Below are 113,748 nucleotides of genomic sequence, written 5' to 3'. Positions count from 1 at the left end.
ACCGGCCAGTCGTACCGGTCCGGCTTGCCCGCGAGCAGGTCGTCCCACCGGTGCACGGTCACCTGGGACGCCGACTGCAACGGCGCAGTGTCACCGGCGCCGACCACGACGACGTGCTCGACGGTCGTCAGCTGCGGCAGTACCCGGGCCAGCAGCGGGATCAGCGTGCCGTCCACGATCACGACCTTGTCCTCGGCGTGGCCGGCGATGTAGACGACCTGCTCGGGGAAGAGCCTGATGTTGAGCGTGTGCAGCACCGCCCCCATGCTGGGCACGGCGAAGTAGGCGACGAGGTGCTCGGCGTTGTTCCACATGAAGGTGCCGACCCGCTGGTCGCCGGTGACACCCAGGTCGTCGCGCAGCGCGTGGGCCAGGCGTGCCGCCTGGCGCCCGATCTCGGCGAAGGTGGTCCGGCGGGGACCGGAGTCGGTCCAGGTGATGACTTCAGCGTTGCCGTGAACCGACCGGCCGTGCTCCAGGAGCCGCGACACCAGCAGCGGTGTCGTCATCATCGTGCTCTTCATACCCAGACGCTAGTGGGCCGCGTCACAGTGACGGAAGTGGTGTCCGGCCACATTCTACCGAGCGGTAACCGAACGGCCGATGGGCCGCCCACCTGTGCAATCCCCGGCGGGCGGCCCATCGACCGATGTACAACTATCGTCACATCATGGTCGCGGTCTTGGCCTCCATGTCCGCGGCGTCGGCGTCGTCGCCGGCGCCCGGCTTCCCACCGGCGGCCGGACCGCCCCGCAGCTCGCTGTTGGGCAGCGTCAGGCACAGCACCACGGCGACCAGCGAGACCGCGGCCGACACCAGGAACAGCGGGTGCAGCGCGGCCACGAAGCCGTCCTCGATCGCACGGCGGATCAACTCGGGCAGCGCTTTGATCGACTTCGGGTCGTTGATCGAGATGCCGCCCTTCATGGCCGGGGCCATCTTCTGCTGGAGCAGCGGCGGCAGTTTGTGGAACGCGGCCGCCACCCGGGGCTGCACCTCGGTCGTCAGCCGGTTGGTCATGATCGCGCCGAGCGCCGCCACGCCGAACGAGCCACCGAGCGACCGGAAGAACGTGGACGTCGACGTGCCGGCGCCCATGTCGTGCAGGTCCAGGGCGTTCTGCACGGCGAGGACCAGCGGCTGCATCGCCAGGCCCAGGCCGATGCCGATGACGACCATCGGAATGAACGACTTCCAGAGCGCCGTGTCCACGCCGATCCGGGAGAACAGGAACATGCCGAGCGCCATCACCAGGGTGCCGACGACCGGGAACCACTTGTACCGCCCCAGCCGGCTGATCATCTGGCCGGAAACGATCGAGGTGAAGATGATGCCGACCATCATCGGCAGCATCAGCAGACCCGAACTGGTGGGTGACGCGCCCTTGACGATCTGCAGGTACAGCGGCACGTAGATGATCGAACCGAACATGCCGAAGCCGAGGATGAAGCCGGCGGCGTTGGCGACGGAGAAGGTCGGGCGGCGGAACAGCCGCAGCGGGATGATCGGCTCGGTGGCGCGCGCCTCGATGAACACGAACACGACGCTCAGCACGGCGCCGACCACGAACAGGCCGATGATGGTGCCCGAGCCCCAGGGGTACTCCTTGCCGCCCCACGACAGGGCCAGCAGGATCGCGCTGACGCCGACGACCAGGAAGAGCGCGCCCAGCCAGTCGATCTTGTGTTCACGCCGGTGGCGCGGCAGCATGCCCAGCACGTGGTTGGACAGGAACAGCGCCACGATGCCGATCGGCAGGTTGATGTAGAAGATCCACCGCCAGTTGTGCTCGGCGAAGTACCCACCCGCCAGCGGGCCGGCCACGGACGACAGGCCGAACACCGCGCCGAACAGGCCCTGGTAGCGGCCCCGGTCCCGAGGCGGGACCGCGTCCGAGATGATCGTGAACGCCAGCGTCATGAGGCCACCGGCGCCCAGGCCCTGGATCGCCCGGAAGGCGATCAGTGGGACCATGCCCCAGGACATGCCGGCCAGCAGCGACCCGACCAGGAACGTCACGATCGAGAACAGGAAGACCGGCCGCCGCCCGTACAGGTCGCTGACCTTGCCGTACAGCGGGGTGGAGGCCGTCGAGGCCAGCAGGTACCCGGTGATCACCCACGAGTAGTGCTCGATACCGCCGAGCTTGCCGACGATCGTCGGCATGGCCGTACCGACGATCGTCTGGTCGAGCGCGGCCAGCAGCATTCCTGCCATCAAACCGCTCATCAGCAGCAGGATCTGCCGATGGGAAAGTCTTGGACGTTCCAAGGTTGTGGTCATTCCTTCTCCATTCCGGCGTGGGCCGGTGCACTTTTGTCCATGGCTTCGTTGAGGCGGGCGAACAGCCGCGCGAACTCCCGCCGCTCCTCGGGAGTCCAGTCCGACAGCAGCTCCTTCAGGGCTCCGAGCCACTGGTTGCGATGCGCGACGAAGATCTCGGTTCCGGCTTCCGTCGCTTCGATGAGGCTCGCGCGGCGATCCTTCGGATCGGGGGTACGCCGTACGAAGCCGGCCGCCTCCAGGGCGGCCACCTGGCGGCTGATGGTCGACAGGTCGACGCACAGATCCGCGGCCAGGGTGGACAGCCGTTCCGGGCCGCCGGCCGCGATGCGCGCGAGCACGCCGTACGCCGCGCGTTCGAGCGGGCGGCCCGGCACATCGAACCGGATGCCGTGGTAGAACCGCTCAGCCCGGCGGAAGAAGAGGCCGAACTGCTTGCCGATCGCGATGTACTCCTCGTCGGACACGGTCCACCCCCCTCGCGCGTTAGTTGGTTGATACAAGCATCGGCAAGAAAGCCGTCGTACGCCAACTCATTTACGTGCGAGCTAGGTCACGGGCTTCTGCGCCGCTACCCACCCCGTGCGCGGTTACCCCAGGTCCCAGGAGCGACCCGCGGCCCAGACCGGCAGGCTGTGCCAGCCGACCTCCGGATAGTCGCGGCGCAGCCGGGCGGCGTCGACATCCAGGCCCGCCCGGGCGAAGTACCGGAACATCGCCGCCAGGTCAGCCGAGTACGCCTCGGCGTACTCGACGGGAAACTCGCGGTACACGATCTCGCGGCCGCAGGCGGCGCCGAGGATCGCGGCGATCTCCTGGCCGGTCCGTACGTCGGAGGCGAGGTCGATCCGCCTGCCGACGAACTCGTCCGGCCGCGTCAGCGCGAGCGCCGTGAACTCGCCGATGTCCGCGGCGGCGATCAGCGCGAGCGGCTTGTCCGCCGGCATGGGCCGGCCGAAGACGCCGTCGCGCAGGCCCCGCAGGGTCCACTCCTGCGCGTACTGGTCCATGAAGGCGGCCGGCGCGATGACCGTCCAGGGCACGCCGAGCGTCGCCAGCCGCCGCTCGATGCGGTACTTGCTGTCGAAGTGCGGTACGCCGGTGTCCCGGTCGGCGTGGGCGGCGGAGGTGTAGACGACGTGCTCGACTGTGCCGGTCGCCGCGGCCGCCTCCAGCAGCGCGAAGCCGTCGCGGACCTCCCGGTCGACATCGGTGCCGAACGGCGTGGTCACCGCGAACAGGGCCATGGCGCCGGCAAGGGCGGGGACCAGCGAGGACCGGTCGGCGAAGTCGGCGCGGACGACCTCTGCGCCGAGCCGCCGCAGCGTCGCCGCGGCGGCGGAGTCCGGCGTACGGGTCAGCGCGCGGACCGGACGGCCGCGCCGCAGCAGCGCACGGACGGTCGCACCGCCCTGCGCACCGGTGGCGCCGGCCACCGCGATGGGTCGGTAATATGTCTGCGTCATGCAGGTAATGTAAGCCGCATAATCTGCGTCGCGCAGATATTTTCGGGAGGACACGATGGCCCACGCCGACCTGCTCGCTCAGTTGGAGGTCGAGTCCCGGCGCTACCTCGCCGCGTACGTACTGTTCAACCAGGCCGTCGCCGACAAGCTCGGCCTGCACCCGACGGACCTGCAGTGCCTCAACCTCCTCACCATCGAGAGCGGCCCGGTGACCACCAGCCAGATCGCCGAGCTCACCGGCCTGACCAGCGGCTCGGCCAGCCGGCTCGTCGAACGGCTGGTCAAGGCGGGGTACGTGACCCGACAGCAGGACGGCCGCGACCGCCGCCGGGTGCTCGTCCAGCCGGTACCCGAAGCCGTCCGGCGGATCGGTGCGGTATGGGACGACCTCGGCAAGGACTGGGAAGGCATCTTCGCCGACTACACCGAGGCCGAGTTGGCGGTGCTCGTACGCCATATGCGGCGTACGACCGAACTCAGCCGCGCTCAGGTGCGCCGGCTACGCGGGTAGCGGCGCCCATCCGGCCGGTCAGAACGCGTAGGTGACGCGGATCGTCGTGTTGGCGCATTTGTTCGCCCACGACGTCAGAGCGGCCTTCTCCGCGCGGTCGACGGTGAGCCGCCAACGGATCTTCACGGCGACCCAGTCGCCGAGGTAGCGACAGCGGGCACCGGCGTACGGCGGCATCCAGGCCGCGGGGTCACGGTCACCTTTCGACTGGTTGACATTGTCGGTGACCGCCGCGAGCGTGCGGCTGTCACCGAGGTCGTTGGCGTAGGCCTGCCGCCGGCTGGTGGTCCACTGGCGCGCACCGGATTCCCACGCTTCGGCCAGCGGCACGACATGGTCGATGTCGAGGTCGGAGGTCCGGGTCCAGTACCGGTTGTCGTAGTACGAGTACCAGCGGCCGCCGGACAGCGCGCAGGTCGAGCTGACCTTCGGCTTGGTCGTCGCCTCCGCGATGAGCACCTCGTTGCGCGTGTTGCACCGGTTGTGGTCGGCGTCGATCCAGTGCGGGAACAGGGCGCGGTTGTAGCCGGTGTGGACCTCTGACGCCACGACGAGGCGGGACACGGCGGTCCGCAGCGGCGCGCTGTAGGTGCTCGCGGCCCAGGCCGGTTGGACGATCAGCGTCGCGGCGGTGGTGGTGGCGACGACGGCGGCCACCCAGCGAAACGAACGAGCCATCGCACTGGTGCGCAGCCGCATCGGTCCTCCATTGGCGCTCGCCGGAAGACCACAGGTTCGGCCGTCCGGGGAGCGCGGGAGGTGCAAAGCGGGTGCAGGTGGGTTGCGAGGTGGGGTGACCGTCCCCTGGCTCGCGTCCGTTCAGGGTCGGTACGCCGCGACTGCCCGCATCGAGGTGCACCTGCCGGACAGATTGCATCGTTTGGCTGGTTTGCGGTTCGGGTAAACGGGTGCGATCACGGCAGACCCGGCGGCAAGGAGGCTGATGTGAGCGCCGCCAAGGTACGGACCGTTCTGATGGTCGACAGCACGCTCATGGTCGAACTGAGCGGCGAGCTGGACCTGGCCTCGGCCGAGGCACTGCGTGACCAGTTGGCGGCGGAGGTGGCCGCCACGAAACCGTTGAGCGTCGTGGTCGATCTCGGACAGGTCACCTTCATGGACAGCACCGCGCTCAGCGCGCTGATCCATGTCCAGCACGCCGCGGCGGATGCCGGCGCCGCGCTGCGGGTGGTCAGCCCGAGCCCGTTCGTCGCGCGACTGCTACACATCACCGGCGTCGCCGAGGCACTCGGCTATCACGCTGAGGCGGACAGCCCCGCCACCCTGGCCGAGGCCTACAGCACGGCCGCCGACGGCCGGCCGAACACCCGCTAGCACACGGCGAGGAAGAGTTACCCCGTGAGCATGGTGTGCCGACTGGCGCTACGTCTGCCCCGGGACGCCTCCACGGTGCCGCTCGTGCGGCACATGCTGGCCCAGATGCTGAGCACGCTGGGCGTGGCCGACGACTGCTGCGACGACCTCGTCCTGATCCTGACCGAAGCGTGCGGCAACGTCGTCCAACACGCATCGGACACTGACGTCTACGAAGTCAGCGCAGAGCTTCGGGATTCGCACTGTGTGATCGCTGTGGCCGACACCGGTACAGCAGACCCGATACCGTTCCTGTCTCCTTCGATCCCGCCGCCATTGGCCGACCGCGGCCGAGGGCTGCACATCATCCGGTCACTCGCCGACGAGGTCGAGCTGGCCGCCGTCGAGGGCGGTGGGCTGGCGCTGCGCGCGGTGGTGGCGCTGCGATGGCCCCCGAACCTCAGCCGGAGCAACTGATCGGGTAACCCGATCGGGTAATCCATGGGTGACGGTTAGCGCCGCAGTGACGCCATTGGGATCGGAGGTGCGCACATGACTCAGACGCGGACACTGCTGGCAGACGTAACAGAACTGCGCCACGTACTTCGGGCCATGGACGACTGGGAGGCTGTATGCGGTGACCTCACCAAGGCCCATGACCTTCGCGGCTTCGTCGACGGACTTGACGAGAAGGCAGTCGAGGAGCTGAACGGCCTGGCATTGGCACGCCTTGCTCGCTTGGTGTGCGAGGCGATGGCTGACGCGACAAGCGTGAACGAGCCGGGCGACCGGTCGACGCCGGCAGGTTCGGAGCCGGTCCGCTTCCCGTCGCAGGGACAGCTACGAGTGGCCGTCCCGCTCGGCGTCGGGTGAGCCGCCGTACGGCGGGCGATCGACCGTGGTTCAGGCGTCACTTGTACTTGAAGTGCACGAACAGGCGGCCGAAGTTCTTGGAGTCCTTCTCCACCCGGTGGTACAGCGCCTTGATCTCCTTCTGATCGAGGAATCGCAGCACCCGCTTCTTGAGCTGACCGGAGCCCTTGCCCGGGATGATCTCCACGAGCGTGGCCTTCTTCTCCACGGCCTCCGCGATGATGCCGTGCAGCGCCCGTTCGATGTCACCGCTGCGGTTGTAGATGTCGTGCAGGTCGAGCTTGAGCTTCACGTGCGTCCCTCTCCGGTCCCGACCCAGCCTACGTGTCGTCCAGTTCACCGGAAATCCGTTGCGGGCGGACCGGACCGCTCCTAAGGTTGGCGGTACACGGGAAAGGAGGTGGTCCAAAGTTGTGTAAGTCTTGGACTCGTGAGGTGGCTGTCCGCTAGTCGCCGTCCTCTGGACTCTCAGTAGTCGAACCGCACGGCGGCTCGGCGAATAACAAGCAGCTACCCGACCCCCGGGGTCCGGCCCTTGTCCAGCCGGCCCACGCAGTTCGCGTGGAACCCCGGGGGTCGCCTTATTTCCCCCGCCTTCTCATTCGATGCCGTCGGCGGCCAGCACCCCGTACACGCCGGTGACCTGGAGGACGTTGCGGACCGTCCCGTGACAGTTGCGCACGCCGAAGCCGATACCCCGCTCCTGGGCGGTGTTGAAGCCGGCGACGAGGGCGGCGATGCCGCTGGAGTCGAGGAACTCCAGCAATCCGAAGTCCAGCAGGAGTCGGCTGATCCCCTTCTCGTCGAGGACCTCGCTGATGGCGTCGCGCAGTTGGCCGACCGTGCCGATGTCCACCTCGCCGCTGACGCTCAGACAGATCCCCTCGCCCGGGATGGTGGACCGCGTCAAGCCCAACCGCCTCGGCTCCCTGAGGTCATCCGCGGCAATCATCGGCACTCCTCGCGTAAGCAGCCGGCCGCCGCCGGTAATACCACCACGCGTGGGAACAGTACCGGTTCACCGCAGCGCTGTTGAGTCGTTCGATCAGGCGGTTCCGGTCCGGTAGCCGAGGGCCGAAGCGTTCAGGCAGGTCAGCGCGGGACCGTGCGGGCGGCAGGGTGCGCGGCGGCACTGACAAGTTTTGGCGGTGCCAAATATGTTGACGAGCTTCGTGGCCACGGAGATCTATGCCGGCCGGCGAGGGCGGCCGCCGACGCGGGTCGCCGGCCGGCGCGGGCGCGCCGTCGTCACGGGCGGGACGGGTGGCGCTGCCGGGAACGGGCCCGCTTGTGCTCGTACATCGCGATGTCGCCGCGCTGTAGCAGTTCGTCGATCGAGCACGGGCTGGCCGGGTCGTAGCGAGCGAAGCCCACGCTGAGTGACAACGGGTGCGGCCGTAACCGGTTGAGCTCGCCGAGCGACTCCACGATCCGCGCCCGTACAGGCTCCTGGTCGATCTCGCCGGTCAGGAGGGCGCAGAACTCGTCACCGCCGAGCCGCGCGATCGGATCATCGGAGCACAGAACCTGCCGCAGCAGGTCGGCGGTGGCGGTGATCGCCGCGTCACCCGCGGCATGACCGAACCGGTCGTTGATCTCCTTCATCCGATCGATGTCGACGAACATCGCGGCGAAAGGCGCACCGTCGCGGTCGGCGGTCTCCAGGATCCGCCCGGCCTGCAGCCAGAAACCGCGACGGTTGTACAGCCCGGTCAGCGGATCCAGTTCGGCGGCGTGCCGCAGGCGGTGACGCGCGCGTTCCAGGCGGAGCGCCGTCCGTCGGTACCCGGCGTTGACCAGGATGCTCACGACGGCGGCACCCACGACGGGAAAGAGCCAGGCCTGGAAGTCGACGCCCCCGGACACGTGGTAGGCCATGATCAGCCAGCCCGTGGCACCGGCGGCCACGAAGCTGAACATGTACGGCAGCGACCGCACCAGGATCGCGAAGCCCATCAGGACGAGGATGACGTTGAAGGTGTCCGACAGGCTGCGGTCGTAGTACATGGCCAGCAGGCAGTTGGCCATGAGCGCGACCCCGTACACCACGGCGACCGGATGGGCCAGCCCCGGCCGGATCGGGCGGCGGCGTAGCCACAGCGCGGCAGCCAGGAAGCCGACGGCCATCACGAAGCAGACCGACGCCATCACCCGCGGGCCGGTGGGCAGATCGCCGCGCAGCAGCCAGCCGACGGTGTACACCGCGTACAGGGCGGCCAGGCCGAACGCGGCGGGCACAAGGGCGTCGCCGGTCATCTCGGCGAGCGCCAGGCGCAGTTCAGCACGGCTGGGCTCGGCGCCCTCACCCGTCTGCAGCACCTTGTCCTCCAGCCCACTGATACCTGGCGTGCCCGATCCGTCCTTTCCTCAGATGCAGTAATCGGTCAGCCGGCAGGCTACTGAACCAATTCATGGCCGGGCAATTACTTCCCACCGATCACGACCTATGTTGTGTACGGCCAGCTCAGCGCGTGAATGGCGCGCGGTGGGAAGCGACCCTACGGACCCGTCCCCGGTCAGAACTCGATCGCTTCGACGTTGTACACGTAGTCGTCGAGGATCATGGCGGTCAGGGTCTTCTCGTCGACGGGTTCGCCGGAACCGGCGTCCGCTCCAACGCCTTCGAGCAACTGGCGCAGCATGGCGCCGGGAACCTCACCGGACGCGCAGGCAACGTCGTACGTCCCCTTGACCTCACCCCGGTGGATGAGATCGACGAGACGGTGAAAGACCGTGGTAGCGGGACCGAACAAGCCACTGTGCAGGGAAAACTGGCTCTCGTCGGCGCGGGAGACGTAAACGTCCACCGTCGTCATGCCATCCTCCTTCCACGGTCGGGATCGCCCGTCTCGTATCGGCTCTCGATAGCACTATCGGCCGACAATGCCGACGATCGGAGCAATTTCGCCGAACGCGACCAGACCGGATTCGGGGGGCCTGGTCGCGCCCGGATTCCCGCCCGGTGGCCGGTTCAGTGGGTCACGTCGACGTAGTTGGCCACGTCAGCCTCGATGCCGGCCCGCTCGAAGAACGCGGCCGGCTCGAACCCGGCGGCCCGATGCGACGCCTCCACGGCGGTCCGCGCCCCAGGTAGGTCGTCAACCGACGACCACCGCACGATCGTGACGGCGTTGAAGCGACCCGGGCCGGAGTGCTGCTCCAGCAGGGTGTCGTCGAGGAAGCCCGGTTGGGCGCGCAAGATCCCGTGGATACGCCGTACGTGCCGCCAGAACTCCTCGCGGGCCGGTTCGGGAACGGCGAACTTGTCAACTCGGTACACGGCGGACATAAATTCCTCCCCGGTGCTGGGTACGGATAAGCCCGCCGACGGTAAAACCTCAACCGCACTTGAGATCAAGAGGTGACCGCCCGGACGCCGCCCGACCGTGATCGTTGCCGCGAATGGTGTGCGTGACGCGAGCAGGATCTACACCGTGCGCATTCGCTTGATCAACGATGGAATCGCCGCGTGGAGGGCGACATTGACGACGGCCGGGCCGAAGTACATGAGCGCACGAATCACCGGCGCCATGCTGTCCAGCGTCTGGGGATCGACGAGCCAGAGCAGCGGCGTCCACGGCAGCCCCAGGCCGAGCAACACCAGCGATACAGCGCCGGCACCGATGTTCGCATCCGCCTGGGGTCCGCTGGCCGTCATCACGTACAACAGAACGAGAAGCAGCGTCACCACGAGCGCGTGCGACCACAGCAACACCCGGCGCACTGAAATGGTGGCCGGCACGGAGGATCCGGGCATCGCCGGATCATAGCGGGGACGCATCGGTCAATGCATCGACACAGATGTACGCAGTACCGTTTCGAAATCCGCGCCGGCACCACCCGTTCCGAAGGCCGCCTCGGCGGTCATCTGGCCCGTCTGGTTGAGCACAACCTGCCCCGTGGTCAGGCGTTGTCAGCCTGCCTGCGGCAGGCGGCGAGGCCGCTAGAGCACCTGGGCGAGGAAGCTCTGGAGGCGGGGTGTCTGCGGGTGTTCGAAGATCTGCTCGGGCGGTCCGGCCTCCACGATGACGCCCTTGTCCATGAACACCACCCGGTCGGCGACCCGCTGCGCGAAGCCCATCTCGTGTGTCACCACCACCATGGTCATACCCGCCCGCGCAAGGTCGGTCATGACGTTGAGCACGCCCTTGACCAACTCGGGGTCCAGCGCCGACGTCGCCTCGTCGAAGAGCATCAGAGTCGGGTCCATCGCCAGCGCGCGAGCGATGGCGACACGTTGCTGCTGACCGCCGGACAGCTGGGACGGCCGGGCCCGAGCCTTGTCCCGCAGCCCCACCGCGGCGAGCCTGTCGAGCGCGATTCGCTCGGCCTCCGCCTTGGGCACCTTCTTCACCTTGCGCAGCCCAACGGAGACGTTGGCCAGGGCGTTCATATGAGGAAACAGGTTGAAGCTCTGGAACACCATGCCGACGCGGCTGCGCACCGCGTTGATGTCCACCTTGCGGTCCGTGATGTCGACGCCGTCGATCACGATCGAGCCGCCGGTGGGCTCCTCCATGCGGTTGATGCAGCGCACGAGGGTGGTCTTGCCCGATCCCGAAGGACCGATAACGCAGACCACCTCACCGTTGGACACGGTCAGGTCGATACCGCGAAGCACCTCGACATGGCCGAACGACTTGCGCAGCCCTCGGATCTCCACGCTGCTGGTGACCGCGATCGCGGTCTCGTCGAGGTTCGTCATGGGGGTTGCCTCCAGTGCGGTCATGATGCGCTCACTGCGGGAACTGGCGCCGCTTCCGGCTCGACGGCGGCAGCGGTCAACTTGGGGCCGGATTTGAGCCGTCGGTCGAGGTGGTTGACCAGATGCGTCAACGGAACAGTGAGGACCAGGTACATGACGCCGGCGGCAACGAGCGGCGACAGGTTGCCCGTCTGCTGCGCGGCGTCCTGTCCGATCCGGTACAGCTCCCGCTGACTGATCGTGAAGCCGAGCAGGTACACGAGGCTCGAGTCCTTGATCGTGCCGATGAACTGGTTGGTGAGCGCCGGCAGCACGTTCCGGATGCCTTGCGGCACCACGACGATCCGCATGGCGCGCAGGTGCGGCATGCCGAGGGCCCGCGCCGCCTCGAGCTGGCCCGGTGGCACAGCCTGAATGCCGGACCGGAAGATCTCCGCGATGTAGGCCGCGGAGATCAACCCGAGGGCCGCGATCCCGTACGGGTACGAGCCGTATCCGAGGGGGTGGAACCCGGCGAACGGTAGGCCCTGCCCGAGCAGGAAGATCGTGAGCACGACCGGGAGACCCCGGAAGAGGTCGAGGTAGACCATGCTGGGGTACCGCAGAACGCGGTGCCGGGAGAGCGCGCCGAGCGCCAGCACGATCCCGACGACGAGGCCGATGACGGTGGCCCCGGCGGCGAGGATCAGCGTGTTCAGCAGGCCAGTCGCGATCAGTTCGGGCAGGACCGCCCTCATCTGGTGCCAGTCGAGAAACGTATGAAGGATCTGCATGGTTACCTCCGTGGCGCTGGCGTGCGACGCTCGGCGCGTCCTCTCCGTACGCGGTGGTCAGGACTGCGGGTAGGTGTCGTTCGGGTGGTCGGCGTAGTACTTGGTCAGGAAGTCGATGACCGGTCCGGAGGGCTCGGCCGGGTCCCACTTCTCCATGAGCGACTTGATGGTCCCGTCCTTGAGTGCGGTACGGAATTCAGCGTTGAGCGCCTGGCGCAGCTTGGGTTCCTTCTTGGAAACGACCCAGGCCGCCCCACGGTTAGCCGGGTCCACCGTGGTGAAGGCGGTGCGCACCGGGTACTGCTTGGCGTAGACCTCAGCGGTCTGCCCGTCGATCAGCATCGCGTCGATGTTCTTGCCCTGCAGCGCCAGCAGCATGGCGTTGTTGTCGGGGAACGTGACGAGGTTCGAACTGGTGAAGTACTTCTGCGCGTACGTGGCACCGAGGCTCGCCGCGATGACGCCCAGCTTCTTGCCGGCGATGTCGGGCTGACCGTTGATGGAGGAGCTGTTGAGCACGACGATGTTGTTCGTGCCGGTGTAGTTGGGGAGCGTGAAGTCGACGGTCTGGCGCCGCTTGTCAGTGTCGGCGATGGAGCCGAGGGTGATGTCAGCCTGGCCGTTCGCCACCAGCGGCAGGAGCGTGTCGAAGCTGTGGTCGGAGAAGGTGACCTTCAGCCCGAGCTTCTCGCCCATCTTCTTGGCCAGCTCGACGTCGAACCCTTGCCACTGCCCGTCCTTGATGTAGGCGAACGGGGTCAGGTCACTGCTGGTGACGACGGTGAGCTCACCGGCGTGGACCGTGCCGTACCTGTTCGCCGCCTTGTCCGACCCCGCGGAGTTGTTACTCCCGCCGGAGCTGCAGGCGGTGGCGCCGATGGCAACAACCAGTAAGGCGGTGGCTGCCGTAAAGGTGGAGCGCATTCTCATAGCGGTTCCTTCTGTCGGTGCGTTGGTTACCCGACCGCGGCGAAGCGGTCGGGAGCGAACGGGCTGAGATCCGTGCTGGTGGTGCCGGTCAAGGCGAGGTCAGCGCCGATGTCGCCGACCGCTGCGGCGTGTTTGAACCCGTGCCCGGAGCACGCCGAAAGAACGATGACGTTGGGGTGGTCGGGAAGGCGGCCGATCACGAATCCCGAGTCGGGCGTCATCGTGATCATGCAGCCGCGGGAGCGCACGACACGTGGTTCGAGAGTCGGCACGTACTCGGCGACGTAATCGGTCACCGCGGCCATCTCGGCCGGCGCGACGACAGATGCGTTCGCCGCGGGATCGTCGATCCGGTACCCCTCGTTGTCCTGCATGCCGACCTTCACCCCGGTGCTGTCGATGCGCGCGGCGCCCCAGCCGGTGGCCGCACCGACGTCGTGGGTGAAGACGGGGAAGGTCTCGGGATCGAAGGCTGCGCGGTACTGCGCGCGCGGCTCGAACCAGGTGAGAATCGCGCGCCGGACCGTGAAGTGCTCCTGGAGTGACGGGAGCAACCGTCCCTGCCACGCTCCCGCGGCGACGACGGCCGTCCGCACCTCGAAGGTCCGCTCGGCGGTGACGATGGTGACGCTGTCGTCACCCGGGACTATCTCCAGGACGGGTGTGTCGGCATACACCCGGCCCCCCGCCGCGGTGGCGGCCGCCGTCGCTGCCGTGATCGCGCGCTCCGACAACAGCACCCCGGTGTTGGGGTCGAGGAGCGCCACGTCCCCCGGGCGGTAGTGGTGCTGTGGGAACCGCCGGGCGAGCTGATCGGCGTCCAACTGCTCCAACGGCAGGTCGAGTTCGTCGGCGACCCTACGGACGGAGGTGAGCAGCTCGCTGTCCGCCTGTCCGATGGAGAGGCCGCCCGTGGTGAGCAGGATCCGGTCGCCGCTGATCCGCTCCAGCTCCATCCAGAGCTCACGGGCCCGGCGCGCCATTGCCGCGTAGTGCGCCCCCTCCGAGGTTGCCAGCCGGAACAGCCGGGACTGGCCGTGCGAGGACCCGCGGGCGTGGCCCGGCGCGAACTGTTCGAAGCCGAGCACGTCGCCACCGCCGGCGGCGATGCGCCACAACGCCATGCTTCCGGCTGCGCCTAGTCCCACCACGCCGATCTGGGCGTCCATCTAGCTTCCTCTCCCGCCGACCTTCGAGTTGCCGCAGTCAAGCACGACTAGTCAAAACTAGGCAAGGGTTTTCGCAGAGAAAGCCAAGGAATACTAGCTGTCCGGATGGTGCGGGTTCTCCGCGTGGGACCGCCTCAACGAAGGGAGTCGGCCGTCACTCGGCGATCAGTACCTGCGGACCGGCCGCCCGCAGCTGGGTGATGTCGCTGGGGTCCGCCCCGGCGTCGGTGATCAGGGTGTGGATGTCGGACACGTTGCCGTAGCGCCACAGCGCAACAGCGCCGATCTTGGAGCTGTCCGCGAGCAGTACCCTGCGGTCCGCGCACTTGATGATGGCCTGCTTGATGTCGGCCTCCGCGGCGTCCGGGGTGGTCAGACCCCGGTGCACGCTGATGCCGTTCGTGCCCAGGAACGCGACCTCGATCGCCAGTTCCTGCAGGCTGCGCAGCGCGAACTTGCCCACCTCTCCCAGGGTCACGCCGCGCACGCGCCCGCCGAGCGTGATGACGGTGAAGTTCGGCTTCGTGGCCAGCGAGAGCGCCGCGGGCAGCGAGTTCGTGATGACGACGAGGCGCCGGTTGTCCGGCAGCATCTCGGCCAGGCGCTGCGTCGTGGATCCCGCCTCGATGAAGATGGCGCCGGTCTCCGGGACCTCGGCGAGAGCGCACCGCGCGATCGCCAGCTTGGCCTCGGCGTGCTCCACCCGTTCCGCCACCGACGTCTCGAGGGACACCCGCTCGACCGGCAGAGCGCCACCGTGGACGCGCCGCACGAAGCCGGCCCGCTCCAGCGACTGGAGATCCTTGCGGATCGTCTCCGGAGTCACCTGGAGTTCCTCGGCGACCTCAGCGACGTCCACCCGCCCTTCGGCGCGCGCCCTGGACAGGATGCGCTCCTGTCGCTCGGGGGCGTAAAGGCGGCGGCCGTCGAGCCCGTCACGTCGGGCCGACACGTCATCGGGCTGCATGCTCACGCGGGAAATGTACCGCACGGCGGGCACTGAGTTGGTTTCATTTTTGATTTGGCTTGACTCTCTGTGCATTGCCATGGTCTGATCGCCTGGTTCATCAGTCACTCCCAAGAACAGGAGAGCTGGATGTCGCAGCCACTTGGCGTGCATTCGCTCGTGTGGACGGGGGAGACGTCGGTCGACGCCCTGCGCGAGGCGATCGGGCGGACCCGCTCCGCGGGCTTCGGGCTGCTGGAGCTGAATCTGTCGGCACCCTCCGACCTCGACGTGGCCGGCATCGCCGAGACGTTCGCCATGGCCCCGGTGGCGCCCGGAGCGTCGCTCGCCCTGCGCGCCGACCACGACGTCTCCTCCACCGACCTCGCGACCGTGCGGCGAGGGGAGGAACTTCTCCTGGCCGCGCTCGACGTGCTCCACGCCGTCGGCGGGACTCTCCTCTGCGGTGTCCTCTACTCTGCGCTGGGCAAGTACACCCGAGCGGCCACCCCGGCGGGCCGGGCCAACGCCGTCGCCGTGGTGCGTCAACTGGCCCAAGCCGCAGCGGAGCGCGGGATGCGACTGGCGCTCGAGGTGGTCAATCGCTATGAGTCGAACCTCTTCAACACCTGCGCGGACGCCCTGCGCTTCATCGACGAGGTCGGCGAGGACAACGTCTCGGTGCACCTGGACACCTACCACATGAACATCGAAGAGGATGACATGTCCGCCCCGGTGCTCCTCGCGGGTGACCGACTCGGCTACGTGCACGTCGGCGAGAGCCATCGCGGCTATCTCGGCTCGGGAACAATCGACTTCCCGACCTTCTTCCGAGCGCTCGACTCCATCGGCTACGACCGCGTCATCACGTTCGAGTCATTCTCCTCGGCCGTGGTCAACGCTTCGTTGTCCGGAACGCTCGCCGTCTGGCGCAACCTGTGGACCGACTCCGACGACCTCGCGCGCCACGCCGTGACGTTCATCCGCGGCCAGCTCACGGCGGCGGGCTCGCACAATGCCTGAATCCCGCGACCCGGCCACCAGTGCCGAGCCTGCCCTGCACGTCGTCGGCGCGAACCCCGCACTCGACCGTCTCCAGGTCGTGCCGACGTTCGCCCCGTTCGGCGTCAACCGCGCACGCCAGGTGATCTCGCGAGCGGGCGGGAAGAGCCTGATCGTCGCGCGCGCGATTCGGCGGCTCGGTGGCGCCGTGACGTTGCACGGGTTCCTCGGCGGGCCGGTGGCGGAGGTGATCGCCGGAGAGTGCCGGTCCGAAGGCATACGGGACCTTCACGTACGCGTACAAGGCGAGACCCGCACGACCGTCGTCATCATCGAGGAAGCGACCGGTCTGACCACCGTCGTCAACGAGCCCGGGCCCGTAATCACCAGCGCCGAGTCACAGCAGATGGAAGCGACGTTGTTCTCCGAACTGCGCGCAGGCGATCTGCTCGTGCTCACCGGCAGCCTCCCGCCAGGGATACCAACGGATTTCTACGCACGGGTCATCACCAGAGCACGTGCCGCCGGCAGTGTCGTACTCGTCGACACGAGCGGGGAACCTCTGGCGCAAGCCATCACCGCCGGACCGGACGTCGTCAAGGTCAACGCCCAGGAGTTCCAGCACCTGTTGCCCGCCCCCGACAGCGTCGACGGCGAGAACCTCTTGCGTGCCATGGACTTCATCCGACAGCAGCACCGGATCGGCACAGTGATCGTGACGCAGGGCAGCAAAGGCTGCGTCGCGATGGACGCAACCCACATCTACGACGTTTCGGCGCCGGTGGTCGACACGGTCAACGCGACCGGCTCCGGTGACGCGTTCTTCGGGGCGCTGGCGCTGACGCTGGCACGCCAGGCGGCACGAGGAGCGTCCTCGCTGGCCGAGGCGCTACGGATAGGCACGGGCGCCGGCGCGGCGAACGCCGTCCAGTTGAGCCCCGAGGTCGGCTCGCTCACCGACGTCCTGCGCTACGCGCAGGACGTGGACGTCCGTGTCACGCAGGCCGGGTCCGGCGCCGTCCCGACCCCGCGGGCCGGCACACAATGATCTACCTGGGCGCCGACATCGGCACCACCCGCATCAAGGCGATCGCGTACTGCGACGATCACCGGCGCGTCCTCGCGACCGCCTCCGTGCAGACCCCGGTCCACCCCACCGCTGACGGCGCGACCCACGATCCCGCGACGATCCGTGAGCAGGTGCTGCACTGTCTGCGCGAAGTCGTCGCGCAGCTCCCCGACCGTTCGGACGTCGCCGCGATCTGCGTGGCGAGCCTCGGCGAGGAGGTCGTGCTCGTGGACGAGGACGGCACCCCGCTCGGCCCGACCCCCACGTGGTACGACTCGCCCGGCCGCGCCTACGCCGCCGCCCACCCCCGGGCGACCAACCCCACGTACTCGCTGTTCCTGCTGCGCTGGTTCGCCGAGCGGCGGGCCCCGCTGGCCGCCGCCACGGTCCGGTTCACCGACCTCGGCAGCTACGTGACGGCCGCCCTGGCCGGCCTCGGCACCGAGCTGATCATGGATCAGTCCCACGCCTCCCGAACCGGCTTTTTCGACCTTCGCAGCCGCCGCTTCGATGCCGACGACCTGAGCTGGGCCGGTGGCTGGGCGGACAAAGCACCGCGGCTCGTACCCTCCGGGACAGTGGTGGGATCGTTGGCCGGGCCGGTCGCACGACAACTCGGCCTGTCCGGTGACATCGCCGTGGTCAGCGGTGCGCACGACCACTTCGCGGCCGCGTTCGCGAGCGGCGTCCGGTCCGCGGGCGACGCGATGCTGTCCGTCGGTACGTCCGAGGCGGTGTTCGTACTCGCGCCACAGGTGCCCGACGAGGCTCCGGCCTCGATCGACATCGGCGCGTTCGTGGACGACCGGACCTGGTACGTGCACCGCAACGTGCGGGGTGGGCAGCTCTTCTCGCACTGGCGACAGCTGCTGAACCTGCCGCCGGAGCCGGCTGCCACCTGGTTCGAACCGGAGACCTGGCCGCAGCCGGGCTCCCCGGTCCCGCTCTGCCTGGTCGACCCTGATCTGTCGACCGCCACGTTCGCCAACCTGCCGTTCACCGCGAGCCCCACCGACGTGATGCGCGCGCTCGCCGAGGGCCTCGCGCTCAACTGCCGCGCGATGCTCGCTGAAACGGAGACCGCCTCCGGCATTCAGGTGCGGTCCCTGACCGTCGCCGGCCCGGCCGGCGACAACGACGCGTGGCTGCGGATGCGCGCGGCGATCCTCGGCCGGCACCTCCGGGTGGTCAGGACGCCCGAACCGACCGCCCTCGGTGCAGCCGTCCTCGCCCAAGGAGCAGTGCGCGGCGAGGCGGACGTACCCGTCGAGACCATCCACGTCCCGCCACCCGACACGGACGAGGCCCAGCGGTACTACACGGGCCTGCTGGATGCCCACGGCCGGGCACGCCGCGAACCGCTCACCCAGCTCAACCGCCTTCCCGTCAGAGAGGATCAACCGTGAGCCTGCCCAGAGTCCCCTTCGGTACGACCGACATGGCGATCACCCGCGTCGGCTTCGGCGCCTTCGCCGTCGGAGGACCCAAATGGTCCTACGGCTGGGGCGCCCAGGACGACGAGGCCTCGATCGCCTCGATCCGACGCGCCGTCGAGCTGGGAGTCAACTGGATCGACACGGCGGCGGTGTACGGGCACGGGCACTCGGAACAGGTCGTGGCCCACGCGCTGAAGGGACTGCCCGAGCAGGATCGTCCGTACATCTTCACCAAGGGCGGTCTGGTCTGGGGCGACGACTGGAGCGCTCCCGAGGCCAAGGTGGGCCGGCCCGACTCGCTCCGGGCAGAGCTCGAGGCCTCGCTACGCCGCCTGGAGGTCGACTGCGTCGACCTGTACCAGATGCACTGGCCGGCCGAGGACGGCACGCCCGTGGAGGAGTACTGGCAGACGCTGCTCGACCTCAAGCAGGAGGGCAAGGCGCGCGCCGTCGGCCTGTCCAACCACTCCCCTGACCAGCTCGACGCAGCCGAGAAGCTCGGCCACGTCGACTCACTCCAGCCGCCGTTCTCCGCGATCGAACGCGGTGCCGCCGCGGACGTCCTGCCGTGGCGCGCCGACCACGGCACTGGGGTGATCGTTTACAGCCCCATGCAGTCGGGTCTGCTGACCGGCTCCTTCAGCCCGGACCGGGTCCGGAGCCTGCCCGCAGATGACTGGCGGGCGCGGCACCCCGACTTCACCGGCGAGCGACTCGAGCGCAACCTGGCGCTCGCGTCCGCCCTCTCCGAGGTCGGGAATGGGCTGGGCGTCAGCGCGGGGGTCGTCGCGATCGCCTGGACGCTGGCCTTCCCGGGCGTGTCGGGGGCCATCGTCGGCGCGCGCTCGGCCCAGCAGGTCGACGGCTGGATCGCCGCGGCGTCCCTGGAGCTGACCGGCGAGCAGCTCGACACCATCGCCGAGGCGATCGTCCGCTCGGGCGCCGGCTCGGGCCCCGTCCGCCCCTGACCGATTCGGCCTTGACTGGGAGTACGAATTCATGGACATGCGCGACGTCCACATCGGAATCCAGGTCCCGGACCTGGACCACGCGCTGAGCGAGCTCAACGCCCTGCTCGGGCTGGACTTCGCCGACCCGCTCGAGCTCCCCGTCACCGTCCAGGTGGGCGGGGAGATCGAGCGTTGCACCGGCAGGTTCACTCTCTCACGCAGCGGGCCACCGTATCTCGAGGTTACCGAGAACGTGCCCGGGTCGAGGATCTGGACCACGCCGGGCGAAGACATGGCGGTACACCATGTCGGTTTCTGGGTCGACGACGTCGCACATGCCGCCGCCCGGTTCACCGAGGCCGGCTACCCGGTCGAGGCGGCGGGGCTCACCGAGGACGGACGGTACCGGTACACCTACCACCGCCTCGGCGACCTCCGGATCGAGCTCTGCGCGGCCGCCGCCCGCGACGCCTTCGAGCGATGGGCGCGTACCGGGAACGCCGGCGGCGTCGGCGAGGAGTTCCTCCAGTCGCACGGCTCCCGGTCGGAGAATCCGTCATGAGCGTCGCGCTGACCGGAGACCTCGTCGCCGACGCGCGCGCCGCCGGGCGCGGCATCGCCGCGTTCAACGTCATCACGCTCGAGCACGCGGAAGCGATCGTCGCCGGCGCGGAGGAGGCCGCGCGTCCGGTGATCCTGCAGGTGAGCGAGAACGCCGTCACGTTCCACGGCGGCCGCCTCGCCCCGCTCGCCGCGGCGCTGCACGCGCTCGTGGTGTCGTCCAGTGTCCCGCTGGCGCTGCACCTCGACCACATCACCCAGCTGTCGCTGGCCGAGCAGGCCGTCGAGTGCGGCTTCTCATCCGTCATGTTCGACGCCGGTGCCCTGCCGTACGCCGAGAACGTGGCGGCAACCGGGCACGCCGTGAAATGGGCGCACGCCAACGGGATCTGGCTCGAAGCGGAGCTGGGGTACGTGGGCGGCAAGCCGGACGCTCCGCAGACCGCTCATGCGCCGGGCGTACGCACCGACCCCGTCGAGGCACGTGAGTACGTGCGTGCCACCGGGGTGGACGCCCTCGCCGTCGCGGTGGGTACGTCCCACGCGATGACGTCCCGGACCGCCGAACTCGATCACGACCTGATCGCCCGGCTGAAGGACGCGGTCGGGGTGCCCCTCGTACTGCACGGATCGTCCGGTGTCTCCGACGAGAACCTCAAGCGAGCCGTCGAGCACGGCATGACGAAGGTGAACATCGGAACGGCCTTGAACATCGCGTTCACGGGTGCGGTTCGGGCCCACCTCGCGCGGAACTCCACGCAGGTCGATCCGAGGCGTTACCTCGCCGGGGCACGAGAGGCCATGGTTCGGGTGGTGCGGCAGGCGACTGAAACGCTCGGTTGTCCCGATGTCGCTTCGGGCGAACCCGATGTCGCTTCGGGCGAATGAGCCGGACCGCTCCCCGGCTCAGGCTGGTGACCGGTCGGCCGTGATGCGGTCCAGGGTTCGTCGGGCCATCTGGCTCATGGCCGGGTTGCTTTCGACGTAGTACCAGAAGGCGCCCATCGCCTGCTCGAACGCCCACGCCTTGCCGCGCTCCCATTCGAGATCGTCGCAGCCGAGGTCCTCGCGGAGCGCCTGCCGTGGCACCGAATCGAGCAGGTGCCAGGCGCTCACAAGGTCGAGCGCGGGGTCAGCCGGTCCCAGCCCGCCGACGTCGAGAACTCCGGCCAGGCGCCCGTTGGACACGAGCACGTTGCCCGGAATGAGGTCACCATGGGTCATCGCGTCCCTGGTCTCTCCGCGCGGCAGGGTCCGCATGTCCGCCCAGATCCGGCGCAGCCGCGCAACGTCCAGAAGCTGTTCGCTACGGCGGAAGCAGGTCTCCATCCACCCGTCGTGGGATCGCAGGTCGCCTCCTCGACCGTGCCCGCGGAACGTCCGGCCGCCCGTGTCGATGGCGCGCACATCGGCGATGAACTCGGCCAGGTCATGTGCGAACGCGACCGATTCCGCCGGGTCCTCGTCGGTGGCGACGATGCCCGGTATCCAGGTCTGCACCGACCACGGAAGCGGATAGCCGGCCCCTGCGTCACCGAGCGCGACCGGCTCGGGGGTGGCGAACCGGGTACGGCCCACCAGCGTGCGGGCCGCTTCCGCTTCGGACTCCAGCCAGCGTCGCGCCGCCTCAACGTCCTGAGGCACCAGCGGGAACCGGGCGGCGAACTGTTCGCCGATACGGAAGATGGCGTTGACCGTCCCCTGTGAAGCGATGCGCCTGACAGGCAGGCTCCGCCACTCGGGAAACTGTTCATCCACCAGTTCACGCACCGTCTCGACCGGGATGGTCAGCTGCTCGGCATGCATCTGCACGTCCGGAGCGTCGCGCGTACCGAACGTCGGTGGCAACGCACTTTCAGTCCCGCGACACAATCCGGTTGCGTCACGCCAGACGGCTGGCACGATGAGAAGCATGAAGGTCACCCGTACGACTGCCGCCGCAGCCGCTCGAGCTTTCAGCTCGACGGTTGCCGCCGTCTGACCTTCTTTCCCGCCGGCGACCGGAAACGGCTCGCCGGTGCGCCACCTGATCCGCTCGAACCTCGCACCAGCGGTCCTTTCCGGGCGCCACCCACCCCGGAAGGACCCCTCCACCATGAACATCCACGACACCCTGACCACGTTCGTCGAGTTCTTCCGCGAGCGTGGTCACCAGCGCATCACCGGCACCTCCCTGATACCCCCGTCCGGGGACCCGGTGCTGTTCACGACCTCCGGCATGCACCCACTGACGCCGTACCTGCAGGGCCGGCCCCATCCGCTCGGCAGGCGCCTGGTCAACGTGCAGCGGTGTCTGCGTACCACCGACCTGGACGAGGTAGGCGACCACACGCACCTGACCGTGTTCCAGATGCTCGGCTCGTGGTCGCTCGGCGACTACCTCGGCTCACAGAGCCTGCGGTGGGGGTACGAGCTCCTGCGCGACGGGTTCGGGATCGAGCCCGGTCGCATGTACACCACGGTGTTCGGCGGCGACCGGCAGCTCGGACCGGACATCGAGTCCCAGCGGGTCTGGTCCGAACTCGGCGTTCCGGTCGAGTTGACCGTCGAGGACAACTGGTGGTCCAACGGCCCTACCGGACCGTGCGGGCCCGACTCGGAGATCTTCGTCTGGACCGGCGACCTGCCGCCGCGGGGAACTCCGACCACCGACGACCGCTGGGTCGAGGTGTGGAACCACGTGATGATGCGCTACCGGCGTTTCGAGGACGGACACCTCGAGCCCCTTGAGCAGCCCAATGTCGACACCGGTATCGGCCTGGAGCGGCTGCTGATGCTCCTGCAGGGCAAGCGGTCGGTGTTCGACTGCGATCTGTTCGAGCCGTGGACCCGTACCCTCACCCGGCTGTGGAGTCTCGACGGGCCGTCCCTGAGAACCGTCTGCGACCACCTGCGGTCCGGCATCGTGGTCCTCGGCGACGGGGTCCGGCCGTCGAACACCGGCCGTGGGTACGTGCTGCGTCGCCTGCTCCGCCGCACGCTGACCACGCTGTGGCACGACGACCCCACCCGTACGCTGGGCGATCTTCCTCCGGAGCTGTACGAGCACACCGTCGACCTGTTCGGTCAGGACATTGACCTTCCGCACGTACGGGATCAGTTGTGCGTGGAGGAACGGCGCTTCCGCCACCTGGTCGAGCGCGGCCGCGTTCTCGTCGACCGGCAACTGTCGCGCGGCCCGCTGACCGACGACGACTTCCGATACCTGCACGACACCCACGGCCTGCCCCGCGATCTGGTCCTCACCCTGCTGACAGGTCAGGTGTAGTGGAGCAGCCGCCGGGGCGGGGCGTACCCACCTGCTTCGCCCGGCCGATTAGCGTCCTGGAAAGCCTACTCAGAAACAGAGAGCATTGCTCTCACTTTTCGAGAGCGGTGCTCTCTGATTTCGTGAGCACCGCTCTCGCGTACCACTGAGCGCCGCTCTGGAACGACCGAAGCGGTCGCGCAGACACGACGCTGCGACACGGCCAATTCGTGCGTCGGTACCGTGGCTACGCGCGGCCGATATCTTCCGCCCAGACCTCGGGATGGCGCTCCTGGAACAGTGTCATTAGACGCACGCAGCGCGGGTCGGAAAGCAACGTCACATTGACGCCGCGGTCGCTCAGCATGGTCAAGTTCCCGGGGAACGTGGTCGCCTCGCCGACGACCACGTTCTTGATGCCAAACAGGAGTATGGCGCCAGAGCACATCTCACAGGGGGACAGAGTTGTGTAGAGGGTCGTCTGCTTGTAGGTCTGACGGCGGCCGGCGTTGCGGAGGCAGGACATCTCGCCATGCGCGATCGGGTCGTCCTTCTGCACGCGTAGGTTGCGCCCGACCGCCAACAATTCCCCGTCCATAGCGAGGGCCGCGCCAATCGGCACCCCGCCCTCCGCAAGCCCCTGTTCCGCCTCACGGAGCGCCGCCTCGAAGAAGGTGTCCGGCTGGCCGTCAAGCAGAATAGGCATATCCCGCTCCTCAGATGATCACGAAGTCGTCGTCGTTGGATACAAATTAGTCGAGACGAGCGAGCAGCGCCGAGATCTACGTGACTATCGATTTTCGGTCCACGGGTCACCAGCTCAATCAACGGCACCCGGGCCGCCTCCGAGTTGCAGCTCGTCAGTGGGCCGCCGATGGTCGGCGGCAACACCCTTCCCTCCCGCCCGGCACGTGCCGAGGCCGCCGGCAGTGGGGTCGCGCCTCCTGTTACTCCTCCCTCGGCTGCTCCAGACGAGGAAAGGCTGGCTGTGGCCGACCGACGCGGGCTCCGGCCAACAACTGGTCGCGTAGGCGCTGCGCACCGGTCGGAAGGAACGGCTGCAACTCGACGGCGAGCACCCGGCACGCGCCAACCAGGCTGGCCAACACCGCATCGAGCCGCTCAGCGGCGGATCCGTCACGGGCGCGCTCCGCCCGTGCGAGCTCCCACGGGCGCGCGGCCTCCACCAGTCGGTTGCCCTCGTCGACCACCGACCACAGGGCGTCGGTGGCGGCTCGGAAGTCGAAGTCGTCGAGGGCTCGGTCGACGCGGCCAGCAAGCGCGGCGCATGCGTCCGCCAGGCGGGCGACTTCACCGGCGTGGAGCGCCTGGGGCACCTGCCCGTCACGGTACTTGTGCACCAGGGTCAGGGTGCGGTTGACCAGGTTGCCGAGCCCGTTGGCCAGGTCGCCGTTGGCGCGGTGCACCAACCGTTCGACGGTGAAGTCGGTGTCACCGACCCGGGCAACGTCGCGGAGCAGCCACCAGCGGACCGCGTCCACGCCGTACCGGTCGACCAGGCCCGTCGGGTCGACGGCGTTGCCGGCACTCTTGGCCAGCTTCACCCGGTCCACGGTCAGGTAGTCGTGGACGAACACGGCGGTGGGCAGCGGTAGGCCGGCCGACAGCAGCAGGGCCAGCCAGTACACCGCGTGGAAGCGGACGATGCCCTTGCCGATGACGTGGACCCGCTCGGCCGACCCCACCCACCACCGCTCGTAGCCGGGCTCGTCGGTGCCGTAGCCGAGCGCGGTGACGTAGTTGGTGAGGGCGTCCCACCACACATAGACCACCTGGCCCGGGTCGCCGGGCACCGGGATGCCCCAGCCGCTGGCCCGCGCGGCCGGGCGCGAGACGCTGAAGTCGGCCAGGCCGGCGCGTACGAACGCGAGCACCTCGTTGCGGCGGACGGCCGGTTCGACGCGCACCTGGCCGGTCTCGAGGATGTCCAGCAGACGGTCGGTGTACCGGGACAGGCGGAAGAACCAGTTCTCCTCGGCGACCGGTTCGGGCGCCACCCGGTGCTCCGGGCAGAGCCCGTCGGGCAGTTCCGCCTCCGGATAGAACTGCTCGCAGCCGGCGCAGTACAGCCCCTCGTAACGTCGGCGGTAGAAGTCGCCGGTGGCGGCGCACTCCCGCCACAGTCGCGCCACCCCAACAGGATGGCGCGGGTCGGCGCTGGTGCGGATGAAGTCGTCAAACGACAGCGACAACGGGTCGCGCAGCGCGGCGAACCGGGCGGCGTTGTCGTCGACGAAGGTGCGCACGTCCACCCCGGCGGCACGGGCGGCGGCGACGTTCTTGAGCGCGTTGTCGTCGGTTCCGGTCAGGAACCGGACCGGCTGCCCGCGCAGCCGGCGATGACGCGCGAGCACGTCCGCCTGCACCAGCTCAAGCGCGTGCCCGAGATGCGGCGCGGCGTTGACATAGGGGATGGCTGTCGTGATGTAGAAGCGCCCGTCAGCGGTCATCGTCTCCCTCATTCGTTCGCCCTGCCATGAGCGGGAGACGACGCAGCAGGCCCCGCGAGACAGGGGCCTGGTCGTTGGTGGTCTTGCTAGCGCACGCCGAGGAGCCCCGAGAAGGGGCGCATCATTCGCTCGCGGTGCGGCTGCATGAACCACATGGTGCCAGAAACTCCTTCCAATCGCATGGGCCTATGGCTCGGCTCGGCTCCTGATCGAGCATGTCCCGGACGGTGCCGCGTGGGTGGGCCGCACGCTTCGCGGCGGACTCGTCGAAAGATGTGGCGTTGGCTGCAACCCCCAAGATGCGCCGGGCGTCGGACCCGTTCACGTTGAACAGGCCGCTCCGCGAAAAGTTGTCGGCATCCATTCCAGACATGCCACTGCGATGGGCGCCAGGCTCGTAGCGGTCCCCGGGCTAGCGACGGTGTCGTAGTTCCTTCGCGTCATCGAGAACCTTCCGGTCTCGCTCGGCTGACGACCGGGGTGTGGCATGGCATGCGACCTGCACGACGAGGTGGCCCACTGCCGGACTCCCGGTAACGGCCACGATGTCCTTGTGGCACTTTCGGCCAGATGAGCTGGACGGCACTCTTCTTGTCCACGCACTACGAGCGCTACCGGTCGGTTTCGAAACAGGCGTCAAGCCGTTCCGGACATGTGCCGCTACCTGCGAATTCTTGATCACCGTACCGGAGATGACGGACAGAGACCGTTCGGCGACCATGGCGAACTGGCCGTGAACGCTTTGCATCCGCGTTACACAAACCTTTTCCTTCGAGAAGAGTTTATTGACGGAAGGGACAACGTGTCACACAATGCTTCTTGTACGAGAAGGGTTGTGTGATGGCGGAGCGGAAGTGGCTTTCAGTACCGCAAGCGGCGGCACAGCTTGGGGTGAGCGTGCCGCGGATCCGTCAGTTGCTCGCCACAGGTGAGTTGGCCTACGAGCAGGTCGGCCGGCACGTCCTGGTGGATGAGGCGAGCGTGCGCCGACGTGCCGCCGACGCGCCGGCGCCAGGACGACCGGCCGGTCCACGGCTGGCGTGGGCCGTGCTGCGAGCATTTGGCAGTGATCTCACCACTGGAGTGCGACAGGTCAGTGATCGTCAACTGCGCCACCGGCTGTCACGGGTGCTGCTCGAGCCACGAACCGGCGAGCAATGGGTGCAGTTGCTACGTCGGCGCGCTGAGCCTCGGCGCTACTGGGCGCATCCTGGCCTGATTGCCGACCTGCTCGCCGACCCGGCGGTTTCCCCGGGCAGGGCCCGAGCCGCTGCGCTGCACGGGCTGGATGTGAGCCCCGGCGACGACGCAGTCGGCTATGTCTCCGCTGCCGAACTCTCCGCACTCGAACGCCGCTACTCCCTGGAACCGGACCCGCACGGACAGGTCGAGCTGCGCATGTACCGACCCGAGGACGCGTCCGCCGTGCTGGAGCCGGGGAGGCCAGTGCCCCTGGCGGTGGCAGCGCTGGACATGGCCGAGTCAGATGACGCTCGAATGCGCGCGCTAGGCCGCCACTGGCTCGAGCGGGCCGGGTCGAAGCTCACGGAGGCGCGACGGTGATACTGCTGGATGGGATGGCACCCCGCAGTACCAGGGGTGGCTGCTGCTGTTCGGGTTGGAGACGCTGAAGGTGCCGTGGGTGCTGGTCGGTGGGCAGCTGATGACGCTGATGGCAGCCGAGCACGGAATGACGCTGCCGAGACCAACATTGGACGCGGACGTGCTCATTGACGTGCGAGCTGCACCCGGCAGCATTCGGCGCGTGTCGACGTGGCTGCTTGAGCAGGGCCTCGCGTTCGATGGCGCGAGCCCCGAACTGGTCGGCCACCGGTTCTCCCGGCCAGCTGACCCGGGACCGGGCACCGTGTCGGTCGACTTGCTCGCTCCGGAAGGTCTCGGCACGTCGACGGACACGACGACGGTGCCCCCGGCACGCACCGTGCAGGTGCCGGCCTCCGGGGCGCTACTGGCGTCGGCGCAATCAGTGGACGTCACCATCCGGGACCTGTACGGCTCGAGCACTGTCGGGCGGGTGAACCGACCAAGCGTGCTGGCCGCGCTGATCGGGAAGGCTGCGGCGACGTCGCTGCCCGTGCGTTCGAACCGGGAGCGGGACTGGCAGGATGCAGCGCTGCTGGCCGCGGTCCTGCCGGATCCTCGGGTCGATCCGACAGCACTGTCGCGGAGCGAGCGCGCGCATATGCGCAGGCTGGCTCCGCTCGCTGATGTTGACCATCCCGCGTGGCGGGTCCTGCCGCCGGACCGGCAACGCGTGGGCCGGACCGTGGTGCGGATGCTGCTCGACGCAGTCAGTTGAGTGTGCCGGAGTAGCGGTACCGCGCCGTGATGGAGGTCCTGGCTGGAGCATCGGCGACGGAGGTCGCCGCCCTTTCGGCATCTCGCATCAGGCGGTTGCACGGGGTTGGGCTGCTCGGCTGGATACTCGAACCACCTGACATGACGGAGGCGCAGGCCAAGATCCCTGATCAGCGTCCTGGCCTGGGCCTCCGGGTGGAGCTGCCTGACGGAATCGAACCGTCGACCTACGCATTACGAGTGTTACCGGTCGGTTTGGAGTCAGGCGTCAAATCTTGCCAACATGGCCGCTACCTGCGGTTTCGTTAATCCAAGTGTACCGGCGCCATCGGACAGGCACCGGTTGACGGCTGGGCAAACCGCTGTGCGCGTGGCATCCAGCGCGTGGAGCCGTTCGTGGAGCAAAATGGTGCGGCCCGCGCTGCTGGGCAGCGACATGCGCGAACGACGATCGATCGGGGTAGCTGATCGACGTGTGATGTGGACGCGGGCGGTCGCAGGGCGCGTCGCGCCTGGCCGGCGTCAGCCGCGTCGAAGGCGATCGGGGTCGTCGGCGGTGCGATCCGTGTCGCCGTCCTCGCGGTCGCGGGAGCCGGCGTCGATGTCCCGCGGCTCGCCGGTCGCCCGGTCAAGGTCTTCTGCCAGTTGCTCGGGGTCGAATTCGAGCAGACGCGCGCCCCCTCCGTTCAGCGCTTCGCGGTAGTGGTCGGACGCGGCGAGCTGCCGCAGGTCGATCGCTCCGCCACGGAGCTGGTCGCCGATTTCGCGGAGGGTCGCGTCATTGGAGGTCGCCAGCGTCTCGAACAGGAAGCGGTTGCCGGCCTCCTCGTCGAGCAGTATGTCGCGGTATCCGACGTCGGCGACCTTCTCCAGGATGGCGCGGATGTTGGGCGGGTACTCGTCGAACGATCCCATCATTGGCCTTTCTCGCACCTCGGTTCAGCGTGGCAGCGCCGGCGTCTCGGGCAGGCCGAAGGGCGTAAACGATCCGTCAATCTTGCCGAAGTCTCCGGAGGTGGAGCCGACGGCGCTGCGGAGCGCGTTGACCCGGGCGGTCATGTCCGCGATGATCTTGATGATGTTGAACACCTCCTTGACGACCCGGTAGACCTTCGTCAGGGTGAACGCGCCCAGGACGAGCGCGGCCGGCACGCCCACGCCGCTGGCCGTCAATGCCCCGGTCGCGGCGCCTGCGACGGCGGCGGCGACCGCGGCGTCGGTGATATCCCCGAGAATCGCACCGATGGTCGAGCTCATGCTGTAGCACGCCTCGGCCGCGCCGTCGTACTCGGCACCAAGCTTGGTAAGAGCCACGCCGGCGTCGAAGAGCGACTTTCTGATCAGGTGGAAGTGCGCGGAAGCGGCGTCTGCCGCGTTGCCGTGCCAGGCGGTGTTCATGCCGAGGATGGCGTGGCCGAGATTGACGTGCAGGTCGATCGTCGCGTTGGCGAGGTTCGTCATCGTCGCACCGGTGGCCTTGATGCCAGCCCAGTCGCCGCAAACGGGCTTCAGGACGACCTCGAAGATGTCGTACTGACGGTCGCAGATACCCAGCATCACGCCGAGCTTGGTGACCGCCCAGATCGCATCCCGCAGCAGTGACGTGGGGCTGGCGAGGTCGGTCCAGGCCGGCTGGTACGGCATCGTGGCGTTGAAGTCCGGCAGGGCCTTGAGCTGATTCGTCGGCTCGGCTACGTCGCTGAACGCCGGCGACGGGTGTAGGTAGTCGGCGGTGACCTGGAGATCGTCCCTGGTCGCCGCGGTGACGTCGGTGCTCGGCATCGAGCCGTCGAGCCGCTCGGCAGCGGCCGCGTCGGTGGACCGGTAGTACTTGCCGGCCCGTGCGACGGCCTCCGCGACCCCGGGCATCGTGTGCCCGGAAAGCGTGTCGAAGTACTTTTCGACGTTACTTTCGATCTTGTCGTCCGTGTCCCGGAAGAGGTTGATGATTCCTTCGCCGGTGAAGTCGACGCCGGCGTTGTTGTGCCAGTAGCTCTTCATCGCGGACGCGTCCTGACTGCCACGTTCGAGCAGTTGCCGTAGCGCGTCGAGCGCGGTCGGATCGACATCGAACGACACGGAGCCCCCTCTCCGGCGACAAGTGCGCGCAGAAGGTAGCACCGCCCACACGGCTCCTGCCACCCGCGCTCGACCCGGTGACACTGCGCGAGGATCGCGGCGCGGTGCGTCGCCTGGGTAACCGGCGCCGGTTGACCGACGTGCCACAATGGCCAGCGTGAACCAGGCCCGCGCACTGTACTCCCGGTTCAATGCGTTCCTTTACGGCGTTGTCGCCGCAGCGTTCGGGGTGGGCGCCGTCGCGGCCGTCGCCTCCGCGTTCCTTTCCGGGGCAACCAATGCCCCGGCCCGTGTCGGCGTCGGCGTCATCGCAGCAGCACTCTCGGCGGCATTCGCGCGCGTCAGCATGCTGCGCGTGGTGATGCACGCCGACCACCTCGAAATCGTCAACCCGCTCCGGACGTACCGCGTTTCCTGGACAGATGTCGACAACATCGACACCGTCGTCTTCTACGGCTGGCGGGTGCGGATCTGGACCGGCGGAGCCACTCGGCTGGCGTTCGGCCTGTCCCAGTTCAGTAAGTACTCCACGAGCCACGGCCCCAAGTACGACGACATAGACCGGGATGCGCCAAGATGGCTCAGCCGTAGCTATGCCGAACTACGGGAGTACTGGCAGTCCCGACGCTGACAGGCGCGACCACCGGACCGCGGGCTGTTACCAGGTTCCTGAGCTTCACCGCTGATTCATTCGTGATGGAGATCCTGGGTCACACGCAGATCAGCGTCACTCTCAACACCTACGCCCACGTAGCTCCGGAGATCGCCCGGGACGCCGCCGACCGGATCGAGGGTGCGCTGTGGAACGAGGCGTAATGGCTGCTCGTTTGGCTGCTTTGGCCTATCCGATCATGACGGAGGCCCAGGTCAAGATCCCTGATCAGGGCTCTGGCCTGGGCCTCCGGTTGGAGCCGCCTGACGGAATCGAACCGTCGACCTACGCATTACGAGTGCGTCGCTCTGCCGACTGAGCTAAGGCGGCAACGGTACGCAAGTGTACGCGACGAATCGCCGGGCTGTGCGCGGGGTTTCCTGACACGCCGAGACATCGACCGTATTCACGCGGTAGCCTCCGCCCGTGGACCCCGATCCGACGCGTCACGCCCCCGGGGAGCTCACCGCCGACCCCGGTGATCCAGCCCCGCTCGAAGTGGCGCAGAAGCCGGCGCCGCCGGTCAGCGACGCCCACCCCCGCCCGACCTCGATGCGGCCCGAGCAGCTCGGCTTCACTCCGCGGCCCGGTGTGCCGTGGTTGAGCCCCACCCTGCTGGCCGGCACGGCCGTACGGGTGGTCCTGGCCAATCTTTTCGGCGCCTACCTCGACAAACGCGAGCTGCAGAACTCCCTGCCCGCGCAGATCTTTTTCGAACGAGTCGGTGAGACCGACACCGACGAGGAGACCGACACCGGCGAGCTGTGGCTGGACTACGTCGCCGACCTGGGCGACGGGTTCAACGCCACCTACTCGATCGCCTACCTGCTGGCCCAGCCGCAGCTCACGGTCGACGGCGAGACGCTGCCCCGGGGCCGGGCCCTCGTGATGGGTGGGGACCAGGTCTACCCGACGGCGAGCGGACAACAGTACGAGGACCGGTTCAAGGGGCCGTACGAGGCCGCGCTGCCCCTGCCACCTCCCAACGGCGACAGGCCCACCATGTACGCCCTGCCGGGCAACCACGACTGGTACGACGGCCTCACCGCCTTCCTGCGCCTGTTCGCCCGCGCGCGGGGCAAGGTCGGGGGCTGGCGTACCCACCAGACCCGGTCCTACTTCGCGATCGGGCTGCCCCACCGGTGGTGGCTGTTCGCGATCGACGCCCAGCTCGACGCGTACATCGATGATCCACAGCTGCGCTACTTCCGCGACGCGGCCAAGAAGCTGCGTCCGGGCGACCGGGTGATCCTGTGCCTGCCCAACCCGACGTGGGTCGAGGCCACCCGTGATCCGCATGCCTACGACACGGTCGACTACTTCATCCGTACGATCATCGACCCGACCCGCGCCCACGTACGCGTCATGTTGTCGGGCGACCTGCACCACTATGCCCGCTACACCCGGCCGGACCGCGAGCTGATCACATGCGGGGGCGGTGGCGCGTACCTGTACGCCACGCACCGCCTGCCGGAGCGGATCGACGCGCCGCCGAAGACCACCCTGGTACGCACGAAGAGCCGCAGCGAGGAGTACCGGCTGGCGGCGACGTACCCGACGAAGAGCCGCTCCCGGCTGCTGGCAGCGGGTGTCTTCGGCCGCCTGCCGCTGCGCAACCCGGGGTTCGTCGGCCTGCTCGGCGCGCTCCACCTGCTCCTGCTGTTCGCGTTCACCGGGGCCGTGCAGCGGATGTCCGGCCCCGAGCAGCGCCTGTTCACGATCCCGTTGGTCGGGATAGCCCTCCTCGTGCTCGGCGCCACGGTGGGGTTCGCGATGCCACCCACCGCGGGCACCCGGCAGCTCAGACACTGGCTACTCGGGCTCGGCCACGGCGCGGCGCAGCTTGCGCTCGGGGTTCTCGGCGCGTGGGCCTGGCTGGCCCTCCCGGCTCATGATCTGCGGTGGCCGCTGCCGCTGATCGTCGGGGTGCTCGTCTACGCGCCGCTGAGCGGGCTGGTGTCCAGCCAGGTGGTCGCCGCGTACCTGCTGGTCGCGAGCGCGTTCGACGTCAACGTCAATGAACTGTTCGCCGCTCAGGGCATCGTCGACTACAAGTCGTTCCTGCGGCTGCACCTGGACGCCGACGGAACGCTGACGATCTACCCGATCGCAGTCGCCCGGGTCGGCCGCAGGTGGCGAGCCACGCCGGAGGCGCCGGCGGAGAAGCCCTGGATCGAACCGGTCGACCCGCTGTCCGTCCACCTCGCGGACAAGCCGATCCGGCTCCGGTGAAGCGGCTCAGCTCAGCCGTAGCGCTCGTCGTGGGCCTTTCGCGGCCCGCACACCGACGCCCGACTGCACGAGCAGCGCGAACCGTCCGCGTCCAGGCGTACGACCACGGCGTCACGGGGCACGCTGTGCCCGACGACCCGGCCGTCGCCCTCCGGGGTGGTCACGCGGCTGCCGACGGGTGGGGCGCTGGCCTGGAACTGCTGGTAGAGCGGATGCTCGTACTTCAGGCAGCACATCAGCCGCCCGCACGCGCCGGAGATCCGCAAGGGGTTGAGCGGCAGGTCCTGGTCCTTGGCCATGCGGATGGTGACCGGCTCGAAGTCGGTGAGGAACGTCGCGCAGCACAGGTCGCGGCCGCACGAACCGATGCCGCCCTGTACCCGCGCGGAGTCGCGTGCGGACAGTTGGCGCAGCTCGACGCGGCAACGGAGGGTGGCGCCGAGGTCGCGGACCAGCGACCGGAAGTCGACCCGGTGCGGTGCGGTGAAGTAGATGGTCGTCCGCGGTCCCTGACCGCCCGCGTCGACGACGTGGTCGACGGCGACCACCTTCATCGGCAACATGTGCTCACGGATCAGCTTCTTCGCCGCGACCTTCGCCTCGGCCTTGCGCTTGCGGATCAGCTCGTCACGGCGCAGGTCGTCCTCGCCGGCGAGCCCGACGAGCTTCGGGAAACCGTCGGTGTCCTCGGAGACCCACTGCGGCGCCCAGACGCATTCGGCAACCTCGGGGCCGTCGTCGGTGGGGACCAGTACGCGGTCACCGACCTGCGGTGAGAAGCCGGCCGGGTCGAGATAGTACAAACGGCCGTACCGGTTGAAGCTCACCGCGCACAGCATTCCCATGCGCCCACCCTACTGACCACGGCCGGCTGCGGTGAAATGTCGCGTGTGCGGTCAACCGGAGAGCCGGATGGCACCCGACGACGGCGCAATCGTCGCGGGCGGGCGGTAGCCGATCTGGTCGAGCCGGCCGGCCCAGCGCCGGGTGAGGTCGTCACCGTCGGCGTACACCTCGCTCGCGGCGGTCAGGACCCGAGCGGCGATGGTCGCCGCGGCGAGCGCGTCGCCACCCGCGTGCAGGGCGACCGCCTCGGCCGAGCCGAGCGCCTCGGCCACGGCGTGGGCCAGGTTGCGCCGTGCGCGCTCCATCCACTCGGCCACGTCGTCGAGGTAATCCCCCGTCGCTCGCAGCCGCCCCGCCAGCGAAGCCTCGGTGGGCTCTCCGGTCTCCCCGATGAACGCGACCAGCGCCGCCCGGTGCGCCGCGAACTCCTCGCCGGCCGCTCCCTCCCAGGGTGCCGGCGCGGCGATGAGGTCGCGCTGCCGCTCGTACCCGGCGGCGGTCCGGCGGAGGTCGGACGCGGTGGCGCGCAGGGCCGTCGGACGCCAGCCGGTGGCCGCGGACAGGACATCGGCCGGCAGCGCTCCGACGCGGCGCATCAACCCGGTCACCGGGTGGTCGGTCGGTATCCCGTGCGCCATGAGCGCGGCGTCCACGCGCTCGATGAGGTCGGCGCCCGGTGCGATCACCTGGTCGAGCACGTCGTTCACGGCGCCTCCCGGTGCCGGCGACCGGCGGCGTCATCAGCCGTCGCGTAGGCGGCGACCGCCCGCGCGAGGAGGTCGGCCGCCTCGGACAGGCGGCCGCCGTGCGCCGCCACCTCACGGACGCGCGAGTCAAGCGCGACCAGGTAAGCCCGGTGCAGCTCATGTCCGAGCGCACCCAGCCGGCCGGTGGCGTCCGCGCCGAACGCGTCGGCGCCCGGGTCGTGGGCCGGCAGCGTCGAGGCGGCCGCGGCCAGCTCCGCGCCGGCGGCGGCGAGGCGGGCGGCGACGTCGTCGAGTGCCATCTCCCCTCCCGTCATGCGAGCGGCTGGTAGGCGCCGAAGGTCTCGGCGTGCAGCTTCTGCCGGGCCCAGATGGCGGCGTCGGCGGCTGCGGTGACCGCGTCGCGCACCGCCCGGGACAGCTCCTCGGTGGAGCGCGCCTGGCCCCGGATGTGGACATCCCGGATGGTGCCGTCGGCGGTGGCGACCACCTCGACGAGCCCGTCCGGGGAGCGGACGGTCACCTCGGTCTGCTTGGCCGCCCGGTCCAGCTCGGCGAGGCGCACCTCGATGCGCTGGTAGCGCTCGATCGCCTCGTCGATCCATGCCTCGTCGAAATCCCGACCCATTCCGCAGCCCCTCCCGCGGAGGAACTTACGGCACCGCTCGGTAGCCGGGGAATGACGAATTGCCACCTGTGGATAACTCGCTGCGCGATCGAGCCGAGACCACCCTCACTTTCGAAGACCGAAAGGATCAGCCCTGCCACAGGGCGAGCATCATCGCCTCCACGGCGATGCGGGGCTTCACGTTGGCCTCGATGGCCGCGCGGCAGGCGAGTACGGACTCGAGCCGGCGCAGCGTGCTCTCCGGACTCCACCGCTGCGCCGCCGTGGCCGCCAGGTCGGCGGTGTCGGCGTGGATCGGCGACACCGGCGCGCCGAGCGACCGGGCCAGCACGTCGCGGTAGAAGCCGGCCAGGTCGACCAGCGCGCGGTCGAGCGCGTCCCGCTGCGCCCGCGTGGCCCGCGACTTCTGCCGCTTCTCCAGGTCTTTCAACTGCCCGGCCACACCGCGCGCCGCGCCTGCCGCGCCGCGGCCGGTGCCGCCCGCGCCCAGGGCGGTCTCCAGCGCGGCGCGCTCAGAGCTGTCCAGCTCGGACACCGTGGCCGCCGCCTCCGCTTCGGCCGCCTCGATGAGCGCGTTGGCCGCGTCGAAACAGGCGGCCACGCCGGTCAACCGGTGCGGTACGGCGAGGACGGCGTCCCGGCGTGACCGGGCCTGCGGATCGCGGGCCAGCCACCGGGCCCGGCCGACGTGCCCCTGCGCGGCAGCCGCCGCCCAGCTGGCCGTCGCGTCGTCGGCGCCGTCCCGTTGACGCAGCACCGTCGCGACCGCCTCGGCCGGAGGTTGGCGCAGCGGCACCACCCGGCACCGCGAGCGGATCGTGACGGAGATGTCGTCGGGGTGCGTCGAGGGGGTGCACAAGAGGAAGACCGTCCGCGGCGGCGGCTCCTCGACCGCTTTGAGTAGCGCGTTGCCGGCGGCTTCGGTGAGCCGGTCCGCGTCCTCGACCAGCAGCACCTGCCAGCGTCCCTGGCTGGGTGAGCTGGCCGCGCGCAGCACCAGCGCGCGCATCTCGCCGACCCCGATCGTCAGGCCCTCAGGTACCACGAACCGCACGTCCGCGTGCGTGCCGCCGAGCGTGGTGTGGCAGGCCTGGCAGGCACCGCACCCGCCGTCGGGGCACTGGAGCGCGGCGGCGAACGCCCGGGCCGCGACCGACCGTCCTGAGCCGGGCGGGCCGGTGAACAGCCAGGCGTGGGTCATCGCGCCCTGCTCGGCGGGGGCGCCGGCGACTGACGCGGCTGCGGCCGCGGCGGCGCGCGCGAGGGTCGCCACCGCCTCGTCCTGGCCGATCAACGCGTCGAACACGGGCGGCGCGGCGCGAAGGCCCACCCCCGCCGGCGACCCGGTCGCCGTGCTCATGCCGATCGCCCGGGGATCGGCTGGGTCGGGCCCTCCAGCTCCGACACGTCGTCGCTGTCGTCGGTGCAGCGGCTCGGCTCGCCGTCCGCCCGCGACCGGGACGGGACGCCCACGGGCGGCAGCAGTTCGCTGATGCGCTCGGCGACCACGGCCGCGATCGCCTCCGGCTGCCGGTTGGCGTCGAGCACCAGGTACCGGCCCGAGTCGGCCGCCGCGAGGTCGAGGAAGGCGTACCGGACCCGCTCGTGGAACGCGTCCGACTCGCCCTCGATCCGGTCTTCGCCGGTGCCGCGCGCGCCGACCCGGTCGAGGCCCACCCGTGGGTCGACGTCGAGCAGCACGGTCAGGTCGGGCTTGAGCCCGCCGGTGGCCCACGACGACAGCCACGACACCTCGTCGACCGGCAGCGTGCGGCCGGCGCCCTGGTAGGCCAGCGAGGAGTCGACGTACCGGTCGGAGATGACCACTTCGCCGCGCGCGAGCGCGGGGCGGATGACCGCGGCCACGTGATGGGCCCGGTCGGCCGCGTACAGCAGCGCCTCGGCGCGCGGGGTGAGCGCGGTGGAGGCGGGCTGCTCGTGCAGGAGCAGGTTGCGGATCCGCTCGCCGACCTCGGTCGCACCCGGCTCCCGGGTGACGAGGACGTGGTGACCCTGCGCGCGCAGCGCGTCGGCGAGGAGCCGTACCTGGGTCGACTTGCCGGCCCCTTCGCCGCCCTCGAAGACGACGAACAGGCCGTGGCGCGGCTTCGGCTCGGCCGGGCTGAGCGGCCGGCCGCGCAGGGAGCCGATCAGGTCGGCGAGGATGGGTACGCCGGCCTTGTCGTCCATCTGGCGCAGCGCCGCGAGGCCCGCGATGACGCCGAGGACACCGGCCACGCCGAGGAGCAGCCGGGTGGTGGAGACCTGGATCTCGAGACCGGGCAGGGACAGCAGGCGCGACCCGCCGGCGCCGACGAGCAGGCCGGACGCCGCGATGGTCAACATCAGCACGACGCTGGTGCCGGTCTGGACCACGGCGAACGCGCGCCCGCGCACCTCGTCGTCGACCTCGCCGCCGAGCAGCGTGGTACCGGACAGGAACGCCATGCCGGCGCCGACGCCGACCAGCAGCGTGCCGGCCACGGCGACGGTCAGGTGCGGCGCGACCGCGAGCAGTGCGACCGAGCCGGCGGCGAGCACGATCGAGACGCCGAACATCCGCCGCCGCGACAGTCCGCCGACCAGTCTCGGCCCGGCCACGATCCCGATGCCGAGGCCGACGAAGAGCATCGCGAACAGCAGGTAGAAGGTGGAGTTGCCACCGCCCAGGGAGACGGCGTACGCCTGGCCGCTGCCGACCACGACACCGCCGCCGGCGAAGGCGCCCAGGATGCCCAGGACGAGGCCGCGGATCAGCGGGGTCCGGCCGACGAACTTCCAGCCGTCGATGAACTCCCGGAGCACGCCGGGCTTGCGCTCCCCGGGCTGTCGGGTGCCGTGGCCGCTGATCTCCTTGATGCCGAACAGCACGGTGAGCGCCGTGGCGAGGAAGGTCAGCGCGTCGAAGTACAGCGCGATGTCGTTGGGCGCGATCCAGGTGTAGCCGATCGTCGCGTAGAGCGCGGTCAGGCCGTTGGTCAGCACGGACAGCACCAGGCCGGCGACGACCGGGGTGATCCCGTACGTGGTCGCCAGGGTGAGCTGGTTGGCCGCCTCGAGCCGGGCCCGGGGCAGCAGGTTGGGCACCGACGCCTCCTTGGCGGGCGCCCACAGCATCTGCGCCGTCTCGATCACGAACGTGGCGATCGCCGCCCACGCGACGATGAGCCTGGCGTCGTGGGTGACGAGCCCCGCGGCGGGGATCGAGGCGAAGAAGACGAACCGGATCAGGTCGCAGACGACCATCGTGTACCGCCGGTCGAACCGGTCGGCGAACACTCCGGCGATGGGGCCGAGGACCAGGGCCGGCAGCAGGCGGACCGCGATGACCGAACTGAACGCCGCGCCCTTGGCCACCGAGCCGCTGACGTGGCCGGCCGCGAAGGTCGACGTGGCGAGCAGGCCGAGCCAGTCGCCCAGGGAGGACAGGCCGAGGACCGCCCACAGCCGGCGGAACGCCCGGATCCGCAGGATCGCCTTGAGCTCGGCGATCCCGGACAGGTCCACCTGGCTGGCCGCGGTCGGTTTCGCGCGTCCGGCCCCGTCGGTGGGTGGCGTTGTCCGACCGGCCGTCCCGGGCTCCGCGGACGCCGCGGGTGTCGGCTGGTGGCCGCTACCGGCCGGCTCTTCGGTAGTGATTCGGCGCTCCTGTCGCCCGTGCCACCCCCGCCGGGTGGCCATCCAACAGGTCACTGTAGCTGCGCCAGCCGGTCGCGACTGCCCGTTGTCGCAGTGTGTTTGCCCGCATCGGCCCCAGTCGGGTGGCCGGCCGGCGCCATCCGAACGCCGTACACGAAAATCTTTCGCATTGGCCTCCGGACCGCTACCGTTCAGATGTGCCAGCAGCACCCCCGCGCGATCCCGACGCCGGCGCGGCCGAGCGCCGCGCCCTCCGCGCCCGCTACGAGGCGGCCACGGCCCACCTCGACCCGCCGTTTGCGCTGGTCGATGTCGACGCGTTCGACACGAACGCCGCCGCGCTGCGCGCCCTCGCCGCCGACAAGCCGCTGCGGGTGGCGAGCAAGTCCGTACGCTGCCGCCACCTGCTGCGCCGGGTGCTGGGCAGCGCCGGCTGGGCCGGCGTCATGGCGTACTCGCTGGCCGAGGCGCTCTGGCTGGTCGAGACGGGGATCACGGACGACGTACTGATCGGGTACCCGACAGCCGACCGCGCCAGCCTGGCCACGCTCGCCACCGACCCGGCCGCCGCCGCGGCGGTCACGCTCATGATCGACGACACGGCACAGCTGGACCTCATCGACGCGGTCGCGCCGCCGGGCCGGCGTGAGACGCTGCGCGTCTGCATCGACCTCGACGCCTCGTGGCGGCCGGTCCGGGGCGTACACGTCGGGGTGCGCCGGTCGCCGGTGCACTCCCCCGCGTCCGCCGCCGCCCTGGCCGGCGCGATCGCCGCCCGCCCCGGCTTCCGGCTGGTCGGGCTCATGTCGTACGAGGCGCACATCGCCGGACTCGGCGACGACCCACCGGGCCGACGGGTACGCGCCGCGCTCATCCGCGCCGTACAGGCCCGCTCGTACGCCGAACTGCTCGCACGCCGGGCCGCCGCGGTGACCGCCGTCCGCGCCCGCGCCGACCTGGAGTTCGTCAACGGCGGCGGTACCGGGAGCGTGGCCGCGACCGCGGCCGACCCGGCCGTGACCGAGGTGACCGCCGGCTCGGGGCTGTACGGGCCGACCCTCTTCGACGCCTACCGCGCCTGGCGGCCGACGCCGGCCGCGTTCTTCGCCCTGTCCGTGGTACGCAAGCCGACCCCACGGACCGCGACCGTCTCCGGCGGCGGCTGGGTCGCCTCCGGAGAGGCGCACCCGAGCCGGCTGCCGACCCCGTGGCTGCCGGGCGGTCTGCGCCTGGTACCGGCCGAGGGCGCGGGCGAGGTGCAGACCCCGCTGGTCGGCCCGGGCGCGGCCGACCTCACCGTGGGCGACCGGGTGTGGTTCCGCCACGCCAAGGCCGGTGAGCTGTGCGAACACGTCGACGCGCTGCACCTGGTGTCCGGCGATTCGATCGTGGAGGCGGCAGCCACCTACCGGGGCGAGGCCAAGGCGTTTCTCGGGTAGTCCGTACCGTGGGCGCATGCGATGGCGTGCGGCGATGGAGTGCGGCCTGTACGGCCCGGACGGGTTCTTCACCCGGCCCGGCCCCGGCCCGGCCGGGCACTTCCGGACCAGCGCGCACGCCGCCCCCGCGTTCGCCGGCGCCGTCGCCACCCTGGTCCGCCGGGTGGACGCCGCCCTCGGCCACCCGGACCGGCTCGACCTCGTCGACGTCGGCGGCGGCCGGGGTGAGCTGCTCACCGCCGTGCTCGCCGCCCTGCCCGACGACGCGACCGCCCGCGTACGGCCGGTCGTGGTCGAGCTGGCGCCCCGCCCCGCCGGGCTGCCGGACGGGATCGGGTGGACCGCCGAGCTGCCCGACGACCTCGAAGGCGTGCTGGTCGCCACCGAATGGCTGGACAACGTACCGCTCGACGTGGTCGAGGTCGACGAGGCCGGCGACGCGCGGTACGTGCTGGTCGACGGGGCCGGCGAGGAGCGGCTCGGGCCCGCGGTCGAGCCGGACGACGCGGCGTGGCTGGCCACCTGGTGGCCCCTTGACCAGGCCCCGCCGGGCGCCCGGGCCGAGATCGGCGCGCCGCGCGACGCCGCCTGGGCGCACGCCGTGGCGACGATGACGCGCGGCCTCGCCCTCGCCGTCGACTACGGGCACCTGCGCGAAGAGCGGCCGGCGTTCGGCACCCTCACCGGCTTCCGGGAGGGCCGGCAGGTTCTGCCCGTACCCGACGGCACGTGCGACCTCACCGCGCACGTCGCGATCGACGCCGTCGCGGCGGCGGGGGCCGCGACCGCGGGGCGGCCCGCCCACCTGTCGAGCCAGCGCGCGTCACTGCGCGCCCTCGGCGTCGACGGCGCGCGGCCGCCGCTCGCGCTGGCACACACCGACCCGCACGGCTACCTGCGCGCGCTGGCGGCGGCCGGCGTCGCCGCCGAGCTCACCGACCCGGCCGGGCTGGGCGGGCACTACTGGCTGCTGCAACCGGTGGGGCTGTCCGTGGAAGGATTCCTATCGTGACGCGTGAGCTGACCATCGGCACCGGCGCCGGCCTGGAAACCAGCGACATGGTGCTCAACATCGGCCCCCAGCACCCGTCCACCCACGGCGTGCTGCGGCTCAAGCTCGTCCTCGACGGCGAGCGGGTGGTCAGCTGCGAGCCGGTCGTCGGGTACATGCACCGCGGCGCGGAGAAGCTGTTCGAGGCGCGCGACTACCGGCAGATCATCGTGCTCGCCAACCGGCACGACTGGCTGTCGGCCTTCAACAACGAACTCGGCGTCGTGCTCGCCGTCGAGCGGCTCATGGGGCTGGAGGTACCCGAGCGCGCGGTCTGGCTGCGCACGGCCCTCGCCGAGCTCAACCGGGTGCTCAACCACCTGATGTTCCTCGGCTCGTACCCGCTGGAGATCGGCGCGATCACGCCGGTGTTCTACGCGTTCCGGGAACGCGAGACGATCCAGGCGGTCATGGAGGAGGCCTCCGGCGGGCGGATGCACTACATGTTCAACCGGGTCGGCGGGCTGAAGGAAGAGGTACCGGCGGGCTGGACGACACGGGCCCGGCTCGCCATCGATGAGGTCCGCCGGCGCCTGCCCGACCTCGACAACATCATCCGGCACAACGAGATCTTCCTGGCCCGCACGAAGGGGGTCGGCGTGCTGACGGCCGCCGAGGCCGCCGCGTTCGGGGCCTCCGGGCCGGTCGCCCGGGCCAGCGGCCTCGACTTCGATCTGCGCCGCGACGAGCCGTACCTCGCGTACGGGGAGCTCGACGTCCCCGTCGTCACGCGTACCGCCGGGGACTGCCACGCCCGGTTCGAGTGCATGCTCGACCAGGTGTACGCCTCGCTGGACCTGGCGCAGACGTGCCTCGACCGGGTCGACCGGACCAGCGGCCCGGTCAACGTCCGGCTACCCAAGGTCGTCAAGGCGCCGGAGGGGCACACGTACGCGTGGACCGAGAACCCGCTGGGCATCAACGGGTACTACCTGGTGTCGCGGGGCGACCGGACGCCGTGGCGGCTGAAGCTGCGCACCGCCTCGTACGCGAACGTCCAGGCGCTCACGACGCTGCTGCCCGGCTGCCTGGTGCCGGACCTGATCGCGATCCTCGGGTCGATGTTCTTCGTGGTCGGCGACATCGACAAGTAGGGGCGGTTACCGCCAGCGCTCCTCGTCGTCGCGCCCGTTCCAGCGGTATCCACCGTCGTCGTGGCGCGGGCGGGCCCGTTCGCTGACCGGATCGGGGCGGGCGTCCCAGCCCTGCATCCAGCTCGAGGCGCTCGGCTCCGACGGCGTGGCGGGGAGCGCGGGCTGCGCACCGCCGCCCCAGCCGTGGCGCGGCGCGCTCCAGCCCGCGGTCGACTCGTCGCGCGGCTCGCCGCCGGCCCAGGTCCGGGGCTCGTACCCGTGCGGCCCTGGCGAATACCCTTGCGGCCCTGCCGAATACTCCTGCGGCCCTGCCGAATACTCCTGCGGTCCTGGCGAATACCCTTGCGGCCCTGCCGAACCGTGCCGGCCGACCGTCCGGTCACCCGGCGCTTCCCGACCCCAACCACCGTCGGCGGCGCGCCCGCGTTCCCACGGCCGCTGGGGGTCCCGGGTCTGGTCCGGCTCGCGGCGCACGGCCGCCCACCGGTCTTCGACCCGAAGCTCCGCGCCGGAGCGGTCGGTGTGCACGGTGGTCCGCCACTCGCCCATCCGAAGCTCCTGGCCGCGGTCGTCGCTGCGCAGGGTCGCCCACCGGTCCCCGGTGTGCACGCCCGTGCCGTCCCCGAGGCCGTCACCGGCCGGGTCGGCGGCGCGCCACCCGCTGTGGCTGTCCGTGCCAGCGGTACGGCCGTCGCCCCAGCCGGACTCCGCACGCCAGCGGCGGGGGTCCGACCGGTCGTCGCCGTAGCGCGGCTCGTCGTGGCGCCCACCGCCGCGGCGCTCCTCGGCGAGGCGTTCGCGCAGGAGCTGCTCGCTCCACGACCCACCGGCGCCGGCCTCACCGCCGAGCGGCTGCGCGGTGGGGCGGTCGGCGGGCCGCTGCGCCGGCACGACCGGGTCCACGGCCGCCCGGCCACCGCCGTACACCGTGCCGGTGGCGCGGCCACCGTCGTTCTGGTCGACGATCGTCTGCCTGGTGACCTTCACGGTCTCGGTGTGCCGGACGACGCCGTGCGACCCGGTCACCGGGGGGATGACGCCCGAGGTGGAGGTCAGCGACGACGCGGGTGCCGCGACCGGCGGGATCGGCGGCGACACCCGCTGTGTCGGTACGCCGCCGCGCTCCACCCGTACCCGAAGCTGCTCGACCTCGCCGCGCAGGGAGTCGACGGACTCCTGGAGGGTGCCCACCCGCTCACCGAACGCCCGGTGCGTGGCGCGCGCTGCCGTCGTGATGTCCTCGCGTACCTCGTCGCGGAAGACGTCCAGCTCTTCGAAGAGGATGTCTTCGAACTGGTCGCGCAGGATGTCGGGCTCACGGCGCAGCACCAGGGAGGCGCCGATGAGCGCCACCGCGGCGACGGCGAGCAGCACGGCAAACCGCATGAAGCCCGTGTTGTCGCCCGCGAGGACGACAAGCAGCGCAGCGACCGGGGCCAGCCCGACGCCGGTCCACAACAGGCCCGGCCCGACGGGCAGCCCGGCGCGTCGTTGCTCGATGTCCGCAGCCGGCATGGCTGTAGACCATACTCAAGAGCGGTGCCGTGCGGAATATCTCAGCGATGACCAGGGACTATGCCGGTTGACCTTGAATCGCTACTTCGACAACCGCCAATGTCTTGAATCGGGTCAACTTGTGGCAAACGCCGCGTCCGAGGAGAACACCAGACCGATCGAGGCGGTACCGCTCGTCAGCGCGGTCTTGGTCTGCGGCCCACCCGCGTCGAGGCTGGCGAAGCTGCCGAACTGGATCCCGTACGTCTTCTCCAGGCCTGGCTGGCAGAACGGCCGCTGCGGGCATTCCGCCGGTCCGCCGAGCACGGTCGCCTTGCCCGAGCACTTGTCGGCGAAGTCCGACAAGGTCTTGACCTTGTACTTGTCGGCGAGCGCCTTCGTGACGGCGAACGCGTTCTGGTCGGTCGCCTGGGACGGCTTGCCGAACTTCAGCCCGACCTTCGAGCCGAGGTCGGTGAGCGCCGCGGCCGTCTTGTCGATGTCACCACTCGCCAGCGGCGCCGCGGACGCCCCGTTGACCTTCTTGTTGAGGAACTCGGTCAGCGTGCCGGCGTACTCGGGCACGACCTGGATCTCGCCCTTCTCCAGGGCGGGCTCGTACAGCTCGCGGTTTCCGATCTGCTGCACGGTGGCCTGGTAGCCGGCGGCCTCCAGCGCGATGCGGTACAGCTCGCCGAGGGTCTGGTTCTCGCTGAAGTTCGCGGCGCCGATGGTGATCTTTCCGCCGGCGCCCTTGGCGATGCCGTCGGTGAGCTTGCTGCTCGTGGCGAAGTCCTGGGCGACGACCTTCGGGGTCTTACGGTCGACGTCCGTCGCCTTGTTGAGCCCGACCAGCTCCTTGGGCCCGACGGCCGCGGAGACCTTGTCCAGCGCGGCGAGGAGCGCCGGGTCGGCCGCCTTGGCGTTGACGGCCGGGATCACGTTGTCGGAGGCCTGCAGCTTCTTGTCGTCGGTGAGCATGACCAACTGCTGCCCGGCGACCGGCGCGCAGCCGGCGCCCTTGACCGAGCTGGCCGCCTTGGTACCCGAGGAGCCGGCCTTACCGCAGCCGGCCGCGAGGCCGACGGCCGCCAGACCGACCGCGACGCCCAGCGCCGCGCGAACGACGATGCGCATATGGAACCCGCCTTCCGTGTCCCGGCTCGGCACTGTCGGCCGGCCGCGTGTCCGACGGGCGGGCAGGGATGCGCTGCCACCCGTTCAAGACCCAGACAACCGAAAAACAATTCAACCGGCAAGCGAATAAGCCCTAAAGGTGGCGTTCGCCACCTAACAAGTTGGCAACGATCAGCCTGAATGCGATCCGGCGCCCGTCAGGCGGAGCGGCGCAGCGCGGCCGGTGTGACCAGCCGCTGCACCCCGGCCAGCAGCGCCTCGGCCAGCAGCGCGAGCGCCGCGATCAGGAGCCCGCCGGCGAGCACCTGACCACCGCCGGTCGCCAAGCCGAGCCCGAAGCCGGCCGCCACGATCATGCCCAGGCCACCGCCGTTGACCAGCGCCGCCAGCCCGGCCGTCGCGAGCACCTGCACCACCGCCGTACGCAGGCCGGCGGCCAGGTACGGCACCGCGAGCGGCAGCTCCACCGTCCGTAGCAGCTGCCACCCGGACAGGCCCATGCCGCGGGCCGCATCACGCACCTCGGGGTCGACCTCGCGCATGCCGGTGTACGCGGTCGCGAGCAGCGGGGGGATCGCGAACAGCGCGAGCGCCACGATGACCGGCGGGGCGCCGAAGCCGAAGCCCGCCAGCGGCAGGATGGTCAGCGGCGCGACGACCGGGATGGCCAGGGTCGCGTTCGACAGCAGCACGACCAGACCGGCCCCGCGGCCACGGCGACCGAGCGAGATCCCGATCGGCCACGCAACGAGGCAGGCCAGCAGCACCGCCGCGGCCGACAGGCGCAGGTGCTCCAGCAGGCGGGTCATGATGCCGTTCGGGTTGGTCCAGTTCAACGGGTCGTTGAGCCACGTGATCATTTGCTGGAAGCTGTTCATGCCCGACCTCCCGATGAGCGGCGCCACGGGGTCAACATCCGACCCAGGCCCACGAGCAGCAGGTCCAGCACGACGGCCAGGCAGACGCAAAGAATGGCGCCGGTCAGGATCTCCGCCTTGTGGTAGTTGTTCCGGAAACCACCGATGATCAGCTGCCCGAACCCGCCCTTGCCGACCAGGACACCCACCGTCACCAGCGCCACCGTCGACACGGTCGCCAGCCGTACGCCGGTCAACAGGCCCGGCAGCGCCAGCGGCAACTCCACCCGCAGCAGGGAACGCAGCCGGCCGTACCCCATCGCCGACGCCGCCTCCTTGACGTCGGCGGGCACCTGCGACAGGCCGGTCAGCGTGTTACGAATGATCAACAGCAGGGCGTACAGCACGAGACCGAGCAGCACGGTGCGCCGGTCGGTTCCCAGGAACGGGGCGAGGAAGGCGAACAGCGCCAGCGACGGGATGGTGTACAGCACGCCGGCCGATGCCAGAATCGGGCCGGTCAGCGGCCGCACCCAGTACGCCAGCACCGCCAACGGCACGCCGACCACCACGGCCAGCGCGACCGCCTCGACGGTGAACGAAAGGTGCTCGATGGCCAGAGCCCGGATAGTGTCGGCGTTCGCATGCAGGTACGCCCATGAGAACCACGGGTTGGCCGCAGCGGACTGGGCGAGGAAGGACATGAATGGACGGTACCCGGCGAAGCGAGAGTGCCGCGCCCATCCGGCTCGAGGCGGTGAGCAAGCGGTACGCCGACGGCACGGTGGCTGTGGAGGATCTCACGCTCGACCTGGCCGCCGGCGAGACGACCGTGCTCATCGGCCCCTCCGGCTGCGGCAAGTCGACCGTGCTGCGCATGGTCAACCGGCTCATCGAGCCGACCTCGGGACGGATCCTCGTCGACGGCGAGGACGTGGCCGCCGCCGACCCGGTCACTCTGCGCCGCCGGATCGGGTACGTGATCCAGCAGGTCGGGCTGTTCCCGCACCAGACCGTACGGGCGAACGTCGGCACCGTGCCGCGCCTGCTCGGCTGGTCGCGGTCGCGGATCCGGGAACGCACCGATGAGCTGCTCGAACTCGTCGGCTTGGAGCCGGGGCGGTTCGGTTCCCGGTACCCCCACGAGCTGTCGGGCGGGCAGCGTCAGCGGGTCGGGGTGGCCCGCGCGCTCGCGGCCGATCCGGTCGTGCTGCTCATGGACGAGCCGTTCTCGGCCGTCGACCCGATCGTGCGGACCCGGTTGCAGGACGAGTTCCGGCGGCTGCAGGAGACCGTTCGCAAGACGATCCTGCTGGTGACCCACGATCTCGACGAGGCGGTCCGGCTGGGCGACCGGATCGCGGTACTCGCCGAACGCGGCCGCCTGCAGCAGTACGAGCGGCCCGCCGCGCTACTGGCGGCGCCCGCCAACGACTTCGTCCGGGAGTTCGTCGGCGCGGACCGCACGATCAAGCGGCTCGGCGTCACCCCGATTCCCCGGCACGCGCTGCGGCCACTGCCGGACGGGAACGACCTCGACGGCGCGGCCGGCGTACCGGTGGAGGCTACGCTCGCCGACGCGCTGGCCGCACTGCTCGGCTCGGACACCGGGTGGGTCGTCGTACGCGACGGGACCAAGCTTCTGGGTGTACTGACGCCCGACGACATCCACCGGGCTCTGCACGCCGCGTGACGGCGGCACCGCCACCAAGATCCGCACAGTTTCGCCGAAATTGCGGTTATCCGAGCGCCGGAGACCGCAGTTTGCCCCAAACTGGGCGGATCCTGGTGGCAGCAGGCGGCGGGCCGGGCTACGGGCGCCGGGCGCTCATCTGGGCCAGCCCGATGATCCAGCCGGTGAGCAGGCCGTATCCGGCGCCCGCGATCGCCCAGGTCAACGCCCCGTACAGGGTGGCGTGGACCGCGAAGAGCGCGGCGACGAAACCGGCCAGCGCACCGGCGAAGATGTACGCGCCCCAACCGGTGATGAAAGCGGCGAAGCTGCCGCGGGCCCGTGCGAGCTCGGCACCCGCCAGCACGGTGAGGAAGACGGCGGCGAAAACGACGACCAGGATCGCCTTCAGGTCTTGCGCCAGCAGGTCCCGGGTGGCAAGAGCCGAGTCGAAGGACCACTGCGGCCAGGTGAGCGTGCGCAGGAACAGCCCACCAGCGGTGTCGCTCCTGGTGTTGCTGTTGACCCAGTCCACGAAGATCGGACTGCCGCACACCAACACGAGAGTCAGCGCGGCGAGCGTACCGATGCCCGTCGCGGTGCGGTAACGCGATCTGGTGATAACCATGAATGCCTGATGCCCGGACCCCGAAAATTCGAAACGAAGGCCGCAGCGTATCCAACCAGCGAAATGTCCGCTATCTGACGCGCGGGGCGCGCCACCAGTTGATCAAATCAGGTAATCGATGAACGCCGCGCGCAGCAGCGGCTCGGCCTCGCCGTATTCGTGGCCGGTCAGCTCCCGGAACAGTGCCACCAGGTCATCCACCGAAGCGCCGACCGCCCCGAGCGATCCGTCCAGCTCCTCCGTGTCGTCAGCGTGCGGAAGATGTTGCAGCACGGACCAGAAGAAGCCGACGTCGTGACGTTCAGCGGCGCGCGCGAAGGCGCGCTTGCGCAGCTCTTCGGTGGGCAGCGACTCGAGTTCGGCAAGGCGATCGGCGGCCATGACTCATCAGCCTAGCCCCGGCCGTCACCGCCTATCCCAGTCGTCGCGCCAGCGGTCGTCGGGCGTCGACGCCGGCAACGGACTGGTCCACCCGGTCGGCCGGGAGCCGCCCCAGGTGTCGTCGGCAGGCGCCGCCGGCATCGTCGTGGTCGTGGTCGTCGGCGCGATGGTTCGCCACCGCTCTGCCGGCTGCTCCGCCGCCGGCTGCGGCCGGCCGAACGCCTCGACCGCCCGGGTCGCGACCAGCCCCGCCCCGATTGCGGCGGCGGCGACCGCGAGCTGCGAGACGCCCGGGTGCGTGATGCGCAGGTACCGGAGCACCTCGGCCAGCAACGCGGCCGCCAACGCTGTTCCCAGCAGGCCGCCGCGGCGCCCGAAGGCGCTGGTGCCCGCGAGCAGTGCCCCGCCCAGCGCGAGCCCGGTCAGCGCCAACGACTGATCCACCGGCTCGATCGTGCGGTCCTGCAGCGCCGTCAGGACGCCGGCCGCCGAGGCGAGCGCCGAGGAGCCGAGCAGCGCGAGCGCGCTGATCCCGGCGGCCGCCCCACCGCGCCGCTGCGCCGAATCGCCCACCGGGCGGAAGCGGCCGACCACGCGACGCACCGGCCTGACCGCTCCCAGCAGCGCGCCGAGGACCGCGAGCGCCGCGAACCCGCCGAACCAGTACGGAGCGTGGGAGACCGGCTGGTACACGCCGCGCCCCAACTCCACGGTGTGATGGTGCCGCTGGATCCACAGCACGACGGCGAGGCTGGCGCCGAAGCTGGCCGCCCACGCCGGCACGTGCAGGCCGACCGTGACGACGGCGATGGCGGCGCCGACAGCGAGCGCGAGGACGACCGCCTGCCCCGCCGAGATGAGCACGCCCCGCCCGGCGTGGTCGGCGAAGTACAGCGCGGACGCGACCGCGACCGGGCCCACCGCGAGGTTGGGCACGGCGGCGCGCAGGCTCAGCCCGGCGGCCAGCACCAGCAGCCCGAGGGTCGTCGCCGAGATCATGAGGGTACGTAGACCGTCGCCGGTCACGGCGAACCGGCTGTCCCGGTAGAGCACGTAACCGAACGCCGCCACCGCGAAGAGCAGCAGTAGCTCCCAGACCAGGTGGACGCCGAAGCGGTCACGCCCCGGCTCGCCCGCCGCCGGATCGTCGAAGACGTCGTCGAGGTTCGGAGGGCTGTACCCACCACGCAGGATGCTGTCCGTGCGCTCACCCGGATACGAGTAGTCACCGCCGTCGGGGTATGTGTCGGCGTAGGGAAAGCCGCCGTCCTCCTGGTCGTGCTCACCCCGGTAACGCGGGTCGTCGTAGGACATGAGCGGGTGCCTCCTGCCGCATCGACCGAACCGGCCGCAACGCCGCGACAGGTTCGGTCGCACGCTACCCGCGCGAGTCCGCGCGCGTCACCCCCCGTGGCGCCGGCCGGCGCGCGCCGGGCTCAGATGCCCCCGGGCCGGCCTCCCGACCGGTCGCCGCCTGGGCGGTCCTCGCCGACGCGGTTGTCGTCCGGCGGAGGCGGCGGAACCCGGCACGCCCGCTCCAGCCACAGGCCGGCGAGCGTGAGCGCGAGCGCGCCGATCACGCCCACGATCGCCTGCGGCAGGTCCTGGCCCACGTGGGTGAGGAATCCCCGCTGCGGCACCAGCCACGTCAGCAGCCCGGCGTACAGGCCGGTGAACAGGGCGCCACCGAGCGCAGAGGCCTTCGCGAGAACGACGTACCAGGCGACGGCGAGCGGGTTGACCGGCGGCGCGCCGTTCCTGCGCTCGATGCGTGCCTTCGTGCCCGGTGCGAGCACGGCCTCGACGAGCGCCAGCCCGAGCATGACGAACGGCGGCAGCCACGGCAATGTGGTGGCGATGTCGCCGTAGAAGCGGCTGATCACCAGCCACGCCACGGCGGCCGCAGCCAGCGCGGCCACGAACAGGGTGGACAGTTTGGTGGGCCGCATCCGCGGCTCTGGCGTCGGCTCCCGGGGCGTGGTCATCGTCATGGCTCCAAGGACAGGTCGGCGCATGGGCGAAGATTCGTCAGGTCGGCGGCGACGGGGTCGGCGCGCACGAGGTCGTAGACCCAGCCCCGCCCGGGCAGTTGCGCGTACGGCTGGATGTCCAGCCAGGGCCGGAGCACGAACGCGCGCTGGTGCGCCCGCGGGTGCGGCAGCACCAGGTCGGGGTCCTCGGACCGGACCGGGGTCCCGTCGTCGGCCCAAACAGTGATCACGTCGACATCCAGCGTACGCGGTGCGTACTGCCAGGACGGGTCGCGCTCGCGGCCGGCCGCCCGCTCCAGTTCGCGGGCCCGGGCCAGCCACGCGTACGGGTCGTCGCCGTCGTCGACGGCCAGCACGACCGCGTTGAGGTACGGAGGCGACTCACGGCCGTCCGGCCCGGGCCCGCCCCACGGCGGCGTCTCGTACACGCCGGAGACCGCGATGACGTGGTCGCCGAGCGCCGCCACCGCGGTCCGCAGGCTCGCCGCGCGGTCGCCGAGGTTGCTGCCGAGAGACAGGACGGCCCGGCTCATGCCCGGTCCTCTGCGCTCCGGCTCAGCGTGACGGCGCTCCGGCTCAGGGTGACGGCCACGTCGGCGAACTCGTGCGGGATCGGCGCCTGCGGCTTGTGGACCGTCACCGTCGCCACCGACACCCGGTCGTCGCGCAGGCACGCCGCCGCCAACCGGTCGGCCAGCGTCTCGATCAGGTTGACCGGCTCGCCCTCGACGATCTTCACCAGCCGCTCGGCCAGCTCCCCGTAGTGCACCGTGTCGGTCACGTCGTCGCTGGCGGCGGCGCGCGACAGGTCCAGCTCCAGGATCACGTCGACCACGAAGTCCTGCCCCTGGGCGCGCTCGAAGTCGTACACGCCGTGGTGGCCGCGGGCGCGCAGTCCGGTCAATTCGATCCGATCAGTCACCGGCACGCCTCCGTAGCCTGCCATACCCGGAGCGCGTCGACGGTCTCCCGGACGTCGTGGACGCGTACGCCCCACGCGCCGGCCGCGACCGCGAGCAGCGCGCTCGCCACCGACGCCGTGGCGCGGTCGTCCACCGGGCGCGGCGTGCCGTCGGGGCCGGCGAGCAGGCGGCCGAGGTAGGACTTGCGGCTGGACCCGAAGAGCACCGGGTAGCCGAGCGCGATGACCGCGTCGAGGTGGGCCGAGAGCCGCCAGTTGTGCTCCGCGGTCTTGGCGAAGCCGAGGCCGGGGTCGAGGACGATCCGATCGGGCGCGACGCCGGCGGCGATCGCGGCGTCCGCGCGCTCCGACAGCTCGGCGCACACCTCTTTCACTACGTCGGCGTAGACGGCAAGCTCGTTCATCCCCCGCGAGTGGCCGCGCCAGTGCATGAGCACCCACGGACAGCCGGCGTCGGCCACGACCCGGCCCATGTCCGGATCGGCCATGCCGCCCGAAACGTCGTTGACGACGCTGACCCCGGCCTCCAACGCCGCCGCCGCCACCGTCGCGCGGGTGGTGTCGATGCTCATCGGCACTCCCGCGGCAGCCAATTCACGGATGACGGGCCGCACGCGGGCCAGTTCGGTCTCCGCGTCGATCCGATCGGAGCCGGGGCGGGTTGACTCACCGCCGATGTCCACCAGGTGGGCGCCGTCGGAGATCATCTGCGTGGCGTGCGCCACCGCCGCGTCGACGTCGTCGTACCGACCTCCGTCAGAGAAGCTGTCCGGGGTCACGTTGAGAATGCCCATCACAACGGGGTGTCGGGCGGCGAGCAGGTCGGTCACAGTGATGACGTTACCTAGCGCTCTTCAGGCACGCCGGGCGGCCACCATGGCAGCCTCGCCGGTAGCAACGTATCGGTCAGCTTGTTGATAAGAGGGCCTTCAACGTACTCTCTGCAAGTGGGCGCTATCCAGTCTGTTAACCACCCTAAACAGGTTCTACCAGCGCAAAAGCCTGCATAGCGCACGCGCGCACCGACCCCGTTTCCTATACAGGCAGTCAGGGTTGATCCAGTGGCGTCCCATCATCGGCAGGGCTGTACACGCGGTGGCCACCGCGTACCGGGAAGGTTGATCGATGATGCTTATCGAGGTTAGCCAGGCGGTGTGGGTCCATACACTCCCTCCACCGGGCGTAGACACCCTCGCAGCGCCCCCCGGCGAGATCAACACCGAAGGTATCCTCACCTTCTTCGCCAGCAAGATCGCGCCGATCCTGCTGGCCGTGCTCGGGGTGATCTTCATCGGCCGGGCCAGCCGGGGCGAAGTCTCACGGGTGTTGACCAGTTCGGCGATCGCCATCATCGGCCTGGCCTTCATCGCGGGCGCAGCCACGCTCCTCGTCGTCGGCGACTCCTTGATCAAGCTGGTGTTCAAGTAGACCGAGACGGACGGAAACGACCTGCGAGACGAGTGGGGCGACCATGCGGCTCCGTACCGACGACGACATCTACCGGGCCAGGCTCGTATACCTGGGCCCGCCCGGATACACCTTGCCGGTCCAGCTCCCGTATGCCCAATATGGACTGTTCATCATACTCGTACCGTTCTATATGTTCCTGCACTGGCTGATTACCCTCCAGGGACCGGACCTGTTTCCAGCGTGGGAGATCGCGCTCGCGATGGTCTCCACCTCGCTGGTGTTCCGCTACGTCGACCCGGACCGGCCCGCCCGGATGGTGATCCGCACCGCGCTCACCGACTGGCGGAACACCCGGGAGCCCCGCCTCGAGCAACGCGATGCGCGGTTCGTCGCACGCCGGATACGCATCCGCGAGGAGCTGACATGACGCGGGGACACAACGACGCCGAAGCGAACGGGATCGAGGACGATTCCGGACACTGGCTCGACTACGACGGCGGCCTCCAGGCCCTGGCGGACGGCGGCCGCATCGCCGTCCTCCAGGGCGACGGCTCGGGCGCCCCGGACGAGACCTGGACCGACCCCGCAGCCGCCCCGGACGGCGACGCGGAACCACCCGCCGACGTCGACTCACCGTTCCTCGGCCTCGTCGAACGCGAGACGCCGGCCGGCGGCGAGACAGACGGTAACCGGAACAACGCGGCGGCGTCGCCCGGCGGCGCCCCCGTCGAAGCGCCGGCCGGCGCCGGCCAGCGCAGCCGGGCCGGTGACAGCCCCAACCGCCCCGACCGGCTCCGCGAGCCGATCAACCGCCCGGTGAACGAGGGCGTTCCGGCGCAACGCGACAAGAAGGCATCGCGCAAGGACGGCGAACCCGGACGAGCGCTCGCACGCACCCGGGAATCCGCCACGCGGCACGACCGCGACCCCCTGCGGAAGGTCCCCAGACCCCGGCACCGGGACCGGGATCCCGCCGTCGAACTGGCCATCACCGAGATCGCCGGCCACCTCACCTTCACCCCCAACTCGGTCACCGCCTGGTACTGGCTGCCCGAGGTGCGGTGGGCGTTCCGCCCCGACGCCGAGCGCGAAGCGCTGCTGCTGGCGATCTCCGAGCAGTACGCGGGCCTGGCCGGCTTCCGCATCCACCTGCGCCGCACCAGCCGCCCCTTCCCGGCCGACCAGTGGGCCAGGGCGATCGACTCGCACACGCCCCACCCGCTTCCGGCGGTGCCCGGGGCGCCGTCCTGGTCCGACCACCTCGTCGCCGCCCAGCAGCACCTGCTGTCGGTCAACCACGCCGAAGGTCAGACCTACCTGGGCATCACCTTCGCCCGGCGCACCCTGGGCGACACCATGTCCGAGCGGATCGGCCGGCTGTTCGGCAAGGGTGTCAGCGGCGGCGAGCGGCGGCGGATGGCGCGCACCATCGAACAGTTCGACGAGGTGCTCGGCGCCTTCGGCATGCGCGGACGGCGGGTGACCTCGAGCGAACTGGAGTGGCTGCTGTACCGGTCGGTCGCGCTCTGCATGCAGCCGCCGGCCGCACTGTCCCCTGTGGAGCACGGCGCGTGGGAACGCGGCGACCTGCTGGCGCTCACCGAACAGATCGAGCGTTACCGCACCCCGTACGGCTCCACGGTGAAGCTCGTCAACCGGATGACCGGCGAGGAGCGCCACGTCGCCGTCCTCACGGTCGGCCGGATGGAGCCGCTCGACATTCCCGAACGCCACGAGCCGTGGCTGCACTTCCACGAGCGGCTGCCGTGGCCCATGGAGCTGTCGTCCAGAGTGGACATACTCGGCCCGTCCGACTCGTTCCGCAACCTCGAACACCGGCTCCGACTCATCCGTTCCCAGCAGAGCGACTACGCCGAGCACGGCATCGACGCCCCGCCCGAGCTCGAACGGCTGGCGAAACGGGCGCTGACCATCGGCGACGACATCACCACCGGGCTGCCGGTCGACTCGTCCCGCGCGCACGGCTGGCACCGCATCGCCGTCAGCGGGCGCACCCGCGAAGAGTGTCTGGAACGGGCCCGGCGGTTGACCCAGCTGTACTCCCGCGAGATGCGTGTCTCGCTGCAGCACCCCAAGAACCAGGACTGGCTGGCCCGTGAGTTCATCCCGGGCGAGCCGCTGGCGAACACCGGATACCTGCGGCGGATGCCCATCAAGCTGTTCGCCGCGGCGCTGCCCCAGGCCGCCTCGACCGTCGGCGACCGCCGCGGCGACCTCATCGGCCGCACCTCGGGTACCTGCCGGCGCCCCGTGTTCCTCGACCTCCACTTCCCGATGGAGGTGCGGGAGCGCTCCGGCCTCGCGGTGTTCGTGGCCGAACCCGGCGGTGGCAAGTCCACGCTGCTGGGCGCGCTGGGGTACCTCGCGGCCCGCCGTGGCGTACAGGTGACGCTGCTCGACCCGTCCGGCCCGCTGGCCCGGTTGTGCGCCATGCCGGAGCTTGCGCCGTACTCGCGGGTGCTCAACCTGACCGGATCCGAGCAGGGCACCCTGGCCCCGTACGCGCTGATCCCCACCCCGCTGCGCTCCCACTTCGCAGCCGGGCCGACCGGCGACCGCGAGTTCGAGATCGCCGTCTCCAACGCCCGGGCCGAGCGGCGGATGCTCGTCCAGGACATCTGCATGATGCTCGTACCGCCACAGGTGGCCCGGGAAGCGTCGACGGCGACCCTGCTGCGGCACGCCGTACGCCAGGTGCCGGCGGAGGAGACCTCCACCCTCGACGACGTGGTCGCGCTGCTGCACAGCGCCGGCGACGACGAGTCACGCGAACTCGGCGACCTGCTGCTGGACACCGCCGAGATGCCGCTCGCGACGCTGTTCTTCGGCTCACCGGCGTCCGGTTCACTGGCGTCGGACACCACGCTGACGGTCATCACGATGGCCGGGCTCCGGCTGCCCGACCTGAAGATCGAGCGTGAGTACTGGTCGGCCGAGGAATCCCTCGCTCTCCCGATGCTGCACACCGCGCACCGCCTCGCCGTACGCCGCTGCTACGGCGGCGAGATGGGGCAGCGCAAGCTGGTCGGCCTCGACGAGGCGCACTTCATGGAAGGCTGGCGCTCCGGTCGTTCCTTCCTGGTCCGGCTCGCCCGCGACAGCCGGAAATGGAACCTCGCCGCGCTGGTCGCCTCGCAGAACCCGCGCGACATCCTCGGTCTGGACGTCCAGAACCTCGTGTCCACCGTCTTCGTCGGCCGGATCGCAGAGGACACTGAGATCGCCGAAGAGGCGCTGCGGCTGCTGCGGGTGCCGACCGGAGTCGGGTACGAGCAGACGCTCGCCGGCTTGTCCCAAGTAGACGCTTCCTCGCAGTCACGGCTCGGCTTCCGGGAGTTCGTGATGCGGGATGTCGACGGGCGCGTGCAGAAGCTGCGCGTCGACGTGTCGTACGTCCCCGACCTGTTGAAGTACCTGGATACGACGCCCGCGGCGGCCGGTCCCGCACCGGCGTTGCCACCTGCACAGCCCGACGAGGCGGAGGACTGATCGGTGGAGGCGAAGCTCCAGCACCGGATGGCGTCGCTGGTGCTGGCCGTGCTCGTGGGCGCCGTGGCGACCCTGTTCGGTGGGGTCCGTCCGGCCGCGGCGGCACCGCTGGCAGACGTGACCGGCTCACTGTGTACCACCGACGAGTGGCGCAACCCCGCCAACTTCGACAAGTGCGTGGGGCAACTCAAGGACCTCAGCCAGTCGCGGATCCAGTGCGTGATGGCACCGACGCCCGAGGCGCCCGACTCCGGAATGGCCGGCTGGTTCGCCTCGCGGCCCGACGCGTACGACCAGCCGGGCCCCAAGGGTCTCTACACCCGGTACGGCTACGCCGGATACGACTACACGACGTACGACATCGGATGCGCGCAGACGCTCATGCATCCGGACTACAAGTTCGAGAACACCGTGGCCAACGGCGAGTTCATGATCGCAACCTCGATCATCGGCGCCTCGAACGCACTGCGGGAACGCGCCTGGAACCCGAAGTCCATGTGGGGTTGGGCAGATCCGCTGGTCGAGCGGGCGACGAAGGCCGTCTACCAGAAGGTCTTCACCGTCTTCGGCGCGATCACCCTGGCGGTCATCGGCCTGTACCTGCTCTGGCGCTCCCGCCAGTCGGACCTGTCCAACGCGATGACGACGGCCGGTTGGGCCGTCCTCGTGATGGTGGTCATCACCGCCATCGCCCACTGGCCGACGTGGTCGGCCAACCTGGCCGACAAGACGCTGATCGGGTCGCTCGGCGTTATCCACGACGCCGTCGGACCGCCGTCGCACGATTCCGCGCCTGGTAACTGCGCATTTACCCCGGAAGCGTGCAAAGACCATCGGCCGCCGGCACTTCGAGCGAGCGACACGGCAACCGATGGGATGTTGTATCGAAACTGGCTCCGCGGAGAACTGGGATCCGCGGACAGTCCGACCGCCATCAAGTACGGGCCGGTTCTGTACGACGCCAAATCATTTACCTGGGGAGAAGTCAAAGACATTCGGGACGATCCAAAGCGCCGTCAGCTCATCATTGACCGTAAGCAGACGAACTGGATGAAGGTCGCCGAGCAGATCAAGAGCGACGACCCGGAGGCGTACCAGTACCTGCAAGGGACGCAGGGCATGGAGCGCATCGGTGCCGGCTTCATCTCGATCCTGGCGTCGCTTTTCTTCGCGATGTTCGACATCACCGCGTCGATCCTGGTGCTTCTCGGGTTCCTCATATTCCGCTGGGCGGTGATCGCCGCGCCGGTTCTGGGCACGGTCGGTCTGCTCCGTCCCGCCAGCGGTGGTCTGCGCCGGCTGGCCAACGCGGTGGTGGCGGCCGTCTTCAATATCGTCATCTTCGGTACGGGCGCGGCGATCTACCTCTTCGCCGTCGATCTCGTCATGAGTACCGCGTCTCTGCCCGGTTGGCTCCAGGTCGTGCTGATCTGGCTGACCGGGGTCGTCGGTTGGCTGCTGCTGCGGCCGTACCGCAGGATCACGCAGCTCGGCGGCAAGGACTCCTCGCGGGCGGTCACCTCGGTCGGGAGTTGGCACCGACTGTTCTTCCGGGATGTCCGGCAAGCTGCGGCGCTGCGCCTCATCGAAGAGGGCGGTACCAACGAGCCGGTCTTCGGCCGGCGCGGCACACCAGCGCAGATCAGCCAACGACCTGAGTCCCGCAGCGAGTCGGTGGTGGCCGCCGGCACCGGTGTCACGGCCGATCCCGCGCAGGCCGAGCGTCCGGAGAGTTCGGTCAGGCCGGAGCCGGCTGCGGCCACGAACACCCCCGCACCCCGTCGCCCCCGGGCCGAATCCAGCCAGCACTGGACGGAGCCGGACGTGGCTGACGCCCCGCCGACCTACACGGTCTACCGGCCCGACGCGGGAGAGGTATCGGTACCCGCGACCTCGATCAGACGGTCGGAGTCAACGAAGACGCCCAGGTGAGATGAGATGCGCCCGGTTCTGCGACTGCTCGGCACACGCTACGGCGTTGCCCTCGTCCTGGCGCTGCTCGTGCTCGCCGTCGTCGGCATCACCCGCGCGGTTGCGGGTCCTTACCAGGCAACGACGTTGGGACCCGCGGTCGAGCCGTCAACCAGCAGCAGCGTCGACCCGACCGCGGGAGATGACAGCCTACTAATTCCCGATAGCCCGGCACCTCCGGTCACCAGCCCAGGTGCGGCCGATCCTGCCACCGTGGCAACCGACTTCGTTCAGGAGTGGCTCAACCACACCGGCGTGACCGCGGAACAGTGGCGTGCGGGCTTCGCCAAGCACGCCACGGCTGCGCTGCGCGACAAGCTCAAGAGCACCGATCCCGCCGGGGTGCCCGCTCAGCGGATCACCGGCCAGGTGACCGTGCAGAACGGGTCCGCCCGGTTCGTAGAGGCGACCGTACCGGTGGACTCCGGGACGGTCATCCTGCGGCTCATCTCGACCAACGGCCGATGGCTGGTCGACGGGGTGGACTGGGAGCGGTCATGACGGCGGAATCGAACGAGCCCAGACGAGCCCGAATCGGCCTGGTCGTCGCGCTGGCCGCGGCGCTCGCCCTCCTGTGCTGCGGCGGCGGCTCGGCGGCGTTCTTCCTGGACGGCTTGAACGGGTCCACCACCTCGCAGGCCTTTGGTGCGGACTGCGGCAAGAAGGGGCTCGTCGTCGACCCGAACCACACGTTCGATCGGATCGGCTCGCTCGACGATGCCCAGATGCGGAACGCGGCGACCATCATCGCCGTCGGCCAGAAGATGAACGTGCCGCCCCGGGGTTGGGTCATCGCCATCGCCACGGCGCTGCAAGAGTCGGTACTGACGAATCTGGGCTACCTGGGCGCGAGAAATGACCACGACTCGCTCGGTCTGTTCCAGCAACGACCGAGTCAGGGTTGGGGATCGCCTGAGCAGATCATGGACCCGCAGTACTCCTCCCGGAAGTTCTACGAACACCTCGTCGCGATTCACGACTGGGACAAGATGCGGCTGACCGACGCGGCACAAGCGGTGCAGCGCAGCGCGTACCCGGACGCGTACGCCAAACACGAGAGCCTCGCGGCGTCGATCGTCAACAAGCTCGCCGACGGCGCCGCGCGTGCGGCGGGATCCCTGGTCAATCTGCGGTGCGTGTTCCCCGGCGAAATCTCGGCGTCGGGCTGGACCGTCCCGGTCAGTGCGCACATAGTCTCGGGCTTCCGCACTCCCGATCGTCCGAGCCACTTCGGCGTCGACCTCGCCGTCGCCAAGGGCACCGAAGTGCACGCCGCGTCGGCCGGAGTGGTCATCACCGCCGAGTGCAACGCACATACGTCCAACGGCGGACCGTGGAGCTGCAACATCGACGGCTCAACAGCGATCGGTGGATGTGGTTGGTACGTCGAGATCCTGCACGCCGGCAACGTCATCACCCGGTACTGCCACATGGTGCGCCGGCCGGAGGTCACGGTGGGGCAGACCGTCACGGCCGGCCAGCTGATCGGCTACTCCGGTTCGAGCGGCAACTCGTCCGGGCCGCATCTTCACTTCGAAGTACACCTCAACGGAGACTCCAGCAACAACGGCGCTATCGACCCGGTGCCGTTCATGCAGCAGATGGGCGTCCCCCTTGGAGTGACGGCACCGAGCGGAGCACCGTCGCCGTGACCGAGCCGCTCCCCAACTGGGATTTCGAGGCCCTGTCCGTACCATCGCCGGCACCGGTCGTGCCGCTGCCCGCCGCGCATCAGCGGTCTGTCCGCGGTCGCCGCGTCATCATCGGCTTTCCCGGATTGGGCTGGCGGGCTGACATGAGAGCCGACTCGCCGGTGGTGCAGGGCAGCCGTACCTACGTGCCGGTGCTTCCCGAGCAGGAGTGGTACCGGGCGGAGGCGGAACAGATCGAGGCGTTCGCTCCGCTGGTACCCGTTGAACGGGTGTGGGTCGAAACGGTGATGAGCGACCCGTCTCCGGGACGGCGAGCGGCGACGGACCTGGTCTCGCGGCTCGTGTCGCTCGATGCGCCGCCTCCTCGCAGTCCGGTCCCCGCACGCGAGGTCGCTTCACTTACCGGTCGACGCATGGTGAGAGCGAACGGCGGCGATCACCAGCGGGACCTACGAGCCGTGACCGAGCCCTACGCAAGCGGCGATGGCGACATCTGTGTCCGGGTGGCGAGGGAGCTCGACTGGTACCGGTGGGCGTGGAGCGGCAAGGTTCCAGAGACCCTCGAGGTGCCCGTCCACCTGCTATGGCTGGAATAGGTCAGTCGGTCCTGCGTGCGTCGCAAACCCGCCAACCTGAGCGGTGGGAGACCGCGAACTGCCAATGCTGGATTTCCTCTTGCGGATTACCCTGAATCGTCGTATTGAGCCGCACGACGCCATTCACAGTGGCCGAATCACCGGCAGTTGACGCCTTCAGCGATTCCCAGCTCACTGCGATATGGACGCCGAACTGCCGCTCCTTCTGCTGGACGTCGTGAAGGAGACTCTGCGCCTCGCTGATTGACTCGGGGGCTTTACAGGTGAACAGCCGGGCTCGACCATCGTCGCGGGCAATGAAGGTCGCGTTCAGGTACTGGTCCACCGCCACGGTTGGAGTGCTGCGGTCAGGCTCGCTGACCTGCCGGTACCAGAAGAAGCCCACACCCGCGCCACCCACACACAGCGCACCGAGCGCGCCGAGCACAACGGCCAGGACGATGCCGACCGTACGCCCACGGCGACGTGGGGATCGCACTTCCGATGCGGTCCCCGGTTCGGTGGACGCGGCAGCCGGAGCATCGGGCGTGTCACCGCCGATCTCCGGCCGGTATGACGGCTCGGGCGGCTTCGGCGCGTCGCTCACGGACCGAGCCTATCGACAAACCGCACTGGTTTCACCGCCTCTGAGTCGGCCACCGCGGAAACGAGCGCTGAGCCGGCGGGGAGTGGACCACCCGCTCCCCGCCGGTACCGGCTACGCCGCGGCGATCGCGAGTTGGCGGTGCGGGGCGAGCTTCGCCGGCGTACTGTCCGGCTTCTCCTTGTAGATGAAGCGGTGCCGGGCGGCCGCGAACCCGTTCCGGTCGTTGAACATGTCGCTGGCCATCTCGGCCAGTTCTCTGATCTCGTAGTAGGACAGCGGTCTGGTCGCCGTCCGGACCCGCTCGGCCTTTGCCTCCAATGTGGACCGCCATGGGCGGGCGTCGCTCTGCTCGACGGCGATGTCGTGCAGCCAGCCGGCGAACTCCTCCGGCTCCCGTGGCCCGACCTCGTCGATCAAACCGATCGAGCGCGCCTGTACCGCGTCCACGGGTAGACGTTGGCTGGTCAGCCGTGCGGCCATGTCGGCGCCCACCCGCAGCGGCAGCGTGTACGTATGCAGTTCGGAGCCGAACAGCCCCATGTCGTAGTACGGATTGAGCACGACACCGGCGCGGGCGACCAGGACATCGGCCCCGAGCCCCAGCATCGCCCCGCCGGCGCCGGCGTTTCCGGCGTACGCGGAGATGACGGTCTGGTTGGACGCGGTGATGATGCGCCGGCAGACCGCATTGATCTCCCGGATGTTGGCCCACGCTTCGCCGGCCGGGTCCGCGGCGGCCTCGATGACGCCCAGGTGGATCCCGTTGCTGTAAACGGAGTCGTCGCTGCGGACCACGAGTACCCGCGTGTCCTGGCTCAACGCGTACCGCAGGCCGGCGGCGAGGTGCCGGCACTGCCGGGTGGACATCGCGCCGTTGTAAAAACAGAACGTCAGGACGCCGATGTCGTCCTGACGTTCGTATCTGACCTGCTGGTACGGCCCTGTCTTCGCCCTGGGTATCCCGCGAAGCCTGCCCCGCAGCACCATCGTCGCGGGTAGTTTGACCCCGCCCGGTCTCTTCAGATGGCCGAGCCAGACGCTGCCGCGTCCGGTACCGACAAGCACGGAACCCTCGTGGTGGGCGAGCACCTCGCCGGGTCGTCCAGCCCGGTCCCCTGGGTAGGCGTCGAAGGCGTTGACCGCAACGCCGGCGACCTCCGTCCGTACCCCGGGGAAGCCGTCGGCGGCACGGATACGCCGCACGATGATCTCCGGGTCGTCGTCCCAGCCGAACGCCCGGTCCTCCAGGCGCAGGAGGGGTTCGAACCCCGTGCCGGGTACCGGCCTGGGCGCGGCGACGAGCGGTGTCGGCGAGAACGCCGGGTCGGCCGCTTTGTCGACGACTTCGCGTACGCACTCCAGCGCCGCGTCCGCGACCGGACCGTTGTAGAGGACCGACTTGCGGGGCGCTTCGGCGGGCATCGGGAAGGTACGGGTGGCCCAGATCGGGCCGGCGTCCATTTCTTCCACGGCCTGGAGCGCGGTGACGCCCCACACGGGTACGCCCTTCATGATCGCGTGGTCCAGTGAGGACGGGCCACGGTCGCCGACCGGGCCGGGGTGGATGATGATGGTTCGCCAGGCCTGCCAGATTCGGGCCGGGACGCGTTGCTTGAGGAAGGTGCAGAGTACGAGATCCGGTTTGGCGGCTTCGACGCCGCTGATCATGGTGGATTCGTCGACGGCCAGTTCGACACCTACGTCGTGGCCGGATTCGCGGAGAGCACACCAGGTACGTTGCGTGAGGCCGTTGAAGCTCGACACGAGCAGCAGGATCTTCATCCGCATTCCTCCCCGAACTACGGAAACAAGCCAGCACCGACAATGTGCCGATCAACAGTGGGAAACCCCGCGCATCACCCCCAAACGTCGAGGCGCTTCGATTCAGCCGGTGGGTAGCTTTCCACACCCGTACCGGATCAAGGCCGTACTGCCGGGTCGCGGTTGCGCTAACCGGCAACAAGAAAGATCTTGGGGAGTTTGACACCGTATTCGGCGTCAAACTCCCCAAGATTGAAAATCGGAGTCAGCGCTGCAGGATCAGGCTCATCGCCTCGGCGCGGGTCTTCGCGTCGTCGCGGAGCAGCCCGCGAACGGCGGACGTGATGGTGCGCGAGCCGCCCTTCTGGACGCCGCGCATCGCCATGCACATGTGCTCGCACTCCAGCACCGCGATCACACCACGCGGTTCGAGCTGCTTCATCAGAAGCTCGGCGATCTGGGTCGTGAGCCGCTCCTGCACCTGCGGCCGCCGGGCGTACACCTCGACCAGCCGGGCCAGCTTCGACAGACCGGTGATCCGCCCATCCGCCCCCGGGATGTAGCCGATGTGGGCCACCCCGTGGAACGGCAGCAGGTGGTGCTCGCAGAGGCTCATCACCTCGATGTCACGGACGAGCACCATTTCTTCGTGATTGGCTTCGAAGGTCGTGGTGAGCACCTGGGCCGGGTCGACCCGCAGCCCGGCGAACAGCTCGGCGTACGCCCGCGCGACCCGGGCCGGCGTGCGCTTGAGGCCGTCCCGATCCGGGTCCTCGCCGACCGCGAGCAAGATCTCCCGGACAGCTGCCTCGATCCGCGGCAGGTCGACAGCCTTTTCCACGCTCGTACCACCCAGCCGCCCGTTGACGAGACGGGCGGCCAGGTAGTCGAGCGATTCGTCGTAATCGACCGAGCTGTCGGACTCGGGCTCAGTGCAGCTGCCCGACGGCGTCGGGCCCGATACGGTGGTCAGTTCGTGCCATCCCCGTTCGATCTATCGGCCGAGAATGGGGAATCCCCACCGGCGGCGCCCGCGCGCGCCTCCTCGGAGTCGTCCCCACCCGTCACGGCCGGCTTGCGCAGGGCGTCCAGCTCGGTGGTCGGCACGGCCGGGAAATCCCGGTGGCGGCGCTTGCCGTTGCCGCTGTACGGGGCCATCGGCGGCCGCTTGACCACGCGGGCGCAGATCCGAGCCATGTCCGTCTGGGAGATCGTTTCCTTCTCCATCAGCTCTTCGACGATGCTGTCGAGAACGTCCCGGTACTCGACCAGGATCTCCCACGCCTCGTCGTGCGCCAGTTCGATCAGCCCGCGGACCTCGGCGTCGATGTCGGCGGCGACCTTCTCCGAGTAGTTGCGCTCGTGGCCCATGGTGCGGCCGAGGAACGGCTCGCCGTCGTTCTGCCCGTACTTCACGGCACCCAGCCGCGAGCTCATGCCGTACTCGGTGACCATCGCGTGGGCGACGCTCGTCGCCTTCTCGATGTCGTTGCCCGCGCCGGTGGTCGGCTCGTGGAAGACGAGCTCCTCGGCGGCCCGGCCGCCCAGCGCGTACGCCAGGGTGTCGATCAGCTCGGACCTGGTCTGGGTGTACTTGTCCTCGGTCGGCAGCACCAGCGTGTGGCCCAGCGACCGGCCGCGGGACAGGATCGTCACCTTGTGCACCGGCGCGGCGTGCGGAAGCGCCCAGGCGACCAGGGCGTGACCGCCCTCGTGGTAGGCGGTGACCTTCTTCTCGTGCTCGCTCATCACGCGGGTACGGCGCTCGGGGCCGGCAATGACGCGGTCGATCGCCTCTTCGAGCAGGTCGTTGCTGATCGCCCGCTTGTCCAGCCGGGCGGCGAGCAGGGCCGCTTCGTTGATGACGTTGGCCAGGTCGGCGCCGGTGAAGCCGGGGGTACGCCGGGCGACCGAGTCGAGGTCGACGTCGGGAGCGAACGGCTTGCCCTTGGCGTGCACCCGCAGGATCGCCTTGCGGCCCTCCATGTCCGGGCGGTCGACCGCGATCTGCCGGTCGAAACGGCCGGGGCGCAGCAGCGCCGGGTCGAGGATGTCGGGCCGGTTGGTGGCGGCGATCAGGATGACCCCGCCCTTGGTGTCGAAGCCGTCCATCTCGACGAGCAGCTGGTTGAGGGTCTGCTCGCGCTCGTCGTGACCACCGCCGAGGCCGGCGCCACGGTGGCGGCCGACCGCGTCGATCTCGTCGACGAAGACGATCGCCGGGGCGTTGGTCTTGGCCTGCTCGAACAGGTCGCGGACCCGGGAGGCGCCGACACCGACGAACATCTCGACGAAGTCCGACCCGGAGATCGAGTAGAACGGCACGCCCGCCTCGCCGGCGACAGCACGGGCCAGCAGCGTCTTACCGGTGCCGGGCGGGCCGTAGAGCAGAACGCCCTTCGGGATCTTCGCGCCGAGCGCCTGGTACTTCGCCGGAGCCTGGAGGAAGTCCTTGATCTCGTGCAGCTCCTCGACCGCCTCGTCGGCGCCCGCCACGTCGGCGAACGTCGTCTTGGGCGTGTCCTTGGAGATCAGCTTCGCCTTGGACTTGCCGAAGTTGAGAACGCGCGAGCCACCGCCCTGCATCTGCGACATGAACAGCAGCAGGAGGACGACGAGCACGCCGATCGGCAGCAGGTTGAACAGCAGGCCGACAACGACGCTGTCCTTGGTCACCTTGGTGTCCCAGCTAGCGATCTTGTCCTGGGACTTCAGGGTGTTCAGCTCGTTGTAGATGGTGCCCATGGCGAGGGCGGGAACCTGCGCCTGGATCTTGTCGGTGTTGTCGACCTTCTGCTTCAGGTCCAGGTCGATGGTCTGTTCCTTGTCCTCGACCAGGACCTTCTTCACGTTGCCCGACTGCAGCTCGGCGAGAGCCCGAGCGGTGTCGACCTTCTTGTAGGTGGCCCCACCGGTGAAGAGTGTGCTCGCCGCAATGGCACCGAGGATCACAATGATGAACCAGACCACTGGCCGGCGGAAGAAACGGGTCCGTTCCATATCGTTGTCGGGCGCGGTGCGGCGCCCGGCACCTCCTGATCCCAGAAGACAGTGCTCACGCCGGGTCGGTATCGACGCGAGGCCGCGCCCGCCACATCAGCGGGACGCTGGTTATTCGACGGTACACCGTGTTAGCAAGCGACGCGGACGAGCACCGTCTCCGCCGGAGAGGTGGTGGGCCGTTCCCTAACCACCGAATCCGGGTTGAAACCAGTTACCTGCGGAGAATTGCGGCGCAAGTCCGAAATGCCGGTTCAGCTCTGGGCGTACACGCTCTTGCGCAGCACCCCGACGTAGGGCACTTCGCGGTACCGCTCGCTGTAGTCCAGCCCGTACCCGACGACGAACTCGTTCGGGATGTCGAAGCCGACGTACTTGACGGGGACCGTCACCTTGACCGCATCCGGCTTGCGCAGGAGCGCCACCACCTCGACGGAGGCCGCCCGCCGACTCTGGAGGTACTTCATCAGCCAGGACAGGGTGAGTCCGGAGTCGACGATGTCCTCCACGACGATGACGTGGCGGCCCGCGATGTCGCTGTCGAGGTCTTTGAGGATGCGCACGACCCCGGACGAGGTCGTGCCCTGGCCGTACGACGAGACGGCCATGAACTCCATCTCCACCGGCGGCCCATGCCGGCCCAGTGCGCGAGCGAAGTCTGCCATGAACATCACGGCACCCTTCAGCACGCCCACCAGTAGCACGGAGTCCGCCGTCGCGTAGTCGGCGGCCACCTGTTTGGCGAGCTCGTCGACCTTGTCGCGAATCTGATCCTCACCGACGATCACCCGGTCGATGTCGGCGGCATGCCAGTTGCCCTCGGCCATGGCGACCAGCCTGCCGCATGCCCGGAAGCCGGCCGAAGCCGGGGTACCACGTAAGCGGACCGACCGCACCGGTCACGCATACCGTCACATAGAGGAACCGGGCGGCTGCCGTCGGCCGTCGACCGTCGCGGCCCAGTCGGCGCCGTCGCGGCTGTCGACCGTCAGGCCCGCGGCCGCGGCGACGGCGAGGAGAAGCAGAAAAGCAAGCAGTACGAGCAGGCTCATGGCGGCCAACACCTTCCATCCGTGGTCTTGGCCGGTGCGCACCGGAGTTATCAGAAGCTTCCCTCGCCGTACGCAGGCCCGACAGTGGCAGAAAAGCCATAGTGCATCGATTTCCTGCCACTACTCGGGTACGCTGACCGCATGCTGAACCGGGTCGCGGTGATCGTGCTCGACGGCGTCGCGCCGTTCGAGCTGGGTGTGCTCTGCGAGGTCTTCGGCACCGACCGGACCGCCGACGGCTTCCCCGGCTACGTGTTCGACACGTGCTCGCCCGACGGCGCGCCGGTGCGCACCCCCTCGGGGTGGCTACTGACCCCCACCGCCGATCTCGGCCCGGTCGACCGGGCCGACCTGGTCGCCGTGCCCGCCCACCCGGTCGGAACCGCCGCGCCGCCGCCGGTGACCGCCGCGCTCCGGCGGGCCGCCGACCGGGGCGCATACGTGCTGTCGGTCTGCTCCGGCGCCTTCCTGCTCGCGGAGGCGGGGCTGCTGGACGGCCGGCGCGCCACGACCCACTGGCGGTTCGCCGACGAGCTCGCCCGGCGCCACCCCAGGGCCCGGATCGACCCGAACGTGCTCTACGTGGCCGAGGACAACATCCTCACCAGCGCCGGTACGGCGGCCGGCATCGACCTGTGCCTGCATCTGGTCCGCCAGGAGCACGGCGCGGGAGTCGCTACGGCGCTGGCCCGGCGCATGGTCGTGCCACCGCACCGCGACGGCGGCCAGGCGCAGTACGTGGAGGCGCCGCTACCGCGTACCGCCGACGCACCGACCCTGGAGCCGCTGCTGTCGTGGTTGGTCACGACGCTCGACGCCGACCACACGATCGAGTCGTTGGCCGCCCGGGCGCACATGTCCACGCGTACGTTCGCCCGCCGCTTCCGGGCCGAGACCGGCGCCACCCCACACGACTGGCTGACCACCCAGCGGGTGCTGCTCGCGCGCCGACTGCTGGAGGACACCGACCTCGGCGTGGACGCGATCGCCACCCGGGCCGGCTTCGGCACCGCCGCGATGCTGCGCCACCACTTCGTCCGCCGGGTCGGCGCCACGCCCCAGGCATACCGGACGACCTTCCGGGACCGGGCCGCCTAGTACTGCCCCTCAGTACCCCACGGCCTGGCCGTCGGCGCGCGGCTCGCTGCCGGCCACGTAGCCGGCGCCGTCGGGCAGCCGCCAGATCGCCTGGCCGAACCCGAAGCCGACCGGGTCGGCCACGGTCACCTCGTGGCCGCGCCGACGCAGCCCGTCGACCGCCGCCCGGCCCTCGTCGTCGGCGACCATCCCCGGCTCGACGCGCACCTCGGTACCGGTGTGCCAGTACCAGCGGGGCCGGCCGAGGGCCTCCTGCGGATCCAGGTGGTCGTCAACGCATCCGAGCACCACCTGTACGTGCCCCTGCGGCTGCATGTGCCCGCCCATCACCCCGAACGGGCCCACCGCCGCGCCCTCGCGGGTAAGGAAGCCCGGAATGATCGTGTGGAACGGCCGCTTGCCCGGCGCGGCGATGTTGGGGTGCCCGGCCTCGAGCGCGAAGCCGGCGCCCCGGTTCTGCAGGGTGAACCCGGTGCCCGGCACCACGACGTGGGAGCCGAACCCCATGTAGTTGGACTGGATGAGGCTGACCATCATGCCGTCGGCGTCGGCAGTGCACAGGTAGACGGTGCCGCCGCGCAGCGGCTCACCGGGCGGTGGCACCGACGCGCGCTCGGAGATCAGGGCGCGCCGCCGCGCCGCGTACGCCTTGTCGAGCAGCGCGCCGACCGGTGCGGGTGCGACGTCGGGGTCGGCCACGTACGCGTGCGCGTCCGCGAAGCCGAGCTTCATCGCCTCGATCTGCCGGTGCAGCCGCTCCTCCAGTGACGCGCCGGCCGGGTCGTACCCTTCGAGAGAGTTGAGCGCCAGCAGCGCCGCGATGCCCTGGCCGTTGGGCGGGATCTCCCACACGTCGTACCCGCGGTAGCTCGTCGAGATCGGCTCCACCCAGGTCGAGGTGTGCTTGGCCAGGTCCTCGGCGGTGAGCAGGCCGCCGGTGGCCGCCGCGAAGCGGTCGATCGCCGCCGCGATCTCACCTGCGTAGAACGCCTCCGCGCGGCTGTCGGCGATCAGCCCCAGCGTGCGGGCGGCATCCGGGTTGCGCCAGCGCTCCCCCGCCCGGGGCGCCCGACCGCCGGGCGCGAACACGCGCGACCATTCGGCGAACTCGGGGCCGTGCAGGCCCGCGTGCAGCAGCCGGACCGCCCGGTCCCAGCCGGCGGCCACCGTCGGCGAAACCGGGTACCCGTGCTCGGCGTACGCGATCGCATCGGTGAACAGGTCCGCGAACGGCAGGGCGCCGAACCGCTCGTGCAGGTCGCGCCAGCCGGCCGGCGCACCGGGCACGGTCACCGGCAGCCAGCCCCGCTCGGGTACGACCTCGGCCGCGACGGCCTGCGCGCCGCCGAGCGCCGAGGACGGGACGGCGCCGGCGCTCCGCGCGCGGATCACCTCCGGGGTGAACGCGGCCGGCGAGCGCCCGGAGGCGTTCAACCCGTGCAGTTCTCGCCCGTCCCATACCAGGGCGAACAGGTCGCTGCCGATGTCGTTGGAGCCGGGCTGCACCACGGTCAGCGCGATGGCCGTGGCGATCGCCGCGTCGACCGCGTTGCCGCCGCGGCGCAGCACCGCGAGCCCCGCGGCGGCAGCTAACGGCTGGCTGGTGGCGACGGCGCCCCGCGGCGCGTACACCGGTTTGCGACCCTGATGCGGCAAGGGCATACCAGCACCCTAGTCCGGCAACGGCACCAGTCGCCCGGCAAGCCGGGACACCCGCCGCCCACCGGGGAGCGCCACCGGCCCCTGGCCGTGCCACCGGGTGATCAGCGCGTCGAGCGCGTCGACGTGGCGGGCGGACAGCGCCGATCCGCTCGCGCCGAGCTGGCGGGCCCAGGCGTGCAGCACCCGGGTACGCAGTGCCGCCGGCCGTCCGGCCAGGACCTCCACCCGCAAGGCCCCCTCACCGTCGGCCGCCTCGGCGGCCAGGTCGGCGGCGAGCGCGTCGAGCACTGCGGTGTCGGCGGCCGCGAGCGACGCGGCGCGGGCGAGGTTGCCCACCAGCCCCGGGCCGAGCGCCTCGGTGAGCGCCGGTAGGAGCGCCCTTACCCGGGCTCGGGCGTACGAGGGGTCGGTGTTGTGCGGGTCCCGCCACGGTTCGAGCCCGAGCGCCTCGCACGCGGCGGCCGTGTCCGCCCGCGGTACGTCGAGCAGGGGCCGCAGCAGCAGTACGCCGGAGACCTCGCGGCGGGCGGGCATCGCGGCCAGCCCCCGCGGGCCGGCGCCGCGCGCCAACGCCAGCAGTACGGTCTCGGCCTGGTCATCGCGGGTGTGGCCGAGCAGGATCGCGCGGGCACCGGTACGGCGCGCGACGTCGATCAGAGCGTCGTAGCGCGCCTCGCGGGCCGCCGCCTCGGGACCTCCCGGTCTCCCACCCACCTCGACCCGCGTCGTCACCACGGGACTGAGATCCAAGGTTTTTCCCCACTTCGCCACGGCCTCGGCGCGGTCGGCGGAGCCCGGCTGAAGCTGGTGGTCGACCGTGACGAGGCCGCAGCGCAGCCGCTGCCGGGGCGCGACGAACGCGGCGGCGGCAGCGAGCGCCAGCGAGTCGGCGCCGCCCGAGCAGGCGACCAGGACCAGTGATCCCGACGGGAGGCAGGCCAGCGCCCGGCGGACGGCGACCCGCAGCGCGGCTACGGGCGGCGCGAGCGCGGCCATCCGATCACGAACCGGAGTCGGCGCCGGTGTCGGTGCCGGATTCGGCGCGGATGCGGGAGATCCAGGCGTCCGGGTCGGTCAGCTCGGACAGCCGCGGCAGGGTGAGCGGGGATTCCCAGACCCGGTTGAACTCGGCCATCCCGACCCGGTCCACCACGGAATGGACGAACTTGCGCCCCTCGGCGTACTGGCGCAGCTTCACCTCGATACCGAGGAGCCTGCGCAGCACCCGCTCCACCGGGTTGGCCGCCTCCCGGCGCTGGTTGAACTTGCTACGGATGGCCTCGACCGACGGCACCACCCGGGGCCCGACGCCGTCCATCACGAACTCGGCGTGGCCCTCCAGCAGCGTCATCAGCGCGGTCAGCCGGTCGAGCACCCGCCGCTGGGCCGGCGTCTGCACCAGGTCGAGCACAGAGGCCCGGCTCTCCGGGTCGCGCACCGACTCCGACAGCGCCGAAACCGCGTTGCGCAGCCGCTCCAGCAGCTGCTCGCGGTCGAGCTGCGCGGCGTCGATGAACGCCTGCACCTCCCCGAGGAAGTGCCCGCGCAGCCACGGTACGGCCGTGAACTGGGTGCGGTGGGTGACCTCGTGCAGGCAGACCCACAGCCGGAAGTCGCGCGGGTCGGCGCCGAGCTTGCGCTCCACGTCGACGATGTTGGGCGCGACGAGCAGCAACTGCCCCGGATCGGCGGAGAAGACCTCGTACTGCCCCAGCACCCGGCCGGACAGGTAGGCGAGCACGGTGCCGGCCTGTACGCCGGTGACCCGGCCGCCGATGGCGGTGGCGAGCGGTCCCGGCGGGCGGCCGTCGATGAGCCGCTCGGCCAGCGGGGTCACCACCTGCTTCAGCCCGTCGATGTTGGTCGCCGCCCAGTCGCGCCGGTCGACCACCCGTACGCCCGGGTCAGGCCCCACCGGGCGCAGCCCGGTGTACTCGAGGACGTGGCCGGCGGCCTCGTCGGTGAGCTTCCGCAGGTCGGCGACGACCTCGAGAGCCTCGTCGTAGGACACCTGTGGACCGGTGCGGCCCAGCGTCGCGGCGGTCGCCGCGGCCAGGTCCCAGTCGACGAACTGCTGCGCCATGTCCACCACCGTACCCGTGCCGCGCCCGTCGCGATCCCGTCCGACGGGGCGGCTTCTGTCGGCCGCGGCAGGCGCGCAGGTCAGTGGCAGCCGCAGCCCGCGAGGGCCGCCGCCACCCGGTCGAGGGCCTGCTGCGGCGGCGAAGGGATGCCGCCGAGGTTCGGTGACGCATCCGCGATCACGGCGAACACCAGGAGCCGGCCGTCGGCGTCGACGACCGTGCCGGCGATCGAGTTGAGCCCGCTCAGGCTGCCGGTCTTGGCGCGGACCAGGCCGGCCGCCGCGGCTCCGTTGGTCGGTTTGCGGTACCGGTCGCGCAGCGTCCCGGAGTAACCGCCGACCGGCATGCCGGAGAAGACCACGCGCAGCTGCGGGTGCGTCGGCTTGACCGCGAGCAGCAGCGCGCCGGCCAGCAGCGTCGGGGTGACCCGGTCGTTGCGGGAGAGCCCGCTGCCGTCGCTCAGCACCAGCTTGTCGACGGGCAGCCCCAGCTCGCCGAGGACGGCGCGCATCGCGGTCGCGGCACCTTCGAAGGTGGCCGGCTGGCTGCGGGCCAGTGCCACCTGCCGGGCCAGGCACTCGGCGATGACGTTGTCACTTTCGACGAGCATCAGCTCGACCAGCCGCTCGAGCGGCGGTGACTCGACCACCCCGAGCTGGGCCGCGCCGGTCGGAGCGGTGCCCGCGGTGACCGCGCTGGCGGGCAGCCCGAGCGCGGCGGCGAACGCCTGCCCGGCGGCGAGGTCCGGCGCGGCCGCGCGCGGGCTGGGGCCGTGCGGGCTGGTCGGCGCGGACCGTCCGCCGTCGATCATCAGCGAGCTGATCACGGAGGAGTTTCCGCTGGAGATGATGTCGCTGTCCCAGCCGGGGCCGGTGGTCGCCGGGCCGAACAGCGAGGCGTCGATGATGACCCGGGTCGGTGCGGTGCCGCCGAGCGCCTTCTTGACCTGCGCCGCCAGCTCGTCGAGCCGGGCCGCCTCGGCGAAGGTACGCCGCTCGCCCCCGGCGAGCGTGGGGTCACCGCCGCCGACCAGCACCACCTCGCCGGGGTTGGCGCCGGCCACCGCCCGGGTGGCCAGCCGGTACGCCGGGCCGCGCGCGGTGAGGACGGCCTCCGCGGTCAGTAGCTTCAGGGTCGAGGCGGGCAGGGCCGCGGTGTCCGGGTTCTCGGCGAACAGTTGCGCGCCGGTCACGGCGTCGGCGACGTACGCGTCGAGATGGCCGCCGAGCACGGGATCGCGCAGCAGCGGGGCCAGGCTGGCGGCGACCGCAGCCGGGTCGGGCGCGGCGGCGGCGCTGCCGGCGCCGGCGAGAACCGGGGGGGCCGGAACGGCCGGTGCGCCGGCGTGCCACGTGCGGCTCGGTGCGCCGATCAGCTGCGCTCCGGCGTCAGGGGCGAACGCCGCGGTGCCGGCGGCGGCCAACACGGCGGAGAGCAGGCATACCACGGTAACGATCAAGCGTCGCAGCAGTTGTGGTCTTTGCCTCGCCATCGCACCCTCCCCTCCACTTGCCAGCCGACGGTAAGGACACTAGTCAACGACTGAAGCGTGGTTATGGTCGTCGCGGGAACTGTCCTGCGGGCGCAACGGGGCAAGCTAGAGGGAGCCGATTATGGAATTCGACGTCACGGTCGAAATCCCCAAGGGACAGCGCAACAAGTACGAGGTGGACCATGCCACCGGGCGAATTCGCCTGGATCGTACTCTTTTCACCGCGACACAGTACCCCGCGGACTACGGGTACATCGAGGGCACGCTCGGCGACGACGGGGACCCGTTGGACGCGCTGGTGCTCCTCCAGGAGCCGACGTTCCCCGGTTGCCTGATCCGGTGCCGGGCCGTCGGCATGTTCCGCATGACCGACGAAAAGGGCGGCGACGACAAGGTGCTCTGCGTGCCGGCCGAGGACCCGCGGCAGGAGCACCTGCGTGACATCCACCACCTGCCCGAGTTCGACCGGCTGGAGATCCAGCACTTCTTCGAGGTCTACAAGGACCTCGAGCCGGGCAAGAGCGTCGAGGGCGCGACCTGGGTCGGCCGCCACGACGCCGAGGCGGAGATCGAAGAGTCGCGGGAGCGCTACCGGCAGGGGATCGAGGACGGCACGTACCACGACCCGGGCGTGCACGTACAGCCGAAGGACCAGGGACAGCCGGCGCACGACTGAGCCTGGCGCGCGCGGATCGGCGCCGTGAGCGCCGGTCCGCGCGTCTCCTGAGGCGCCTGGCGCACAGCGCCTCAGGAGACCGCACAGCGCCTCAGGAGACCAGCGAACGGATCAGGCCGTACAGGCCGAGCACGGCGCAGGCGATCGGGATCACCGACACCACACACACCACGTCGAGCACGTCCGCGGCCCGGCCGAGGTAGGGCGACGGCGCCCGCCGGGCGTACCGCGCACCGGCCGTCGCGACCAGTACCGCCACGACCGCCGCGCTCAGCGCGCCGATCAGCGCCATCCCCGCGCCGCGCGCGACGAAGTACTCGGCGGCCAGCAGCACGAAACCGGCGACCCCGGCCGCGATCAACGACAGCCGCTGGCGGACCGTCGCGAACAGGCGCGCCCGGAGCAGCAGCGCCGCTGACGCGACGCCGATCAGCAGGCTCGCGGCGAGGTCATGGGTGCGCGACAGCATGAACGCCGACGCGACCCCGGTGACGGTCAGCCCCAACAGCATGCCGGTGAGGATCTCGTCGGTACGGGCGACAGCCGCGAACACACGCTGCCGGTCCGGCTGCGGCTCCAGCCCCTGACCACCCGCGGACAGATCGGCCGGCAGCGTGACGGCCGGCATCGGCAGCTTGCCGAGCCGGATCGCCAGCAGCGGCAGCCCGCCGATCCCGGCGACCAGGACGGCCAGCAGCGCGGCCGCGGCGCCCGCCGGCGAGGTCAGCTGGTCGACCAGCGCCGCGACCGCGCCCAGCACACCCGCGGTCACCCCGGCCACGAACAGGCGCAGCGCGTACCCGACGGCGACCGTGCCGAGCAGCGCCACGAGCAGCGTCACCGCGGATCCGACGAGAAGATTCCACGAGTCCGGGCCGCCCCGGTCGTCCCGCAGCACGAGCAGGCCGCCCACGAACCCGAACGGCAGCGCGTACGCCGCGAGCGTCGCGCCGACCGGGCCGTCGCCGTACGCGCGCGCCGCCACCACGCCGACGATCAGCAGCAGGGCACAGGCGCCCAGCGCGACGAACCCGGCGGCGGCCCACGGCGCTCCGGCACGCAGCACAGCGATCAACCCGACCGCCAGGACGAACCCCGCCGCCGCGAGCCCCGTCAGCCGGCTCGCCCGGCTGCTCCACCCCGCCCCGTACCGGCGGGCGCCGGCGGCGATCGCCTCCACGACGTCGTCGTACTCGAGCTCCGGCCACTCGGTGCGGGCCGGCACCAGGTGCAGGACCTCTCCGTCGCGCACGCCCTGTACGGAAAGTGACGAGCCGGGTGACAACGCGGCCCCGTCGGCGCGGCGCAGCAGCCAGCCGCCGTGCCGCTCACCGACGTCGGCCAACCCCTCCCCGGCGTGCGCGAGCAGCTCCGGCAGGAGCTCCGCGACGGGCACGGCGTCGGGCAACGCGACATCGACGCGTCTCTGTGGCGAACTGATCGTCAGCCGGGCTAAACCGGTAGCTTGGGCAGGCACCCGGTACTCCTACCATGAACGACCGGCCAGACGGAACTCGTATCGACCGCCTACCATCCCTCCGTGACCGTGCACAGCGAGCGAACCGGAGGCGAGGTGACGGCATGAGCACCGTCGTCGTCAAGCGCCTACCCCGGCGGCCGGCCCCGGAGATCCCCACGGGCGAGGTAGCCGTCGACGCGCCACCCGAGATTCCCCAGGCGACGAACGCGCGCCTGCAACAGCTCCTGCAGATGGTGCCGATGCTCGCCGGCACGATCGCGACCGCGCTGCTGTTCTCCCGCGGGTCGGGCGGCGGCACGTACTCGTACATCGTCGGCGGCATCTTCGGCGTCTCGACGCTCGGCATGCTCGCCACCTCGTGGTCGAACTCGGGCCCGAAGAAGTCCGAGATGATGGCGGCCCGCCGCGAATACCTGCGCCACCTGGCGGTGCTGCGCAGACAGGTCCGCGAGACGGCGCAGCGGCAGCGGACCGGCCTGTTCTACCGGCACCCGGATCCGAAACAGCTGTGGTCGACCGTCGACAGCCACCGCCTGTGGGAGCGGCGGGCCGGCGACGGCGACTTCGGCATCGTGCGGGTGGGGTTGGGGCCGCAGACCCTGGCCACCCCGCTGGTCCCCCCGATGACGCGGCCGCTGGAGGATCTCGAGCCGATGACGGCGGGGGCGCTGCGGCGCTTCCTCGACGCCTACTCCATCGTTCCCGACCTGCCGGTCGCCGTCTCGGTACGCGGCTTCTGGCGGGTCTATGTGCGCGGCGCGTCGGCCGCCCGGCCCGGCGGTGGCCCGGCGACCTCGGACGCCGCCCGCGGACTCGTACGGGCCATGATCGCCCAGCTGGCCGTGTTCCACGCGCCGGACGACCTGCTGATCGCCGTGTGCACCGCGCCCGAGCGGCGCGCCGAGTGGGAGTGGGTGAAATGGCTCCCGCACAACCTGCACCCCTCCAAGGTGGATGCCATCGGGCCGGTACGCCTGGTCGCGACCACCGCCGCCGAGCTGGAGCAGCGGCTGGACGACCTGCTCGCCAACCGTCCCCGGTTCACCCCCGGTGGCAGCACCGGCCCGCACCTGGTCGTCATCCTCGACGGCGGTGAGCTGGCCGGCAGCGCCCACCTGGCCACCGACGGCGGGGTGGACGGGGTGACCCTGCTCGACCTCGACTCCCCGCCGCCGCGGCTGCTCGACCGGACCATGATCGTGCTCGACCCGACCGGTCCCGGCGGGCGGCTGCAGACCCTCTCCGCCGAGGACTCCGGCGAGGTCGGCACGGCCGACTCGCTCGGGCGGGCGGAAGCGGAGGCGCTCGCCCGACGCCTCGCGCCGCTGCGGTTGGCGGCCGCGGCGCGCTCGAGCGACGCCCCGATGAGCCGCGACCTGGGCCTGGAGGAGCTGCTCGGGCTCGGCGACCCGTACGCGTTCGACCCAGCCCGGGCATGGACGCCGCGGCCGCACCGCGACCGGCTGCGGGTGCCGATCGGCATCGGCCGGGACGGGCAGACCGTCGAGCTGGACCTCAAGGAGTCCGCGCAGGACGGCATGGGCCCGCACGGCCTGCTCATCGGCGCGACCGGCTCCGGCAAGTCGGAGGTGCTGCGCACGCTCGTGCTCGCCCTGGCGGCGACGCACCCCTCCGAGACGCTGAACTTCGTGCTGGTGGACTTCAAGGGCGGCGCGACCTTCACCTCGCTGGACAAGCTGCCCCACGTCGCCGCGGTGATCACCAACCTGGCCGACGAGCTGCCGCTGGTCGACCGGATGGTCGACGCCATCAACGGCGAGCTGGTGCGCCGCCAGGAGCTGCTGCGGCGCGCCGGCAACTTCGCGTCGGTACGTGACTACGAGAAGGCGCGCGCCGGCGGCGCTCCCCTCGCGCCGCTGCCCAGCCTGCTGATCATCTGCGACGAGTTCTCCGAGCTGCTCACCGCGAAGCCGGACTTCATCGACCTGTTCGTGCAGATCGGCCGGGTCGGCCGGAGCCTCGGCGTGCACCTGCTGCTGGCCAGCCAGCGTCTCGAGGAGGGCCGGCTGCGCGGGCTGGAGACCCACCTGTCGTACCGGATCGGCCTGCGGACCTTCTCGGCCCTGGAGTCGCGTACGGTGCTCGGCGTCCCGGACGCGTACGAGCTGCCCCGCTCGCCGGGGCACGGCTACCTCAAGTCCGGCACCGAGCCACTGGTCCGGTTCAAGGCGGCGTACGTGTCCGGACCGTACCGGCGGCCCGGGGAGCACACCACGGCCGACGGGCGCCGGATCGGCAGCCGGGTGCAGGTCTTCAGTACGCACTACGCGCCCGTACCCGAGCTGCCGCAGGCCCCCGCCGCACCGGTGGCCGAAGGCGAGAGCCTGCTCGACATCCTCGCCGGCCGGCTGGCCGGCCAGGGGATCCCGGCCCACCAGGTGTGGCTGCCGCCGCTGGCCACCCCACCGAGCCTCGACGAGGTGGTCGGCCCGGTCGCGGTCGACCCGGCCCGGGGCCTGTCGGTGGCCAACCCGCAGCTGCGCGGCCGTCTCCAGGTGCCGGTCGCGCTGGTCGACAAGCCGTTCGAGCAGCGCCGCGACCTGCTGTGGCTGCAGCTGGACGGCGCCGCCGGCCATGTCGCCGTCGTCGGCGGGCCGCAGAGCGGCAAGTCGACCGCCCTGCGCACCTTGATCACGGGTCTCGCGCTCACCCACACCCCGGCCGAGGCGCAGGTGTACTGCCTGGACTTCGGCGGCGGGCAGCTGTCGGGGCTCCGGGAACTGCCGCACGTCGGCGGCGTGTCGGGGCGGATGGACACCGCCGCGGTGCGGCGCACGGTCGGCGAGGTGGCGACCCTGCTGGCCGACCGGGAGCGGCGCTTCGCGGCCCTCGGCGTGGACAGCATGGCCACCTACCGGCGGACCGCGACCCACGCGGCCGGAGACCAGCCGACCGGTGACGTGTTCCTGGTCGTGGACGGCTGGGGCACGCTGCGCAGCGAGTACGACGACCTCGAGGCGGTCGTCACCGACATCGCCACCCGCGGCCTGTCGTACGGCATCCACGTGGTCGCCGCGGCGTCGCGGTGGATGGACTTCCGGCCAGCGATCCGCGACCTGTTCGGCTCCCGCCTCGAGCTGCGCCTGGGCGACCCGGGCGACTCGTCGGTCTCCCGCAAGGCCGCGGCGAACGTACCCGAGCGCACCCCGGGGCGTGGGATCACCGCCGAGCAGCTGCACTTCCTCACGGCGTTGCCGAAGCTGGCCGGCGGGGAGCCGGCCGACCTGGTCAAGCAGATCGCGGCGGCCTGGACCGGCGCACCGGCGCCACGGGTGCGGATGCTGCCGGCGGTCGTGCCGTACTCGGCGATCGCGCATGTCCGCGACGAACGCGAGCCGCTGTCGCTGCCGATCGGCATCGCCGAGGCCGACCTGCGCCCGGTGCTGGTCGACTTCGATTCCGAGCCGCACTTCCTGCTCTTCGGCGACTCCGAGTCGGGCAAGTCGACGTTCCTGCGCGCGCTCGCGACCACGATCACCAGCCGGTTCACGCCGGAGCAGGCCCGGATCATCCTGGTCGACTACCGGCGCAGCCTGCTGGGCGCGGTGCAGACCGAGCACCTCATCGGGTACGGGACGGCGGCCGCGCACACGCAGGAGTTGACGCAGTCGGTCGCGGCGTACATGGAGACCCGCCTGCCACCCGCTGACGTGACACCGGAGCAGATGCGTACCCGCTCGTGGTGGAGCGGGCCCGAGTGCTTCGTGCTCGTCGACGACTACGACCTGGTCGCCACGGGGCCGAGCAACCCGCTGCTGCCGCTGCTGGACTACCTGGCCCAGGCGCGTGACGTCGGGCTGCACGTGGTCATGACGCGGCGTAGCGGCGGTGCGGGTCGGGCCCTGTTCGAACCGGTGATCCAGCGGCTGCGCGAGCTGTCCTCACCGGGTCTCATCCTGTCCGGTGACCGCGACGAAGGGCCGCTGCTGGGCAACGTCCGCCCCTCGTTGCAGCCACCCGGACGCGGCTGGCTGGTCACCCGGAGGGAAGGCGCCCGGCTCATCCAGGTGGCACACGTTCCGTCGAGCTAAGGAATTCTTAACGTTCGGCGGAGTCTCACACCGGGTGAAGAGCGGCCACAATATAGCCACCATGATCCGACCCCCTCGGACCCTTCGCGCCGTGCCCCGTACGGTCTCCGCAGCCGTCGCCTGCGTCGTGGCCGCCGCGGTCGTGGGCGCGGGCGCACCGGCACCCGCCTACGCCGACGCGATCCGCGACGAGCAGTACCAGCTGCGCGCCCTCGACGTGCCGACGGCATGGCGGACCTCGACCGGCGCGGGGGTGACGGTCGCGGTGCTCGACTCCGGGGTGGATGCCGGCCACCCCGATCTGGCCGGCCAGGTGCTGCCCGGCGCCGACTTCGTCGACGGCACCACCGATGGCAGGCGCGATTTCGTCGGCCACGGCACCACGGTCGCGGCGCTGATCGCGGGCCGGAACGACAAGGACTCGGGTGTGGCCGGCATCGCGCCGGGGGCGAAGATCCTGCCGGTCCGCGTACTGGACAAGGACAACAAGTACGACGACGCGACGGTGGTGGCGAAAGGCCTGCGCTGGGCGGTCGACCACGGCGCCACGGTCGCCAACCTGTCGCTGGGCGGAGGCATCCGCAGCGACGCTCTCGCCGATGCCCTCGCGTACGCGGCCGACCACGACGTGGTCGTCGTCGCCTGTACCGGCAACGTGACGCCCGGCAGCAACCTCACCGAGGTGTGGTATCCGGCGCGCGAACCCGGCGTGCTGGCGGTGGCCGGGCTGACGGACGCGCCACAGGCCGGTGCGGCGCCCGGCGGCGGAGTCGCGGCGGGCGGCGGCGTCGGTGGCAGCGCCGACCAGCTGTGGACCGGGTCCCTGACCGGTCCACCGACCGTCCTGACTGCGCCGGCGGTCAACCTGATCGGCGCCCGCCCCGGCGGGTACTGGCGGGTGCAGGGCACCAGCTTCGCGGCTCCGATGGTCGCCGGCGTCGCGGCCCTGGTGCGCGCGCGCTGGCACGACCTCGACGCCGACAACGTCGTCAACCGCCTGATCCGCACGGCCCGCGACCTCGGCCCGCCGGGCCGCGACGACCGGTACGGCTACGGCGAGGTCGACCCGGTCGCGGCGCTCACCACACAGCTACCGGTCGTGCGCCGCAACCCGCTCCTCCCGCCGCAGGCGCAGCCGTCACCGTCCGCCTCCGGGCGGGCCGACCGTTCCCGGCCGGCGTTCGTCAGCCGCGCCGGCCGCCCGTGGCTGACCCCGCGGCTGGTACTGGTCGGCTTCGCCGTGAGCCTCGTCGTACTCGTCCTGACGCTGGTCGTGGCGGCGACCGTCAATCGGCGCAGTTGCCGGTGCTCGTGGCCTGGGTGCGGCCCTGACCCGCCTGCGCGACCGACGCCGCCTCCTCCGCCGTGATGGCGAAGCCGGTCTCCGGATCGTCGGCGGCAGCGGCGAAGATGACGCCGAGGACGGAGCCATCGGTGCCGAGCATCGGGCCGCCGGAGTTGCCGCTGCGCACCAGCCCCTTGATGGTGTACACCTCGCGGGTGACCTTGCCGGCGTTGTAGATGTCGGGGCCGGTGATCTCGCGCCGGTCACGCACCCGGGCGCTCTGCGCGTCGTACGGCCCGTCGAGCGGGAAGCCGAGCACGATTGCGTCGGATCCGCTGTCGACGGGGCGGCCGAACTTCATGACCGGCCCCCGCAGCCCGGGCACGTAGAGCACGGCGAGGTCCCGCTCGGGGTCGTAGACGACGACCTGGGCGGACCGGCGCACGCCGTTGACCTCGACGGTGTTGCCACGGGTGCCGGCGACGACGTGCGCGTTGGTCATGATGTGGTCGGGCGAGTAGATGAAGCCCGACCCCTCGATGCGCCGGGAACACGAGGGAGCCGTGCCGAGCACCTTGACGACCGAGCTGCGCGCGCTCAGGACGAGCGGCGAGCTGGCCAGGGTGGGGTCGGGCGCCGGGACCTGGCGTACCTGGGTGGGGGTCAGGGCACCGAACACGTCCGGGAAGCCACGGGTGTCGACGGTCTGGCGCAGCCGGCGCGACAGTACGTTGGCTTCCGGCGGCATGACGCCGTTGACGGTGCCCAGGATCGCCGAGTTCTTGACCGATCGCGCCAGCCAGGGCAGCGACGACGAGCCGAGCGGCAAGGCGACCAGCCACGCCACGAGCAGCACGGCGAGTACGGAAACCAACGCGCCGCCCAGATCGTCCAGGCGGCGCGCGGAGGGGCTGCTGACCGCTTCCCGCAGTTTCGCTCCGACAAAGCCGGCGGCCGCCTGCCCGATCGCGGCGATGCCGAAGACGGCCGCCAGTGACACGAGCACCCGGATGGGATCGTCATTGAAGTGCCGGGCGAACATCGGTCCCAGCTGCAGCCCGACGAGGGCGCCGCCGAAGAATCCGACGAAGGACAGCAGTCCGATGAGGAAGCCCTGCCGGTAGCCGTTCAGGGCGAACACGAGCATCAGACCGATGAGTATGAGATCAACTACGGTGCCGGGCACGGCTTCAGCGTACGGGTGCGGATCCAGAACCCGGCAAGCCCTCGACTCGGTCGATCGGCCATGGCACGGACCAACCGCCCATCTCTAGCAAAGTGGACAGGACCCCGGCGGTGAACCCCCAGACCAGCATGCCCCGTACGCGAAACGCCGGGCCGATCCACCCGCTCGGGTGCCGGACCCGCAGCCGGTTGGCCGGATCCACCAGCTCGGCGATCGGCAGGCGCTCCACCCGCGCCACCTCGGCCGGGTCCATGGGCCGCACCGGGTGCGGGCTGTGCCACCAGGCGAGGACAGGCGTGACGTGGAAGTCACTCACCGGTATCCACAGGGTCGGCAGCTGGGTGACGACCCGGGCGCTCGTCGGGTCGAGGCCGACCTCTTCGGTCGCCTCCCGCAGCGCGGTCGCGGCGGCGTCGGTGTCGCCCGGATCGCACGCGCCACCGGGGAAGGCCGGCTGGCCGGCGTGGTTTCGCAGCGTGTCGGCCCGCTGCAGCACCAGCACGTCCGGGCCGCCGCCGGCGCCGTCCTCGCCGAGCAGGATGAGGACCGCGCTCTCCCGACGGGCGCGTTCGGGCGTGGGCAGGCGGGTGAAGTCGCTCGCCTCGGCCAGCGCCAGCCGGTTCAGGAGCGGCCGCCACCACGCCGGCAGGCTGTCACGGTGGCCGTTGTCGTGGGCGGATACCCCCGCCGACGCGTCGCGACGGTCGCTCACGCCGCCACCCCGAGGTGTTGGTGTACGAGGCCGGCGAGCGTCGCGTCGTCCAACGGTCGGCCGCTGTACCGGTAGGCCACCCGACCGTGGGCGTCCACCAGCAGCGTCGTGGGGGTGGCCACCGGTGGACCGATCCGACTCTGAAGCGTGGCCCGCTCGTCGTAGAGCATCGGGAAGGTGAGCCGGAAGTCGTCGATCACCGACTGGGGCTTGCTGCGGATCGGGTCGCGCGTGATCACACCTACCACCTGTACCCGCCCGGCGGCCCGATCGGCGAATCGCTGGATCTGCGGCAGCTCGGTCAGGCACGGCTGACACCAGGAGGCCCACAGGTTGATCACGGCGGGGGTGCCCAGCCGCCCCAGCCGCACCGGCTGCCCACCCACGAAGCACGGCAGCGTCAGGTCGAGCACGGGCCCATCAGCGGCCCTACCGGGCGACGCGCCAGCCGTTCCGGACGACACGCCGGCCGTTCCGGACGGCGCTGGTGACGGCAGGCAGGACGGACCGGACGGCGCCGTAGCGGCGCCGTCCCGCGCGCCGTTCGCGCCACCGCCGGCCGGCTCCGAGGTGCACCCTGCGAGGACAAGCACCGCCAGGACCAGCGCGGTGGCCGCCCCACGCAGCCGGCTCATCGAGCCTTCGCCTCCCGGTGCTGCCGCGCCAACTCGGTCAGCTCCGCCACGCGGGGCCCTTTGAGCAGCTTCGCGGCGGTCTCGAACTCGGTGGGCCCGAGACCGTACGACGGGCAGTCGCCGGCGAGGACACAAGCGCCACAGGCGGGCTTGCGGGCGTGACAGACCCGCCGGCCGTGGAAGATCACCCGATGCGAGAGCATCGTCCAGTCGCGCCGCTCGACGAGCGCGCCGACGGCGTGCTCGATCTTCACCGGATCGGTCTCGGCGGTCCACTTCCAGCGCTGTACGAGGCGGGAGAAGTGGGTGTCGACCGTGATGCCGGGGACGTCGAACGCGTTTCCGAGGATCACGTTGGCGGTCTTGCGGCCGATGCCGGGCAACGTGACGAGCTCGTCGAGCGTACGCGGAACCTCGCCGTCGAACCGTTCGACCAGCGCCTGGCCGAGCTTGATCAATGAGTCGGCCTTGTTCCGGAAGAACCCGGTCGGCTTGATCATCTCTTCCAGCTCGGCACGCTCGGCGCCGGCGTAGTCCGCAGCCGCCCGGTAGCGGGCGAACAGCTTCGGCGTCACCTCGTTGACCCGCTGATCGGTGCACTGCGCGGACAGGATCGTCGCCACGGCCAGCTCGAGCGGGCTGCCATGGTCCAGCTCGCAATGTGCATCGGGGTGCACTTCCGCGAGCACTCGCGCCATCCGCCGGGCACGCCGCTTGCGCCCCAGCTCCGTTTCCTGACCGGCCACGGCTCGCAGCCTACGTCGCCGGTACGACACCGTTGTCGGCACGACACCGTTGTCGGCACGGCAGGTGCGCGGGCGCGTGGACCGGCGAACGAGCCGCGCACGACAAAAGCGGGCTAACTGTCCGAAATCAGTACTGGCTTGACCAGGTGGTGGACAATTGCCGGGCCCACGACCGGATATGCTGCCGATGCCGGGCGCCTACCCTGCGCCGGGTGGATGGCATACCTACTGGTAGGTATGCCTAGACTGGCTCGCAGCAGGCGTTGCCGAACACCCCCACCGGCGACGCACTCTTGAGCGACAGAGGTGACGCATGGACGAGGTACTTGCCCGGAGCGGGATCTTCCAGGGTGTGGACCCGGAGGCAGCGGATGTCCTCGTCAAGGAGATGGACACCGTCGAGGTCCGCAAGGGCGAGGTGGTCTTCAGCGAGGGCGAGCCGGGCGACAGCCTGTACATCGTGCTCTCCGGCAAGATCAAGGTTGGTCGGCGGGCTGCCGACGGTCGGCAGAACCTCATCGCGGTGATGGGCCCGAGCGACATGGTCGGCGAGCTGTCGCTGTTCGACCCCGGTCCGCGGACGGCGACGGCGACCGCGGTCGTCGACACCCGCCTGGCTCGGCTGCGCAAGACGGCCCTGCGGCCGTGGCTGACCAACCGACCGGAGATCGCGGAGCAGTTGCTGCGGGTGCTCGCGCGCCGGCTGCGGCGGACCAACGACGCGCTCGCCGATCTGATCTTCACTGACGTTCCGGGCCGGGTGGCCAAGAACCTGCTGCAGATGGCGGGCCGGTTCGGCACCCGCGACGGCGGCGTGCTGCGGGTGACCCACGACCTGACCCAGGAGGAGCTGGCCCAGCTCGTCGGCGCCTCGCGGGAGACCGTCAACAAGGCCCTCGCCGACTTCGCGTCGCGTGGATGGCTGCGCCTCGACGGCAAGAGCGTGATCATTCTGGACCCCGAGCGCCTCGCGCGCCGGGCCCGCGTCTGACCCGTACCCCGACCAACAGGCGAAGGCCGCCGCGATCGGATCGCGGCGGCCTTCGCATTTTCGGCAAGGGTACGGTTCAGACCGCTTTTCGGCAGTAGCCCGGCTCGGACCGCGGCACCGGTCCGCGCGACTCAGACCGCGGCACCGGCCCGTCCGACTCAGACCGCGGCACCGGTCCGCGAGGCGATCGTCCGGCCGTGCTCGCGCGCCGCCTCGTGCGCGTCGCGCAGCGACTGCTCGGCGAGCCCGCGCAGCTCCGCCATGGCGGGGTTGACGCCGGCAAGGGTCAGCTCGGCCTCCGCCACCTGCAGGTCGAGGCCGAGGACGTCGGCGAAGATGCGCTTCAGGTACGGGGTGGCGTGGTCCCAGCCCTCACGGGGAGTGCCCGGGCCATAGCCGCCGCCCCGGGCGACCACGAGCACCGCGGGGCGCCCGGCGAGGGGCCGGTCTCCGGACGGCCCCAGCCGCGGATCGGTGAGGATCACGTCCATCCACGCCTTCACGTGGTGGGGGACGCCGTAGTTGTACAGCGGGACCGCGAACAGGTAGGCGTCCGCTCCGACCAGCTCGTCGGCGAGCGAGGTGGCCAGCGCGGCGGCCTCTTCCCGCTCCTCAGCGGTCGAGGGGTCGCCGACCAGGCTCATCCATGCGCGCGCGGGTACGGGATCGACCCCCAGGTCACGGCGGATCACCGGGACGTCCGGATGCTCGGCCTGCCAGGCGGCCTGCACGGTGTCCGCGACTTCACGGGAGTACGAGCCGTTGGTGCGGACGCTGGCGTCAAGACGGAACAGGGTCAAGGGAGCTCCTTGGGCGAGAGGTGTGCTGCCTGTTAGATAATCTGTCAGACAGAACATCTGTCTAACAGCCCTTCATTCCCCGATCCGATTAACATGGACGGATGGTGCCCGAGATCACGTCCACCCCCTGCGACGACGCCGCACGCGTGTGCGGCGCTCTCGACGCGGATCTGGGCTGGGCGCTGGGCGTCGTCTTCCGCTCCTACCTGAAGGTCACCAACGCCGTGCTGGCTGACGTGCCCGGCGGGCCCCGGGGTTACCAGGTGCTGGCTTCGGCGGCGGGCGGCCGACCGGGCACCCAGCTCGCCCTTGCCCAGCAGTTGGGGGTCGACCGCACCGTCATGACGTACCTACTGGACGACCTGGAACGGGCCGGCCTGGTCGAGCGCCGACCGGACCCCACCGACCGGCGCGCCCGACGCATCGCGGTGACCGGCCATGGTGAGGAGATCCTGGCCCGGCTGACCGAACGGCTCCGGCAGGCCGAGGAGCACCTGCTGGGGTCGCTGGACGACCCGGACCGGGCGACGTTCCGGACCATCCTGCAACGCCTCGCGACCCGGATCGACGACCTGGATCCCACGCCGGACGCGTGCACGGTCGCTCGGGAGATCACCGAAACGCCGACCCCGCCGCGCCGCGTCTCCGCCTGACCACCACCGCGTCTCCGCCCAGCCGCCACCGCGCCATGACCTGTCCTGAAAAAAATCAGTCTTGACTGTTTGTTTCGCGCTGGCGAGGCTGGTCGGGTGACCGCCACCCGCGCTCCCCAGCAGGAGCGCAGCCGCGTGACCCGGCAGCGCCTGCTCGAGGCGACCGTCGAATGCCTGGTGGAGTTCGGCTGGTCCGGCACGTCGACCGCGGTCGTCGCCGAGCGCGCCGGCGTCTCGCGCGGCGCCCAGCTGCACCACTACCCCACCCGCACGGCGCTCGTGCTGGCCGCCGTTTCGCACCTGGCCGAGCGGCGGGCGGCGGAGATCCGGGCAGAGGCCTCCGCCGCGATGGGAGACAGCGCAGGCGGCCCACACGCCGACGACCTCGAACACCGGGTGGACCGCGTCGTCGACCTGCTCGCGGCCGCGTTCACCGGCCCGCTGTTCGTGGCCGCGCTCGAGGTGTGGATGGCCGGTCGTACCGATCCCGAGCTCAGAGCGGCGCTCGTGCCGCTGGAGGCCCGGGTCGGGCGCGAGATGCACCGGCTCGCCGTGGAACTGCTGGGCGCCGACGAGACCAGACCGGGCGTACGGGAGACCGTGCAGGCGACCCTCGACCTGCTCCGGGGACTCGGAGTCGCCAACCTGCTCAGCGACGACTCGCGCCGCCGCGAGCAGCTACTGGATGTGTGGAAGCGCCAACTGGTCGACGTGATCCGGGAGCCGGCGAAATGACCCGCACCCTGCGCATCGGCAACGCCTCCGGCTTCTACGGCGACCGCTTCACCGCCTGGCGTGACCTGCTCGACGGCGGTGAGCTGGACGTGCTGACCGGCGACTACCTGGCCGAGCTGACCATGCTGATCCTCGGCCGCGACCGCGCGAAGGACGCCCGAACCGGGTACGCGAAGACGTTCCTGCGCCAGATGGAGCAGTGCCTCGGCACGGCGCTCGACCGGGGCGTCAAGGTCGTCACGAACGCCGGCGGCCTCAACCCGTTCGGCCTCGCCGAGGGGCTGAAGGCGCTGAAGGCACTGCGGCCGGATGCAAAGATCGGGATCGTCGACGGCGACGACGTCACGGCGCGCTTTCCCGGTGCGTTGACGGCCAACGCCTACCTCGGCGCCTTCGGGATCGCCGAGTGCCTGGCTGCCGGCGCGGACATCGTGGTGACCGGACGGGTCACCGACGCCTCGCTCGTGGTCGGGCCGGCGATCGCGCACTTCGGCTGGTCCCGCGACGATTTCGACGCGCTGGCCGGCGCGACCGCCGCCGGGCACGTCCTCGAGTGCGGCGCGCAGGCGACCGGCGGCAACTACGCCTTCTTCACCGAACTGCCCGACTCCGGCCGCCGGCCCGGCTTCCCCATCGCCGAACTCCACTCCGACGGCTCCGCCGTCATCACCAAACACCCGGGCACCGGCGGCGCCGTCACGCCTGAGACGATCACCGCCCAACTGCTGTACGAGATCGGGGCGCCGGCGTACGTCGGCCCCGACGTGGTCACGCACTTCGACACGATCCGGCTCCGCGAGGACGGCCCCGATCGGGTACGCATCGAGGGTGTCCGGGGCAGCGCTCCCCCGCCCACGCTGAAGGTGGGCGTGAGCACCCTGGCCGGCTACCGCAACGCCATGACGTTCGTGCTGTGCGGCCTGGCCATCGAGGCCAAGGCGGCGCTGGCCCGCGCCCAGCTGGAGGACGCGGTCGGCCCCGACGGGCTGGAGTTCACCCTCGCCCGTACCGACCACCCGGACGCCGGCACCGAGGAGGCGGCGAGCGCGCTGCTGCACGTACACATCACCGACGGCGACGCCCGCCGGGCCGGACGCGCGTTCTCACAGGCCGCGGTGGAGCTGGCGCTCGCGTCGTACCCGGGTTTCACGCTGACCGGGCCGCCCGGCGACGCCACCCCGGTCGGGGTGTTCACCGCCGAGTTCGTGCCGCAGTCCGACGTGCCGCACACGGCGGTGCTGCCGTCCGGCGAACGGGTGCCGATCGCTCCCCCGCCCATCGTCGGCACGGAGAGCGCCCCGCCCGCCGTCCACGGCGCGGCGGCGGCGCCAACCGGTCCGACGCGCCGGGTGCCGCTCGGCACGGTGGCGGGGGCCCGCTCCGGGGACAAGGGCGGGGACGCGAACCTCGGCGTCTGGGCGCGCACCGACCGGTCGTACGGGTGGCTGCGGGACTTCCTCACCGTCGAGCGGGTGCGCGAACTGCTGCCGGAGACCGACGCGCTCGCCATCGACCGGTACGAGCTGCCCAACCTGCGGGCGCTCAACTTCGTCCTCCACGGGCTGCTCGGGCGCGGGGTGGCGGCGTCCACCCGGTTCGACCCGCAGGCCAAGGCGCTCGGCGAGTGGCTGCGCTCCCGGCTGGTCGACATACCGGAGGAGATCGTGCCCGAGGAACTGCTGTGAACGACCCCTTCGGCACGCCGGAGCGGCGGGCGCTGCGGGACCTGACCCGCCGCTTCGTCGACAACGAAGTCAGCCCGTACCTGGACGACTGGGAGCGGGCCGGCGAGGTTCCCCGCGAACTGCACGGGACAGCGGCGCGGATCGGGCTGCTCGGTATCGGCTTCCCCGAAGAGGTCGGCGGCTCTGGCGGGGACCTGCGCGACCGGATCGTCGTCACCGAGGAGCTGATCCTGGCGGGCGGCTCGTCGGGACTGGTCGCGGCCCTGTTCACGCACGGCATCGCGCTGCCGCACATCGTGGACAGCGGCGACGGGGCGCTGATCGACCAATATGTCCGACCAACGTTACAAGGCGAGAAGATCGGCGCGCTCGCCGTCACCGAGCCCGACGGCGGCTCCGATGTGGCGGCGATCCGCACCCGGGCGGTCCGCACAGGCGACCACTTCGTCGTCAACGGCTCGAAGACGTACATCACCAGCGGCGCCCGGGCCGACTTCGTCACGACTGCCGTGAAGACCGACAACGGGATCTCGCTGCTCGTCATCGACCACCCGACCGTGACCCGCCGGCTGGAGAAGATGGGCTGGCACTGCTCCGACACGGCCGAGCTGGCCTTCACCGACACGACAGTGCCGGCCAGCCACCTCGTGGGCCCGGAGGGCACCGGGTTCGCCCAGCTCATGCGGCACTTCGCGACCGAGCGGATCTCGCTCGCCGTCAGCGCGTACGCGACCGCGCAGCGCTGCCTGGACCTGACGATCCACTGGGTGTCCGACCGACACACGTTCGGCAGACCACTCGCCAGCCGGCAGGTGGTCCGGCACCGGATCGCCGACCTGGCCCGCCGGATCGACGTGGCCCGCACGTACGTCCGGCACGTAGCGGCCCGGATCAACGCAGGCGAGCCACTGGTCGCCGAGGTGGCGATGGCGAAGAACACCGCCGTCGAGGTCTGCGACAGCGCCGTCGACCAGGCCGTACAGCTGCACGGCGGGCTCGGCTACCTGCGCGGCACGGAGGTGGAGCGGCACTACCGCGACGCCCGGATCCTGGGGATCGGCGGCGGCACCACCGAGATCATGAACGAGCTCATCGCGAAGCAACTGGGGGTGTGACGGCATGCCGGTACTCGATTCGCGCCTCGATCCCCGGTCGTCGTCCTACGAGGACAACCGGGCCGCGATGCTGCAGCGCCTCGCCGAGCTGGACACCGCACTCCGGCAGGCGGTACAGGGCGGCGGCGACAAGTACGTCGAAAGACACCGCAAGCGCGGCAAGCTGCTCGCCCGCGAACGCGTCGAGCTGCTGCTGGACCGGGACGCACCGTTTCTGGAGCTGGCCGCGCTCGCCGGCTGGGGCACCGACAGCGGCGTCGGCGCCGGGGTGGTGACCGGAATCGGCGTGGTCGAGGGCGTCACCTGCATGGTCATCGCCAACGACCCGACGGTACGCGGCGGCGCGGTCAACCCGTACTCGTTGAAGAAGACGCGGCGGGCCGCCGAGATCGCGCGCGTCAACCGGCTGCCGCTGATCAACCTCGTCGAGTCGGGCGGCGCCGACCTGCCCAACCAGGCCGAGATCTTCATCCCGGGCGGCGGCGTCTTTCGCGACCTCACCCAACTGTCCGCCGCCGGCATTCCGACGATCGCGGTCGTGTTCGGCAACGCGACGGCCGGTGGCGCGTACATCCCCGGCATGTCCGACTACACGATCTTCGTACGGGACCGGGCGAAGGTGTTCCTGGCCGGTCCGCCGCTGGTCAAGATGGCCACCGGCGAGGACACCGACGACGAGGCGCTGGGCGGCGCGGCCATGCACGCGACGACGTCCGGCCTGGCCGACTTCCTCGCCGAGGACGAGCGGGACGCGATCCGGCTGGCTCGCGCGACGGTCGCCCGCCTCAACCGGCGCCCCACCCTGCCGGGGATCAGCGACCCGCCCAGATACGACGCCGAGGACCTGCTCGGGATCCCGTCGGCCGACCCACGGATCCCGTTCGATCCCCGCGAGATCCTGGCCCGGATCCTCGACGGCAGCGAGTTCGACGAGTTCAAACCGGCGTACGGCACCGCGCTGTGCACCGGCTGGGGCCGAATCCACGGCTGTCCGGTGGGGATCCTCGCCAACGCCCGGGGCATCCTGTTCTCCCAGGAGGCGCAGAAGGCGGCGCAGTTCATCCAGCTCGCCAACCAGTCCCGTACCCCGCTGCTGTTCCTGCAGAACACCACCGGGTACATGGTGGGCACCGAGTACGAGCAGGCCGGCATCATCAAGCACGGCGCCCTGATGATCAACGCGGTGGCCAACTCGACCGTCCCGCACCTGACGGTCACCATCGGCGCCTCGTACGGGGCCGGCAACTACGGCATGTGCGGCCGGGCGTACGACCCCCGGTTCCTGTTCACCTGGCCGAACGCCAAGTCCGCGGTGATGGGCCCGGCGCAGCTCTCCGGCGTGCTGTCGATCATCGCCCGGCAGGCCGCCCAGGCCAGGGGGAAGCCGTACGACGAGGAGCGGGACGCGCAGATGCGGGCCATGGTCGAGCAGCAGATCGAGCAGGAGTCGGCGGCGTTGTTCCTGTCCGGCCGCCTGTACGACGACGGCGTGATCGACCCGCGCGACACCCGTACCGTGCTGGGTCTCTGCCTGTCGGTCGTGCAGCACGAGGCGGACCGCCCCGGCTACGGCGTCTTCCGGATGTGATGACGATGATTGAACGACTTCTGGTCGCCAACCGGGGTGAGATCGCCCGCCGGGTCTTCGCCACCTGCCGCACGGCCGGCATCGAGACGGTGGCCGTGTACGCCGACGCCGACGCGGACTCCCCGCACGCTGTCGAAGCCGATTTCGCGGTGCGCCTGCCGGGAAGCGCCCCCGCCGACACCTATCTGCGCGCCGACCTGCTCATCGAGGCCGCGCGCAAGGCCGGCGCGGACGCGGTGCACCCCGGATACGGGTTCCTGTCGGAGAACGCCGAGTTCGCCCGCGCCGTCCTCGACGCCGGGCTGACCTGGGTCGGCCCGCCGCCCAAGGCGATCGCGGTCATGGGCTCCAAGTTGGAGGCCAAGGCCCTGCTGGCCGAGGCCGGGGTACCGATGCTGCCCACCTGGACCGACCCGGGCGAGGTCACCGACTTCCCCGTCCTCGTGAAGGCGTCCGCGGGAGGCGGCGGCCGGGGCATGCGGATCGTGCGCGACGCGGAGTCGCTCGCCGACGCGGTGGCGGCCGCCCGGCGCGAGGCCGCCGCGGCCTTCGGCGACGGTACGGTCTTCTGCGAGCGGTACGTCGAGGCCGCCCGCCACGTCGAGGTGCAGGTGCTCGCCGACTCGCTCGGCAACGTGGTGACCCTCGGTGAGCGGGAGTGCTCGATCCAGCGCCGCCACCAGAAGATCGTCGAGGAGACCCCGTCGCCGGCGGTGACGCCGGCGCTGCGCGAGAGGCTGTGTGCCGCGGCGACCGCGGCGGCGCGGGCGATCGGCTACGTGGGCGCCGGCACGGTGGAGTTCCTGCTGGCGGACTCCGGCGACTTCTACTTCCTGGAGATGAACACCCGGCTGCAGGTCGAGCACCCGGTGACCGAGTGCGTAGCCGGCGTCGACCTGGTACGTCTGCAACTGCTGATCGCCGAGGGCGGCCCGCTTCCGTTCGACGGTCCACCGCCGATGCGCGGCCACGCGATCGAGGTCCGCCTGTACGCCGAGGATCCCGCAGCCGGTTGGCTGCCGTCGACCGGCACGCTGCACCGGATCGCCGTACCCGGGGTCTCGGGGTCGTTCGGGCCGTTGCCCGCGCCCGGGTTGCGGCTGGACTCGGGCGTGTGCGACGGCTCCCTTGTCGGGGTGCACTACGACCCGATGCTCGCGAAGGTGATCGCCTGGGCGCCGACGCGGACGGAGGCGGCGCGGATGCTGGCCACAGCGCTGGCCGGCAGCCGGATCCACGGTCTGGTCACCAACCGGGATCTGCTGGTACGCGTCCTGCGGCACCCGTCGTTCCGCGCCGGGGACACCGACACCGGCTTCCTGGAGGCGCACCCGGAGGTTTTCGCACCGCTCCTGTCCGACCTCGGCCTGCCGGGCCTCGCGGCTGCGCTCGCCCGAGCAGCGGAACGGTCGTCCCGCTCGTCGCTGCCGTCGGGCTGGCGCAACGTCCCGTCCGCGCCGCAGACCGTCACCTTCGGCGAGATGGAGATCCGCTATCGGCTCGACCGCGACGGGGCCCTGGTGGAGCCGCCGGGAATCGCCCTCGTCTCCGCCACCCCTGATCGGGTCGTGCTCAGCGTCGACGGCGTGCGCCGGTCGTACTCGGTCCACCGGGTCGGCGATGTGTCGTATGTGGACGGACCGGACGGCTCGGTGGCACTCACCGAGGCACCGCGGTTCCCGTTGCCCACTCCGGACGCGACGGAGGGCTCCCTGGTGGCCCCGCTGCCGGGCACCGTGGGCCGGGTCCTCGTCACGCCAGGTCAGCCGGTCGCCGCCGGTGACCTGCTGCTCACGCTCGAGGCGATGAAGCTCGAGCATCCCGTGTACGCGCCAGTCGACGGCGTGGTGGCCGACCTGCGCGTCGAACCCGGCTCGCAGGTGGAGCGCGGCGCCGCACTTCTCATGATCACGGAAACTCTTCCGTGCTCGGACACGGAATAGTTTCCGTGATCACGCCAGGAGGGGAGAACCATGGACTTCGAACCCACCGCCGAGCAGCGGCTGCTCCGCGACTCCGTCGCGGCCCTCGGTAAGCGCTTCGGCCACTCCTACTACGTCGACAAGGCCAAGGCCGGAGAGCACACCGACGAACTGTGGACCGAGGCGGGCAAGCTCGGCTACCTCGGCGTGAGCGTGCCGACCGAGTACGGCGGCGGTGGCAGCGGCATCACCGAACTGGCGATCGTCTGCGAGGAGCTTGCCGCGGCCGGCTGCCCATTGCTCCTGCTCGTGGTCTCGCCGGCCATCGCGGCCACGATCGTCGCCAAGCACGGCACGGGCGCGCAGCGGGCGGCGTACCTGCCCGGCTTCGCGGACGGGACGCTGAAGGTCTGCTTCGCGATCACCGAGCCCGACGCCGGCTCCAACTTCCACCGCCTGGCGACGGTGGCGCACCCCGACGGCGACGGGTACGTGCTGTCCGGCCGCAAGGTCTTCATCTCCGGCGTCGACGAATGCTCGTACGTGCTGGTCGTCGCCCGGATGGCCGACGAGCGGACCGGCCGATTGAGCCCGGCGCTGTTCCTGGTCCCGACGGACGCGCCCGGGCTGACCGTGACGAAGATCGGCATGGAGATCGTGTCACCGGAGAACCAGTTCATGCTGTTCTTCGACGGGGTCCGGGTGCCGGCCGACGCCCTGATCGGCGGGTCGGCCGAGGCGGGCCTGCCCGCGCTGTTCAGCGGCCTCAACCCCGAGCGGATCACGGTCGCCGCGATGAGTATCGGCACCGCCCGGTACGCGCTGGAGCGGGCATCGTCCTATGTGTCCGGACGGTCCGTCTGGGGCCGGCCCGTCGGCGCGCATCAGGGCGTGGCGCACCCGCTGGCCCACGCGGCGATCCAGGTCGAGCTGGCCAGGTTGATGATCGCAAAGGCGGCCTTCCTGTACGACGCCGGCCGCGACCTCGAAGCCGGGGCCGCCGCGAACATGGCCAAGTACGCCTCGGCCGAGGCCGCGGTGCTCGCCGTCGACACGGCGATACAGGTGCACGGCGGCAACGGCATGACCACCGAGTACGGGGTGGCCACGCTGATGGGCGGCGTACGCGCCGGGCGGATCGCTCCGGTGTCCCGCGAGATGATCCTCAACTACGTGGCCCAGCACGTGCTCGGCCAGGAGAAGTCGTACTGACGGCCATCACCCCCGGCGGACCGCCCCGGCTGGGGCGTGCGCTCGGCGTACCTGCGCGACCCGGAGGACAACCTCGTCGAGATACAGACCTACTGACGGCCTGCGCGAGCGGCGCAACGGCAATGCCGGTGGCGATTGCGCGGCGACCTGGGAAATGTTGATGCGGCCAACCGATGGGCGTAGCATATTTGTTACGTTTCCCGAGTGGGAAGTCGAAGGAGATGCTGTGGACCACACGCGTAGCGCGTTCTGGGATGACCTGGCCGAGAACCTCAACGACCCTGAGTTCCTGCGCGCCTACATCGTCGAGTCCATGCAGATCCAGACCGTGGACCGCCTGGTCAACGAACTCGACGCCGCCCGGGCGGCGGCAGGGATGACCAAGGCTGATGTCGCACGGGCGATCCTTGCCAACGACGCCGCGATCCGGCGGTTATTCACCCAAGCGGGTGGCAACCACACCGTGGGGACGATGTCAGCGGTCGCCGCCGTATTCGGACTCCGACTGACTTTCGAGCCGCTGCCGGAGGCAGAGCGCGCCCACATCACCGAGCCCCTGCTTACAGGAATCGCCGACGACCCGCACGCCCTCGCGGAGCACCTGGCCGAGATGCGGCAGTCCGGCCGAAAGGTACCGGCTTCGGTCTGACCCTGATTCAGGCCAGCGACCGGGGGTTGCGGGCCAGGTACTCCTGGCCGAGCATCCGTACACCCTTGTAGTCAGCGTCGGACAACGCTGTCCGAAACGGCTTGTCCAAGCCCGCGACGACCACCAGCAGCGGGCGGGGGACGCCTTTGGCCTCATAATCCAACAGGCAGTAGAGGCGGTAGTGGTGACGCTTCGGGCCATCGGCGCGGACCTCGAACCAGCCCGCCATCTCGCCTTTCATCGCTTCCCAGTAACCGCCGCCCGAAAATCGTTTCGGCGGCGCGGCGGCCACCTCCACAAGGACGGCCATCATCTTCGCGCGCACCGCTGCCGGGCACGCCCTCAGGAACTCCCGGCCAGGAATACTCTCGCTCGGGTCGGCGTCACGATGGCGACGGAAATAGACCACGTCGTGCGCGTCATCGGAGGACGGCGCGACACGCACCGTCGACGGGACGTCCGGCCGATGGCGAGGGGTCCGGCTGCGGCGAGCCCGACGATCAGGCGACATACCGTCGGACCGTAACCGTCACCTCTGACAATCAGCGGGACGCTGAGAGCCTGTCAGCTCGCCGCGTGACCGGGCCGCAGCCAATGCCCAAGGCTGAACCCGGTAGCGGGGCGGGAGGCGCCGCCAGGAGCCTCCAGGTGCGCGGTGTCCCCATCTGACGGCGGCGGGTACGGGCGCGTTTCGTCGTCGTACCGGCGCGTCCGCTCGTCGTCGCCCGCGAAGCCGCTCCCGGCCGACCTGGCGGCGTCGGAGCTCCCGTCCGGGCGACCGCGTCCGGCCCAGGCGGCATAACCGCCGAACTCGCTCGGCCCCCAACTGGGGGCACCGAAGACCGGTCGCCAGTTGCGCGCCGCCGACCGGCTCCCGCCGAGGTCGAAGTCGAGTGCGAGCAGGGAGTCGCGTAGCTCCACCGCCGTCGGCCGCCGGTGCTCGTCGTTCGCCATGCCCGCGCGCAGCAGCGCCATCAGGTCGGCCGGCACGCCCGGCACATCGGGGATCGGCTCACCGAACATGTCCACGATGGCCGCCTGGCCGGGGTTGGCGCCGTCACGCCAGCGGGCCGGACGCCCATACATCAATGCGTACAACGTCGCGCACAGCGCGTACACGTCGACGGCGGGGGACGGTGACTCGCACCGGAACATCTCCGGCGGGGCGTAGGCCGGCGTCAGCACGTCGAGGGCGATCGCGTGGTCGCGGACCTCGGCCAGGACGGCCAGCCCGAAGTCGGCCAGCTGAGGCTCGCCGAAGCGGGAGATCAGCAGATTCGCCGGCTTGACGTCGCGGTGCAGCACGCCGAGGGCGTGGGCGTCGGCCAGCGCATCAGCTATCTTCACCCCGACGTCGCGCGCTTCGACCGGAGACAGCGGATTGGTCTTCATGCGTTCGGCGTACGACGCCTCGCACAGCTCCATGATCAGATAAGGGTGGCCGTTGCCGGTCACCCCCGCGTCGAACAGGTCGATGACGTTCGGGTGGCCCGACATGCGGCCGGCGGCGCGCGCCTCCCGCAGGAACCGGTGCTGATCCCGCTCGTTTTCCAGGCGCCGGTTCTCGACCTTCACCGCCACGTCGCGGCCGACCGACTCCTGCACCGCCCGGTAGACCGTGGCGTAACCGCCCCGGGCCAGCACGGACAGCCCGGTCAGGCCGGGCACCGTGGGCACGGTCGCTCGCGCATCGGTCACGCTAGAAAAATACGCCAGCGGTCGGACGAGCAGCGTCAGATGGTCGTCAGCGTTACAAACGTGACCGTCGTAACAGGTGGGTCACGACAGGGCCGACAGTACGGCCTGGGTCACCGCGCGCTCCGAGACCTGCTGGGTCGCCTGGGCTTCGCGCAGCGCGGCGGAGGCGACCGTCAGCGCCTCGGCGGGCTGCCCCACCGCGGCCAGGGCGCGCGCGAGCGCCCGCCCCGCGTGGACCCGGCTGCGGACGTCCTCGCCGGGCGTCGCGACCGCGCGCCGCGCCCACTCCAGCGCCTCCTCGGGCCGGCCGGCGGCGAGCAGCGCCTCCGCGTAGTACGCGACCGCCTCCCGGCGCGGGTACAACAACGACGGCACATCGGCCAGTGCGGCCACACCCTTGAGGAGCTCGACCGCTCCGGCCGCGTCGCCGGCCGCCAACCGGGCGGCTGCCAGCAGCGCCCGCGGGCCGACGTGCGCCGGCTCCAGCACGTCGTGCGGCTCGACGACGGCGAGGGCCGCCCGGGCATCCACCTCCGCCGCCTCCGCGTCGCCGTGGGAGACGTGTACGAAGCCCCGGATCGTACGGGCCATGCCGATCAGCAGCGGGTGACCGGTCTTCTCCCCGTACTCGAGCGCGTCGCTGAGCAGGTCGGTCGCGTGCGACGACTCGCCGAGCCCGCGCGCGACGACACCCCGTACGACCAGCGCGAGGCCGCGCCCCCAGTCGTCGTCGGCCGCGGCGAAGTCCCGATAGGACCGGCGCGCCTCCCGGTCGGCCTCCGCCAGCTCGCCCAGCTCGGCCGCGGCGAACGCCTCGACCGAGCGCAGGGTGCCCACCGCCCACGCCTCACCCACCCGCTCACCGAACGGCAGGAACACCCGGGCGAGCCGGCGCGCCTCGGTCAGCCGCCCGGCGAGCATGCGCACGAACGCGGTGGTACCGCGCAGCCAGGCCCGTCCGACCGGATCATTGAGTTCGGCGAACTTACGTGCCGACCGGCCGAGGGTGAGATCCGCGCCGGCGAAGTCGCCGCGGGTGGTGGTGACCCACGCCAGGTTCTGCAACGACCAGGCCTGGCTGCGCCGGTCCCCCGTCTCGACGGCGAGCTGGTACGCCGCGGCGAACCGCTCGCCGGCCTCCGCCAGCCGCCCGGCCAGGTAGTCGCCCATGCCGATCCGGCGCATCGCCTCGGCGCGCTCGGCCGGCCGGCCGGCCACGGTCGCCGCCTCGAGCGCCTCCTGCCAGGTGATGTACGCCCGCTCCGGGTCGCCCATCATCCGGTACGCCCGGCCGGCCAGCAGCAGCGCGCCGGACCGGACCGCGGGCTCGTCCGCCGCATTGGCGGCGATCTTCTCGGCGTACCCGAGCGCCTCGGTGACCCGGCCGATCTGCAGCAGCGCGCGGGCGTGGATGAGCCGGTCGGCCGGGGACAGGTTGCCGCCGGCCAGCTTCGCGGCCCGTTCGGCGTGGGCCGACGCCTGGGACGGTTCACCGCTGACGAGCGCCTTGCGGGCCAACCGGCCGAGCACGGCGACGCCGAGCGGCGCCACGGCGCGTACGGCCGCGTCGGAGCGCAGGCCCACGGCGTCGGCGAGGGCGGTCGCCCGCTCGGCGTGCTCGGCGACGAAAGCGTCCGCCGCCTCGGCTGTCATGCCCACCCGTCCGGGCCGCGGCACACCCGGCTGGGGTCGCGCGGAGGGGTCGGGGTCGGCCGCCCACCGGGCGAGCAGCGCGTGCCGCTCGGCCAGGTCGGCCTTGCCGACGCCGGCGTACGCGGCTTCGCGCAGCAACGGCGTCGCGAAGGCGTACCCGCCCTTGACCCGGCGCAGCATCCGGCGTTGCAGCAGCTCCTCGATCGCCCGGTTGAGCTCGACGGCCGCCGCGGCCGACGGCCGGCCGCCGGGCTCACCCGCGCGCAGCGCTTCCAGCGCCCCGGCCGGCACGGTGTCACCGACCACCGCGGCGTCGCGGAGCACCGCGCGGGCCTGGGGCGGCAGGGCGTCGATACGCGCGGCGAGGACCGCGGCGAGGTCGCGGGAGAGCAGGCGGCCGCCGAGCGAACCGGGGGCCAGCTGCCACGTCTGGCCGTTTCTGCTCAGCCGGCCCCGCTCCTGCAGCAGCGTGACGAGTTCGGCGAGGTAGAAGGCGTTGCCCTGGGCGGTGGCCAGCAGCCGGTCCTCGTCGGCCTGCGCCAGCCGGCCGCCGCCGAGGTAGTTGGTGAGCAGGCGGGCGGCGTCCGCACCGCGCAGCGGCGGGAGCGCGCTCACCTCCGCGTCGGCGAACCGGTTGAGGATACCCGCGGTACGCATCAGCTCCGGCCGCCCGAGCAGGAGCGTGAGCACGGGGCCGGACACCCGCGACAGCGTGACGCCGAGCGCGTCGACGGTGTCCGGGGTGGCGTCGTGCAGGTCGTCCACGACGATCAGCAGCGGCTCCTCGGCGGCGAGCGCCGACAGCAGGCCGGCCACGGCTGCCGGGATGGCCTCCAGGTCGAGGTCGTCGACCGGCCCGGCGCTGGCGCCCCAGCCACCCCGCGCGCCGGCCGGCCCGGCCCACGCCGTCCGGCCGGCCGAACCGCCGGGTTCGGAGTGGTCCACCTCGCCGTACCCGATGAGCGTCAGCAGCAGGTCGATCGCCAGCCGCGGCTCCGCACCGGCGGCGGTCGCCACGGCACCGGCCGCGACCTCCTCGCCGACCGGTCCGACCGGTCCGGCCGGTCGCCGGCTGCGCGCCTGCCGCGCCAGCCGCTGGCCGAGCCGGCGCAGCCGCTCCTCGACCTGCTCGCGGGTGGTGGCGGTGTCGTTGGGCAGGCCGATGGCGGCCCGTACGAGGTCGGCGAGGGGCGCGAGGCGGCGGCGCTCACCGAACGCGGCGCAGTGCACCGACAGCACCCGGGCGCCGATGCTGGGGGCGAAGCCGGCGGCCTGGTACCCGGTGGCGAAGCGCTCCACCTCGGCGGCGAACCGGGTCTTACCCAGGCCTGCCTCACCGGTCATGATCAGGATGCGGGCCTCCTGCCGGTCGACGACCTCGGCCAGCCGGCCGGCGACCCGCCCCAGCTCGGTCTCCCGGCCCACGAACGGCGCCTCGTCGCCCAGCCCGGACCGGGTGCCGGGCGCGTCGAGCAGGCCCAGCAGCTCGTACGCCTCGACGGGCTCGCGCTTGCCCTTGAGCCGCAGCGGGCGCAGCGCCCGCCAGGACGCGACGTGCCGGGTCACCGCGGCCGTGACGGAGCCGGCGTAGATGGCACCGACCGCCGCCGCGTCGGCGAGCCTCGCCGCGGTGTTCACGGTGTCGCCGATGACCGTGTACTCCAGCGCGGCCTGCACGCCGGCGACCACGTCACCGGTGTTCAAGCCCACGCGCAGGCCCAGCGGAGCACCACCGCCACGCTCGTCGTCGAGGACCCGGCGGACCGCCTGCTGCATCGACAGCGCGGCGCGGATGGCCCGCTCGGCGTCGTCCTCGTGCGCCACCGGCGCGCCGAAGACGGCCATGATCCCGTCGCCGGTGAGCTTGTCCACGTGTCCGCCGAACGTCTTGACCGAGCCGGCCAGGGCCGCGAGAACCCGGTCGGTGACCGCGCCGACCCGCTCCGGGTCGACGTCCTCGGCCCAGGCGGTGAAGTCGGACAGGTCACCGAACAGGACGGTGACGATGCGGCGCTCGGCGGCGGGGAGGGTGGCCGCGGCCGGCAGGGCCGATCCGCAGTTGTGGCAGAACCGCGCGCCGGGCACGGCGACGGTTCCGCACACAGGACAGGTCACGGCTGGTCCAACTCTGCCGGTGACCCGCTGGATTCCCGCTCCTGCTCGCTTTCGAGATAGGCCAACTGCGCCCGCACGGACAGCTCCGCCGCCGGCCACAGGACCGGGTCGACGTCGGCGTAGACGACCCGTACGACGTCGGGCGCGGTCTGCGCGCCGGCGGTCCACGCCGCGCGTATCTGTTCCAAACGGGCCAGGCGGTGCTCGAGGTAGTACGCGGTGGCGACGGCGCAGTCGGCGAGGGCGGGCCCGTGGCCGGGAAGGACCGGTACCGGGCCCTGCGCCCGGAGCCGGCGCAGGCTGCTGAGGTAGTCGCCGAGGTCGCCGTCGGGCCAGGCCACGACGGTGGTGCCCCGCCCGAGGACCGTGTCGCCGGTGAAGACGACGTCGCGGACGCGGTAGCTGACGGAGTCGTGGGTGTGCCCCGGAGTGAAGATCACCTCGAGCCCGGCGATCTCCTCCCCCGGGTGTTCCCGCAGCGGCGGGGCGGCGACGCAGTGCTGCGGGTCCGAGCCGACCACGGGAACGCCGCCGAGCATCTCCGACAGCCGGGCGGCGCCCTCGACGTGGTCGGCGTGACCGTGGGTGAGCAGGATGAGGTCGATCGGCGCGCTGGCCGCGATCGCGGCCAGGTGACCGTCGTCGGCCGGCCCCGGGTCGATGACGACCCGGTGCTCCGGCAACACCCAGGTGTTGGTGCCGTCGAGCGTCATCGGGCCCGGATTCGGCGCACGCAGCAGCGTGACCCAGGGCGGCAGCGCGTCGAGCGGCGCCGCCGTGGGCGCGGTCACATGCGTCACCATGCTCTGGATGGTACGGCGGCGACCAAACCCGCTGGCGAACGGGAGGTTGAGCCCGCCTGTCAGCTGACCTCGAAGATCGCCTCGACCTCGACGGGCGCGCCGAGCGGCAGCTCGGCGACGCCGACCGCGCTGCGCGCGTGCCGACCGGCCTCGCCGAACACGGCGCCGAACAGCTCGCTGGCACCGTTGATCACACCCGGCTGCCCGGTGAAGCCCTCGGCCGACGCGACGAAACCGACCACCTTGACGACCTTGACGATCCGCTCGAGACCGACGAGTGAGTCGGCCGCGGCGAGGGCGTTGAGGGCGCACTGCCGGGCGAGCTCGGCGGCCCGCTCGGGCGTCACCTCGCGGCCGACCTTGCCGGTTGCCATCAGCTGCCCCTCAGCCATCGGCAGCTGGCCGGAGACGTACACGTGGTTGCCCGACTGCACGGCCGGCACGTAGGCCGCCACCGGCGGCACCACCGCGGGCAGCTTCAGGCCCAGCTCGGCCAGCTTCTCCCTCGCTCCGCTCACTGTCCACCCTCCGCCGCGCGCGGTCGCTTGAGGTACGCGACGAGCTGGTCGGGGTTCGGCCCCGGCACGACGGCGACCAGCTCCCAGCCGTCCTCACCCCAGTTGTCCAGAATCTGCTTGGTCGCGTGGACCAGCAACGGCACTGTGGCGTACTCCCACTTCTGCATCGCTCGAGGGCTCCCTGACTACGGTGGCTACGCCCGACAGCCTACGGGCTGCCGGCGCGGTCCGGCCGCGAAGGTACGGCCGTCAGCCGAACGTACCCCGGAAGGAGCAACCAAGATCGTCACTCCCCGCACCGAACGGCGGTCATCGCTGGATGGCGTCGCCGACTACCCTTGGCACGGCCATATCCCGTCGGCCACCCGGACCCCTTGAAGGGGGGAAATTGAGCCAGCCGCCCGGATACCCACCGTCACCCGGTGAACCGCAGGGCTCCGGTGTGCCGCAGTCGCCGCCGTTCGCGCCGGCCGGCGTCCCGTTCCCATCGGCCGGTGCCCCGTTCCCACCGGCCAGTGGATCTCAGCCACCGTTCATGCCGGTCGTGCCGGCTGGCGGGCCTCAGCCGCCCCGACGGCGCCGGGCGCTGCTGATCACCTCGGTCGTCCTCGGCGTCGTGCTGCTGCTGTGTGGCGGAGGCGGCGTCACGGCGTACTTTCTGGTCAAGAACATCGGCGGCAGTGGCACCGCGACGCCGACGGCGGCGGTCGACGGCTTCCTCACCGCCGTCTTCCGTGACCACGACGTGGACAAGGCCAACCGGTACGTCTGCGCGGAGTCGCGCGACAAGGCGGCCCTGGGCAAGAAGATCGATGAGCTGCGCTCGTACGAGCAGCAGTACAAGTCGCCGCGGTACACCTGGCCGACGCCCAACGTCCAGTCGCGCAAGGACAAGACGGCGACCCTGACCGTACCCATCAAGATCACGACGGCGGACGAGCGGACCGCCGAGAAGCGGCTGAAGTTCGTGGCCGTCGACGAGTCCGGCTGGTGGGTTTGCGAAGTCGGTGACGCGGGGTAGCTACGCTCGGAGCGTGGCTACCCAAGAGCACGCCGGCTGGCCGGCCCGCCTGAACGTGGTGACCGGCAAAGGCGGCACCGGCAAGACCACTGTCGCGGCCGCGCTGGCCATCGCCCTCGCGACCGGCGGCCGCCGGGTGCTCCTCGTCGAGGTCGAGGGCCGGCAGGGCATCGCCCAGCTGTTCGAGCTGCCACCCCTGCCCTACGAGGAGCGGGTCATCGCGGCCGCGCCCGGCGGCGGCGAGGTGAACGCGCTCGCCATCGACGCTGAGCAGGCACTGCTGGAGTACCTGGACATGTTCTACCGGCTCGGCATGGCCGGCCGGGCCCTGCAGAAGATGGGCGCCATCGACTTCGCGACCACCATCGCGCCGGGCATGCGCGACGTTCTGCTCACCGGAAAGCTCAAGGAGGCGGTCACCCGTACGGTCGACGGCCGCCGGGTGTACGACGCCGTCGTCGTCGATGCGCCGCCCACCGGCCGGATCGGCCGCTTCCTCAACGTGACCGCCGAGACGGCGCGACTGGCGAAGGTGGGCCCGATCAAGTCGCAGAGCGAGGGCGTCTCGGCCGTCCTGCGCTCCCCGATGACCGCCGTGCACGTCGTCACCATGCTGGAAGAGATGCCGGTACAGGAGACCACCGACGCGATCGTGGAGCTGCGGGGGCTCGGCATCCCGATCGGGTCGGTGATCGTCAACGCGACCCGCGCGCCCATGCTCGCCGGCGTGCGGGTGAGCCAGGCGGAGATCCGCCGGGGGCTGACCCAGGCCGGAGTGTCGGCCGACCGGGACACCGTTGCCGGCCTGGTGACCGAGGCGAAGGCGTACCAGACCCGCCTCGGGGTGGAGGCCGCGCTCCGCGACGACCTGGCCGCGCTGGGCCGCCCGGTAGTGGAGCTGCCCGCCCTGGTCGACGGGGTGACCCGCGAGGGGCTCGACATCCTCGCCCGCACGCTGCTTCGCGCGAGCTGAGCGTGTGACCCGCTGCAGAGTGTGACAAGGGGCGCTGTGACCGACGGATCGTGTGGCTTCGACGGCGTGGCCGGATACGCTCGCACCGTGATGTCCGACCACGCTGGGCGACTACGCAGCCCTCAACTGGACGTCGACAAGCTCCTGGCCGACCCCGGGATCCGCATCGTCGTCTGCTGCGGCTCCGGCGGCGTGGGCAAGACCACGACGGCGGCCGCGCTGGGGCTGCGGGCGGCTGAGCGGCACGGCCGGCGCACGGTCGTGCTGACCATCGACCCGGCCCGCCGGCTCGCCCAGTCCATGGGTCTGAGCGCGCTCGACAACACTCCCCGGCAGGTCAAGGGCGTCGATGGCGACGGCGGCGGCGAACTGCACGCCATGATGCTGGACATGAAGCGGACCTTCGACGAGGTCGTGCTCGCGCACACCGACGCGCAGAAGGCCGAAGAGATCTTCGCCAACCCCTTCTACCAGGCCATGAGCTCGACCTTCTCCGGCACTCAGGAGTACATGGCGATGGAGAAGCTGGGGCAGTTGCGCGCGCGTGGGGAGTGGGACCTGATCGTGGTCGACACCCCGCCGTCCCGGTCGGCGCTCGACTTCCTCGACGCCCCGGCCCGACTGTCCCGCTTCCTCGACGGCCGGATGATCCGGATGCTGCTCGTACCGGCCCGGGTCAGCGGCCGGAGCATGTTCAAGCTGGCGTCGGCGTCGTTCGGGCTGTTCACCCGGGCGGTGACGAAGGTGCTCGGCACCCAGCTGCTCACCGACGTGTCGACCTTCGTGGCCGCGCTCGACTCGATGTTCGGCGGGTTCCGGGAGCGCGCCGAGCGTACGTACCGGATCCTCCAGAACAAGGAGACGGCGTTCCTGGTCGTCGCGGCTCCCGAGCCGGACGCGATCCGGGAGGCGGCCTACTTCGCCGACCGGCTCGCGCACGAGCAGATGCCGTTGACGGGCCTGGTGCTCAACCGGGTGACGACCGTCGCGGCGCCGGCGATCAGTGCGGAGACCGCGCAAGCGGCGGCCGTACGCCTCGACGGACAGTCCGTGACGGCGGACGTGATGCGGGTGCACTCGGCGCTGGTCGAGCAGCGGGCCCGGCAGCGCGCGGTCACGGAGCGGTTCGTGTCGGCGTATCCGAAGGTCCCCGTGGTGGAGGTGCCGGTGCAGGCGGCCGACGTCCACGATCTCGACGGGCTGCGCGAGATCGGGCGGTCGCTGTCGGGCGCCTGAGGGCGGCAGCGGGGACGACGGCACGGCGGCGCCACGGCACACAGGCATGGCGGCGCAAAGGGCATGGCGGCGCACAGGTACGGCGGCGCACCGGTGCGGCGCCGTGGGGACGGCGCGGCGCGGCCGACCGGCGTCCGGCCGGGCCGCTACGGCGCGTCGCAGGTGAGAACGGTTGGCGCGGCCGGGTCCCGCGGCCGCGCCCGCCGACGATGTCGCAGGTCAGCCCGCGGCCACCAGTTCCTTCTCGACGTCCTTTTCGACTGACGGCAGCTTCCCGGTCTCTTTGACCATCGCGGCTTCGAAAGTCTTGCGCCAGTTGGTGATGTGCGGGTGGCGACGCAGCAGCGCCCGCCGTTCCCGCTCGGTCATGCCGCCCCAGACACCGAACTCGATGCGGTTGTCGAGGGCGTCAGCGAGGCACTCGTTGCGCACCGGGCAGCCCCGGCAGATCCGCTTCGCGACGTTCTGCTCCGCGCCCTGGACAAACAGCGCATCCGGGTCGCCATTTCGGCAAGCCGCCATGCTCGGCCAGTCGACGACCATCGTCATCTCGTATGTCCCCCCTTGAAAAGCCCCCCCGGGCCTATAACACCCAAGCGGTTGTACGGCCACCGCCGGCGCAGATCGCGACCCCACACCGCAACCCGCTAATTCCGACATCAGCCGCCAATCGCCCCCCTCTCGCCGGCGACTACCTCTCCAGGCCCGGAGAGATGGATCGGTCCCCACCGATCATCATCCTCGGTAGTCGCTCGGTTACGCAAAGTCGTTCCGCATCAGACTAGTGTCGCACCTGAGTAGCGCCAAACATGCTAAACAGGACTTTTCTACTTTCCGATCTCATCGGATACCGAAACGGGTCGTCCAAATCGGCACACATTCCAGCCGACCGACGGACGGGGGTCCGACTCACACCGCAATGCTGAGAGTCATCCGTCTATCACAACGAGGCCTGTTTGAGAAAGGACGCGGTCTATTGCGTCGTCCCGTACCCTGTGCGCGTGACATGGATGCGCAAGCGCGATCATGGTGTGTTCGTCAACACCGCATCACTTCTCGTCTGCGGTCTGCTCGCGGGAATCGTGGTTGCCGCGGCCGCCTTCCCGGTCGTTGCTGTCTCCGGCCTGGCCGCCAAGGCCAGCGTCGACGCGTTCGACAATCTTCCGTCAACGCTCACTGAGCTGCCGCCGCCACAGATCTCCTATGTGTACGCCTCGGACGCCAAGACGCTGCTCGCCATGTTCTACGACGAAAACCGCCGCGACGTTCACCTCACCGACATCGCGCCGGTCATGCAGCAGGCGATCGTCGCCGCGGAGGACCAGAGGTTCTACCAGCACCACGGTGTCGACATGAAGGGCGTGGCCCGGGCCGCGGTCGCCAACGGCAACTCCTCCGGGCAGGTCTCGCAGGGCGCATCCACCCTGACCCAGCAGTACGTGCGGCAGGCCCTGACCTACTCGGCGCGCACCAACGAGGAGATCGTCGCCGCGACCGAGCAGACGCCGGCGCGCAAGCTCCGCGAGATGAAGTACGCGCTGGCCATCGAGAAGAAGTACAACAAGCAGCAGATCCTGGAGCGCTACCTCAACATCTCCAGCTTCGGCCACGGCGCGTACGGCGTCTACGCCGCCAGCGAGGTCTACTTCGGCAAGGACCCCAAGGACCTGACGTTGGGAGAGGCCTCCCTGCTCGCCGGTCTGGTCAAGGCGCCGTCGGCGTACGACCCGGCCGACCCCGACAAGCTTACGTTGGCGCTCCAGCGCCGCGACTACGTGCTGCGCCAGATGGTCACGCTGAAGTACATCACCCAGCAGCAGGCGGACGAGGCCAAGGCCGCGAAGCTCACGATCGTCGGGAAGCGGTCACCGGAGGGCTGTGCCTCCATGCCCAGCCAGGACACCGGCGCCGGATTCTTCTGCGACTTCCTGTACCGCTGGTGGTTGGAACAGCCCGACTTCGGCGCCGACGCCTTCGCGCGGGAGAACAAGCTCAAGAGCGGTGGATATAAGATCATCAGCTCGCTCGACGTCGGTACCCAGACGGCGCTGAAGAAGAACGTCGAGAACGCGCTCGCCACGGGCAGCCCGTACGCCGTCATGACGGCGGCGGTCGAGCCGGGCACCGGCAAGGTCCTCGGCCTCGCGACCAACCGCAACTTCAGCAACGACCAGAGCCACAACGGGTCAAACACCAACCCGTACAAGAAGGGGCAGGTCGGCAACTATCCGAACACGACCGCACCCCTGCTGACCGGCGGCGGTGACATCGTCGGTTACCAGGCCGGCTCCACGTTCAAGATGTTCACGATGGTCGCCGCCCTGGAGAAGGGGTACAACCTCGACTACACCATCAACACCACCTCGCCGTACAAGTCGAAGTACCCGGTCCTCAGCGGGGACGCCTGCGGCGGCATGTACTGCCCGGTCAACGCCACCCCGAGCTGGATGAACGGCCCGCGCAACATGTGGACCGGCTTCGGCCGCTCCGTCAACACGTACTTCGTCCCACTGGAAGAGCGGGTGGGCGCCGAGAACGCGGTCGACGTCGCCAAGCGCCTGGGCATCCAGTTCCGGGCCCGCAGCAACGATCCCAAGAATGCCGCCGACTACGAGCTCGCCAACAGCCCCGGTTACGCCAACGGCTGGGGAGCCTTCACCCTCGGCGTGAGCGCCACCACCCCACTGGATCTGGCCAACGCGTACGCGACCCTTGCGGCCGACGGCACCTACTGCGCGCCGACCCCGATCTCCGAGATCCGCGACATGGACGACAAGAAGCTGGATCTGGCGAAACCGCAGTGCCACGAGGTCGTGAAGCCGGACGTGGCGCGGGCGGCCGTCGACGCGGCGCGCTGCCCGCTGGGCGACCAGTCGGCGTTCGGCCGCTGCGACGGGGCGACCGGCCAGGAGGTGCGCGGCATCGTCAAGCGCCCGGTGGCGGGCAAGACCGGTACCACCGACGGCGACAAGACGGCGACGCTCGTCGCGATGACCAAGCAGATCGCGATCGCCGGCATCCTCGGCGATCCCGACTGGCCGCTCACCGACCGGCTCCGGCCCGCCCTCGGCGACCCGCACAAGTACGTCAACAAGGCGGTGGAGTACGCGCTGCGCGACGCGATGGCCGACAAGCCGGCGGTCAACTTCACGGCGCCGAGCAAGGACATGGCGTTCGGCAAGCGCACCAGCGTCCCGGCCGTGGCGTGCAAGTCGGTCGCGGACGCCAAGAGCGCCATACGCCGGGTCGGGTTCGACGTGACGGTCGACCCCGATCCGGTCGCCTCCGACTGTCCGGCCGGCTCCGTGGCCAAGACCGAGCCGGCCGGCGACACGAGCCGTGGCAGCCTTGTCACGATCTATGTGAGCAAGGGTGGCGGCAACCAGGATTCCAACCAGGGCCAGGGTGGGGGCGCCGGTACGGTCCGCGATCCCAACCAGGGCACCGGCCCGCCGCGCAATCAGAATCCGCGCTGCAAACTCTTCCCGGCGCTCTGCGGGACGTTCTGAGCGGATGTGACTCGCAACGACGAAAAAGGGAGTGGGTGGGCCCCGTCGGCCCACCCACTCCCTTTTTCGCAAGCCCCAGCCTGACGCGGCAGGTCAGCCGGCCAACTGGCGGCGCACCTCGGCCGCGACCCGGCCTCCCTCGGCCCGTCCGGCCACCGCGGCCTGAGCGGCCTTCATCGCCGGCCCCATGCTCTTCGGACCCGCAAAGTCCCCCTCGGCCAGCGCCTTCGAGACAATGTCGGCCAACTCCCGGTCCGACAGCTGCGAAGGCAGGTACCGGGAGATGATCTCCTCCTCGGCGCGCTCCTTGTCGGCCTGCTCGGTGCGGCCGGCGTCGGCGAACGCCGTCGCCGCCTCCCGCCGCTTCTTGGCCTCCTTGGTCAGCACCGACAGCACCTCGTCGTCGGACAGCTCGCGGGCGGCGGGTCCGGCCACCTCGGCGGCGCGCACGGCCGCGATCGCCATTCGCAGCGTCGACGTGAGCAGTTCATCGCGCGCCTTCATCGCGGCGTGCAGGTCCTCTTCGAGCCGTCCTTTGAGCGTCATGTCCAAGAAGCTACCGAAACCGCCGGGCCGACACCGCCGGATAATCTGGCAAGCATGGCCAAGCGATCCACTCTCCGTCGCGTGACGGCCGGCGTGACCATGGTCGGCGCCGCCACGCTCGCGTACGCCTCGCTCGTCGAGCGGAACCTGTTCACCCTGCGCCGCTACGACGTGCCGGTGCTCGCCCCCGACGCGGAGCCGCTGCGGATCCTGCACCTGTCCGACCTGCACATGACCCCGGGCCAGCACCGCAAGCAGAGCTGGGTCGCCGAGCTGGCCGCAGTCGACCCCGACCTGGTCATCGTGACCGGCGACAACATGGCGCACGTCGACGCGGTGCCAGCTGTGCTGCGGGCCTACGAGCCGCTCTTCGACCGTCCCGGCGCGTTCGTGTTCGGCTCCAACGACTACCACGGCCCGGTCCTGAAGAACCCCTTCGGGTACTTCCAGAAGGACCGGGAGTATGTGCAGGGCGTGGCCCTGCCGGCCGACGAGTTGCGGGACGCGCTGGTCGGAGCCGGCTGGGCCGACCTGAACAACGCCCGTACCACGATCAAGGCCGGTGGTCGCGTCATCGAGCTGGTCGGCGTCGACGACCCGCACGTGGGCCGCGACGACTACCCCTCGGTGGCCGGGCCGGCCGACCCGACGGCCGACGTGCACCTCGCGCTGGCCCACTCGCCCGAGCCGCCGGTGGTCAACGCGATGGCGGCCGACGGGTTCGATCTGATCCTCGCCGGGCACACGCACGGCGGCCAGGTCTGCGTACCGTTCGTCGGCGCGCTGGTCACCAACTGCGGGCTCGATCGCCGGATGGCCAAGGGGCTGCACCGCTGGCCGGGTTCGGACGCGCTGCTGCACGTGTCGGCCGGGCTGGGCACCCACCCGACCGCGCCCGTACGGTTCGCCTGCCGGCCCGAGGCGTCGGTGCTCACGTTGATCCCGCGATGACTGTCGAACCGGTCGTCGCACCGACGTCCATCCGCCGCTGGCCGCGCTTCACCGCGTACGGGCTGGCGGGCCTCGCCCTGCTGGTCCCGACGAGCACGGCGAGCGCCGGCTGGTACTTCGCCAACCAGGTGCTGGACGCCCGGCCTCGGGAGTACCCGCTCGAGGTCCGGGGCTTCGACGGTGAGCTGGTGACCCTGAACCGCACCGAGGACACCCTGTGCGACGTGCCGTACGCGCTGCTCTGGCCGACCGGCCACGCCCGGCTCGGCTCGGTCGTACGGGCCGACCGGACCGGCGTCGTACGCCGTGTGGAAGAAATCACACGGGGCACCCTGCAGGCCGGTGCACGGGCCGCGCTGAGCAGCGCCGTGTTCGACGGAGACCCGCTGACGAGCAGGGGGCTGAACTTCGACGAGGTGACGGTGCCGGGCGAGCTGGGTCCGCTGCCGGCCTGGCTGGTCCCCGGTACCTCGTCGGCCTGGGTCATCGCGGTACACGGCCGAGGTGGCAGCCGGGCCGAGGCGCTACGGGCCCTGCCGACCCTGGCTGAGCTGGGATTGCCGACCCTGGTGATCACGTACCGCAACGACGAGGGCGCGCCGTCCAGCGCCGACCGCCGCTACCATCTCGGCGCCACGGAGTGGCGAGACGTGGCCGCGGCCGTGTCGTACGCCCGCTCACAGGGCGCCTCGGACGTGATCCTGTTCGGCTGGTCCATGGGTGGCGCGGCAACGATGATGACGCTGCGACAGGCTCCTGAGGCCGCTTTCGTGCGTGCGGTCGTCCTGGACTGCCCCGCCCTCGACTGGAGCGCGACGCTGCGGCTCAACGGCCGGCGCCGCAACCTTCCGGCGCCGCTGACCTGGGCCGCGCTGCGCCTGGTGGAGCAGCGCATCGGGACCACGCTGACGGACCTCAACCAGGTCCGCCATGTCGGGTCACTGCGGGTACCCACGCTGGTCTTCCTCGATCAGGACGACGTCCTCGTCGATCCGGCGCCGACCCGGCTGTTCGCGCGGCTGCGTCCGGACCTGGTACGGCTGGTGGAGACCGCCGGCGGCGGGCACACCCGGTCGTGGAACGTGGATCCGGCCCGGTACGAGGCCGAACTGGCGAGTTTCCTCAGGGCGGTCGCGCCGGGGTGATACCCCCGGTTGCTCTTGGCGTTCCGTAAGCTACTATTGCTCGGCACGCTCGGGGTGTGGCGCAGCTTGGTAGCGCGCTTCGTTCGGGACGAAGAGGTCGTCGGTTCAAATCCGGCCACCCCGACCAGAGAAAGTGCAAGGTCAAGGCCCCTCTCCGGAGGGGCCTTCCTCGTCTTCGGGGCCTTCATCCGTGATCGAAGGCGGAAACCGGCGGGCGGGCCGGTAGGTCACGTCCCGCGAAAAGTGCCTTCCGTCTGGATGTGATGCGAGCTTGGTAAGCCCTGTCATTCCAGTCCGGAAGGCAGCTCGTGGCGGTCGCAATGCTCGTCTCCGGCCTCCTGTAACAGGCGGGTCGAGCGGGGCTCCGCGCCGGGGGACCTGGCCGTACAGCCAGGTAAGCCGGCCAGAGCCGACACCGCCCGAAAGGCATACGGACCGACAAGGGATTTTGCCCTCCCCGGCTCACAACCCGCCGCCACCGCTTTTGAAAACGCCGAACGCGCAGCAAAGCTGACCCAGCAAGATCATTGATCTGACGGTACGGCCCAATTGCGCCGACCGGTGGACACGTCAGTAGCACAGGCGGCGCTACAGTCCACAGTGGTTTTTGTCAAAATGCTGGCTGATTTTGGGTGTTTGATGGCATCAATTGAGTTCGACCGGCGAGACGGAGTCGTTGGCCGGTCGAGGGCGCGGCGATCCCGTGTCGGCTCGTTCGTGGTCGGATTGGCTGTGCTGGCCGCGTCGGGGAGCGTGGTGGTCCAAGCAGCTCAATCCCCGGCCGCCGCCAACCCGCCGCAGTCCGCGACGGTCGCCTACATCGCCAACTCCGACAACACCGTGTCGGTGGTCAACACCGCCAACAACGCCGTTACCGCCACGGTCCCGGTCGGCATGTACCCACAAGGTGTGACGGTCTCCCCGGACGGCGCTCGCGCCTACGTCACGAACATCGGCGGCACCGTTTCGGTGATCTCCACCGCCACCAGTACCGTGACCGGCACGATCTCCGTCGGCGCCAACCCGCTGTCCGGCGTGGCATTCACTCCCGACGGTACCCGTGCGTACGTCACCAGTACCGACGGCACCGTTTCAGTGATCGCCACCGCCACCGGCAAGGTGACCGCCAGGCTCTCCATCGGCCACCCGCTTTACGGTGTGGCAATCACTCCCGACGGCACCCGTGCCTACGTCACCAGAAGTGATGGCACCGTCTCGGTGATCGCCACCGCCAGCAACACGGTGCCCGCCACGATCCCCGTCGGCGCCAACCCGCACGGCGTGGCGATAACCCCCGACGGCGCCCGCGCGTACGTCACCAATGACGGTGGCAACACCGTGTCGGTGATCGCCACCACCAGCAACACGGTGACCGCCACAATCCCCGTCGGCGCCAACCCACGCGGCGTGGCGATAACTCCCAACGGTGCTCGCGCCTACGTTGCCAATATCGGCAACGGCTCCGTGTCGGTGATCGCCACCGCCAGCAACACGGTGACCGCCACGATCTCCGTCGGCGGCAACCCGCACGGCGTGGCGACAACCCCCGACGGCGCCCGCGCGTACGTCACCAACTCGTACTCCAACAGCGTTTCGGTTGTCGCCACCGCTAGTAACACGGTCACGAAGACCACTGCGGTCGGCCCGGCCCCCGTCGCGGTCGCCGTTGCGGCCGTCCCAGAACCCCTCACCCCGTCGTCGAACCCGGTGACGGTGTACAACTCCCACTCCGGCACCACCGAGGTCTACGCCCGCTCGAATACCGGCCACATCGTCTACCGGTACTACGCCAACGGCTGGTCGAACTGGATCGACCTCGGCGGCACCATCACCGGCGACCCGGCGGTGCTGTACAACCCCCGCTTCGGCACCACCGAGGTCTACGCCCGTACCAGCGCCAACCACATCGCCTACCGCTACCATGCCAACGCCTGGTCGAACTGGATCGACCTCGGCGGCACCATCACCGGCGACCCGGCGGTGCTCTACAACCCCCGCTTCGGCACCACCGAGGTCTACGCCAACACCAGCAGCGGCATCAGCTACCGCTACTACGCCAACAGCTGGTCCGGCTGGATCAACCTCGGCGGCACCGTAAGCGGCAACCCCGCGC

General features: G+C 70.6%; 107 protein-coding genes, 2 tRNA genes and 1 pseudogene (1 of these 110 only partly in view). 47 read left to right on the top strand and 63 right to left on the bottom strand.

The genetic code is table 11. The features are described from left to right. From HC031_RS05905 to HC031_RS05890, 4 genes are all read right to left on the bottom strand, one after another. On the bottom strand, positions 1–524 hold the 5' end (the start) of the coding sequence (locus HC031_RS05905) for a fatty acid--CoA ligase (protein WP_167924158.1). Its footprint begins 1,117 nt before the window's first position; 524 of the gene's 1,641 nt are visible here — the first part of the coding sequence; the start codon lies at positions 522–524; the stop codon falls past the left edge of the window. Between the two features lie 139 nt (positions 525–663). Continuing rightward, positions 664–2,283 (bottom strand): MDR family MFS transporter, encoded by a 1,620-nt coding sequence (locus tag HC031_RS05900; RefSeq protein WP_167924157.1) that lies wholly within the window; start codon positions 2,281–2,283, stop codon positions 664–666. Further along, entirely contained in the window at positions 2,280–2,750 is a 471-nt protein-coding gene (locus HC031_RS05895) for a MarR family transcriptional regulator (protein WP_167924156.1), read from the bottom strand. Before HC031_RS05895 ends, HC031_RS05900 begins: the two co-directional genes overlap by 4 nt. 123 nt (positions 2,751–2,873) lie before the next feature. Continuing rightward, entirely contained in the window at positions 2,874–3,749 is an 876-nt protein-coding gene (locus HC031_RS05890; RefSeq protein ID WP_167924155.1) for an NmrA/HSCARG family protein, read from the bottom strand. 55 nt (positions 3,750–3,804) lie between these two features. Between HC031_RS05890 and HC031_RS05885 the strand changes: the two genes are divergently transcribed. Then, complete coding sequence (locus tag HC031_RS05885; protein WP_167924154.1) at positions 3,805–4,260, top strand: MarR family winged helix-turn-helix transcriptional regulator; 456 nt, start codon at positions 3,805–3,807, stop codon at positions 4,258–4,260. Between the two features lie 18 nt (positions 4,261–4,278). Here HC031_RS05885 and HC031_RS05880 read toward each other — a convergent pair whose 3' ends face one another. Next, the gene (locus tag HC031_RS05880; protein ID WP_240942167.1) at positions 4,279–4,959 is read right to left on the bottom strand and encodes an HNH endonuclease family protein; all 681 of its coding nucleotides are present in this window, start codon (positions 4,957–4,959) and stop codon (positions 4,279–4,281) included. Between the two features lie 246 nt (positions 4,960–5,205). Here HC031_RS05880 and HC031_RS05875 point away from each other — a divergent pair, with 246 nt between their 5' ends. From HC031_RS05875 to HC031_RS05865, 3 genes are all read left to right on the top strand, one after another. Beyond that, positions 5,206–5,595 carry an anti-sigma factor antagonist gene (locus tag HC031_RS05875; RefSeq protein WP_167924153.1) on the top strand — a complete coding sequence of 130 codons (390 nt, stop codon included), beginning with the start codon at positions 5,206–5,208 and terminating at the stop codon, positions 5,593–5,595. A gap of 30 nt (positions 5,596–5,625) precedes the next feature. Next, positions 5,626–6,051 carry an ATP-binding protein gene (locus HC031_RS05870; protein ID WP_240942181.1) on the top strand — a complete coding sequence of 142 codons (426 nt, stop codon included), beginning with the start codon at positions 5,626–5,628 and terminating at the stop codon, positions 6,049–6,051. Between the two features lie 135 nt (positions 6,052–6,186). Then, positions 6,187–6,447 carry a hypothetical protein gene (locus tag HC031_RS05865; RefSeq protein ID WP_167924151.1) on the top strand — a complete coding sequence of 87 codons (261 nt, stop codon included), beginning with the start codon at positions 6,187–6,189 and terminating at the stop codon, positions 6,445–6,447. 37 nt (positions 6,448–6,484) lie between these two features. On the opposite strand, the gene HC031_RS05860 is transcribed toward HC031_RS05865, so the two are convergent. From HC031_RS05860 to HC031_RS05810, 11 genes are all read right to left on the bottom strand, one after another. Beyond that, on the bottom strand, positions 6,485–6,739 hold the full coding sequence (locus tag HC031_RS05860; protein ID WP_167924150.1) for a Smr/MutS family protein: 255 nt from the start codon (positions 6,737–6,739) through the stop codon (positions 6,485–6,487). A 306-nt stretch (positions 6,740–7,045) separates the two neighbouring features. Next, positions 7,046–7,399, bottom strand: coding sequence for an STAS domain-containing protein (locus HC031_RS05855; protein WP_167924149.1), 354 nt, complete (start codon positions 7,397–7,399; stop codon positions 7,046–7,048). A gap of 296 nt (positions 7,400–7,695) precedes the next feature. Next, on the bottom strand, positions 7,696–8,766 hold the full coding sequence (locus tag HC031_RS05850; RefSeq protein ID WP_167924148.1) for a diguanylate cyclase domain-containing protein: 1,071 nt from the start codon (positions 8,764–8,766) through the stop codon (positions 7,696–7,698). A 197-nt stretch (positions 8,767–8,963) separates the two neighbouring features. Continuing rightward, positions 8,964–9,263, bottom strand: a complete 300-nt coding sequence (locus tag HC031_RS05845; protein ID WP_167924147.1) for a hypothetical protein — start codon at positions 9,261–9,263, stop codon at positions 8,964–8,966. Positions 9,264–9,418: 155 nt separating this feature from the next. Then, a complete protein-coding gene (locus HC031_RS05840) occupies positions 9,419–9,736 on the bottom strand; it encodes an antibiotic biosynthesis monooxygenase family protein (protein WP_167924146.1) in 318 nt (105 codons plus the stop codon). Positions 9,737–9,874: 138 nt separating this feature from the next. Beyond that, positions 9,875–10,204 (bottom strand): hypothetical protein, encoded by a 330-nt coding sequence (locus HC031_RS05835; protein ID WP_167924145.1) that lies wholly within the window; start codon positions 10,202–10,204, stop codon positions 9,875–9,877. Positions 10,205–10,390: 186 nt separating this feature from the next. After that, positions 10,391–11,176, bottom strand: coding sequence for an amino acid ABC transporter ATP-binding protein (locus HC031_RS05830; protein WP_476704267.1), 786 nt, complete (start codon positions 11,174–11,176; stop codon positions 10,391–10,393). Further along, entirely contained in the window at positions 11,173–11,925 is a 753-nt protein-coding gene (locus HC031_RS05825; protein WP_167924144.1) for an amino acid ABC transporter permease, read from the bottom strand. Before HC031_RS05825 ends, HC031_RS05830 begins: the two co-directional genes overlap by 4 nt. 57 nt (positions 11,926–11,982) lie before the next feature. After that, positions 11,983–12,855: a substrate-binding periplasmic protein gene (locus tag HC031_RS05820; RefSeq protein ID WP_167924143.1), complete on the bottom strand. Its 873-nt coding sequence runs from the start codon at positions 12,853–12,855 to the stop codon at positions 11,983–11,985. 26 nt (positions 12,856–12,881) lie between these two features. Then, the gene (gene solA, locus HC031_RS05815; RefSeq protein WP_167924142.1) at positions 12,882–14,024 is read right to left on the bottom strand and encodes an N-methyl-L-tryptophan oxidase; all 1,143 of its coding nucleotides are present in this window, start codon (positions 14,022–14,024) and stop codon (positions 12,882–12,884) included. Between the two features lie 154 nt (positions 14,025–14,178). Further along, a complete protein-coding gene (locus tag HC031_RS05810; RefSeq protein ID WP_167924447.1) occupies positions 14,179–14,991 on the bottom strand; it encodes a DeoR/GlpR family DNA-binding transcription regulator in 813 nt (270 codons plus the stop codon). A 129-nt stretch (positions 14,992–15,120) separates the two neighbouring features. Between HC031_RS05810 and HC031_RS05805 the strand changes: the two genes are divergently transcribed. From HC031_RS05805 to HC031_RS05780, 6 genes are read left to right on the top strand one after another with little or no spacing between them, the layout of a single operon-like run. Then, entirely contained in the window at positions 15,121–15,993 is an 873-nt protein-coding gene (locus HC031_RS05805) for a sugar phosphate isomerase/epimerase family protein (RefSeq protein WP_167924141.1), read from the top strand. Next, positions 15,986–17,020, top strand: a complete 1,035-nt coding sequence (locus HC031_RS05800) for a 1-phosphofructokinase family hexose kinase (RefSeq protein ID WP_167924140.1) — start codon at positions 15,986–15,988, stop codon at positions 17,018–17,020. The genes HC031_RS05805 and HC031_RS05800 overlap by 8 nt, the downstream gene beginning before the upstream one ends. Next, entirely contained in the window at positions 17,017–18,447 is a 1,431-nt protein-coding gene (locus tag HC031_RS05795; protein WP_167924139.1) for an FGGY-family carbohydrate kinase, read from the top strand. The genes HC031_RS05800 and HC031_RS05795 overlap by 4 nt, the downstream gene beginning before the upstream one ends. Further along, the gene (locus HC031_RS05790) at positions 18,444–19,445 is read left to right on the top strand and encodes an aldo/keto reductase (protein ID WP_338090492.1); all 1,002 of its coding nucleotides are present in this window, start codon (positions 18,444–18,446) and stop codon (positions 19,443–19,445) included. The genes HC031_RS05795 and HC031_RS05790 overlap by 4 nt, the downstream gene beginning before the upstream one ends. Positions 19,446–19,476: 31 nt before the next feature. Next, a complete protein-coding gene (locus HC031_RS05785) occupies positions 19,477–19,989 on the top strand; it encodes a VOC family protein (protein ID WP_167924138.1) in 513 nt (170 codons plus the stop codon). Continuing rightward, entirely contained in the window at positions 19,986–20,876 is an 891-nt protein-coding gene (locus HC031_RS05780; protein ID WP_167924137.1) for a class II fructose-bisphosphate aldolase, read from the top strand. Before HC031_RS05785 ends, HC031_RS05780 begins: the two co-directional genes overlap by 4 nt. A gap of 18 nt (positions 20,877–20,894) precedes the next feature. Here HC031_RS05780 and HC031_RS05775 read toward each other — a convergent pair whose 3' ends face one another. Further along, on the bottom strand, positions 20,895–21,794 hold the full coding sequence (locus tag HC031_RS05775; RefSeq protein ID WP_167924445.1) for an aminoglycoside phosphotransferase family protein: 900 nt from the start codon (positions 21,792–21,794) through the stop codon (positions 20,895–20,897). A gap of 289 nt (positions 21,795–22,083) precedes the next feature. Between HC031_RS05775 and HC031_RS05770 the strand changes: the two genes are divergently transcribed. After that, positions 22,084–23,256: an alanine--tRNA ligase-related protein gene (locus HC031_RS05770; protein WP_167924136.1), complete on the top strand. Its 1,173-nt coding sequence runs from the start codon at positions 22,084–22,086 to the stop codon at positions 23,254–23,256. Positions 23,257–23,482: 226 nt separating this feature from the next. Here the strand turns inward: HC031_RS05770 and HC031_RS05765 are convergent, their stop codons facing one another. Then, on the bottom strand, positions 23,483–23,941 hold the full coding sequence (locus HC031_RS05765; protein WP_167924135.1) for a nucleoside deaminase: 459 nt from the start codon (positions 23,939–23,941) through the stop codon (positions 23,483–23,485). Between the two features lie 241 nt (positions 23,942–24,182). Beyond that, positions 24,183–25,706, bottom strand: a complete 1,524-nt coding sequence (gene metG, locus HC031_RS05760; protein ID WP_167924134.1) for a methionine--tRNA ligase — start codon at positions 25,704–25,706, stop codon at positions 24,183–24,185. A gap of 840 nt (positions 25,707–26,546) precedes the next feature. Between metG and HC031_RS05755 the strand changes: the two genes are divergently transcribed. Further along, the gene (locus tag HC031_RS05755; protein WP_167924133.1) at positions 26,547–27,269 is read left to right on the top strand and encodes an excisionase family DNA-binding protein; all 723 of its coding nucleotides are present in this window, start codon (positions 26,547–26,549) and stop codon (positions 27,267–27,269) included. Positions 27,270–27,324: 55 nt separating this feature from the next. Continuing rightward, positions 27,325–28,026 (top strand): hypothetical protein, encoded by a 702-nt coding sequence (locus HC031_RS05750; RefSeq protein ID WP_167924132.1) that lies wholly within the window; start codon positions 27,325–27,327, stop codon positions 28,024–28,026. A 521-nt stretch (positions 28,027–28,547) separates the two neighbouring features. On the opposite strand, the gene HC031_RS05745 is transcribed toward HC031_RS05750, so the two are convergent. Continuing rightward, the gene (locus HC031_RS05745) at positions 28,548–28,958 is read right to left on the bottom strand and encodes a hypothetical protein (RefSeq protein ID WP_167924131.1); all 411 of its coding nucleotides are present in this window, start codon (positions 28,956–28,958) and stop codon (positions 28,548–28,550) included. A 6-nt stretch (positions 28,959–28,964) separates the two neighbouring features. Further along, entirely contained in the window at positions 28,965–30,167 is a 1,203-nt protein-coding gene (locus tag HC031_RS05740) for a hypothetical protein (protein ID WP_167924130.1), read from the bottom strand. Positions 30,168–30,261: 94 nt separating this feature from the next. On the opposite strand from HC031_RS05740, the gene HC031_RS34260 reads away from it, so the two are divergent. After that, a complete protein-coding gene (locus HC031_RS34260; protein ID WP_167924129.1) occupies positions 30,262–30,735 on the top strand; it encodes a PH domain-containing protein in 474 nt (157 codons plus the stop codon). A gap of 275 nt (positions 30,736–31,010) precedes the next feature. On the opposite strand, the gene HC031_RS05730 is transcribed toward HC031_RS34260, so the two are convergent. Continuing rightward, positions 31,011–31,086: transfer RNA gene (locus tag HC031_RS05730), tRNA-Thr, on the bottom strand. A 222-nt stretch (positions 31,087–31,308) separates the two neighbouring features. On the opposite strand from HC031_RS05730, the gene HC031_RS05725 reads away from it, so the two are divergent. Then, positions 31,309–32,988 (top strand): metallophosphoesterase, encoded by a 1,680-nt coding sequence (locus HC031_RS05725; protein ID WP_420813606.1) that lies wholly within the window; start codon positions 31,309–31,311, stop codon positions 32,986–32,988. A gap of 11 nt (positions 32,989–32,999) precedes the next feature. Here HC031_RS05725 and HC031_RS05720 read toward each other — a convergent pair whose 3' ends face one another. The 6 genes from HC031_RS05720 to tmk all read right to left on the bottom strand — a co-directional run bounded on the left by HC031_RS05720 (position 33,000) and on the right by tmk (position 38,847). Further along, on the bottom strand, positions 33,000–33,833 hold the full coding sequence (locus HC031_RS05720) for a PSP1 domain-containing protein (RefSeq protein WP_167924127.1): 834 nt from the start codon (positions 33,831–33,833) through the stop codon (positions 33,000–33,002). Positions 33,834–33,884: 51 nt separating this feature from the next. Continuing rightward, positions 33,885–34,541, bottom strand: coding sequence for a hypothetical protein (locus HC031_RS05715; RefSeq protein WP_167924126.1), 657 nt, complete (start codon positions 34,539–34,541; stop codon positions 33,885–33,887). Then, positions 34,538–34,840 carry a hypothetical protein gene (locus tag HC031_RS05710; protein ID WP_167924125.1) on the bottom strand — a complete coding sequence of 101 codons (303 nt, stop codon included), beginning with the start codon at positions 34,838–34,840 and terminating at the stop codon, positions 34,538–34,540. The genes HC031_RS05715 and HC031_RS05710 overlap by 4 nt, the downstream gene beginning before the upstream one ends. A gap of 11 nt (positions 34,841–34,851) precedes the next feature. Continuing rightward, complete coding sequence (locus HC031_RS05705; RefSeq protein ID WP_167924124.1) at positions 34,852–35,166, bottom strand: YbaB/EbfC family nucleoid-associated protein; 315 nt, start codon at positions 35,164–35,166, stop codon at positions 34,852–34,854. Positions 35,167–35,293: 127 nt separating this feature from the next. After that, the gene (locus HC031_RS05700) at positions 35,294–36,526 is read right to left on the bottom strand and encodes a DNA polymerase III subunit delta' (RefSeq protein ID WP_167924123.1); all 1,233 of its coding nucleotides are present in this window, start codon (positions 36,524–36,526) and stop codon (positions 35,294–35,296) included. Next, entirely contained in the window at positions 36,523–38,847 is a 2,325-nt protein-coding gene (gene tmk, locus HC031_RS05695) for a dTMP kinase (RefSeq protein WP_167924122.1), read from the bottom strand. Before tmk ends, HC031_RS05700 begins: the two co-directional genes overlap by 4 nt. Before the next feature lie 155 nt (positions 38,848–39,002). Between tmk and HC031_RS05690 the strand changes: the two genes are divergently transcribed. The 3 genes from HC031_RS05690 to HC031_RS05680 are packed head-to-tail and all read left to right on the top strand — an operon-like array spanning position 39,003 to position 42,389. Continuing rightward, a complete protein-coding gene (locus tag HC031_RS05690; protein WP_167924121.1) occupies positions 39,003–40,244 on the top strand; it encodes an alanine racemase in 1,242 nt (413 codons plus the stop codon). Positions 40,245–40,260: 16 nt separating this feature from the next. After that, positions 40,261–41,256 (top strand): SAM-dependent methyltransferase, encoded by a 996-nt coding sequence (locus tag HC031_RS05685; RefSeq protein WP_240942166.1) that lies wholly within the window; start codon positions 40,261–40,263, stop codon positions 41,254–41,256. Between the two features lie 47 nt (positions 41,257–41,303). Beyond that, a complete protein-coding gene (locus HC031_RS05680; protein ID WP_167924443.1) occupies positions 41,304–42,389 on the top strand; it encodes an NADH-quinone oxidoreductase subunit D in 1,086 nt (361 codons plus the stop codon). 6 nt (positions 42,390–42,395) lie between these two features. Here the strand turns inward: HC031_RS05680 and HC031_RS05675 are convergent, their stop codons facing one another. From HC031_RS05675 to HC031_RS05660, 4 genes are all read right to left on the bottom strand, one after another. Continuing rightward, positions 42,396–43,904, bottom strand: a complete 1,509-nt coding sequence (locus tag HC031_RS05675; protein WP_167924120.1) for a chromosomal replication initiator protein DnaA — start codon at positions 43,902–43,904, stop codon at positions 42,396–42,398. A 114-nt stretch (positions 43,905–44,018) separates the two neighbouring features. Next, positions 44,019–45,020: a glycine betaine ABC transporter substrate-binding protein gene (locus tag HC031_RS05670; RefSeq protein WP_167924119.1), complete on the bottom strand. Its 1,002-nt coding sequence runs from the start codon at positions 45,018–45,020 to the stop codon at positions 44,019–44,021. Positions 45,021–45,217: 197 nt separating this feature from the next. After that, complete coding sequence (locus HC031_RS05665) at positions 45,218–45,898, bottom strand: ABC transporter permease (protein WP_167924118.1); 681 nt, start codon at positions 45,896–45,898, stop codon at positions 45,218–45,220. Further along, positions 45,895–46,581, bottom strand: coding sequence for an ABC transporter permease (locus tag HC031_RS05660; RefSeq protein ID WP_167924117.1), 687 nt, complete (start codon positions 46,579–46,581; stop codon positions 45,895–45,897). The genes HC031_RS05665 and HC031_RS05660 overlap by 4 nt, the downstream gene beginning before the upstream one ends. A 2-nt stretch (positions 46,582–46,583) precedes the next feature. Between HC031_RS05660 and HC031_RS05655 the strand changes: the two genes are divergently transcribed. After that, positions 46,584–47,570 carry an ABC transporter ATP-binding protein gene (locus HC031_RS05655; protein WP_167924116.1) on the top strand — a complete coding sequence of 329 codons (987 nt, stop codon included), beginning with the start codon at positions 46,584–46,586 and terminating at the stop codon, positions 47,568–47,570. Between the two features lie 118 nt (positions 47,571–47,688). On the opposite strand, the gene HC031_RS05650 is transcribed toward HC031_RS05655, so the two are convergent. The 7 genes from HC031_RS05650 to folP all read right to left on the bottom strand — a co-directional run bounded on the left by HC031_RS05650 (position 47,689) and on the right by folP (position 52,301). Further along, positions 47,689–48,177 (bottom strand): hypothetical protein, encoded by a 489-nt coding sequence (locus tag HC031_RS05650; RefSeq protein ID WP_167924115.1) that lies wholly within the window; start codon positions 48,175–48,177, stop codon positions 47,689–47,691. A gap of 102 nt (positions 48,178–48,279) precedes the next feature. After that, positions 48,280–48,558 carry a hypothetical protein gene (locus HC031_RS05645; RefSeq protein WP_167924114.1) on the bottom strand — a complete coding sequence of 93 codons (279 nt, stop codon included), beginning with the start codon at positions 48,556–48,558 and terminating at the stop codon, positions 48,280–48,282. A gap of 24 nt (positions 48,559–48,582) precedes the next feature. Further along, positions 48,583–49,872 carry an ABC transporter permease gene (locus HC031_RS05640; protein WP_167924113.1) on the bottom strand — a complete coding sequence of 430 codons (1,290 nt, stop codon included), beginning with the start codon at positions 49,870–49,872 and terminating at the stop codon, positions 48,583–48,585. A 122-nt stretch (positions 49,873–49,994) separates the two neighbouring features. After that, on the bottom strand, positions 49,995–50,543 hold the full coding sequence (locus HC031_RS05635) for a DUF3180 domain-containing protein (RefSeq protein ID WP_420813605.1): 549 nt from the start codon (positions 50,541–50,543) through the stop codon (positions 49,995–49,997). A 2-nt stretch (positions 50,544–50,545) separates the two neighbouring features. Next, a complete protein-coding gene (gene folK / locus HC031_RS05630; protein WP_167924112.1) occupies positions 50,546–51,082 on the bottom strand; it encodes a 2-amino-4-hydroxy-6-hydroxymethyldihydropteridine diphosphokinase in 537 nt (178 codons plus the stop codon). Further along, complete coding sequence (folB, locus tag HC031_RS05625) at positions 51,079–51,471, bottom strand: dihydroneopterin aldolase (RefSeq protein WP_167924111.1); 393 nt, start codon at positions 51,469–51,471, stop codon at positions 51,079–51,081. The genes folK and folB overlap by 4 nt, the downstream gene beginning before the upstream one ends. Next, positions 51,468–52,301, bottom strand: coding sequence for a dihydropteroate synthase (folP, locus tag HC031_RS05620; protein ID WP_167924110.1), 834 nt, complete (start codon positions 52,299–52,301; stop codon positions 51,468–51,470). Before folP ends, folB begins: the two co-directional genes overlap by 4 nt. Before the next feature lie 298 nt (positions 52,302–52,599). Here folP and HC031_RS05615 point away from each other — a divergent pair, with 298 nt between their 5' ends. From HC031_RS05615 to HC031_RS05590, 7 genes and pseudogenes are all read left to right on the top strand, one after another. Continuing rightward, complete coding sequence (locus tag HC031_RS05615) at positions 52,600–52,899, top strand: hypothetical protein (RefSeq protein WP_420813604.1); 300 nt, start codon at positions 52,600–52,602, stop codon at positions 52,897–52,899. A 43-nt stretch (positions 52,900–52,942) separates the two neighbouring features. Beyond that, positions 52,943–53,308 (top strand): hypothetical protein, encoded by a 366-nt coding sequence (locus HC031_RS32885; protein ID WP_240942163.1) that lies wholly within the window; start codon positions 52,943–52,945, stop codon positions 53,306–53,308. A gap of 290 nt (positions 53,309–53,598) precedes the next feature. After that, positions 53,599–56,391: pseudogene (locus tag HC031_RS05610) on the top strand (ATP-binding protein); the annotation flags it as partial. Positions 56,392–56,418: 27 nt separating this feature from the next. After that, positions 56,419–58,323: an MFS transporter gene (locus HC031_RS05605; protein ID WP_167924440.1), complete on the top strand. Its 1,905-nt coding sequence runs from the start codon at positions 56,419–56,421 to the stop codon at positions 58,321–58,323. A gap of 6 nt (positions 58,324–58,329) precedes the next feature. Further along, positions 58,330–58,863, top strand: a complete 534-nt coding sequence (locus HC031_RS05600) for a hypothetical protein (RefSeq protein ID WP_167924109.1) — start codon at positions 58,330–58,332, stop codon at positions 58,861–58,863. Continuing rightward, positions 58,860–60,014 (top strand): M23 family metallopeptidase, encoded by a 1,155-nt coding sequence (locus tag HC031_RS05595; RefSeq protein ID WP_167924108.1) that lies wholly within the window; start codon positions 58,860–58,862, stop codon positions 60,012–60,014. The genes HC031_RS05600 and HC031_RS05595 overlap by 4 nt, the downstream gene beginning before the upstream one ends. Beyond that, positions 60,011–60,610 (top strand): hypothetical protein, encoded by a 600-nt coding sequence (locus HC031_RS05590; RefSeq protein WP_167924107.1) that lies wholly within the window; start codon positions 60,011–60,013, stop codon positions 60,608–60,610. The genes HC031_RS05595 and HC031_RS05590 overlap by 4 nt, the downstream gene beginning before the upstream one ends. A gap of 1 nt (position 60,611) precedes the next feature. Here HC031_RS05590 and HC031_RS05585 read toward each other — a convergent pair whose 3' ends face one another. The 6 genes from HC031_RS05585 to HC031_RS05560 form a co-directional block, all read right to left on the bottom strand. Further along, the gene (locus HC031_RS05585) at positions 60,612–61,196 is read right to left on the bottom strand and encodes an Rv0361 family membrane protein (RefSeq protein ID WP_167924106.1); all 585 of its coding nucleotides are present in this window, start codon (positions 61,194–61,196) and stop codon (positions 60,612–60,614) included. A 111-nt stretch (positions 61,197–61,307) separates the two neighbouring features. Next, complete coding sequence (locus HC031_RS05580; protein ID WP_167924105.1) at positions 61,308–62,978, bottom strand: enoyl-CoA hydratase-related protein; 1,671 nt, start codon at positions 62,976–62,978, stop codon at positions 61,308–61,310. A 244-nt stretch (positions 62,979–63,222) separates the two neighbouring features. Beyond that, positions 63,223–63,840 carry a GTP cyclohydrolase I FolE gene (gene folE / locus HC031_RS05575; RefSeq protein WP_167924438.1) on the bottom strand — a complete coding sequence of 206 codons (618 nt, stop codon included), beginning with the start codon at positions 63,838–63,840 and terminating at the stop codon, positions 63,223–63,225. Positions 63,841–63,926: 86 nt separating this feature from the next. Next, on the bottom strand, positions 63,927–65,957 hold the full coding sequence (gene ftsH, locus HC031_RS05570; protein ID WP_167924104.1) for an ATP-dependent zinc metalloprotease FtsH: 2,031 nt from the start codon (positions 65,955–65,957) through the stop codon (positions 63,927–63,929). 254 nt (positions 65,958–66,211) lie between these two features. Continuing rightward, on the bottom strand, positions 66,212–66,784 hold the full coding sequence (gene hpt / locus HC031_RS05565; protein ID WP_167924103.1) for a hypoxanthine phosphoribosyltransferase: 573 nt from the start codon (positions 66,782–66,784) through the stop codon (positions 66,212–66,214). An 84-nt stretch (positions 66,785–66,868) separates the two neighbouring features. Next, the gene (locus HC031_RS05560) at positions 66,869–67,009 is read right to left on the bottom strand and encodes a hypothetical protein (RefSeq protein ID WP_167924102.1); all 141 of its coding nucleotides are present in this window, start codon (positions 67,007–67,009) and stop codon (positions 66,869–66,871) included. A 141-nt stretch (positions 67,010–67,150) separates the two neighbouring features. Here HC031_RS05560 and HC031_RS05555 point away from each other — a divergent pair, with 141 nt between their 5' ends. After that, positions 67,151–68,107, top strand: coding sequence for a GlxA family transcriptional regulator (locus HC031_RS05555; RefSeq protein WP_167924101.1), 957 nt, complete (start codon positions 67,151–67,153; stop codon positions 68,105–68,107). Positions 68,108–68,116: 9 nt separating this feature from the next. Here HC031_RS05555 and HC031_RS05550 read toward each other — a convergent pair whose 3' ends face one another. The 4 genes from HC031_RS05550 to dacB all read right to left on the bottom strand — a co-directional run bounded on the left by HC031_RS05550 (position 68,117) and on the right by dacB (position 73,345). Next, a complete protein-coding gene (locus HC031_RS05550) occupies positions 68,117–69,769 on the bottom strand; it encodes a gamma-glutamyltransferase family protein (protein ID WP_167924100.1) in 1,653 nt (550 codons plus the stop codon). A gap of 9 nt (positions 69,770–69,778) precedes the next feature. Next, a complete protein-coding gene (gene tilS / locus HC031_RS05545; protein WP_167924099.1) occupies positions 69,779–70,765 on the bottom strand; it encodes a tRNA lysidine(34) synthetase TilS in 987 nt (328 codons plus the stop codon). Positions 70,766–70,769: 4 nt separating this feature from the next. After that, positions 70,770–71,852 carry a zinc-dependent metalloprotease gene (locus tag HC031_RS05540; RefSeq protein ID WP_167924098.1) on the bottom strand — a complete coding sequence of 361 codons (1,083 nt, stop codon included), beginning with the start codon at positions 71,850–71,852 and terminating at the stop codon, positions 70,770–70,772. A gap of 80 nt (positions 71,853–71,932) precedes the next feature. Further along, positions 71,933–73,345, bottom strand: a complete 1,413-nt coding sequence (gene dacB / locus HC031_RS05535; protein WP_167924097.1) for a D-alanyl-D-alanine carboxypeptidase/D-alanyl-D-alanine endopeptidase — start codon at positions 73,343–73,345, stop codon at positions 71,933–71,935. Between the two features lie 121 nt (positions 73,346–73,466). Between dacB and HC031_RS05530 the strand changes: the two genes are divergently transcribed. Beyond that, positions 73,467–74,021 carry an inorganic diphosphatase gene (locus HC031_RS05530; protein ID WP_240942161.1) on the top strand — a complete coding sequence of 185 codons (555 nt, stop codon included), beginning with the start codon at positions 73,467–73,469 and terminating at the stop codon, positions 74,019–74,021. A gap of 91 nt (positions 74,022–74,112) precedes the next feature. Here the strand turns inward: HC031_RS05530 and eccD are convergent, their stop codons facing one another. After that, positions 74,113–75,498, bottom strand: coding sequence for a type VII secretion integral membrane protein EccD (eccD, locus tag HC031_RS05525; RefSeq protein WP_167924096.1), 1,386 nt, complete (start codon positions 75,496–75,498; stop codon positions 74,113–74,115). A gap of 104 nt (positions 75,499–75,602) precedes the next feature. Between eccD and eccCa the strand changes: the two genes are divergently transcribed. Both eccCa and HC031_RS05515 read left to right on the top strand, forming a co-directional pair. Then, positions 75,603–79,553, top strand: a complete 3,951-nt coding sequence (eccCa, locus tag HC031_RS05520) for a type VII secretion protein EccCa (RefSeq protein WP_167924095.1) — start codon at positions 75,603–75,605, stop codon at positions 79,551–79,553. Positions 79,554–79,614: 61 nt separating this feature from the next. Further along, positions 79,615–80,922 (top strand): S8 family serine peptidase, encoded by a 1,308-nt coding sequence (locus HC031_RS05515; RefSeq protein WP_205862324.1) that lies wholly within the window; start codon positions 79,615–79,617, stop codon positions 80,920–80,922. On the opposite strand, the gene HC031_RS05510 is transcribed toward HC031_RS05515, so the two are convergent. Genes HC031_RS05510 through nth form a run of 4 tightly spaced genes read right to left on the bottom strand, consistent with a single transcriptional unit; the run spans position 80,840 to position 84,147 of the window. Then, a complete protein-coding gene (locus HC031_RS05510) occupies positions 80,840–82,024 on the bottom strand; it encodes a MarP family serine protease (protein WP_338090491.1) in 1,185 nt (394 codons plus the stop codon). The two genes, HC031_RS05515 and HC031_RS05510, sit on opposite strands and share 83 nt — an antisense overlap. 4 nt (positions 82,025–82,028) lie before the next feature. Beyond that, entirely contained in the window at positions 82,029–82,673 is a 645-nt protein-coding gene (locus tag HC031_RS05505) for an NUDIX hydrolase (protein WP_167924435.1), read from the bottom strand. Positions 82,674–82,732: 59 nt separating this feature from the next. Further along, positions 82,733–83,371: a TlpA disulfide reductase family protein gene (locus HC031_RS05500; protein ID WP_167924094.1), complete on the bottom strand. Its 639-nt coding sequence runs from the start codon at positions 83,369–83,371 to the stop codon at positions 82,733–82,735. After that, positions 83,368–84,147 (bottom strand): endonuclease III, encoded by a 780-nt coding sequence (nth, locus tag HC031_RS05495; RefSeq protein WP_420813603.1) that lies wholly within the window; start codon positions 84,145–84,147, stop codon positions 83,368–83,370. The genes HC031_RS05500 and nth overlap by 4 nt, the downstream gene beginning before the upstream one ends. A gap of 283 nt (positions 84,148–84,430) precedes the next feature. Here nth and HC031_RS05490 point away from each other — a divergent pair, with 283 nt between their 5' ends. Continuing rightward, positions 84,431–85,108 (top strand): Crp/Fnr family transcriptional regulator, encoded by a 678-nt coding sequence (locus HC031_RS05490; protein ID WP_167924093.1) that lies wholly within the window; start codon positions 84,431–84,433, stop codon positions 85,106–85,108. Between the two features lie 158 nt (positions 85,109–85,266). Here HC031_RS05490 and HC031_RS05485 read toward each other — a convergent pair whose 3' ends face one another. Further along, positions 85,267–85,908 carry an FMN-dependent NADH-azoreductase gene (locus HC031_RS05485; RefSeq protein ID WP_167924092.1) on the bottom strand — a complete coding sequence of 214 codons (642 nt, stop codon included), beginning with the start codon at positions 85,906–85,908 and terminating at the stop codon, positions 85,267–85,269. A gap of 101 nt (positions 85,909–86,009) precedes the next feature. Between HC031_RS05485 and HC031_RS05480 the strand changes: the two genes are divergently transcribed. The 8 genes from HC031_RS05480 (at position 86,010) to HC031_RS05445 (ending at position 95,467) form a co-directional block, all read left to right on the top strand. After that, positions 86,010–86,561 carry a MarR family winged helix-turn-helix transcriptional regulator gene (locus HC031_RS05480; RefSeq protein ID WP_167924091.1) on the top strand — a complete coding sequence of 184 codons (552 nt, stop codon included), beginning with the start codon at positions 86,010–86,012 and terminating at the stop codon, positions 86,559–86,561. Positions 86,562–86,657: 96 nt separating this feature from the next. After that, the gene (locus tag HC031_RS05475) at positions 86,658–87,296 is read left to right on the top strand and encodes a TetR family transcriptional regulator (protein ID WP_167924090.1); all 639 of its coding nucleotides are present in this window, start codon (positions 86,658–86,660) and stop codon (positions 87,294–87,296) included. Then, positions 87,293–88,981: an acyclic terpene utilization AtuA family protein gene (locus HC031_RS05470; RefSeq protein WP_167924089.1), complete on the top strand. Its 1,689-nt coding sequence runs from the start codon at positions 87,293–87,295 to the stop codon at positions 88,979–88,981. Before HC031_RS05475 ends, HC031_RS05470 begins: the two co-directional genes overlap by 4 nt. Continuing rightward, a complete protein-coding gene (locus tag HC031_RS05465; RefSeq protein ID WP_167924088.1) occupies positions 88,978–90,096 on the top strand; it encodes an acyl-CoA dehydrogenase family protein in 1,119 nt (372 codons plus the stop codon). The genes HC031_RS05470 and HC031_RS05465 overlap by 4 nt, the downstream gene beginning before the upstream one ends. Positions 90,097–90,100: 4 nt before the next feature. Then, complete coding sequence (locus HC031_RS05460; protein ID WP_167924087.1) at positions 90,101–91,684, top strand: acyl-CoA carboxylase subunit beta; 1,584 nt, start codon at positions 90,101–90,103, stop codon at positions 91,682–91,684. A 5-nt stretch (positions 91,685–91,689) separates the two neighbouring features. Then, positions 91,690–93,627 carry an acetyl/propionyl/methylcrotonyl-CoA carboxylase subunit alpha gene (locus HC031_RS05455; protein WP_167924086.1) on the top strand — a complete coding sequence of 646 codons (1,938 nt, stop codon included), beginning with the start codon at positions 91,690–91,692 and terminating at the stop codon, positions 93,625–93,627. 30 nt (positions 93,628–93,657) lie between these two features. Continuing rightward, positions 93,658–94,818 carry an acyl-CoA dehydrogenase family protein gene (locus HC031_RS05450; RefSeq protein WP_167924085.1) on the top strand — a complete coding sequence of 387 codons (1,161 nt, stop codon included), beginning with the start codon at positions 93,658–93,660 and terminating at the stop codon, positions 94,816–94,818. Between the two features lie 226 nt (positions 94,819–95,044). After that, positions 95,045–95,467 (top strand): XRE family transcriptional regulator, encoded by a 423-nt coding sequence (locus HC031_RS05445; RefSeq protein ID WP_167924084.1) that lies wholly within the window; start codon positions 95,045–95,047, stop codon positions 95,465–95,467. 7 nt (positions 95,468–95,474) lie between these two features. Here HC031_RS05445 and HC031_RS05440 read toward each other — a convergent pair whose 3' ends face one another. The 6 genes from HC031_RS05440 to HC031_RS05415 form a co-directional block, all read right to left on the bottom strand. Further along, positions 95,475–95,978 (bottom strand): hypothetical protein, encoded by a 504-nt coding sequence (locus HC031_RS05440; protein ID WP_205862322.1) that lies wholly within the window; start codon positions 95,976–95,978, stop codon positions 95,475–95,477. A 53-nt stretch (positions 95,979–96,031) separates the two neighbouring features. Beyond that, on the bottom strand, positions 96,032–97,165 hold the full coding sequence (locus HC031_RS05435; RefSeq protein WP_338090489.1) for a serine/threonine-protein kinase: 1,134 nt from the start codon (positions 97,163–97,165) through the stop codon (positions 96,032–96,034). An 81-nt stretch (positions 97,166–97,246) separates the two neighbouring features. Continuing rightward, positions 97,247–100,933, bottom strand: coding sequence for an adenylate/guanylate cyclase domain-containing protein (locus tag HC031_RS05430; RefSeq protein ID WP_167924083.1), 3,687 nt, complete (start codon positions 100,931–100,933; stop codon positions 97,247–97,249). Next, entirely contained in the window at positions 100,930–101,736 is an 807-nt protein-coding gene (locus tag HC031_RS05425) for an MBL fold metallo-hydrolase (RefSeq protein ID WP_167924082.1), read from the bottom strand. Before HC031_RS05425 ends, HC031_RS05430 begins: the two co-directional genes overlap by 4 nt. Before the next feature lie 59 nt (positions 101,737–101,795). Next, on the bottom strand, positions 101,796–102,254 hold the full coding sequence (locus HC031_RS05420; protein ID WP_167924081.1) for an Atu1372/SO_1960 family protein: 459 nt from the start codon (positions 102,252–102,254) through the stop codon (positions 101,796–101,798). After that, positions 102,251–102,421, bottom strand: a complete 171-nt coding sequence (locus HC031_RS05415) for a Sp36 family protein (protein WP_167924080.1) — start codon at positions 102,419–102,421, stop codon at positions 102,251–102,253. Before HC031_RS05415 ends, HC031_RS05420 begins: the two co-directional genes overlap by 4 nt. Before the next feature lie 368 nt (positions 102,422–102,789). Between HC031_RS05415 and HC031_RS05410 the strand changes: the two genes are divergently transcribed. The 3 genes from HC031_RS05410 (at position 102,790) to bagB (ending at position 105,484) form a co-directional block, all read left to right on the top strand. After that, positions 102,790–103,275: an Rv0361 family membrane protein gene (locus HC031_RS05410; protein WP_167924079.1), complete on the top strand. Its 486-nt coding sequence runs from the start codon at positions 102,790–102,792 to the stop codon at positions 103,273–103,275. A gap of 13 nt (positions 103,276–103,288) precedes the next feature. After that, the gene (gene bagA / locus HC031_RS05405; protein ID WP_167924078.1) at positions 103,289–104,248 is read left to right on the top strand and encodes an ATPase BagA; all 960 of its coding nucleotides are present in this window, start codon (positions 103,289–103,291) and stop codon (positions 104,246–104,248) included. Between the two features lie 90 nt (positions 104,249–104,338). Then, complete coding sequence (gene bagB / locus HC031_RS05400) at positions 104,339–105,484, top strand: ArsA family ATPase (protein ID WP_167924077.1); 1,146 nt, start codon at positions 104,339–104,341, stop codon at positions 105,482–105,484. Positions 105,485–105,703: 219 nt separating this feature from the next. Here bagB and HC031_RS05395 read toward each other — a convergent pair whose 3' ends face one another. Beyond that, complete coding sequence (locus HC031_RS05395; RefSeq protein ID WP_167924076.1) at positions 105,704–106,033, bottom strand: WhiB family transcriptional regulator; 330 nt, start codon at positions 106,031–106,033, stop codon at positions 105,704–105,706. 461 nt (positions 106,034–106,494) lie between these two features. Here HC031_RS05395 and HC031_RS05390 point away from each other — a divergent pair, with 461 nt between their 5' ends. After that, the gene (locus HC031_RS05390) at positions 106,495–108,993 is read left to right on the top strand and encodes a penicillin-binding protein (RefSeq protein WP_167924431.1); all 2,499 of its coding nucleotides are present in this window, start codon (positions 106,495–106,497) and stop codon (positions 108,991–108,993) included. Positions 108,994–109,086: 93 nt separating this feature from the next. Here the strand turns inward: HC031_RS05390 and HC031_RS05385 are convergent, their stop codons facing one another. After that, a complete protein-coding gene (locus tag HC031_RS05385) occupies positions 109,087–109,539 on the bottom strand; it encodes a GatB/YqeY domain-containing protein (RefSeq protein ID WP_167924075.1) in 453 nt (150 codons plus the stop codon). 54 nt (positions 109,540–109,593) lie between these two features. Between HC031_RS05385 and HC031_RS05380 the strand changes: the two genes are divergently transcribed. The 4 genes from HC031_RS05380 to HC031_RS05365 all read left to right on the top strand — a co-directional run. After that, positions 109,594–110,490, top strand: coding sequence for a metallophosphoesterase (locus HC031_RS05380; protein ID WP_167924074.1), 897 nt, complete (start codon positions 109,594–109,596; stop codon positions 110,488–110,490). Next, entirely contained in the window at positions 110,487–111,635 is a 1,149-nt protein-coding gene (locus HC031_RS05375) for an alpha/beta hydrolase family protein (protein WP_167924073.1), read from the top strand. Before HC031_RS05380 ends, HC031_RS05375 begins: the two co-directional genes overlap by 4 nt. A gap of 50 nt (positions 111,636–111,685) precedes the next feature. Continuing rightward, a tRNA-Pro gene (locus HC031_RS05370) sits at positions 111,686–111,762 on the top strand. Between the two features lie 629 nt (positions 111,763–112,391). Next, the coding region (locus tag HC031_RS05365; protein ID WP_205862321.1) for a DUF8189 domain-containing protein at positions 112,392–113,748 on the top strand (1,357 nt) is incomplete at its 3' end.

The sequence above is a fragment of the Planosporangium thailandense genome, from assembly GCF_011947195.1.
In the GTDB taxonomy this organism is placed as follows: Bacteria; Actinomycetota; Actinomycetes; order Mycobacteriales; family Micromonosporaceae; genus Planosporangium; species Planosporangium thailandense.
This window is presented reverse-complemented; position numbering and strand designations above follow the sequence as displayed.

Coding starts and splice junctions, on each gene's coding strand:
- HC031_RS05440 (WP_205862322.1), bottom strand. CDS start 95,978: ATGTCGCCTGATCGTCGGGCTCGCCGCAGCCGGACCCCTCGCCATCGG.
- HC031_RS05385 (WP_167924075.1), bottom strand. CDS start 109,539: ATGACGCTCAAAGGACGGCTCGAAGAGGACCTGCACGCCGCGATGAAG.
- HC031_RS05450 (WP_167924085.1), top strand. CDS start 93,658: ATGGACTTCGAACCCACCGCCGAGCAGCGGCTGCTCCGCGACTCCGTC.
- HC031_RS05635 (WP_420813605.1), bottom strand. CDS start 50,543: ATGACCACGCCCCGGGAGCCGACGCCAGAGCCGCGGATGCGGCCCACC.
- eccCa (WP_167924095.1), top strand. CDS start 75,603: ATGAGCACCGTCGTCGTCAAGCGCCTACCCCGGCGGCCGGCCCCGGAG.
- HC031_RS05395 (WP_167924076.1), bottom strand. CDS start 106,033: ATGACGATGGTCGTCGACTGGCCGAGCATGGCGGCTTGCCGAAATGGC.
- HC031_RS05840 (WP_167924146.1), bottom strand. CDS start 9,736: ATGTCCGCCGTGTACCGAGTTGACAAGTTCGCCGTTCCCGAACCGGCC.
- HC031_RS05685 (WP_240942166.1), top strand. CDS start 40,261: ATGCGATGGCGTGCGGCGATGGAGTGCGGCCTGTACGGCCCGGACGGG.
- HC031_RS05720 (WP_167924127.1), bottom strand. CDS start 33,833: ATGGGAATGCTGTGCGCGGTGAGCTTCAACCGGTACGGCCGTTTGTAC.
- HC031_RS05605 (WP_167924440.1), top strand. CDS start 56,419: ATGGCGTCGCTGGTGCTGGCCGTGCTCGTGGGCGCCGTGGCGACCCTG.
- HC031_RS05480 (WP_167924091.1), top strand. CDS start 86,010: ATGGTGCCCGAGATCACGTCCACCCCCTGCGACGACGCCGCACGCGTG.
- HC031_RS32885 (WP_240942163.1), top strand. CDS start 52,943: ATGCGGCTCCGTACCGACGACGACATCTACCGGGCCAGGCTCGTATAC.
- HC031_RS05885 (WP_167924154.1), top strand. CDS start 3,805: ATGGCCCACGCCGACCTGCTCGCTCAGTTGGAGGTCGAGTCCCGGCGC.
- HC031_RS05600 (WP_167924109.1), top strand. CDS start 58,330: ATGCGCCCGGTTCTGCGACTGCTCGGCACACGCTACGGCGTTGCCCTC.
- HC031_RS05670 (WP_167924119.1), bottom strand. CDS start 45,020: ATGCGCATCGTCGTTCGCGCGGCGCTGGGCGTCGCGGTCGGTCTGGCG.
- HC031_RS05775 (WP_167924445.1), bottom strand. CDS start 21,794: ATGCATGCCGAGCAGCTGACCATCCCGGTCGAGACGGTGCGTGAACTG.
- HC031_RS05710 (WP_167924125.1), bottom strand. CDS start 34,840: ATGGCACTCGACGACGTCGCCGCCCGCCTCGCCGCCGCCGGCGCGGAG.
- metG (WP_167924134.1), bottom strand. CDS start 25,706: ATGACCGCTGACGGGCGCTTCTACATCACGACAGCCATCCCCTATGTC.
- HC031_RS05805 (WP_167924141.1), top strand. CDS start 15,121: ATGTCGCAGCCACTTGGCGTGCATTCGCTCGTGTGGACGGGGGAGACG.
- HC031_RS05650 (WP_167924115.1), bottom strand. CDS start 48,177: ATGGTTATCACCAGATCGCGTTACCGCACCGCGACGGGCATCGGTACG.
- HC031_RS05550 (WP_167924100.1), bottom strand. CDS start 69,769: ATGCCCTTGCCGCATCAGGGTCGCAAACCGGTGTACGCGCCGCGGGGC.
- HC031_RS05660 (WP_167924117.1), bottom strand. CDS start 46,581: ATGTCCTTCCTCGCCCAGTCCGCTGCGGCCAACCCGTGGTTCTCATGG.
- HC031_RS05800 (WP_167924140.1), top strand. CDS start 15,986: ATGCCTGAATCCCGCGACCCGGCCACCAGTGCCGAGCCTGCCCTGCAC.
- HC031_RS05455 (WP_167924086.1), top strand. CDS start 91,690: ATGATTGAACGACTTCTGGTCGCCAACCGGGGTGAGATCGCCCGCCGG.
- HC031_RS05645 (WP_167924114.1), bottom strand. CDS start 48,558: ATGGCCGCCGATCGCCTTGCCGAACTCGAGTCGCTGCCCACCGAAGAG.
- dacB (WP_167924097.1), bottom strand. CDS start 73,345: ATGGCGAGGCAAAGACCACAACTGCTGCGACGCTTGATCGTTACCGTG.
- HC031_RS05410 (WP_167924079.1), top strand. CDS start 102,790: ATGCCGGTCGTGCCGGCTGGCGGGCCTCAGCCGCCCCGACGGCGCCGG.
- HC031_RS05425 (WP_167924082.1), bottom strand. CDS start 101,736: ATGGTGACGCATGTGACCGCGCCCACGGCGGCGCCGCTCGACGCGCTG.
- hpt (WP_167924103.1), bottom strand. CDS start 66,784: ATGGCCGAGGGCAACTGGCATGCCGCCGACATCGACCGGGTGATCGTC.
- HC031_RS05555 (WP_167924101.1), top strand. CDS start 67,151: ATGCTGAACCGGGTCGCGGTGATCGTGCTCGACGGCGTCGCGCCGTTC.
- HC031_RS05530 (WP_240942161.1), top strand. CDS start 73,467: ATGGAATTCGACGTCACGGTCGAAATCCCCAAGGGACAGCGCAACAAG.
- tilS (WP_167924099.1), bottom strand. CDS start 70,765: ATGGCCGCGCTCGCGCCGCCCGTAGCCGCGCTGCGGGTCGCCGTCCGC.
- HC031_RS05780 (WP_167924137.1), top strand. CDS start 19,986: ATGAGCGTCGCGCTGACCGGAGACCTCGTCGCCGACGCGCGCGCCGCC.
- HC031_RS05865 (WP_167924151.1), top strand. CDS start 6,187: ATGGACGACTGGGAGGCTGTATGCGGTGACCTCACCAAGGCCCATGAC.
- HC031_RS05665 (WP_167924118.1), bottom strand. CDS start 45,898: ATGAACAGCTTCCAGCAAATGATCACGTGGCTCAACGACCCGTTGAAC.
- HC031_RS05785 (WP_167924138.1), top strand. CDS start 19,477: ATGGACATGCGCGACGTCCACATCGGAATCCAGGTCCCGGACCTGGAC.
- HC031_RS05615 (WP_420813604.1), top strand. CDS start 52,600: ATGCTTATCGAGGTTAGCCAGGCGGTGTGGGTCCATACACTCCCTCCA.
- HC031_RS05640 (WP_167924113.1), bottom strand. CDS start 49,872: ATGTCCTACGACGACCCGCGTTACCGGGGTGAGCACGACCAGGAGGAC.
- HC031_RS05700 (WP_167924123.1), bottom strand. CDS start 36,526: ATGAGCACGGCGACCGGGTCGCCGGCGGGGGTGGGCCTTCGCGCCGCG.
- HC031_RS05845 (WP_167924147.1), bottom strand. CDS start 9,263: ATGACGACGGTGGACGTTTACGTCTCCCGCGCCGACGAGAGCCAGTTT.
- HC031_RS05795 (WP_167924139.1), top strand. CDS start 17,017: ATGATCTACCTGGGCGCCGACATCGGCACCACCCGCATCAAGGCGATC.
- HC031_RS05460 (WP_167924087.1), top strand. CDS start 90,101: ATGCCGGTACTCGATTCGCGCCTCGATCCCCGGTCGTCGTCCTACGAG.
- HC031_RS05830 (WP_476704267.1), bottom strand. CDS start 11,176: ATGACCGCACTGGAGGCAACCCCCATGACGAACCTCGACGAGACCGCG.
- HC031_RS05375 (WP_167924073.1), top strand. CDS start 110,487: ATGACTGTCGAACCGGTCGTCGCACCGACGTCCATCCGCCGCTGGCCG.
- HC031_RS05500 (WP_167924094.1), bottom strand. CDS start 83,371: ATGAGCCGGCTGCGTGGGGCGGCCACCGCGCTGGTCCTGGCGGTGCTT.
- HC031_RS05515 (WP_205862324.1), top strand. CDS start 79,615: ATGATCCGACCCCCTCGGACCCTTCGCGCCGTGCCCCGTACGGTCTCC.
- HC031_RS05755 (WP_167924133.1), top strand. CDS start 26,547: ATGGCGGAGCGGAAGTGGCTTTCAGTACCGCAAGCGGCGGCACAGCTT.
- HC031_RS05655 (WP_167924116.1), top strand. CDS start 46,584: ATGGACGGTACCCGGCGAAGCGAGAGTGCCGCGCCCATCCGGCTCGAG.
- solA (WP_167924142.1), bottom strand. CDS start 14,024: ATGGACGCCCAGATCGGCGTGGTGGGACTAGGCGCAGCCGGAAGCATG.
- HC031_RS05855 (WP_167924149.1), bottom strand. CDS start 7,399: ATGATTGCCGCGGATGACCTCAGGGAGCCGAGGCGGTTGGGCTTGACG.
- HC031_RS05770 (WP_167924136.1), top strand. CDS start 22,084: ATGAACATCCACGACACCCTGACCACGTTCGTCGAGTTCTTCCGCGAG.
- HC031_RS05380 (WP_167924074.1), top strand. CDS start 109,594: ATGGCCAAGCGATCCACTCTCCGTCGCGTGACGGCCGGCGTGACCATG.
- HC031_RS05880 (WP_240942167.1), bottom strand. CDS start 4,959: ATGCGGCTGCGCACCAGTGCGATGGCTCGTTCGTTTCGCTGGGTGGCC.
- HC031_RS05540 (WP_167924098.1), bottom strand. CDS start 71,852: ATGGCGCAGCAGTTCGTCGACTGGGACCTGGCCGCGGCGACCGCCGCG.
- HC031_RS05415 (WP_167924080.1), bottom strand. CDS start 102,421: ATGCAGAAGTGGGAGTACGCCACAGTGCCGTTGCTGGTCCACGCGACC.
- HC031_RS05765 (WP_167924135.1), bottom strand. CDS start 23,941: ATGCCTATTCTGCTTGACGGCCAGCCGGACACCTTCTTCGAGGCGGCG.
- HC031_RS05490 (WP_167924093.1), top strand. CDS start 84,431: ATGGACGAGGTACTTGCCCGGAGCGGGATCTTCCAGGGTGTGGACCCG.
- HC031_RS05870 (WP_240942181.1), top strand. CDS start 5,626: ATGGTGTGCCGACTGGCGCTACGTCTGCCCCGGGACGCCTCCACGGTG.
- HC031_RS05725 (WP_420813606.1), top strand. CDS start 31,309: ATGCGGCCCGAGCAGCTCGGCTTCACTCCGCGGCCCGGTGTGCCGTGG.
- HC031_RS05390 (WP_167924431.1), top strand. CDS start 106,495: ATGCGCAAGCGCGATCATGGTGTGTTCGTCAACACCGCATCACTTCTC.
- HC031_RS05560 (WP_167924102.1), bottom strand. CDS start 67,009: ATGAGCCTGCTCGTACTGCTTGCTTTTCTGCTTCTCCTCGCCGTCGCC.
- tmk (WP_167924122.1), bottom strand. CDS start 38,847: ATGGCCACCCGGCGGGGGTGGCACGGGCGACAGGAGCGCCGAATCACT.
- HC031_RS05470 (WP_167924089.1), top strand. CDS start 87,293: ATGACCCGCACCCTGCGCATCGGCAACGCCTCCGGCTTCTACGGCGAC.
- HC031_RS05580 (WP_167924105.1), bottom strand. CDS start 62,978: ATGAAGATCCTGCTGCTCGTGTCGAGCTTCAACGGCCTCACGCAACGT.
- HC031_RS05890 (WP_167924155.1), bottom strand. CDS start 3,749: ATGACGCAGACATATTACCGACCCATCGCGGTGGCCGGCGCCACCGGT.
- HC031_RS05900 (WP_167924157.1), bottom strand. CDS start 2,283: ATGACCACAACCTTGGAACGTCCAAGACTTTCCCATCGGCAGATCCTG.
- HC031_RS05835 (WP_167924145.1), bottom strand. CDS start 10,204: ATGCCCGGATCCTCCGTGCCGGCCACCATTTCAGTGCGCCGGGTGTTG.
- HC031_RS05810 (WP_167924447.1), bottom strand. CDS start 14,991: ATGCAGCCCGATGACGTGTCGGCCCGACGTGACGGGCTCGACGGCCGC.
- ftsH (WP_167924104.1), bottom strand. CDS start 65,957: ATGGAACGGACCCGTTTCTTCCGCCGGCCAGTGGTCTGGTTCATCATT.
- HC031_RS05820 (WP_167924143.1), bottom strand. CDS start 12,855: ATGAGAATGCGCTCCACCTTTACGGCAGCCACCGCCTTACTGGTTGTT.
- HC031_RS05680 (WP_167924443.1), top strand. CDS start 41,304: ATGGTGCTCAACATCGGCCCCCAGCACCCGTCCACCCACGGCGTGCTG.
- HC031_RS05705 (WP_167924124.1), bottom strand. CDS start 35,166: ATGGGTCGGGATTTCGACGAGGCATGGATCGACGAGGCGATCGAGCGC.
- HC031_RS05595 (WP_167924108.1), top strand. CDS start 58,860: ATGACGGCGGAATCGAACGAGCCCAGACGAGCCCGAATCGGCCTGGTC.
- bagB (WP_167924077.1), top strand. CDS start 104,339: ATGTCCGACCACGCTGGGCGACTACGCAGCCCTCAACTGGACGTCGAC.
- folK (WP_167924112.1), bottom strand. CDS start 51,082: ATGAGCCGGGCCGTCCTGTCTCTCGGCAGCAACCTCGGCGACCGCGCG.
- HC031_RS05825 (WP_167924144.1), bottom strand. CDS start 11,925: ATGCAGATCCTTCATACGTTTCTCGACTGGCACCAGATGAGGGCGGTC.
- HC031_RS05675 (WP_167924120.1), bottom strand. CDS start 43,904: ATGCCGGCTGCGGACATCGAGCAACGACGCGCCGGGCTGCCCGTCGGG.